The sequence below is a fragment of the Nocardia sp. NPDC004582 genome, assembly GCF_053602115.1.
This window is the reverse complement of the sequence record NZ_JBSGCY010000007.1, coordinates 1-100,982: the sequence shown is the minus strand read 5'-3', so window position 1 is coordinate 100,982 and position 100,982 is coordinate 1. Positions and strand designations below refer to the sequence as shown.

Here is a 100,982-nt window from a genome sequence, read left to right as displayed (position 1 = left end):
GCCGCCGTGCAGGGCCCGCTGACCGGGCGCACCGCGCTGGTGCTGGGCGCGGGCGCGATGGGCGGGCTCGCGGTGGCGCAGCTGGCGCGCGGCGGGGCCGCGAAGGTCATCGTGGTGAACCGGACCCTGGAGAAGGCGCAGCGGCTGGCCAACACGGCCACCACCATGCACGGCGTCGAGGCCGAGGCCATCGAGATGGACCGGCTGGCCGAGGCCATGGCCGCCGCCGACGTGGTCATCACCTGTACCGGCGCGGTGGGCACCGTGGTCACCCTCGCGGATGTGCACCGGGCACTGTCGGCCAAGCCGGGCGCCGAGGAACTGGTCATCTGCGACCTGGGCCTGCCCCGCGACGTGGACCACGCGGTCGCCGGACTGCCCGGGGTCACCGTCATCGACATCGAGACGCTGCAGCGCGATCCGTCGGCCGGCGCGGCCGCCGACGACACCGCCGCCGCGCGCACCATCGTCGCCGACGAACTCGCCAAATACCTTGCCGGACAGCGCATGGCCGAGGTCACCCCGACCGTGGCCGCGCTGCGCCAGATGGCCGCCGACGTGGTCGAGGCCGAGCTGTTGCGCCTGGACTCCCGACTACCGGGCCTCGAATCCACCGAACGCGACGAGGTCGCCCGTACCGTGCGACGGGTGGTCGACAAACTGCTGCACGCGCCCACCGTGCGGGTCAAACAGCTGGCCTCCACGCCCGGCGGGGACAGCTACGCCGAGGCGTTGCGCGAGCTGTTCGAACTCAAACCCGGTGCGGCGCAAGCGGTTGCCGCGCCGATGGAGATCTCCGCCCTGCAGGGCGAACTGGCCGATGATTTCACCGCCGCCCACCCGGGGGACGAACAGGGGCACACCGCATGACCGGAGCAATGGTGCACGAGAACGACATAACCGTTCGCGGAACGGTCGACGCCCCGTGGCGCATCGGCACGCGCGGCAGTCTGCTGGCCCTCACCCAGGCCGGGCATGTGCGTGACGCCCTGATCGCCAACGGCCAGCAGGCCGAACTGGTCATCGTGAAGACCGCCGGCGACCAGAACGCCACCGATCCGGTGCAGAAGATCGGCGTGGGCGTGTTCACCGCCGCGCTGCGCGAGGAATTGGCCGCGGGCACGGTCGATATCGCGGTCCACTCGTACAAGGATCTGCCGACCGCGCAGGATCCGCGCTTCGACATCGCCGCCATCCCGCCTCGGCAGGATCCGCGCGACGCGCTGGTGGCGCGCGACGGCCTGGTGCTGGGCGAGCTGCCCCCGGGCGCGAAGGTCGGCACCTCCGCGCCGCGGCGCGCCGCACAGCTGAAGGCGCTGGGCCTGGGCATCGAGATCGTGCCGCTGCGCGGCAATCTCGACACCCGGATCGGCAAGGTCTCCTCCGGTGAACTGGATGCCGTGGTGGTGGCGCGGGCCGGGCTGGCCCGCATCGACCGCCTGGACGTCGTCACCGAATCGCTCGAACCGGTGCAGATGCTGCCCGCCCCGTCGCAGGGCGCGCTGGCCGTCGAATGCCGCACCGAGGACACCGAACTCGTGACCATCCTGTCCGCCCTCGACGATCCCGGCACTCGCGCCGCGATCACCGCGGAGCGGGCGTTGCTGGCCGATCTGGAGGCCGGTTGTACCGCGCCGATCGGTGCGCTGGCCGAGGTCGTCGAATCGCTCGACGACGACGGCCGGGTGGTGGAGGAGTTGTCGCTGCGCGCCTGCGCGGCGGCGATCGACGGCTCGGATGTGATCCGGGCTTCAGTGGTCGGACCGGTCGCGGATGCCGCGGACCTGGGGCGGGCACTGGCGCGCGAGCTCTTGGAGCTGGGGGCGCGCGAACTGCTCAGCGTCACAGAGGAATCCGCTGAGCTCACCGACGACAGCAATCCCAGCCCAATGGAGAACAGCCGATGAGCCGAGTGACGAAGAAGAATCCCGGTCGGATCCTTTTCGTGGGGTCAGGGCCCGGTGACCCGGCGCTGTTGACCGTGCGGGCCCGCGAGGTGCTCGGCCGGGCGACGCTGGCCTTCACCGATCCCGACGTCGACAAGGGCGTGCTCGCCCTGATCGGCATCGCGGTCGAGGAGAGCGCCGACGGGACCCGCCCGGTGGACGTGCGCCCCGCCCTGGGCGACGCCGCCGAAGTGGCCAAGACCCTGATCGCGGAGGCCCGCGGCGGCTCCGACGTGGTGCGCCTGGTCTCCGGCGACCCGATGACCACCGACTCGGTCATCCAGGAGATCAACGCCGTCACCCGCTCGCATCTGAGCTTCGAGGTGCTCCCGGGCCTCTCGGCCGGCACCACCGTGCCCGCCTACGCGGGTATCGAACTCGGCTCCAGCCACACCGTGGTGGATGTCCGCGGCGAGGTGGACTGGGCGGCCGTCGCGGCCGCGCCCGGCCCGCTGGTGCTGCACGCCACCTCCGGCCACCTGGCCGAGACCGCTTCGGCGCTGGTGGAACACGGCCTGGCGCCGCAGACCCCCGTCGCGGTGACGGTGCGCGGCACCACCCGCCAGCAGCGCACCATCGACGCCACTCTGGCGACCCTGAACAACGCCGCTTCCGAACTGGTCGGCCCGCTGGTGGTCACGGTCGGCAAGGAAGTGGACAAGCGCGCCAAGACCTCCTGGTGGGAGTCCCGCGCCCTGTACGGCTGGACCGTGCTGGTGCCGCGCACCAAGGAGCAGGCCGGCGAGATGAGCGAGAAGCTCGTCAACCACGGTGCCATCCCGATGGAGGTCCCGACCATCGCGGTCGAGCCGCCGCGCAGCCCCGCCCAGATGGAGCGCGCGGTCAAGGGCCTGGTCGACGGCCGCTACCAGTGGGTGGTGTTCACCTCCACCAACGCGGTGCGCGCGGTCTGGGAGAAGTTCGGCGAATTCGGCTTGGACGCCCGCGCTTTCAGCGGCGTGAAGATCGCTTGCGTCGGCGAGGCCACCGCGGAGAAGGTGCGCTCCTTCGGCATCAACCCCGAGCTGGTGCCGTCCGGTGAGCAGTCCTCCGAGGGCCTGCTGGCCGACTTCCCGCCCTACGACGACGTTTTCGACCCGGTCAACCGGGTGCTGCTGCCGCGCGCGGACATCGCCACCGAGACCCTCGCCGAGGGCCTGCGCGACCGCGGCTGGGAGATCGACGACGTCACCGCCTACCGCACCGTGCGCGCCTCCCCGCCGCCCGCGGAGACCCGCGAGATGATCAAGACCGGCGGCTTCGACGCGGTCCTGTTCACCTCGTCCTCCACGGTCCGCAACCTGGTCGGCATCGCCGGCAAGCCGCACGCCCGCACCATCGTGGCCTGCATCGGACCCAAGACCGCCGAGACCGCCATCGAATTCGGCCTGCGCGTGGACGTGCAGCCGGAGGTGGCTCAGGTCGGCCCGCTGGTCGAGGCGCTCGCCGAGCACGCCGCCCACCTGCGCGCCGAGGGCCTGCTGCCCCCGCCGCGCAAGAAGAGCCGTCGCAGCCGCTGATCCCGGCCGCGACACCGCCGCGAAACCGGCGGGGTCGTGCCGCGAATCCGGCCGTGTGACCGTCTGGACGGGCCCCGCATCCCTCGGATGCGGGGCCCGCGGCGTTCTCGCGCCCCCGGAGGCCGCGTCCATGAAAGTGGTGTCCTCCCTTTCGGTTCGGCCGCGGCTACCGTCCTGACATCACGCACCGGACCGCGCGGTCGCGGCGGAGACCACCTCGCCGGTCTCCGCCGCCCGCCCGCGCGGTGTCAGCGCTGGGCGGCCATCAGGCGGCGGACCATGCGGCAGGTCGCGTCCGAGGGCCGGTGCACGCCGATGACTTCGGCTGTCTCCCTGATCTTTTCGTTGGTCGCCTGATCGGGCCCGAACGACCCGGAATCCAGCAGCGCGATGGCCAGCCGCATGGCCTTCAATCGCCGATTGTGCGAGACGTACCACGTGCGCGGACGCCCCGCCGGCAGCGGCTGCTTGGCCAGCGGCCGCCACGCGTGATCGATGACCTCCCCCTTCTTCGGAACCCCGGCGCCCTGGTTCACCTTGCCGGACATGCTGGTAACGGCTGCGAGCACGGCCAATCCTCCCGTCGCGGTCCGGAACCGCACCCCGATCGCGGCCATATCCATCCCTGGCCGGGCGATGCGGTTCCTTCGAACACATCTTCGATTCTACTCGGCCCCACCGACAAAATCGGCTGCTCACAATGACTTTCGCGCACGACCCGGCCCGGGCGCGGAGGCGCGCGCACCCCCGTCCCGAGCCGGGCATATCATGCGAGCATGACCGGAATGGACCGCCCTCGGCGGTTGCGCCGCACTCCCGCCATGCGTCGGCTCGTCGCCGAGACCAGCCTGGAGCCGCGGCACCTGATTCTGCCCATGTTCGTCGCCGACGGTATCGGCGAACCGCGTGAGATCTCTTCCATGCCGGGCGTTTTCCAGCACTCGATGGACTCGCTACGCAAGGCGGCCGCCGAAGCCGTGGCCGCGGGCGTGGGCGGGCTCATGCTCTTCGGCGTGCCCAAGCCCGAGGACAAGGACGCGCGGGGCAGCGGGGCCAGCGATCCGGACGGGATCCTGAACCGCGGCCTGTCCGCGCTGGTGTCGGAGGTCGGCGACTCGACGGTCGTCATGGCCGACACCTGCCTGGACGAGTTCACCGACCACGGCCACTGCGGCGTGCTCGACGAGCGCGGCGCGGTCGACAACGACGCCACCCTCACCCGCTACGTCGAGATGGCGCTGGCGCAGGCCGCGACCGGCGCCGACCTGCTCGGCACCAGCGGCATGATGGACGGCCAGGTGGGCGCGATCCGCGCGGGCCTGGACGCCGCCGGGTACACCGACACCGGCATCCTCGCCTACGCCGCCAAGTACGCCTCGGCGTTCTACGGCCCGTTCCGGGAGGCCGTCGGCTCCTCGCTGCAGGGTGATCGGCGGACCTACCAGCAGGATGCGGCCAACCGCCGGGAGGCGATCCGCGAGCTGGAACTGGATCTGCTCGAAGGCGCCGACATCGTGATGGTGAAGCCCGCCATGTCGTATCTGGATATCCTGCGCGACGTTTCGGACCGGTCCACCGTGCCGGTGGCGGCATATCAGATCTCCGGTGAGTACGCCATGATCACCGCGGCCGCCGAGCGCGGCTGGATCGACCGCAAGGGCGCGATCCTGGAATCACTGCTCGGAATCCGGCGCGCGGGCGCGGACATGGTGCTGACCTACTGGGCCACCGAGGCCGCGCACTGGCTGGCCTGAACCGGAACGAGTAGCTCTGATCGTGAATCCCATGGTCCCGCCGAATCTTCCGGCGCGCCCGGTGCCCGAGGACGTCGGCACCGCCTGCCAGCTCTGGTACGCCGCGCTCGGGGTCGGGCTGGTGCAGTTGATCGCCTCGCTGATCGCGCAGTTCGGGCAGCGGAACGAATTGGCGCGGCAGATGTTCGACCAGGTCAAGGAACAGCAACCGGCGGTCACGCTGGCGCAGGTGGAGGTCTGGGCCGCCGTCGTGTTCGTACTGGTCGCGGTGTTCTGGCTGGTGCTGTCCGGGGCCGGGGTGGCGGTGGTGTGGCAGCTGGGGCGCGGAAAGAACTGGGCCCGAGCGGTTCTCACCGGTTTCGGCATCTTCCTGGTGCTCGGCGCGGCGGGCACGCTGTTCGGTCTCGGCGCCAAGGAGGGCGGCGTGGCCGCGCTGGTCGCGGGCGGCGCGGGCATCGTGCAGGCGGTGCTCGCGGGCGGGGCCGTATTCCTCTGCTACCGAAGCGAATCCGAGGCCTACTTCCGGCCCGGACCGCGCTAGGTTACCGCCGAGTTTGTTACGGGAGTAACAACGGGTTATGGTGAGGGCAGTCACAACTATTTCGGGAACCGGAAGTCGGCCGTCGCGCGTTACGTCATGCGCCTCGAGCCCCCCGGGAAGGCGGAGCAACGATGCGAGTGGTGATCCAGCAGCCGCACAGCCTGCGGCGCGATGTCGCGGTGCTGAGCCTGTTGTTCCTTTTCGGCCTGCTGACCCTCGCCGTACTGCTGATTCCGGGCCTGGCCCACTGAGCCGTTCCGCGATCCTTACGCTCGACCTATGAGTGAGGCCATCAACGCCCCCGGGGCCGTGCTGTTCTCCGAACCCGGCGCGCGCTGGCGGTCCATCGCCTACGGACCCGCGCTGTGCGCGATCATCCTGGTCATCGAGCTGTTTCGCGGCGGCGACATCCACTGGTTCGGGCTCGCCTTCTGCGCCGTGCTGCTGGCCGGGTTCGTCTGGTTGCAGGTGATCGCGGGCAAGCGGCACATCAGCGTCGAGCTGACCCCCGAGCAGCTGCGCGAGGGCACCGAGGTGGTGCCGTTGCGCGACATCGCCGAGGTGCTGCCCGCAGAGGACGACGAGTCCTGGGACTATGAGGACTGGCAGTCCGCGCGGGCGCTGGGCGAACTGACCGGAGTACCGCGGCGGCGCAAGGGAATCGGCCTGAAGCTGATCGACGGCCGCCTGGTGCAGGCGTGGGCGCGCGACCATGTCACGCTGCGCGCGGCGTTGACCGAGGCCCTGGGCCGCCCGCGCGGGACCGACGACGAGCCTCAGGAGGCGCTGTGACGCGATGGCTGACGATCGCGGCCGAGATCGTGCTGGTGCCGGTGCTGGCGGTCGCGGCGGTGTGGTGCTGGCGGCACGGCGTGCAGACCACGGTGTTCAAGGCGCAGGGCGAGGCGCCGTCGTTCAGCGCCACCCGCTACGTCGGGCCGTGGCTGGCGGGGTCCGCCGCGCTGGTGATCATGGCCGGGTTGTCGCTGATCGACGGCGTACGGCGAGCCTGGCCCGACACACCGTAGTGAGGGGTGCGAAGTCGGGTTTCGCCTTGGTCGTCGCGGGCCGGCGCGGAGAATCGTGGGCATGAAGCGCACAGAACTCGTGAAACGCATCGCCGCCGCGGTGCTGGCCGCGGGGCTCGTCGGCGCTGTGGTCGCGGTTCCGGCCGCCGCGGCCCCGGTCGATACCGTCCCGGATTACCGGTCACCGTTGGTGGCGACGTCGTTGTCCTGGCAAGACCTACTACCGCCCCAGCTGAACTGCCTGCTGTCCACCGGATGGGCGGCATTCTGCCTGGGGATTCCGCTCTCGTAGCGGGGGGTGCGGCGGCGCGACCGCAGACCGCGCCGCCGTCTCCGCTTCAGTTCCAGTTCTGGTAAACATCCAGCACGCGACCGCCCTTGGTGCCGGGCAGGTTCACGAACAGGGTCACCGTGCCGTCGGGGTGATCGGCGGCCTCCATCATCACCTGACGCAGGGAGGCGTGCACGCCGCCCTTGTCGTCCTTGTAGATGGTGGTGTCGGGCTGCAGGCCCGCGCCCATCCGGCTCAATGGCACGAACATGCTGATCACCGCGGGTAATGGTCCATCGGCGATGGCCACCGTCTCCTGATGCGACAGTGCCACCCCCACCCGCCCCTGATCGGGCTGCACCACCGGCACCCCGGCCTGCGCCACTCCGGACGCGGCGGCCAGCCCGGCCGTCACCGCGATGATCCCAACCCCGAACCGAACGACCCGCATACGTCCCGCCCTCTCTCCGAAGCCGTTTCCTACGTCGAGACCTTACGCATCAGCTATCTGGTAGCGAATTACGTTGTCCGAATCTCACTTCGGCGTGTTGCTCCGATCCGCATCGTCGAGGACCCGGCCGCCGGCTCCCATGATCTCAGCCGTCGGCCTTCGGGATGCGCGGTTCGGACCGGGGTGCGAAGATGGCGGGTTGGCTGTGGGAAGAGCCACTCGACTACACCCTGTCGTCGACGGAGGCGGGGGCGGCTGAGAGACTGGGTGCCGTGAGTTCTTCTCCGCGTGTGAGCCAGGCGTCGGTCCCGGTCTCAGCCCACCTTTTCGAACGCGCCGCGGCGGTCATTCCCGGCGGCGTCAATTCGCCGGTGCGGGCGTTCAATTCCGTGGGCGGCACGCCGCGGTTCATCGCCTCCGCGCGCGGGTGCACGCTGACCGACGCCGACGGCAACGACTACGTGGACCTGGTGTGCTCGTGGGGCCCGATGATCCTCGGGCACGCGCACCCGGCGGTGGTCGAGGCCGTGCGGCGGGCGGCCACCGGCGGCCTGTCCTTCGGCGCGCCGACCGAGGCCGAGATCGAACTGGCCGAGGCCATCGCGGCCCGGGTCGCTCCCGTCGACCGGGTGCGCCTGGTCAACTCGGGCACCGAGGCCACCATGAGCGCGGTCCGGCTGGCCCGCGGCTTCACCGGCCGCACCAAGATCGTGAAGTTCAGCGGCTGCTACCACGGGCACGTGGACGCGCTGCTGGCCGACGCCGGATCCGGCGTCGCCACCCTGGGTCTGCCCACCTCGCCCGGCGTCACCGGCGCCCAGGCCGCCGACACCCTGGTGCTGCCCTACAACGACCTCGAGGCCGTGGCCGCCGCCTTCGCCGCCCACCCGGGCGAGATCGCGTGCGTCATCACCGAGGCCGCCGCCGGCAACATGGGCGCGGTCGCGCCGCTCCCGGGCTTCAACGAGGGGCTGCGCCGGCTCACCTCCGAGCACGGCGCGCTGCTGATCATGGACGAGGTCATGACCGGATTCCGGGTCAGCCACTCCGGCTGGTTCGGGCTCGACGGCGTGGCCGGCGACCTGTACACCTTCGGCAAGGTGATGAGCGGCGGCCTGCCCGCCGCCGCGTTCGGCGGGCGCGCCGACATCATGAACCACCTGGCCCCGCTGGGCCCGGTCTATCAGGCGGGCACCCTGTCCGGGAACCCGGTCGCGGTGGCCGCGGGCCTGGCCACGCTGCGCGCCGCCGACGAGTCGGTGTACGCCACCCTGAACAAGAACTCCGAGCGCCTGGGCGCGCTGCTGACCGAGGCGCTGACCGCCGAAGGCGTCGCGCACCGGGTGCAATTCGCGGGCAATATGGTGAGCGTGTTCTTCGCCGAGAACCCGGTCACCGACTACGCCGCCGCCAAGGCCGCCGAGACCTGGCGTTTCCCAGCCTTCTTCCACGCGCTGCTGGATGCCGGTGTGTACGCGCCCCCGAGCGCCTTCGAAGCCTGGTTCGTCTCGGCCGCTCTCGACGAGGACGCGTTCGACCGCATCGCCGCCGCCCTCCCCGCCGCCGCCCGCGCCGCGGCGGCCGCCACTCCCGAAGGATCCGCCGCGTGAGCTCCGCCCACCACGACTCGGGCCTACCCGCCCCCGCCCAGCACGAAGTTCCCCTCTCCGCCGAAGACGCCTCCCGCCTGCTGGACTCGATCCGGCAGGCCGAGGGTGAACTCGCCGCCACCGGCGAACACATCGCCGTGTCCCCGGCCGCGGAAACCGCCGCCGCTGCCGCACTGGCCGCGGCGCCCGACGCCGAATCCGCCGCTGTCGTCGCGCCCGAATCCGCCGAGGATCCCCACGGTCCGCGCGATGGCTCGAGCGACGAATCCGGTTCGGCCGCAGTGGAATCCGACAATTCCGGCGCGGCAGTCGCGGCCGAATCGGTCGCGCCGTCCACCGAGTCCCGTGCCGACGCGGCGGTGGCCGCCGTCGATCACGCTGAATCGGCGGTCACCGAGAGTGGTACTGCCGCCGCCGGCTACGTCGACCCCACGCCGATGTTCGAGGCTGCCGTGTCGGCCGCCGAGGAGTTCGCGCTCCCGGCGCAGGCCGCCACGGAAGCCACCACGCCGGTTTCGTCGTTCTCGTCGGAGATCGTGGTCGAGGTCGAGCCCGAGACGGCCGAATCCGCCGACGTGGCCGCGGAATTCGCGGCCGCGGACGAGACCGCCGTCGCCGCCCCCGGCACCAACGGCGGGTTGATCCTGCCCGGTGACGTGGCCAGTGACGTCGAGACCATCGTCCACGTCATGCGCCACGGCGAGGTCCACAATCCGAACGGTGTGCTCTACGGCCGCCTGCCCGGTTTCCAGCTGTCGGTGACCGGCCGCGCCCAGGCCCAGGCCGTGGCGCGCTCGCTGGCCGATCACGACATCGCGCTGGTGGTGGCCTCGCCGCTGCAGCGCGCGCAGGAGACCGCGGATCCGATCGCCAAGGGCCACCGCCTGATCATCCGCACCGACGACAATCTGATCGAGGCGGGCAACACCTTCGAGGGGCTGCGCGTCTCGGCGAGCGACGGCGCGCTGCGCAAGCCCCGCCACTGGTGGAAGCTGCGCGACCCGTTCACCCCGTCCTGGGGTGAGCCGTACCTGCAGATCGCGCACCGCATGCTGGCCGCGGTGAACAAGGCGCGGGTGGAGGCCGCCGGTCGTGAGGCCGTGCTGGTGTCGCATCAGTTGCCGGTGTGGACGCTGCGCCGTTTCCTGCAGGGTGAGCGCCTGTGGCACGACCCGCGGCACCGGCAGTGCTCGCTGGCGTCGCTGACCTCGCTGGTCTACCAGGGCGATACGTTGATCGACATCGTCTACTCCGAGCCCGCCGGCGCCTCCGATCCCACGGTGACCGGGGCATGAGCGGGGCCATCGCGTCCCGGCTCGCGTTCGTCCGTCACCCGCTGCGCCGGGTGGCGGGGCTGCTGGCGGGGCTGGCCGTGGTGGCCCTGCTCGCCGGGTGCACGACGGCGGGCAAGGACGCGGTGGCCCAGGGCGGCACCTTCGATTTCGTCTCGCCGGGCGGTAAGACGGAGATCTTCTACGATCCGCCGTCCGCGCGCGGCACCATCGGCAAGCTGTCCGGCCCGGATCTGATGCACGACGGCAAGACCACGTCGGTGGACGATTTCCCCGGCAAGGTCGTGGTGCTCAACATCTGGGGCCAGTGGTGTGGCCCGTGCCGCGCGGAAGTCGGTGCGCTGGAACAGGTTTACGAGGCGACCAAGGACAATGGCGTCGCCTTCCTGGGCATCAATGTGCGCGACAACCAGAAGGACAAGGCCCAGGACTTTGTGACCGACAACAAGGTCGGTTACCCCTCCGTCTACGACCCGGCCATGCGCAGCCTGCTCGCGCTCGGCGGCAAGTTCCCGACCAGCGTCATCCCCACCACCATCGTGCTGGACAAGCAGCATCGGGTGGCGGCGGTGTTCCTGCGCAGCCTGCTGGCCGAGGACCTGCGGCCGGTGGTGGATCGACTGGCGGCGGAGCCGTGAACCACGTGACCTACCTGGCGAGCGTGGGGGAGTCGTTCCAGCAGACCGCCGCGTCCGGACCGCTGCTGCTGGCGCTGGGTGCGTGCCTGCTGGCGGGCCTGGTGTCGTTCGCGTCGCCGTGTGTGGTGCCGCTGGTGCCCGGCTACCTGTCGTATCTGGCGGGCGTGGTCGGCGCGGAGGCCCCGCCGGCGTCGGTGGAGTCGGCGCGGAACGCGAAAACCGCGGTGGCGGGCCGCAATTCGGCGCGCCTGCGGGTGGCGGGCGCGGCGGCCCTGTTCGTGGCGGGCTTCACCGTCGTGTTCGTGCTGGCCGCCACCACCGTGTTCGGCACCATGCAGGCGCTGACCCTCAATCGTGAACTGCTGCAACGGGTCGGCGGCGTGGTGACCATCGTGATGGGGCTGGCCTTCATCGGCCTGATCCCGATGCTGCAGCGCGACACCCGGATGGAGCCGCGCCGGTTCACCGGCATCGTCGGGGCCCCGCTGCTGGGCGCGGTGTTCGCGCTCGGCTGGACGCCGTGCCTGGGCCCGACGCTGTCGGGCGTGATGGCGGTGTCGGCGGGTACCGAGGGCACCACCGCGGTGCGCGGGGTGGCGCTGATCGTGGCGTACTGCCTCGGCCTGGGTCTGCCGTTCATCATCCTGGCCTTCGGCTCGGCGACCGCGTTGCGGGCCGTCGGCTGGCTGCGCCGTAATTCCCGCACCATCCAGGTGACCGGCGGGCTGCTGTTGGTGGCCGTCGGCATCGCCCTGGTGACCGGATCGTGGGACGTGTTCGTCTCCTGGGTCCGCGATGCCTTCGTCTCGAATGTGACCCTGCCGATCTGACATGACTGCCACCATCGAAACCCCCAGCGCCCCCGCCCGTCCGCCGCGTCAGTCGCCGCCGCGCCGCGTCCTCGGCCTGCTCCGCAACACCTGGCGCGGCCTGACCAGTATGCGCACCGCGCTCATGCTGCTGTTCCTGCTGGCCTTGGCCGCCATCCCGGGCGCGCTGCTGCCGCAGCGCAGTCTCAACGCGGGCAAGGTCGACGACTACATCCGCAACCGCGCGACCCTGGGTCCGTGGATGGATCGGCTGCAGCTGTTCGACGTGTTCTCCAGCTTCTGGTTCACGGCCGTCTACGTGCTGCTGTTCGTGTCGCTGGTGGGCTGCATCCTGCCGCGCTGCGTGGACCACTACCGGGCGTTGCGCGCGCCGCTGACCAAGGCTCCGCGCAACCTGTCCCGGCTGCCGCACCACTGGTCCGGCACCGACGCGCAGACCCCCGAGCAGGTGCTGGACCGGGCGCGCGGGCAGATGCGCGGCTGGCGCACGGTGGTGCAGCCGGGCGAGCGCGACGGGGAGCTGACCCTGTCCGCGGAGAAGGGCTATACCCGCGAGCTCGGCAACCTGGTCTTCCACCTCGCTCTGGTGGGGCTGCTGGCGGCGATCGCGATCGGCAAGCTGTTCGGCTACGAGGGCAATGTCGTGGTGCTCGCCAATGACGGCCCCGGCTTCTGCACCACCTCGCCCGCGGTGTTCGACTCGTTCCGCGCGGGCAATGTGAACGACGGCACCGGGCTGACCCCGATGTGCGTGCGGGTCAAGGACTTCAAGGCCGACTACCTGAAGAACGGTCAGGCGGCCATGTTCACCTCGAACATCCAGTACCAGACCGGTGCCGATCTGGCCGACGGCAAATGGAACGACACCACCATCCAGGTGAATCATCCGCTGCGCGTCGCCGGGGACCGGGTGTACCTGCAGGGCCACGGTTTCGCGCCCAAGTTCACGGTGACCTTCCCGAACGGGCAGACCCGCACCGAGGCGATCCAGTGGAAGCCGGACGACGCCACCACTTTCCTGTCCTCGGGCGTGCTGCGCATCGATCCGCCGGGCGGCATGTATCCGAGCGAGGAGGAGCGCCGCAAGCATCAGGTGGCGATCCAGGGCCTGTTCGCGCCGACCGCGCTCATGCACGGCCAGCTGCTCACCTCCCGGTACCCGGCGATGAACGATCCCGCGGTGGCCATCGACATCTACCAGGGCGACACCGGTCTGGACACCGGCCGCGCGCAGTCGCTGTTCACGCTGGACCCGGAGATGATCAAGCAGGGCCGCCTGGTGAAGGAACAGCGGGTGAACCTGAAGCCGGGGGAGACCTCGACCCTGTCCGACGGCACCAAGGTGACCTTCGACGGCGCGGAAGAGTTCGTGAACCTGCAGGTTTCGCACGATCCGGCGCAGCAGTGGGTGCTGGTGTCGGCGCTGACCATGATGGCGGGCCTGCTGGTGTCGCTGCTGGTGAAGCGCCGGCGCATCTGGTTGCGGGTGTACCCCGGCGCGGAGTCCGACGGTGTACGACGTACCGTAGTAGAAATGGGTGGTTTGGCCCGCACCGACCAGGCCGGCTGGGGCGGCGAGTTCGACCGCCTGCGTGAGCGGCTGCTGACGGGAGAGAAGTAATGCCGATCGACGAGAATCTCGCCTCCTACAGCGATCTCGGATTCAAATCGGCCATCGTGATCTACGCGCTGGTCTGGATCATGCTGGTCTGGCAGTTCGCCCTCACCCGCACGGTGCCCACCACCACCCGCGAATTGGTCACCGCCGGTGGCGGTTCCGAGCCGGTGGCCGAGCCGCCCGCGCCGAGCGTCCCCGGCAAGGTGGAACCGCGCGGCGCCGGTCGGCCGTTCTCCGAGCGGCTCGGCAATATGGGCTTCGCGGTGCTGTTCGTCGGCTTCGGCGTGCACGTGGCCTCGATCGTGTTGCGCGGCTTCGCGACCCACCGTTTCCCGCTGGGCAATATGTTCGAGTTCATCTCGATGGCCTGCGCGGCCGCGGTGCTGCTCGGCCTGGTCCTGCTCAACGACCAGCGCTACCGCGGCATGTGGTCGTTCCTGCTGACCCCGGTGCTGATCCTGCTGTTCCTGGCCGGCACCAAGCTGCATGTGGACGCGGCCCCCGTGGTTCCGGCCCTGAAGTCCTACTGGCTCCCGATCCACGTCACCGTGATCTCGATCGGTTCGGGCGTCTTCCTGGTCTCGGGTATCGCGAGCCTGCTGTTCCTGTTCCGCATCTGGCAGCCCGCGGGCGCGGAGGCCGACAATATCTGGGGCCAGCTGGCCCGCCGGCTCCCCGACGCCCAGCTCCTGGACCGCCTGGCCTACCGCACCACCATCATCGGCTTCCCGATCTTCGGCGCCGGCGTCATCCTGGGCGCGATCTGGGCCGAGGCCGCCTGGGGCCGCTTCTGGGGTTGGGACCCGAAGGAGACCTGCTCCTTCATCGCCTGGGTCCTCTACGCCGCCTACCTGCACGCCCGTGCCACCTCCGGCTGGCGTGACACCAAGGCCGCCTGGATCAACATCGCCGGTTTCGTCGCGATGCTCTTCAACCTCTTCATCATCAATATCGTGGTCAGCGGCCTGCACTCGTATGCCGGACTGAACTGATCCAGCTGTTTCCCGAAGGCCCCGGCGCATCCGTGCCGGGGCCTTCTCGGTATCGGCACTACCCCTGAGTGCCGTTGCGCTGTACGGTATTAAGCGACAGTGATTAGAACACGTTCTAGTTTTCAGTGAAGGGGTGCTCGAGATGGCAGTGGCGCCGGAGGGCCGGGTTCGCAAAGTGCGCGAGATCGATGTGGGCGAGGCGCCCACGCGGTACGCGCGGGGATGGCACTGCCTCGGACTGGCCGGCACGTTCCGTGACGGGAAGCCGCACCAGGTTTCGGCCTTCGGGACCAAGCTGGTGATCTTCGCCGACAGCAAGAACGAACTGCACGTGCTCGACTCGTACTGCCGCCACCTCGGCGGCGACCTGAGCATGGGTGAGGTCAAGGGCGACTCCATCGCCTGCCCGTTCCACGACTGGCGCTGGGGCGGCAACGGCAAGTGCACCGGCATTCCGTACGCCCGCCGGGTGCCGCCGCTGGCGCGCACGCGCTCGTGGATCACCTTGGAGCGCAACGGCCAGCTGTTCGTGTGGCACGACCACGAGGGCAACCCGCCCACCGACGAGGTGACCATCCCCTACATCGAGGGCCCGTTCACCGACGCCGAGGGCAACGGCCTGGAGACGATCGGCGACGGCTGGACCGACTGGACCTGGGAGTCCATGATCATCGAGGGCTCCAACTGCCGCGAGATCATCGACAACGTGGTCGACATGGCCCACTTCTTCTACATCCACTACGCGTACCCGACGTACTTCAAGAACGTCTTCGAGGGCCACATCGCGACCCAGTACCTGGACTCGACGGCCCGCCCGGACAAGGGCATGGCCACCCAGTACGGCGGCGACTCCACCCTGAAGTCGGTGGCCTCGTACTTCGGCCCGTCGTACATGGTCAATCCGCTGATCAACAACTACAGCGGCTTCGAGCTCGAGACGGTGCTGATCAACTGCCACTACCCGATCTCGCAGGACGCCTTCGTGCTGCAGTACGGCATGTCGGTGCGCAAGCCGCAGGGTGTGAACGACGAGCAGGCCGACAAGATCGCCAAGAAGATGACCAAGGGCATCGGCGACGGCTTCCTGCAGGACGTCGAGATCTGGAAGCACAAGTCCAAGATCGAGAACCCGCTGCTGACCGAGGAGGACGGCCCGGTCTACCAGCTGCGCCGCTGGTACGACCAGTTCTACGTGGACGTCGCCGACATCGACCCGAAGTCGGTGCAGCGCTTCGAATTCGAGGTCGACACCACCAAGGCCAACGAGGCCTGGGAGGCCGAGGTCGCCGAGAACCTGCGCCGCAAGGCGGAGGAGGACGCCGTCAGTCACTGAGGGAGCAGGTGCGGCACTGCCGCACCTCTCCTCCCCGAGGGGCGGCGGTTCGCGGTCCCGCCCCGATCGCGGCTGTCCCGCAAACGGATTCACGCCGCGGTCGGCTCGGGCACCACCGCCGCGGGGACCGTTACCGCTACGCCGCGTTCGACCGCCCGCAACAGGTGCAGTACCCCTCGATTGGCGTCGATCAGTGCGCGTATGTCCGCGTCACTGTCCGCGCCGGCCCATTCGTCCGCCTGTGCCTGCATTGTCAGGTTCCAGCGGTAGCGAAGCGCCGCGATCAGTCCGTCGGGGTCGCCGAACACTCCGGCATACTCTGGACGCCAGGGCAATTGGCCATCCCCGTGGCGTTCGATTTCCTCAGCCACCTCCCGCACTGCTTCCCACCATCGATGTGTGCTGGCCCAGGACATTGTTCTCACCTCAGTATCGTCGATGCCATCGTGAGCGCCGGCTGCGCTCAACTCTCGGGATCAGAATCAGCCCGGGGCGCACCGGCTCGCTATTGCGGAAACCACTTAGTTCCCGGGCACACGGCCAGTTCTTGACGTGGACCTCCAGCAGGGTGAGCATGAGCGAATGGCCGAGGCCATGCGCGAAATCGTTCAGCTGTCGGCAGTGACGCCTGGCGACTGGGAGCTCTCCCCTCCGCTGAACAACCTTCCGATGCCCTTGTCGAGCTTCGTCGGGCGTCACACCGACCTCGTGAAGCTCCAGGAGCTGTTCCGGACATATCGATTCGTCACCATCACGGGGACGGGCGGCGCCGGCAAGAGCCGGCTCGCGCTCGAGGTGGCGCTGGCGCGCAGCGATGATTTCGTGGACGGCTGCTGGCTGGTCGAACTCGCCTCGATCAGCGATCCCGCACTCGTACCGCGCGCGATCGCCGCGGCCGTCGGCGTGCCGGAGCATCGGGAGCATTCGTTCACCGACTCCCTGGCCGTCCGGCTCGCGGCGTCCGCCGCGCTGATCGTGCTCGACAATTGCGAACACGTCATCGAATCGGTCGCGACCGCGGTGACACAGTTGCTCGAGCGCTGTGGACGGCTGCGGATTCTGGCCACCAGCCGGGAGCTCATCGAGATTCCCGGCGAGGGTGTGCTGCGCGTCGAGGGCCTCGCTCTGCCGTCGGCCGCCGGTGATCGAGATCCGGCGGTCGTGGCTCGCGCGGAAAGCGTTTCGCTGTTCTTCGAGCGCGCGCGAGCGGTGCGGCCGGACCTGGCCACGACCCCGGCCACCGCGCTCGCGGCCGCGCGGATCTGCCGCCATCTCGACGGCCTGCCCCTGGCGATCGAGCTGGCCGCGTCGCGGGCCGCGTCGCTCGATGTCGAGGCGATCGCGGCGCAGATGGATGATCGGTTCGGGCTTCTGACCAGGGGAAACCGGGCCGGGATCCGACATCACCGAACGCTCACCGACGCCCTGGACTGGAGTTACCGACTGCTGCGTCCGGCCGAGCGGCAGCTGTTCGACCGGCTCGCGATCTTCGCGGGCAGCTTCGGTATCGAGGAGATCGACGAGGTCTGCTGCGGGCGGCCGGACGGGGACTGCGCGGGACGTCTGGCGAACCTTGTCGCCAAGTCGCTGGTCGCGTTCGATCCCAACGCGGGACCGGTCCCGTATCGGCTGCTGGAGACGCTGAGAACCTATGGCCGCGAACACCTGCGCGAATCGGGAGAGCTCGGTGGACTGCGACGCGTGCACGCGTCCTACTGTCGCGATCTCGCCGAACGAGCCGGGGCTGCGCTCCGCACCCCCGCGGACAAGATGTGGGCGAACCGGCTGGAGGCTCAGCACCCGGACCTGCGCGCGGCGCTGTCCTTCAGCATCGAATCCGGTGATGCCGAGACCGCGGTCCGGCTGGCCGGCGCCCTGGCGCACTTCTGGCAGATTCATGATCATTTCCAGGAGGGCCTGCGGTGGCTCGCGACGGCCCTCGCGATGCCGGGTGAGGTCGACGATCGATTCACCGCCTGGGCTCAGGTCGGGGTCGGTGACCTGGCGATGATCCACGGTGACCCCGCGGTCGCGGCGACCGCGCTCGATCGCGCGATCGAGGTGTTCCGCGGGCTCGGCGACGATCGCGGTCTGGCGCGCGCATTGCAGTACCGGGGACTGACGGCCGCCTTCGGCGACGATCTGACGCTGGCGGAACGGCTGATCCGCGAGTCCCTCACCCGCATTTCGGCGAGCGATGAGACCGGAGGCCTGGCCTACGGCTGGGGCCTGGTCATGCTGGCGGGTGTCGAGCTCGGGAAGGAGCAGTACCGCGCCGCCGGCCGCGATGCGGAAGCGGGTGAGCGGATCATGCGGGCGGTCGGCGACCGGGAAGCCTTGGGCTGGGCGGCGCTGATCCGGGCGGCCGCCGCCTGGCGAACCGATCGGGTCGACGAGGCCACCGCCGAAGCCCGGGCCTGCCTGGTCTCCTTCCTCGAGGTCGGCGGGCTGTACGGGGTCGGTGTCGGCCTGTTGGTGGCTTCGGTCATCGCGGCGAGCGGTTCCGAGATCTCCCGCGCGGCCGAATTGCTCGGTGCCGCTGAGGCACTCGCCTCGACGATGGGCACCAGAACGGTTCCGTTCGGAACGCGGTGGCTGGCACAGCCGCTGGGCAAGGCGACCGACGCGCTCGGTCCGGACGCGTTCGCCGAGTACCGCCGGATCGGGGCGGACCGGGTGCGGTCCGACGCCTTCGGATTCATCGCCGAGGTGCTCGACGATCTCGACGTCCCGGGTCCGCGCGCCGCCGAGAAACAGCTGCTCACCAGGCGCGAGCGCGAGGTGGCGGCGCTGGTCGCGCGCGGCCGGACGAACCGTCAGATCGCGCGTGCGCTCGGGATAGCGGAGCGGACGGCCGAGGTGCACGTGCACAACATCGTCAACAAGCTCGGGGCGAGTGGCCGCGCCGAGGTGGCGGCGTGGTTCGCCACCGATCACGCGCTCCGGATCCGTGGCGGCTCGCGGTTTGCTCAGCCGGGCTCGTAGTCCCCGAGTTCGACGTCGACCATGCGCACTTCGCCCCGGGTCAGCGGCTCGTAATCCGCGCCCGATTCCTCACGGATCTGGTGCATGTCCGAAAGTTGCCCGTGCCGTTCGGCTCGCCGTGCGGCGGCCCGTTGGTCTCCGGCTTTGCGCCGGGCATCCTGCGACAGGTTCTGTTCACGCTCCATCAGGCACCTCCGGATGGGCCCCGCTGTGGAACCGGACTGCCCCAGTATGCGCGCGTGCGGCGCGGACCGGACCCGGAAAAACGACGATCCCCCGTGGGCTGCGCCGAAGCGGTTCCACGGGGGACGGTCACATATATCGCTATGGCTACTGCATTGGCGGAACTTCGGTGAATCAGGTGGATTCGCCGTCGCGATGCTCCCGGGAGAGCCTGGCGAGGAAATCCGGATCGTCTTCGGGACCGATAACGCGGTCGCGCCGAGCGGATGCTGGGCCAGTGCCGGCCGATCGCTGAGGTCCGAAGGCCTTCCAGCACAGCATCGCGATCGTCACTACCGCGATGAGTGCCAACAGGTACGCCACGTCGCTCACCTCCTGACAACGAGGGTAATCCGAGTGCGTACCCGCGGCACGTGAAGCGGGGGTTAATCGGTGAAAATCGGTGCTACACGCGGGCCTCGGTGGTGAGGGACCGCAGGAGTTGCAGAACTTCCGACTCCCGGAACCGGCGGTGACCGCCGGGAGTCCGCAGGGAGCCGAGCCGACCCGCGTGAGCCCACCGGGTCACGGTCTTCGGATCGACATGGAACATGGCAGCGACTTGGCCTGGGGTGAGCAGGGTGTCCTGACCGGTGACGGAACCCAATGCGCGGCTCGCCGCGGTGAACGCAGTCATTCGCAAACCTTTCCGTTTCGACAGATCCCTCATCAGTAGCGACATCGTTGCACTGCACCCCCCGGGTGTTCGAACGGTCTCGCTTTGGTAAAGAGGAAGTAATAGACAAAACGGATATCCGTTATGTGTTTACGGTCACGTTTGGCCGTGCCGCAGCGAACGGCTAGCGACATACAGACCGGTTGGCCTGTCTGACCTGGGCGGACGAGGGCCGCAGCCGTTTCCCGATCCGTCGTCCCCTAGTCTGGACCGCGTGAGTGAAGCATCCCGACCCGACGGTGCGGGCCGCAGCCTGGCGCGCAATCTGGCCCTCTACACGGTGGCCCGGCTCGGGCTGGTCGCCGTCATCACCGCGATCATCATGGGCGTCGCCGCGGCGGTGCAGGTGTCCATCCCCCTCATCGTCGCCCTGCTGTTCGCGCTGCTCATCGCCATGCCGCTGTCGCTGGTGCTGTTCAAGAAGCTGCGCACCCAGGTGAACCGGGACATCGCCGCCGTGGACGCCAAGCGCCGCGCGGACCGCGACCAGCTGCGCTCGAGGCTGCAGGGCAAGGGCGAGCAGTGAAGCGCTGCGATCGCAGCGCACCCCGGGACTGGGTGGACAATGCCGTCCGGCTCATCGACGCGGACTCCCAGCGCAGTGCCGACACGCATTTGCTGCGCTACCCGCTGCCCCCGGAATGGGGCGTTCAGCTGTATCTGAAGGATGAATCCACCCATCCGACGGGCAGTCTCAAGCATCGGCTGGCGAGATCGCTGTTCCTCTACGCCATCTGCAACGGCTGGGTCACCGAGGGCACCACGGTGGTGGAGGCGTCGTCGGGATCGACCGCGATCAGCGAGGCCTACTTCGCCAAGATGCTGGGCCTGGACTTCGTGGCCGTGGTGCCGGCGAAGACGTCACCGGAGAAGCTGGCCCTGATCGAGGCCCAGGGTGGACGCTGTCACCTGGTCGAACGCGCCCCCGACATCTATACCGAGGCAGCGCGATTGGCGGCCGAGACCGGCGGCCACTACATGGACCAGTTCACCAATGCCGAGCGCGCCACCGACTGGCGCGGCAACAACAACATCGCGGAATCCATCTTCCAGCAGATGACCCTGGAGACCCATCCGGTGCCGGAGTGGGTGGTGGTGGGCGCGGGGACCGGCGGTACCGGCGCGACCATCGGCCGCTACCTGCGCTACAAGCGGCACGAGACCCGGCTGGCCGTGGTGGATCCGGAGAACTCGGCGTTCTACGGCGGTTACGAGCTCGACGACCTGGGTTATCAGACCGGCATGCCGTCCCGGATCGAGGGCATCGGGCGGCCGCGGGTGGAACCGTCGTTCATTCCGACCGTGGTGGACTGCATGATCGAGGTGCCCGACGCGGCCTCGGTGGCGACCACGCGGCACGCGAGCGCGGTACTGGGCCGGCGGGTGGGCGGCTCCACGGGCACCAATCTGTGGGGCGCCTTTGCCCTGATTGCCGAGATGGTCGCCGCGAACCGTACCGGCAGTGTGGTGACCCTGCTCTGTGACGGCGGAGACCGTTATGCCGGAACCTATTTCAATGACGATTGGGTTGCCGACCAGGGGCTGAGCTTGGCCGAGCCGACCGCGGTGCTGACCGAATTCATCGCCACCGGTACTTGGTCCGGCTAGTTTTCGCACGGCACGACAGGTCGGCCGATATCGGTTGGTCACCGATCAGTAAGTTTGCTATCGAGTTGCTGTAACGGCGTCGTGGGCATCGGATCTTTACCCGGCGCAACGTTTTTCGCGCGTCTCGGCGGGGTGACGCCACCCTCGGAAGTGTTAATAGCCCTTGACGTTTCGGGGCGCTGACGCACCACCGGACGGGTCACCGCGGTGGGCCGATCGACCACCGTGCCCATCACCATCAGCCACGAATGCAACGTGGATTGGGTGCGCCACATATTGATCCGCATCTCGGTAATGGCCAGTGTGCGCGGATCCCGCACCAACTTGGTGAGATCCCCGCGTTCGACCGCGACCGTGTCGGAATGCCACAGCAGGGCGAAATCCGGATCCGCCAGGCAGTGTTCGAGGATCTCGGTCCCGCGCTCCTCCTCGCAGGTGCGGGCGAGTTGCATGCGGAAGCGGCCGACCGCCATGCGAACCTCGTTGTCCCAGTTCACCATGACGGTCCGGGAGATCGGATTGAAGACCAGCCATTCCAGGTAGTTGGTTCCGGCCAGCAGCTCCGGGAAGAACTCCTGGTGCGCGGCGTTGACGGCGAGGATGTCCCACAGCCCGCTGACGTACGCGCCGATGCCGGGGTTGAGCAGGTCCAGGTAGTCCAGGTCGGCCGCGGTCGGCAGGTCGGGTTCGATGCGCGGCAGCGGACCCTCGGCGAGCACGAGCGCGTACTCGAAGTCGACCGGTGTCAGTTTGAGCGCGGTCGCCAGTGATTCGATGACCCGTCGCGAGGGGTTGGCGCCGCCTTCGATCTTGGTCAGGTAGGGCACCGAGAGGTTGGCCAGCCAGGCCAGTTGGGGGCGCGTGAGATTCGCGGTGGTGCGGCGCTGGCGAATGTACTCGCCGAACGTAGGTACTCCATCCATTACTTAGGCAGACCTTACTTGTATGGCCGTCAGTTACACGCGCGGTTGCCGACGGATACCCGTGTGGTCCCCGCTGGACGGGGGTCCGGGCAGTCCGTTCTGCTCCAATAGTTTGAAACAACAACAAATGGGGAGTCGAGTTGGGGCAGCAACCGCGGTCGGCCGGAGATGTGAATGTCACATTCGGGCCATGGGTGATCTCGTCGGCGCGAGGCGGCGCCATCACCACGCAGCGCAGCACGCGGATCAACGCCTGGGAGCCGTCCGAGTACGGGCTCTACAAGGACCGCGACGGCGATCTGTGGGAGAAGGTGCCCGGCGGCTGGCACCTGCGACTGCAGAACGGCGTCCCGGCCGACCCTGACGAGCTGTGGGACTGGACCGACGGCTGCGTGCGCGACTACGCCCCCTTCGTCCCCTTCCGCTGACGGCGAACGCCCCCTTCCGGATGTCAATTTTCGTTGACGCGCCGCGAGTGTCAACGTAAATTGACACTCATGAGTGAAGCAACGACTCTGGCGGCCGCCGCCGGCAGCCCCGACCCCCAGGTCGGGCTCCGCGCGGTGCTCGCACTGCGCCGGTTGCTCGAGCGACTCGAGGCCATCCAGGTCACCAACGCCCGCAAGCAGGGCTGGTCCTGGCAGGCCATCGCCGACGCGCTCGAGGTCAGCCGGCAGGCGGTCCACCAGAAGTACAACCGGAAGGGCGGTATCCGCTGATGTTCGAACGATTCGCCAAACCCGCCCGCACCGCGGTCGTCATGGCGCAGGAGGAAGCCCGGGATCTGTGCTCGTCGACCATCGAGGTCGAGCACATGCTGCTGGGCCTGCTGGCCTGCCCCGACGACGGCCTGCGGGAAATCCTTGCGGCGCACGGCCTCACCGCCGACGGTGTGCGAGAGGCGCTGGCCCGCAAGCGGACCGGCGAGCCGCTGGGCGCGGAGGACGCCGAGGCGCTGCGCTCGATCGGCATCGACCTCGACGTCGTCCGCGAGAGCCTGGAGGCCACCTTCGGCGAGAACGCCCTCGACCGGGCGGACGTGCCCGAGGAGAGCTCGCGTTGGCGCAAGTACTGGGGCGCCGAAGGCGGCCCGCGCGGCCACATCCCTTTCACCAAGGACGCCAAGAAGATCGTCGAACTCTCGCTGCGGGAAGCGCTGTCGCGCAAGGACGACCGCATCGAGGCCGGGCACATGCTGCTGGCGGTGCTGCGCGCGCCCAATGCCGTCACCCGCCGCCTGCTCGGCGACGACGACGCGGTGCGGGCGCTGCGTGACGGGGTGTCGGGCTACCTGGATCGCGCGGCCTGATCCGGCGCCGCGCGGGTTTCGATGATGCGACGGTCCGGCCGGTTCGCGATATCCGGCCCGCGCGGCGATCTCGCCCTACGATCGGGGCATGACGCTACTGATACGTCTGCTGATCAACGGGGTGGCCATCTGGCTGGCCTCCGCTTGGGTGACGGATATCCATATCAAGACCCCCGAGGACACCACGCAGAGCAAGATCCTGGTGATCGCGGCCATCACAGTGGTGTTCGCCATCGTGAACGCGCTCGTGAAACCGATCGTGAAGGTGCTCTCGTTCCCCTTCATCGTGGTGTCGCTGGGATTGTTCCTGCTGGTGATCAACGCGCTGATGCTGTGGCTGACCGCGAAGATCACCGAGACCACGGAGTACGGCCTGCGGGTGGACGGATTCTGGGCCGCGGTGCTCGGCGGCCTCATCATCTCGCTGGTGAACTGGGTGCTCGGCGTTCTCGTCCCCGACGAGGACTGAGCTCCACCGGTCGTCCGCGCGGGCTAGCCGATGGCCAGCGCGGCGGCCACCACGATCGACCAGACCAGCATCGCCTGACCGGTTCCGGCGAGGGCGGGAATCAATCCCGGCCCGTTCGCGCCGGACCGGACCGGCTCGTTGGCCTTGACCGCCGGCGGCAGCGCGACCAGCGCGGCCAGTGTCCACGGACTGCGCCAGGCCAGCAGGGCCAGCGCCAGGAACGGGACCAGGATCAGTACCTGGTGCAGGGTGCGGGTGCGGGCGTCGCCCAGCCGCACGGCCAGGGTGAGCTTGCCCGATTCGGTGTCGGTGGGGATATCGCGCAGGTTATTGGTGACCAGCACCGCGCTGGAGAACGCGCCGACCGAGACCGCGCACACCAGTCCGGCCCAGTCGACCCGCCCGGCCTGCACGAACTCGGTGCCCAGCACCGCGACCAGGCCGAAGAAGACGAATACCGCGATCTCACCGAAGCCGCTGTACCCGTACGGGTTCCGGCCGCCGGTGTAGAACCAGGCCCCGGCCAGGCAAGCCGCGCCGACCAGGATCAGCCACCAGGCGGTGGTGAACACCAGCACCAGCCCGATGATCGCGCCGATGGTGAGGCAGGCGACGGCGGCATTGCGCACCGCGGCCGGGCTCGCGAGTCGGGAGCCGACCAGCCGCAGCGGGCCGACCCGCTCGTCGTCGGTGCCGCGAATCCCGTCGGAGTAGTCGTTGGCGTAGTTGACGCCGATGATGAGCGCCACCGAAAGCAGCAGGCACAGCACCGCTTTCCACCACACGAACCCGCCGATCGAGGCCGCGGCGCCGGTCCCGGCCAGCACCGGGGCGATGGCGTTCGGAAGGGTGCGCGGCCGCGCGCCCTCGATCCACTGTGCTGCTGTAGCCATGCACCGCAGCCTAGTGCGAGGGGCGCGGGCCGTGCCCGCCCAGTTCGGTGGCGGTGTGGCTCACGCCTCGGCGGCGGCCGACCGTCGGCAAAACCGGTGGCCGCGACTCCGGTGATTCGGGTAAGCCGGTACCCGCGCGGGCGGCCCGGCGCGTCCGGCGGCGGCCGGGTCGCTCACCTACGATTGGTTGGGAATGAATTCGGAAAAAGGCAGTTCGAGCGGCGCGGGCAGCGCGCGGGTGGCGGGTGTGGGCGACTCGATCCTGGTGGCCTTGCTGGGTGAGATCGCCCTGCGCCGCGACGGCGCGCTCACCGCTGTACCCGGAGCCCGGGCCCGGCTGCTGGTGGCGGCCCTGGCCGTGCACCCCGGCCGCAGCCGCAGCGCTCAGGCCCTGATCGGCGAGGTGTGGGGCGAGGATCCGCCGCGCGCGCCGATGAACGCCCTGCATACGCAGGTCTCACGGCTGCGTTCGGCGCTGCCCGACGGTGTGCTCGAGATAGGTCCGGCCGGGTACCGGCTCATGCTCACCGCGGAACAGGTCGACCTGAGCCTGGCGCAGTCGCTGGAACGGCGCGCCCGCCACGCCCATACCGCCGGCGACCACGCCGCCTGCCTGGAACTACTGGCCGCCGCCCGCGCCCTGTGGCGTGGCGAACCCGGCGCTGACCTGCCGCCCGGACCGGTCGCCGAGGACCTGGCCACCCAGGCCGCGACCCGCCGCCGCGCCCTCGACACACTGGAACTGACCGCCCGCGAGACCATCGGCGACCTGCCCGCCGCCATCGAACTGGCCCAGCACGCCGTGGCCGCCGACCCCTTCGACGAGCCCGCGCACGCCACGCTCATGCGCCTGCTCGCCACCGCGGGCCGCGTCAACGAGGCCCTCGACGTCTTCGCCACTCTCCGCACCCGGCTGGTCGACCAGCTCGGCGCGGACCCGGGCCCCGCGCTGGTGGCGCTGAACACCGCCATCCTGCGCGGTGAACCACTCCCCGGCGCGCCCGCCGCCCCGCGGAGCGCCACTCCGACCTACGGCGGCGCGGACACGAGAATCATTGCGGTTCAGGGCCATCCGGCAGACCAGGGCTATCCGGCAGACGACAGCGATCCGGCCGGCCGGCGCGGGCCGACGGGTCAGGATTATTCGGCGGGCCACGGGTACGCGGCGGGCCGGGACCATCCAGCGGGCCACGGCCACGCGGCCGGTCGGGCCTACGAAGCGGGCACGGGTCGTCCTGCGGGACCGGATTCCGAGGCGGCGCGCGGGGCCGTCGATCCTGCGGACCCGGACCGGGTCGCTCGCCGGAACGGTCATGGCACCGGGCCGATCGCGGTTCGCGCGCAGGCGGATTCGACGCTGACCGATACGTCCGTCACCGCCGGGCAGGTGCGTTCCCTGCGCCGGGTACTGGTCGCACAGCACGCGGCGGGCGCGCGGGAACCGGTGGGGGACACCGCCATCGGCTTGCGCGTCGCGCCGAATCCCTTGCTGGGCCGCGAATCGGATCTGGAGCGGCTCGAGCAGCTGGTCCGCACCTCCCGGGTGACCACGGTGCTCGGCCCCGGCGGCACCGGAAAGACCCGGGTCGCCAATGAACTGGGCGCGCGGCTGGCCCACGACACCGCGGTGGCGCTGGTGGAATTGGCGTCGCTGCGCGCCGATCCGGAGAGCGCCGCCGATACTCGCGCCGAGATCGAGGTCGCGATCGCCGCCACCCTCGGGGTGGCCGATGCCGGTCGTGAGACGAACATGCTGCTGCGCCAGCAGCGCGGCCGCGATATCCGTCAGCGGTTGCACGAGGCGCTGGCGGTGCGGCCGACCCTGCTCATTCTCGACAATTGCGAGCACCTCATCGAGGCGGTCGCCGAGGTGGTCGCGGACCTGGCCGGGGCCAGCGATCAGCTCACGGTGCTGACCACCAGCCGCGCGCCGCTCGAGATCACCGCCGAGGCCGTGTATCCGCTGCCGCCGTTGACGATCGACCCGGCCGGCTCGCCCGCCACCGAACTGTTCGAGGCCCGCGCCCGCTCGGTGCGCCCGTCGGTGCGCTTGGACCCGGAGGTGGTGGCCCGGCTCTGCCGCACCCTGGACGGTCTGCCGCTGGCCATCGAATTGGCGGCGGCGCGGGTGCGGACGATGAGCGTGGAGGAGATCGATTCCCGCCTGGATCACCGTTTCGCCCTGCTGCGCAGCGGTGATCGCAGTTCGCCCCAGCGGCACCGCACCCTGTACGCGGTGATCGAGTGGAGCTGGAACCTGCTCGACGAACCGCAGCGGGTGGCGCTGCGCCGATTGTGCCGATTCCCCGCGGGATTCACCCTCGCCGCGGCCGAGACCGTGCTGACCGATCCCGAGATCGGCGATGTCCCCGCGGCGGTCGACGGCCTGGTGAGCCAGTCCCTGCTGACCGTGCTGGAGGACGAGCAGGGCGGCACCCGCTATCGGATGCTGGAAACCGTGCGCGAGTTCGGCGAGGAGCAGATCGGGCTGACCGGCGAGGCCGCGCTGGTGATGGACCGGATGTCGGCGTGGGCGCGGGAGTTCGCCCTCGACACGGTCGTGAGATATCAGACGCCCGAACAGATTTCGGCGGTGCTGGCGCTCGGCGACGAGCAGGACAACCTGGTCGCGGTGCTGCGCGACGCCCTCGACCGCCGCGATTCGGTGGTGGTGCACGCGGTCTTCCCGGTGCTGGCCGGACTGTGGGTGCTGCGCGGCGCGCACATGGAATTGATCAGCTGGTCGCGCCGCATCATGACGGTGCCACCGCGGGTGCGCCCGGAGTTCGAGGCGGAGACCGATCTGCAGCTGCTGGGCAATTACATGCTGGGCCTGCACATGCTGTTCGGTGACCCGCGGCTGCGCGATGTGGCGACCGTCCGCGGCTGGATCCGGCGCACGCTGGCCTCCGGCGCGCCGATGAGCCCGGTGTTCCGCTTCCTCGGCGAAGTGGTGACCCGGTCCCGCACCACCGTGCAGCTGGCCCGGCGGCTGGCGTACGGCGCGCGGTCGAGCGACCGCTCGATTCAGGTCACGGCATTGTTGTTGCGCGCCAACATGTGTGAGAACAACGGCATCGTGCACGGTTCGATCCGTGACGCCGAGACCGCCATGCGCATCAACGGCGACCACGACGTGTGGGGCGCGGCCATGACCTACCAGCACCTGGGCAGTCTGCACGGTCAGTCCGGCAACTACCCGACGGCGGTCGGGTACTACCGCCGGACGGTCGAGCTGATGGAGGAGTTCCGGGCCTGGGACGAGAGCGTCGAGATCCGCAGCTATCTGGCGGTGGCGCTGGCCGGCGCGGACGAACCGGCGGCGGCCCGGCAGGCGCTGGAGCCGGTGCGCGGCCTGTACGGCGGCCTCCCGGCGCCCGACGCCGTGGTGACCCAGCCCAATCACCGTCTGGCGGTGGTGGCGGCCGCGCTCGCGGAAGTCGAACTGGCCGAGGGCGATACCGAGACGGCGCTGCGCCGCTTCCGGCAGGTGCTGCCCCTGCTGGCCTGGCCCACCGGCGCGACCGTGCCCGGCCCGGGCGACATGATCCTGGCCGCGGTGTGCATCGACGCGCACGTCCTGCACGGCCACCCCGAGCAGATGCGGACCGTCGTCGAGGAGCTGAGCGGCATCGCGGTGGTGAAGCTGGGCCAGTACTGGGATCTGCCGCAGCTGGGTTCGGTCGCCTGCGCGATCGGCAGTTTCCTGGTGGCGACCGGCACGGATGTCGATCGCGGGCTGGATCTGCTGGTGGTGTCGTCGCGGGTGTTCGGCCGCCAGGACTATCCGTCCATGCGCTGGACCCGGCACCTCGAGCTGCACCGGTCCCGGGTGGGCGAGGCGCGGGTGGACGAGGCGCTGCGGGCAGTGGCGGGGCTGGGCCGTCGCGAGGCCGCCGAGCGGATCCTGGAGTCGCTGCGCGGGCTGGGCCCCGTGCGCTGACGCCCGCCGATCTCGGGACCGACGAAAAACGCCCGCTCACCGAGGTTTTCGGTGAGCGGGCGTTCGACGTGCGGGTCAGGCGCGGCGCATGTAGGCCCGCACCGCGAGCGGTGCGAAGACCAGGATGACCACGATCGAGCCGATCAGCGACCAGGCCAGGTTCGAGCTGTAGACGTTGCCGTTCATCAGCTCGCGGGCGGCCTCGACCATGTAGTACACGGGGTTGGCCTTGTTGATGCCCTGCAGCCAGCCGGGCATGGTGGACACCTGGGCGAAGGCGCCGGACATGAAGGTCAGCGGGAACATGATCATCATGGACATGCCCTGGACCGCGGGCGCGCTCTTGCCGGTGATGCCGATCAGCGCCCAGATCCAGCTGATCGCGAAGGAGCAGAACACCACGACCAGTCCGGCCACCACCACACCGGTGACGCCGCCGGCCGGACGGTAACCGAGGATCAGGCCCATGCCGATGGTCAGCGTGGTGGCCAGCCCGTAGCGGACCATATCGGCGATGAGCGCGCCGGCCAGCGCCGAGATGCGGGCGATGGGCAGGGACTTGAAGCGGTCGAACACACCCTTGTCCATGTCCTCCCGCAGCTGGGTGCCGGTGACGACGGAGGTCAGCACCACGGTCTGGACCAGGATGCCGGGGATCAGGATCGGCAGGTAGTCGTGCACGTTGCCGCCGATGGCGCCGCCGAAGATGTAGGCGAACAGCGCGGTGAACAGGATCGGCTGCACGGTGACGTCGAACAGCTGCTCGGGATTGTGCTTGATCTTGACGATCCCGCGGTAGGCCATGGTGAGCGAGTTCGCCACGGTCTGCCGGAACGGGATGTGGTTGGAGACTTCGGGAATGGGCGCGGCCGTGGCCGCGTGCCGCCCCGCGGGGGCGGTGAGAGTCGTGGTCATGCCGCGCTCCGTTCGGTGTCGGTGGTGTCGTCGTCCTCGGCGCCGTGCCCGGTGAGTGCGAAGAACACTTCGTCCAGGCTGGGCTTGGCGACATTGATCTCGTCGACCCGGATGTCGTGCTCGCGCAACCGGATCAGGATGTCGGTGGTGATGGAGGGGTCGGGCAGGGGCGCGGTGATGCGGCCCGCCTCGGGGGTGATGGTGGCCTCGACGATCCGGCCGGCCGCGCGGGAGAGCATCTCGCCCACCAGGTTTCGCGCCTCCTCGATGCGGTCGCGGTCGGGCAGCGTGAGCTGCAGCGCCGATAGGCCGACCGAGGACTTGAGCTGGTCGGAGGTGCCGTCGGCGATGACCTTGCCGCGGTCGATGACCGCGATCCGGTCGGCCAGCTGGTCGGCCTCGTCGAGGTACTGGGTGGTGAGCAGCACGGTGGAGCCGTCGCGCACGAGCCGGCGGATGGTGTCCCACATCTGGGCGCGGGTGCGCGGGTCCAGGCCGGTGGTCGGCTCGTCGAGGAACAGCAGCGGCGGCCTGGCGATCAGGCTGGCGGCCAGGTCGAGGCGGCGCCGCATGCCGCCGGAGAAGTTCTCCAGCGCCTTGTCGGCGGCCTCGGTGAGGCCGAATTCCTCGAGCAGTTCGGCGGACTTGCGCCGCGACTCGGCCCGGGACAGCCCGAGCAGCCGCGAGAAGATCACCAGATTCTCGGTGGCCGTGAGCTTTTCGTCGACGGACGCGTACTGACCGGTCACCCCGATCAGGGAGCGGACCGCGGTCGGTTCGGCCATCACGTCGCGGCCGAAGATGCGGGCGCTGCCGCCGTCGGGGCGCAGCAGGGTGGCGAGCATGCGGATGGTCGTGGTCTTGCCGGCTCCGTTCGGGCCCAGCACGCCGTAGACGGCCCCCCGCGGCACCGCGAGACTGACGCCGTCGACGGCCCGCTGCTCCCCGAAGACCTTGACCAGGCCGTCCGCCTCGATGGCGAGCGTCTCAGCAGGTGTGTAAGAAGTCATGGCTACACCTTGCGGACCGGGCCTTGCACCCCGCTTGCACGGTGATTGCACGAGGACGCAAGGGTGTCGCGAGCGGACGCAAGGGCCGCTTGCGTGGGGTCGCGAGGGTGCCCTGAACAGCGAAAAGGCCCGTCCATCGGTGGATGGCCGGGCCCGGGTCGGCCGAGATTCAGTGGGGTGAGGCGGCCAGCAGGAGTTGGCGCAGCGCGGCGCGGTCGGGCTTGCCGGGCCCGCGCAGCGGCAGTTCGTCGAGCACCGCGAGCTCGCGCGGGGCGGCGATGGCGTCGAGTTCGGCGACCACGTGGTCGCGCAGTTCGTCGAGGGTGGGGGCGGCCGCGCCCGGGGCCGGGACGATGGCGGTGGCCACCCGCTGGCCGAGCCGGTCGTCGGGCAGGCCGAGGACCACGCATTCGGAGACCGCGGGGTGGGTGATCAGCACGGCCTCGACGACCTGCGGGATGACCAGCAGCCCGCCGGTCATGATGGCCTCGTCGAGGCGGCCGGTGATGGTGAGCACGCCGTCCTCGACGAATCCCGCATCCTCGGTGCGGAACCAGCCGGGTTCGGCGAAGGCGGGGTGGTCGGGGATATTGCGGTAGCCCTTGGCGATCATGTCGCCGCCGAGCAGCACCCGCCCGTCCTCGATGCGTACCTCGGTGCCCGTCAGCGGTACTCCCTCGTACACGCACCCGCCGCAGGTCTCGCTCATGCCGTAGGTGCGGAAGACGGTGATGCCCGCGGCGCGGGCGCGGTCCAGCACGGGTTTGGGAGTGGCGGCCCCGCCGACCAGGACGCCGTCGAGTCCGGCCAGGGCGGCGGTGGCGGCGGGCTCGTCGAGGGCCTTGATCAGCTGGGTGGGGACCAGGGAGGTGTAGCGGCGCGGGCCGCGCATGCCGGCGATGGCGCCGACCAGGGCTTCGGGCAGGAAGCCGCCGGAGACGTCGAGCACGGTCGGTTCGGTCCCGGCCAGAATGCTGCGCAGCAGCACCTGGATGCCCGCGATGTGATGGGTGGGTAGCGCCAGCAGCCACTGCCCGGGACCGCCCAGGCGTTCGTGGGTGGCGTCGCCGCTGGCCCGCAGATTGGCGGCGGTGAGCATGGCGCCCTTGGGGTTTCCGGTGGTGCCGGAGGTGGTGACCACCAGGGCCACTTCCTCGTCGATGGCCTCGCCGGGCCGCAGGCTGGAGCTCAGGCGCTGGGTCTCGCGGCGGTCGGCGGTGGGGACGGGCAGCCAGGCCGGGCCGTTGCCCTCCAAGGCTTCTCGCAGATGCGGCAATACTTCGCCCACCGCTGCGCCGGTGGGCATGGGAAGAATTCGCAGGGTATTGCTCACGGTCGCGATCGTGTCATTCCGTCTAGTGCGGTCAGTCGGACGTCGGTGTCGCCAGCGGCCAACCACCGGCTGCGAGCCTGGAGGCCACCCGAGCGATATCGTCCTCGCCGGGCTGCTCCTTGGCAACTCGGGCGATGGCCGCCTCGATGTCGGCGCGCTCGATGTCCTCGCGTTCCATATCGGGCGTCGCGACCCGATCCCGGACCAGTCGTTCCACGACCAGCTGCACTTCGTAGTCGGTGAGCCGCCGGTGCAGGACGGCCAGCAGCGCCACGTAATCGGACTGTGGGATGCCCTGCGGATATCCCGCTTTGAGCCAGTCCAGCACCTTCTGCAGCACGTTCTGGCGCGGCGGCGCGGCGGCGGCCGGGTCGGCGACGTGCGGGGTCGGCTGTTCGGGGGTACTCACGAGCGTGCCTTTCGATGAGGCGGCGTCACGCGCCGAGCAGGTGAATTCCGAGTCGGGTGGCGAGGAAGCCGCGTGCGATGAAGAGCACACCGACCACCACCGCGATCATGACCACCGCGAAGCAGACGGTGGAGGCGATCAGCGCGGCGGTGCGGGTGGCGCCGGTCGCGCCGTCGTCCACGTGGGCGCGGCAGCGGATGCCGACGGCGAAGACGGTGGGCAGCCCGGCCCCGAAGATCATGGCGGCCAGCACGACTCGCCACAGGTCGGAGAGGTTGGAGAGCAGGGTGTGCATCGCGGTCTCCTAGCCGATGCCGACGGTGTCGTCATTGCGGTGGGGCTGCGCGGACGCGGGCGCCGCGGGGGCGGCCGGCGCGGGCGCGCCCTCCCAATCGGCGGTGACGTTGTGCGAGTTGACCGCCGCGCGCTTGGAGCGGAACCAGATCAGCGTGGCCATGGCGATCAGCAGCCCGAACACCACCAGCACGCCGGCCGTGCCGCCGATGCCGTGCAGGATGGCCCAGCAGATCGCGCCGACCACACCGGCCAGCGGCAGGGTCAGCACCCAGGCGACCACCATCCGGCCGAGCACGTTCCAGCGCACCTCCGCGCCGGGCCGTCCGATACCGGAGCCGAGGATGGATCCGGTCACCACCTGCGTGGTGGACAGCGGCAGGCCGAAGTGGGCCGAGGTGAGAATGATCGCCGCACTGGTGGATTCGGCGGCGAAGCCCTGCGGCGGCGCGATGTCGACCAGGCCCTTGCCCAGGGTGCGGATGATGCGCCAGCCGCCCAGGCAGGTACCCGCGGCCATGGCGACCGCGCACGACACGATGACCCACAGCGGCAGCGGATCGGTGGCCTTGGCCGAACCGTGCGCGATCAGCGCCAGGAAGATGATGCCCATGGTCTTCTGCGCGTCATTGGTGCCGTGCGCGAGCGAGACCAGGGAGGACGTGCCGATCTGACCCCAGCGGAATCCGCGGGACACGGTCTTCTCGTTGCTGCCGCGGGTGATCCGGTACACCAGCCAGGAGGCGGCGGAGGCGACCAGCGCGGCCACGATGGGGGAGAGCACGGCCGGGACGATGATCTTGGCGACCACGCCTTTGCTGCCCGCGCTCCAGATCACCCCGTGCAGGCCCAGCGCCGCCAGGGTCGAGCCGATGATGCCGCCGAACAGGGCGTGCGAGGAACTGGACGGCAAACCCAACAGCCAGGTGAACAGATTCCACAGAATGCCGCCGACCAGACCCGCGAAGACGATGTCGAGCAGGGCCCGCCCGCTCACCTCCGACAGGTCGACGATGCCCGAGGCCACCGTCGCGGCGACGGCCACACTGAGGAAGGCTCCGATGAGATTCAGCGCCCCGGACAGGAGTACGGCGGTACGCGGCCGCAACGCCCCGGTGGCGATGGAGGTAGCCATCGCGTTCGCGGTGTCATGGAATCCGTTGGTGAAGTCGAACGCCAAGGCTGTGCAAACAACGATCAGCAGAACGAGCAGTTCGGCAGACACACCGATCAGTTTGCGTCATACCCTTTACGGTCTGTTAACCGGTGCCCCGGACGTGTTTCACAGTTACCTTCGTGCTAAGGACCGCTGGGCTTCAGTCGTCGCCCCGGATGTCCCGGCGGATCGGGTGATCCGCCGGGATCTCCACGAGTACCAGCGGCACGCCGTCGGGGTCGCGGAGCCACATCTCGATCAGTCCCCACGGTTCGCGCACGGGCGCGCGGTCGATGGCGATCCCGCGCAGCACGAGCTCGGCGGCGGCGTCCTCGCAGTCGCGCACCTGCAACCAGATCGCCCCGGCGAACCCGCTCGGCGCGTCGCCGGCGCGCCCGTGCCCGGCCACCTCGAGCAGGCCCTGCCCGGCGAAGAAGACCGTCCCGCCCGGATATTCGCGAGCGATGGCCAGCCCCAGCGCGTCCCGATAGAAGGTCAGGGTCCGCTCGTAATCGCTCGGCCGGAGAATGACCCGACTGCTCAGTATCTCCATGAGTGCAGCATGACAGCTTGTCGTTTGCCACACCGGAAGGTTCGGGGGCCGAAGCCCCCGCGAGTCCCGCGGAGTCAGAAGTAGTAGGGGTACGGCTTCCAGTCCGGGTCGCGCTTCTCGAGGAACGCGTCCCGGCCCTCGACCGCCTCGTCGGTCATGTAGGCCAGGCGGGTCGCCTCGCCCGCGAACAGCTGCTGACCGACCAGTCCGTCGTCCTGAAGGTTGAACGCGTACTTCAGCATCCGGATGGCCTGGGGCGACTTGCCCAGGATGTCGGCGGTCCACTCCAGCGCCACGTCCTCGAGCTGCTCGTGATCCACGACCGCGTTGACCGCGCCCATGGCGTGCATCTCCTCGGCGGTGTACGGGCGCCCCAGGAAGAAGATCTCGCGAGCGAACTTCTGCCCCACCATCTTCGCCAGGTAGGCGCTGCCGTAGCCGCCGTCGAAGCTGCCCACGTCGGCGTCGGTCTGCTTGAACCGCGCGTGCTCGCGGGAGGCGAGGGTGAGGTCGCAGACCACGTGCAGGCTGTGCCCGCCGCCCGCGGCCCAGCCGTTGACCAGGGCGATGACCACCTTGGGCATGAAGCGGATGAGCCGCTGCACCTCGAGGATGTGCAGGCGTCCGGCGCGGGCGGCGTCCACGGTGTCGGCGGTCTCGCCGGAGGCGTACTGGTAGCCGCTGCGGCCGCGGATGCGCTGGTCGCCGCCGGAGCAGAAGGCCCAGCCGCCGTCCTTGGGGCTGGGTCCGTTCCCGGTGAGCAGGACCGCGCCGACGTCGGAGGTCATCCGGGCGTGGTCGAGGGCGCGGTAGAGCTCGTCGACGGTGTGCGGCCGGAAGGCGTTGCGGACTTCGGGGCGATCGAAGGCGATCCGGACCGTGCCCTGCTCGACGTGCCGGTGGTACGTGATGTCGGTGAGGTTCTCGAATCCCGGAACGGGCCGCCACAGCGTCGCATTGAAGGTCACGGGAGTGAACATACTGTTCTGGTTCTCGCCGTGGTGAAGACCCACCGCAGTTCGGCGCGGTGTTTCGCAGCTCACGCGGAATTGCGGCGGCGGAATTCGGCCATCCGACAAGGGCGCTGATCATTAGCCGGTGGACCGTCCGAAGGCCAAACCGGTCACTTGTTACCCATGGGGAAATGAACGACCGGGGAACAGTCGCCGAAAGTGAAACGCTGCCAATCGATTGCGGGTGCTTTACAGTGCTGTTGCTGCTGTGGCAGTAGCGGCGCATTGGCATCGTGTGTGCGGGGACACCGGTGCGTATAGTTGCGTGCGCTCGTTCATCGAAAAACTATCCCGGAGGAACCTGAAAGTGGTTGCAGCACTGTCTGAATCCCTGCTCGATGACGCCAAGCGTCCCGCCTTCATCGCGGATGCGGAGAAGGTTCTGGACGAGGAGGTGTCGGACAAGGGCGGCGCGTCGGGCCTCGTCGTCAAGGGCGGCTACGCCGCCATCAAGAAGGTCAGCCCCTCGATCGTGGGTGACGCGCTGGAGTCCTTCGTGCCCAAGTTCGTCGAGCAGCTCGAGCCGTACTGGGCCGAGTACCAGAACGGCGGCGCGGGCTCGTTCGCCGATCTGCTGGTCTCCAAGCAGGACGAGGTCGCCGACGCCCTGCTCGCCGTGACCGACGCGCGGGCCGAGGCCTCGTCGCGTCCGGCGCTGACCAAGGTCTACAACTCCATGCGCTCGTCGGCGAAGAAGCATGTCGCCGAGGCTCTTCCGCGTCTGGGTGACCTGGTTCAGCGTCACGCTGGTTAATCAAACGACCGGTTCGCGGCCCGGCGAGGGGCCGCGAACGGGGTCCGTGTGAGGTCATGTGCGAATGCCCGCGAGGTGGTTCGGGGGCACTCGCGACCGGATCAGCCCTGGGACTTGCCGACCCGCCAGTACCCGGTGAAGGCGATGTCCGCCTTGGGGATCGCGCGCTCCTGCGCGAGATGCCGCCGCACGCCGGCGGCCAATTTCTGCTCACCCGCCACGAAGGCGTAGACGCCCGTCGCGGGAATCTCGGCCTGGCGCACGGCTTCCGCGGCCAGCGCCCCGACCTCGCCGTGCGCGTCGGTGCGGATCAGCCAGTGCACCGTGACACCCTCGGGTTCGCCCAGTTCCTGCTTGTCCTCGACGGACGGGATCTCGATATAGGCCGCGCCCGCGGCGTCGCGCGGCAGCGAACGCAGCACGCCCGCGATACCGGGCAGCGCGCTCTCGTCGCCGGCCAGCAGCGTCCACTCGCAGTGGTCGGGGGCCTGATAGGTGATGCCCTCGTCCAGCAGTCCGGCCTTGCAGCCCGGGGTGACGGTGTTCGCCCACGCCGAGGCGGGGGTGTCGTCGCCGTGGATGGCGAAGTCGATGTCGATCTCGGCGGTGCTGCCGTACTCGCCGAATCCGGCGGCCCGGTAGTCGCGGACGGTGTAGTTGCGGGCCAGCGGCCGGTGTTCCTTGCCCATCATCAGGTACTGCGCGTACCAGCCGAGGTTGGTGGCCGAGGTGGGCAGGCGCAGGTCGCCGTCGCGGCCGGGCATGAAGAGCCGGAACCACTGGTCGAAGCCCATGGCGGTGAAGCCCGCCAGGCCCGGTCCGCCCAGGGTGACCCGCACGAAATGCGGGCTGATCCGTTTGCTGGCCAGTACTTCGGCGGTGAGGATTTCCCGGTGCTCGGGCTTGACATGCTTGGTGCGCTTCGCCATTCGATTAGGTTAGCAAACCCTAACTTTTCGGTACAGGTGTGATCGGGCCGACGCAGCGCCGGACCCGGCTGTCTGAGAGGCTGGAGGCGTGAATCCATCGACAGCACAGGCGCACGTCGTCGTCGACGAGCTCGCGCGCGGCGGAGTGCGAGACGTGGTCCTGTGCCCGGGATCGCGAAACGCGCCGCTGGCCTTCGCCTTACAGGCCGCCGACCAGGCCGGGAAGCTCCGGCTGCACATGCGCATCGACGAGCGCAGCGCCGGCTTCCTCGCCGTCGGCCTGGCCGTGGCGAGCGGTCGCCCGGTACCCGTCGTCATGACCTCCGGCACCGCCGTGGCCAATCTCGGGCCCGCCGTGCTCGAGGCCAACTACGCTCGGGTCCCGCTGATCGTGCTCAGCGCCAACCGGCCCTACGAGATGCTCGGCACCGGCGCGAACCAGACGGTCGAGCAGTTCGGGCTGTTCGGTAGCCAGGTGCGCGCCGCCATCAGCCTGGGCCTGGCCGAGGACGAACCCGGCGCCGAGCTGTACCCGAAGCAGAACAGCGTGTGGCGTTCGGCGGTGTGCCGGGTGCTGGCCGCCGCCCGCGGCACCCGCTCGGGCAATGCCGGACCCGTGCACTTCGACATTCCGCTGCGCGAACCGCTGGTCCCGGACCTGGCCGCCGGTGATCGGCTGCCCGCCGGCCGGGACGGCGAACAGCCCTGGACCGCAACCCAATACGCGACCCTGGACGTGCCGCTCGACATCGACCTGACCCCGGACACCGTGGTCATCTCCGGGCACGGCGCGGGCCATCGCCCCGAACTCGCGGCGCTGCCGACGGTGTCCGAGCCGACCGCGCCCATGCACGGCCCGGCGCTGCATCCGCTGGCCCTGCCGCTGCTGCGGCCGAAGCAGGCCATCATCACCGGGCGGCCGACGCTGCACCGGCAGGTGTCGAAGGTGCTCGCCGACCCGGAGGTCACCGTGTTCGCGCTGACCACCGGCCCGCGCTGGCCGGATGTGTCCGGCAATGTGGTGGGCACCGGGACCCGCGCGGTGACGCACGGCGCACCGCGGCCGGAATGGCTGGAGCTGTGCCGGGATCTGAACGAGAAGGCCGTCTCGGTGGTGCGGGCCGAACTGGCCGGACATCCGAAGCCGACCGGTCTGCACGTCGCGGCCGTGGTCCTCGACGCCCTCCGCGACGGCGACCAGCTGCTGCTCGGCGCGTCCAATCCGGTCCGCGACGCGGCACTGGTCGCGCACCCGCGCCCCGGCATCCGGGTGCTGTCCAATCGCGGCGTGGCCGGCATCGACGGCACCGTCTCGGCGGCGGTCGGCGCGGCGCTGACCCATCCGGGCCGCACCATCGCGCTGATGGGCGACCTGACCTTCCTGCACGACGCGTCCGGCCTGCTCATCGGCCCGGGCGAGCCGCGGCCGGAGGACCTCACCATCGTGGTCGCCAATGACGACGGCGGCGGCATCTTCGAACTGCTCGAGCAGGGCGACCCGCAGTACGCGGGCGTGTTCGAGCGGGTCTTCGGCACCCCGCACGGCATGGATCTGGCCGCGCTGTGCGCCGCCTACCGGATTCCGCACCGCCAGGTCGACCCGGCCCAGCTGGGCGACGAGCTGAGCGGGCGCGCCCACGGCATCCGCGTGCTCGAGGTCGCGACCGAGCGGTCGAGCCTGCGGGAACTGCACGCCACCGTGCGGGCGGGCGTGTCGAGCTAACCCTGCGGTTCGTCGTAGTCGTCGTCGACCGGGACCGGAATCGACTGCTCGACGAGATCGCCCTCGGACGCGGTCCAGCCCGCGTCGTCGGCGGGCACCTGGATGATCTCGGAATCGGATTCGGGATCGGACTCGTCGTCGGGGACAGCGGGAATGTGCTGTTCGACGTAGTCCGCCTCGGGCACCGCGTCGGTTCGATCGGTCATCGCTGGCTCCTCTCTGCCGGATATGGCCGTGCAGTCGGGCCTCACGGCGGGCCGTGGGATCGATCACGGCGGGCCGTGGGATCGATCACGGCGGGCCGTGGGATCGATACAGTCGAGCATCCCCCGCGTACCCCCGATCGGCAACCGCCCCGGTGTCACTCGCCGGGCAGCGGACCGTCCTCGGCGGGGTGCTCGACCAGTGCCAGCACCCGCCCGGCCATGAACCGAGCGGTACGGACCGGTCCCCCGGTTCTCGTCACCTCGGTGACTTCGACAATGCCCCGCGCGATGCGCGTCTCGATCCGCCGCCCGGCTCTGGTGGCCACGATTTCGTAGTTCCGAGACCCGTCGCCGGTATCGACGACGATCTCCACACGATCACCCTTCATCTATCAATTCTCCTCCCCACCAGCGGTTTTCGCCGCTGATCGCACCTAACGAACCGGTTGCGGCGCGGCGGTGCAAGACCATTCGCACGCGCGGCGATGAATTCCGCGGCCCCGCCCCGTCCTTATGACCGACCGGGCCGCACCGGCGGTTCGGCATGCCTCCGGGAGGAACCATGACCACACCGGAATTCGATCTGGAAGCCGCCGCGGGCGGGCTGGAGGCGGTGGTCGCCGCCGTCACCGACGCCGACCTCGACCGCCGGACGCCCTCCGGAATCAGCGTCCGCGACATGCTGGTCCACGTGCTCGGCTTCACCGAGGGCTTCCGGCAGGGCGCCACCAAGGAGATGATCGGCCGCTCCCAGCCGCCCGCACCCGGCGCCGGGACCCTGCCCGAGGATTGGCGCGACAGCATTCCCGCGCAGTTGAAGGCGCTGGTGGCGGCCTGGCGCGAACCGGACGCGTGGGCGGGGGAGACCGAGGTCGGCGGCGTCCTCGCCCCCGCGCCGACGATGGCCGAATTCGCGCTGGACGAGCTGGTCGTGCACGGCTGGGACCTGGCCCGCGCCACGGCGCGGCCCTACGACCCCGCCGCTACGGATCTCGCGGTGCTGCTGGGCATGCTGCGCGACACCCCGCGGGAGGGCATCCCGGGACTCTTCGGACCGGTGGTCGACATCCCGGCCGAGGCTCCGCTACTGCACCGCGTCCTCGGCCTGACCGGCCGCGACCCGGGCTGGACCCGGGACTGATCCGGGCTCGGAGCCGGGGCGCGGGCGCGGCGAGGGGTCGTGCCCGCGGCCCGATCGGGGTGGGGCGGAAGGCTCAGCGCGCGGATCGCCCTGTGCCGGAGACGAATACGCCCTGTTCGGCGGCGATGGCGGCGGCCGTCGCCGCGGCGGTGATCGTGGCGTCGTCGACCGGGTCGCCGCTGGCCAGCAGGCGGTAGTAGAGCGGGGCGGAGACCGCGGAAAGCACTGCGCGCGGGTCGGTTCCGGGCGGCACCTCGCCCCGGGCGGCGGCGGCTTCGACGCACGGGGACCATTCGGTGAGCCGGGCGTCGTAGAAGGCGCGCAGCGCCGCGGCGGCGGTGTCGTCGCTGGTCGCGGCGGCGATGACGGCCCGGAACAGGCGGCCCTGGCGGGGGTCGGTGAGGGTCTTCCCGACCAGCCGCGCATTGGCGAGCAGGTCGCCGCGCAGACTGCCGGTATCACTGTGCGGCAGTGAGGTTTCGGCCATCTCGGCGAGCAGGTCGGCGACCAGTCCGGCGGGGCTGCGCCAGCGGCGGTAGACGGTGGTCTTGCCGACCTCGGCGCGGGCGGCGACCTCGGCCAGATCGAGGGTGGCGTAGCCGCGTTCGGCCAGCAGGTCACCCGCGGCGCGCAGCACGGATTCGCGGACGCGCGCGGTGCGTCCGCCGGGGCGGACCGAGCCGGGGCTCGCTGTGTCCTGATTCATAACGGGTCTCCAGTTCCGTTTGTGGCGAGACGAGTGTAGCGTCGCCGGGGTTAATGAAACTATGGTTCCGTTAGGAGTGGTGATCATGGAATACCGACGGCTCGGCGCGTCCGGTCTGCTGGTTCCGGCCCTGAGTTTCGGCGCGGGCACCTTCGGCGGCCGCGGCGAACTCTTCTCGGCCTGGGGCGATACCGACGCCGCCCAGGCCCGCCGCCTGGTGGACATCAGCCTGGACGCGGGCGTCACCCTGTTCGACACCGCCGACGTCTACTCGGACGGCGCCTCGGAAGAGGTGCTGGGCGCGGCGATCCGGGGTCGCCGCGACCAGCTGCTGATCTCGACCAAGGCCACCCTGCCCACCGGTCCGGGCCCGGCCGACGCGGGATCCGGTCGCGCCCGGCTGATCTCGGCGGTCGAGGGGTCGCTGCGACGGCTCGGCATCGACCACATCGACCTGTTCCAGCTGCACGCCTTCGACGCGGGCACGCCCGTCGAAGAAGTGCTCTCGGCTCTCGACTCGCTGGTCCGCTCCGGCAAGATCCGCTACGTCGGCGCCTCCAACTTCGCCGGCTGGCAGCTGATGAAATCCCTGGCCGCCGCGGACCGGCACGGCTTCCCGCGCTATGTCGCGCACCAGGTCTACTACTCGCTGGCCGGGCGCGACTACGAATGGGAGCTCATGCCGCTGGGCCTGGACCAGGGCGTCGGCGCGGTGGTGTGGAGTCCGCTCGGCTGGGGACGGCTCACCGGGAAGATCCGTCGCGGCCAACCGCTTCCGCCCGGCAGCCGCCTGCACAAGACCGCCGAGGCCGGCCCGCCCGTCGACGACGAGCTGCTCTACGACGTGGTCGACGTGCTCGACGAGATCGCCGCGGAAACCGGCCGAACCGTCCCGCAGATCGCCCTGAACTGGCTGCTGCGCCGCCCGACCGTGGCCACCGTCATCGTCGGCGCGCGCGACGAGGAGCAGTTGCGCCAGAACCTGGGCGCGGTGGGTTGGAGCCTCGACGCCGAGCAGATCGCCCGGCTGGACAAGGTGAGCGCGGTGACCCCGCCCTACCCCTACTACCCGTACTACCGGCTGGGGGACTTCGCGCGCGTCAATCCGCCTGTCGTGTAGGCGGTGACGGCGCCTGTGGGGTCGGCGGTCAGGCGGGCGGGAACAGACCCTGCGCGAGCACCGGCCACGACGCCTTCAGATCGTCCTGCCAGTAGCCCCAGATGTGGGTGCCGCTGCCGCGGAATTCGAAGGTCGCGGGAATGCGCATGGATTCCAGGCGCTTCTGCAGGATCACCGTGGACAGTTCGCAGTTGGCCTCGATGAGTGAGCCCAGCGCGACCGTCTTGGCGGTGTCCTCGGGCTTCTCCATGCGGCCGCGCGACCCGGGCATGTCGAACGCGCCCGGGATGCCGTTGCCGGTGGAGACGAAAAGGTTGGTGCCGCGCAGTTTCTCGGCGTTCAGGGTGGGGTCGTTGGCCGCCCACATCGGGCCGCCCTCGGGGCCCCACATGTTCTCGACCTTGCCGCCACCGTAGAGCTCGGTGACCATCTTGATGGCCTCGCGGGCCAGCGGCGTGGTGGTCTGGAAGAAGCCGCTGTAGACGGCGGCGCTCTTGAACAGGCCGGGGTTGAAGATGACCGAATTCAGCACGGGCAGACCGGCCATCGAGATTCCGGCGATGGCGTTGTTGCCGGTGCTGCCCAGCGCCGCGTCCATCAGCGGCGGCAGTTCCTTGCCGAGGTAGGTGGACCATTTGTTGACGCCGAGCGACTTGTCGGCCTGCATCCAGTCGGTGTACCAGCTGAACGCGCCGCCGATGATCTGCACGATGTTGGTGTTCTTGTCGGACAGGAAATCCAGTGCGTCGGTGCGCAATTGCCAGGTCGCCGCGTCCACGCCGCCGCCCGCGCCGTTGAGCAGATACAGGTTCGGCGCGGGTGTGGAGGTATCGGCCGGGCGTTGCACGTCGACCGGGAAGGTCTGGTTCATGGCCGCGGAGTAGACGGTGAAGACGACGTGGCGGCTGTCGGTGGCCGCGACGCTCTGGATGTAGGAGCCGTCCTCGGTCTTGAAGTCGGGGACGCTGACGCCGGGGGCGACCGGGGTCGCGGGGGTATTGGCGGGTTCCGCGCCGGCGGGCACGCAGCCCAGGCTCAGGGTCGCGGCGGCCGCGAGGGCCGCCACCGCGATTCGTCCGGTGATTCGACTGATCCGACCGTTCACGCTCCCGGCCCTCCGTGCTGCTGGCAGCCGTCGCGGGGACGGCTCGCCCGCCTGTGAGACTGGACGGGCGAGTTACAAATACCACAGTTTCACATTCGGGGGGCCGGAATCGAACCCGTCAGTAGACGTCGCGCAGGTACCGCTTCTCCGCCACCAACTGCTTCTTGAAGGCCAGCGCGCCGTCCTCGCTCAACTTGCCGTGAATGCGCGCGATCCGCAGCAGGGTGTCGTCCACATCCTTCGCCATCCGCGCGGCGTCACCGCACACGTAGAAATGGCCGCCCTCGCGCAGCCACGCCCACAACTCCGCGCCGTGCTCGATCATGCGGTGCTGCACATAGATCCGCTCCCGCTGATCGCGCGAGAACGCCAGATCCAGTCGGGTCAGGAACCCGGAACGGAACATGTCCTCCAGCTCGGCGCGGTAATAGAAATTGTCCTTCGCGTGCTGATCGCCGAAGAACAGCCAGTTGCGGCCCGTGCACCCCAGGGCCCGGCGCTCGTGCAGGAAGCCGCGGAACGGCGCGATGCCGGTGCCCGGGCCCACCATGATCATCGGGGCCGCCGGGTCCAGCGGCGGCCGGAAATGCGGGGCCCGCTGCAGGAAGATCGGCACCTCGGCGTGCGCGCGATCGGCCAGGAAGGTCGAGCTCACGCCGCCGCGCCGGGCCGCCGACCCGATGGCCGCCGGATCGCCGTAGCGCACCACGCCGACCGTCAGCTGCACCTCGTCCGGGCTGACCAGCGGACTCGACGAGATCGAATACTGGCGCGGCTGCAGCTTCTTCAGCGTGCCCAGCCACTCCACCAGATCGGCGCGCACCGGGAAATCGCGCAACACGTCCACCGCCTGCCGATCCCACAGATAGCCGTCCAGCTCATTGCGATTGTCCCGCCGCAACAGCTTGGCCAGCCGCGGATTCGCATTGCGCTCGGCCACGAACGACAACAGATCCGTGCTCACCCGCGTGATGTCGTAATGCGTGCGCAGTGCCTCGGCCAGCGGTAGCTCGCCATTGTCGACCTCGATCAGCCGGTGGCCCTCGAGACCGGTCGCCGCCAGCCATTCCCGCACCAGCGACTCGCAATTCGCGGGCCGAACGCCGAGCGAATCCCCGACCTCGTAGGTGATTTCCGGATCACTCAGATCGAACCCGAACTGCCGCACCTCTTTCCCGGAACCATCGCGCGAAAGCAATTCATTGCGAACCAATTTCGACTGCACCGGTGAATTCCGCGTGAAAGGCGCGGCCGCCGGGCGCGCCCGCCCCGGCGCGATCGCCGTGGCGGACCGCGAGTTTCCGGCGAGCGGACTCGTCCCGCCCGCCCGGTTCGAGGTGTCGTGCCAGGCCAGGTTCGAGGCGTCGTGTCCGGTCCTGGGGGAGCCGCCAACCGATGGCCCAGGGGTCGCGGGGGACCACCCCGCACCCAGGGAGTCCCGTCGCGCCGAGCCGCCGCTGCCCCAGCCCGGTATCGCCGCACCGAATCCGGAATCGCCACCTCGACCGTCGGACTCGGCGCCCGGCGGGCCGTACCCGGTGGATCCGGTCAGGGGGCCGAGGCCCGCAGCCTCGCCGCCCGCCGTGTCCTGTCCGCCGGGCGCGCCCGCACTGTCGGCCAGCGCCTCGGCCACCGCGTCGAACCACGCGACGGACGCGTCCTCGTGGTCGGGCTCGCTGTCCACACGCGGCAACAGCCGGGTCGCGCCGCGTTTCGCGAGCAGTTCATCGAGTTTGCGGCCGTGGCCGCAGAAGTCGTCGTAGGAGGAGTCGCCGAGCGCGAACACCGCGTAGCGCATCCCGGTCAGCCGGATCGCGCTGTCGTTCAATCGTTCCCAGAAGTCCGCGCCATTGTCCGGCGGCCCGCCGTCGCCGAAGGTGCTGCTGATGACCAGCACGTCCCCGGTGAGATCGGACAATTCGGCCGAATCCATGTCCAGCAGTCGCGGCGCGAAGCCCGATTCCACCAGGTGAGTTGTCAGCGCCGCGGCCAGATCCTCCGCGGTTCCGGTCTGCGAAGCCCACAGGATCGTGACCGTCCGTGCCAAGGCCCCCGCGGTCACGCCGCCGCTCCGGCCCGAGCCGCCGTGCACCGCCGTCGTGAGTCCGGCCGAAGCCCCCGCGAACCCGATCGCATCCCTCGCGAGGTCCGGTGAAACCGAGTGCGCGCCACGCGAGTACATGCCGCCCAGCAGCCCGTCGATCCACGCCCGGCCGCGCTCCGAGATCGGCGCGGTCACCGGCAGCACCGGCACGCCGCTCACCGGCATGCTCTGCAATGCCGCGAGATATCCGCCGAGGTAGATGCGCTCGACCTCACTGAGCGTCGGTGCGGTGGCCTGATCCAGACCGAGCATCACCGCCAGCGGATGCGGGCCGTCCGCATCGCCGCCGACCGGACCCGCGCCGTGCGCCGTCCCGAAGCTGCCCGCACCGGAGGATTCGAAGGCATACATCGTGGAATCGCCGGGCGTGGTCCCCGAATCGCCCGCCCCCGGAGTGGGCTGTCGCCCGCCCATGCCGGTCGTGGCGGCGGGCTCGCGAGAAACGGGAGCGCCCGGAATGCTCTGGGCGGCAGTCGATTCATCGGAAGCTTCGGCGCCGGCGCTGCCCGCTCCGGGCGCGCGGTCCGGTGCGCCCGCGTGCAGGGCCGCCACCTTGCGCAGCCGTACCGCGCAGGCTTTGAACTCCGGTTGCAGGGAGATCGGGTCCACGGCGTCATTGGTGACCGCGTTGATGGTCAGGTACTCGCCCTGTTCGTCGTTCCAGTGGAAGGGCGCGAAGCAGGTGCCGGGCAGGACCCGGTCGCTGAGCTGGGCGGGCAGCACGGCGCGGCCGCGGCGGGAGGCGATCTCGAGCTGGTCGCCGTCGCGCACCTCGAGCCGGGCGGCGTCGTCGGGGTGCAGTTCCAGGAACGGCTTGCCGTTGAGCTTGTTCAGTTTCGCCACCTTCCCGGTCTTGGTCATGGTGTGCCACTGGTGTTGCAAGCGGCCGGTATTGAGGACGAACGGGTGGTCCGCGTCGGGCATCTCGGCGGGCAGCAGGTGCGGGCGCGGCCAGAACACGGCCTTGCGGCTGGGGGTGGCGAAAGCGAGGCGGGGCGTGTGGCCGTCCGCGTCGGTGTACAGGGTCTGGCTGACGCCGTCGTTCAGGTAGCGGATCGGGTTGCGGCGCTGCGCGGGATCCGGGCACGGCCATTGCGCGGGCCCGGCGCGCAGCCCGTCGTAGTCGATGCCGCGCAGGTCGTATCCGGTGGCCGGGTTGGCGAAGCGGCGGATCTCGTCGAAGATCTCGGCGCTGCAGGCGTAGTCGAAGCCGGGGAAGCCGAGTGCCGTCGCCAGCTGCGCGATGAGCTGCCAGTCCGGCCGGGCGTCGCCGATCGGCTCGACCGAGCGTCGCAGCAGGGTCAGGGTGCGTTCCGAATTCACCTGCACGCCATCGGCCTCCGCCCACAGGGTGGCGGGCAGCAGCAGGTCGGCGTAGGCGTTGGTGGCGGTGTCGGTGTACACGTCCTGGGCGATCACCAGCTCGGCGGCTTCCAGCCCGGCGATCACCGTGCGCCGGTTGGCCATGGAGGCGACGGGATTGCTGCACATGATCCAGCACGCCTTGATCCGCCCGTCGGCCAGACCGCGGAACATCTCGATGGAGCCCGGCCCGGCCTCGGCGCGAATCGTGCCCGGTTCCAGCCCCCATTCGGCTTCCACGAAGGCCCGGTCGGCGTCGGCGAGCACGCTGCGCTGGCCGGGCAGTCCCGGTCCCATGTAACCCATGTCGCGCCCGCCCATGGCGTTGGGCTGCCCGGTGAGGGAGAACGGCCCGCTGCCGGTGCGGCAGATGGCGCCGGTGGCCAGGTGCAGGTTGATGATGGCGTTGGTGGCCCAGGTGCCGTGCGTGGACTGGTTGATCCCCATGGTCCACAGCGACATCCATTCGCCGGCCGCGCCGATCCACGCGGCGGCGGTGCGGATGTCGGCCTCGGCGAGTCCGGTGACCTGGGCGACCAGGTCCGGGGTGTAAGCGTCCAGGAAGTCGGGCAGTTCCTCCCAGCCCTCGGTGTGCTCGGCGATGAATTCGGCGTCGATGTCGCCGTTCTCGACCAGCAGGTGCAGCAGCCCGTTCAGCAGCGCCAGATCGGTGCCCGGTTTGATCTGCAGGAACAGGTCGGCCCGCGCGGCGGTGTCGGTGCGCCGCGGATCGACCACGATGAGTTTCGCGCCCGCCTTGAGCCGATCGGCCATGCGCAGGAACAGGATCGGGTGGCAGTCGGCCATATTCGCGCCGATCACGAAGAACAGGTCGGCGTGATCGAGGTCGTCGTAGGAGCCGGGCGGGCCGTCCGCGCCCAGCGACAGCTTGTAACCGCCGGCCGCGCTGGCCATGCACAGCCGCGAATTGGCCTCCATGTGCACGGTGCGCAGGTGGCCCTTGGCCAGTTTGGTGGCCAGGTATTGGGCCTCGATCGACAGCTGACCGGACACGTACAGCGCGATGGCGTCGGTTCCGTCGGTGTCCAGGATCGCGCGAAGTCGTTGGGCGGCTTCGTGAACGGCCTCGTCGACCGGCATCGGCACCGGCGGCTGGCCGCGTTCGGGGCGGCGGTAGGCGGTCTCCATGCGGCCGGGCGCGGCCATCAGCTCGGCGTGGGTATTGCCCTTGGTGCACAGCCGCCCGGCATTGACCGGGTGGTCCTTGTCGCCCTTGACCTTGGCGATCACCGGCAGCCCGAGCGGGCCGGCCTTGGTTTCCACGGTGATGCCGCAGCCCACCCCGCAGTACGAGCACGCGGTCCGGGTGCTCGTCGGGGGCGTCGGCTGTTCGGGCATGGTTCCGAGTTAAGCCACCCCGAGTTGCGAGGGATTTACCGAACGTTATCGGCAGATGACAATCCACCTCACCGCCGTTTTCCGCGGCCGTGAGGTGTGGGTCAGGCCACTGCCGTGAGCGCCGCCACAGGTCGGAGGCGGTTCGTCAGCCCAGCTTGTAGCCGCGGTGCAGTGCCACGATGCCGCCGGTGAGATTGCGCCATTTCACCGCCGACCAGCCCGCGTCCGCGATCCGCAGGGCCAGCTGCGGCTGGTTGGGCCAGGCCCGGATGGATTCGGCCAGGTACACGTAGGCGTCCGGGTTGGAGCTGACCGCGCTCGCCACCCGCGGCAGCGCCTTCATCAGGTACTCCATGTAGACCGTCCGGAACGGCGGGAGGGTCGGGGTGGAGAACTCGGCCACCACGAGCCGCCCGCCGGGCTTGGTCACCCGCAGCATCTCGCGCAGCGCCAGGTCCGGGTCGGACACATTGCGCAGCCCGTAGGAGATGGTGACGGCGTCGAAGGAGTTGTCCGCGAAGGGCAGGGCCATGGCGTCACCGGCGACCATGGGCACATTGCGCCAGCGTCCGGCCGCGAGCATGCCCTGGGAGAAGTCGGCGGCCAGGCACCAGGCCCCGGATTTGGCCAGCTCCACCGTCGAAACACCGGTCCCGGCAGCCAGATCGAGCACCCGCTCACCGGGCCGCAGCGCCAGCGCCTTCCGGGTCGCCATCCGCCAGTACCGGTCGATGCCGCCGGTCATCACCGTATTGGTGATGTCGTACCGTTTCGCGACCCCGTCGAACATCGACGCGACCTCGTTCGGCTGCTTGTCCAGCTGGGCCCGAAACGACTCCCGCTGCCTGATTTTCGCCACCTTCGCACCCTAACCGGCGACGCGTTCGCCTGACGATCGCGTCCGGTCGCCGCGCAGTCGCGTCCGCGCGGCGCGGTACCAGCGGGTCGGTGGCGAGCCGAGTAGCCAGAGGGCGGGGATGGCGATGGCCCAGGCGACCACGATCACCGACAGGGCCGGGATGACCGCGACACGCGCGTCGCGACCCGCCACCCGGACCAGATCGGGATCGCTGCGCCGATATTCGACATTGATGCGCTCGCCGACGGTCAGTTTGGTCGGGTAGAGCACGCCGGTCTTCGGATTGTGGGTCTCGCCGTCGGGCGTGACGAAGATGACCGCGGACCGCAGCGTGCCCGCCGAGAGCACTTCGGCGCTGGTCACGCCCCGATCGCTATTGATGAGATGGTCGTCGCGCCAGGCCGCGAGCACCAGCAGCACGGCCAGGAAGCTGACCGTCGCCGCGGCGATGACGATCCCGAGCCGAGCCCGCCGCCACCGAACCGCCTGCCGCTGTTCAGTCCTGGGAGACTGGCTAGTTTCCGACACTTCAGCAGGCTATTCCATCGCTGGGCTACGGTCTTCGCCATGTCCCGAAAATTCAGCTTCACCGTGCAGTACAGCGTCCCGGTCGAAGAGCTTCACCGGGCACTCACCAATGACGAGATGTGGCAGTCCCGCTTCGCCGAGGCGAGCACCGCCACGCTGGAGCTCACCCACCCGGACGGCCCCGGCACCATTCGCATCGTTATGACCGAAAAGGCACCCGAGGATCAGATTCCCGGCATCGTCAAGAAGGTCCTCAAGAGCGAGCTCATGCTCGAGCGCACCGACTCCTGGGGCCCGCTGACCGACGGCGTCGCGCAGGGCGGCTTCAGCGGCCGCTCCGGCGGCATCACCACCGAGATGGCGGGCGCGTTCGAATTGCGGCCCACCGCCGAGGGTTCCGAGATCGAGGCCACCGGCACCGTCGACGTGAAGGTCCCGCTGGTCGGCGGGGCCATCGAACCGCTGGTCGTGAACTTGCTCGAGAAGGTCATGAACAGCGAGCGCAAGTCCATCGAGACCTGGTTCGCCGCCCAGAACGCCTGATCCCGGGAATCCGTGGATGCGGGGGTGGTCCCGCGTCCACGGCCCGGATCGGGTGGCACCGCTATTGCGGTCCGAAGTCGCCCTTGCCAGGATCGAATTCGCGGTTCTCGACCAGTACCAGCCAGTTGCCGGAGTTGTCGCGGATGATGGCCTCCACGCCGTAGGGGCGTTCGGCCGGCGGCTGGATGAACTCGACGCCTTTCGCGGTGAGTTCCTCGAAAGCCTTCTGGCAGTTCTCGGTTCGCAGGCCGAGCGCGCCGTGCGTGCCGTTGGCCATGGAGCGGCGGATCGCCTCGGCCAGATCGTCGGTGAGCGGGGGACCGGGCACCATCAGGGTGACCTCCAGCTCCGGATGGTCCGGCTGCGCCACGGTGACCCAGCGGAAGCCGTTGTCGCCCATGGTGATGTCGGAGCGCTCCACGAAACCCAGCTTGTCGATGTACCACTGCTTGGACTCGGTCTGGTCGGTCACGTACACGGTCACGAGCGAGACATTCGAGATGATCGTCATGTTTCCAGGCTATGGATAGGCGGGCTCCGGGCGCTTCTCCGAAATTGCGCGATTCCGGTCCGGGGACCGCGCGAATTACGCCGAGATAGCCGAGTTCACACACTCGGAACCTCGGTGAGGCTTCCGTAACAGCCGCGCAATCGGCCGGAAAGCCGAGATCAACAATCACTGACCACCCTCGAATCGGAAAACAGCTCGCGACGAGCCCGAACGAGGAGTGCCGGTGGTTCAAGTCGAAACCCCCACGGCGAACGCGGTGGCCGCGTCCAGGGAGACGCTGGAGGATTACACGCTGCGGTTCGCGCCCCGCAGCTACCGGAAATGGAGTCCGGCGGTGGTCGGCGTCTCGGCGCTCGGCGGCATCGCCTACCTGGCCGACTTCTCCATCGGCGCGAACATCGGCATCGCCAACGGCACCGGAAACGCGCTGGTCGGGATCGGCATCTTCGCGATCGTCATCATGATCACCGGCTTCCCGCTGGCCTACTACGCCGCCCGCTACAACGTCGACCTGGACCTGATCACCCGCGGCAGCGGCTTCGGGTACTACGGGTCGGTGGTGACGAACATCGTGTTCGCCTCCTTCACGTTCATCTTCTTCGCGCTCGAGGGCTCGATCATGGCGCAGGGCCTGAAACTGGGCCTGCACGTACCGCTCCCGGTCGGCTACCTGGTGTCCACGGTGATGATCTTCCCGCTGGTCATCTACGGCATGAACACCCTCGCCAAGCTCCAGGTGTGGACCACTCCGCTGTGGCTGATCCTGATGGTGCTGCCGTTCGGCTTCCTGCTGGTCCGGCACCCGGACTCGGTGGGCGACTTCCTGTCCTACGGGGGCCAGGACGGCAAGGGCGTGAGCCTGTCGGGCGCGCTGCTCGCCGCGGGCGTCTGCCTCTCGCTCATCGCCCAGATCGCCGAGCAGATCGACTACCTGCGCTTCATGCCGCCCCGGACCCCCGAGAACGCCCGCAAGTGGTGGGGCTGGATGCTGCTGGCCGGACCCGGCTGGGTGCTGTTCGGCGCGATCAAGCAGGTCGTCGGCCTGTTCCTGGCGGTCTACCTGATCGCCAACCTGCCCGGCGCGCAGGACATCGCCAACCAGCCGGTGCACCAGTTCCTCGAGATCTACCGCGACATGATGCCGTCCTGGCTGGCCATGACCCTGGCCGTGGCGCTGGTCGTGATCAGCCAGATCAAGATCAATGTGACCAATGCGTATTCGGGTTCGCTGGCGTGGACCAACTCCTTCACCCGCGTCACCAAGGCCTACCCGGGCCGGATCGTGTTCCTGGGCCTGAACCTGGCCATCGCGCTGATCCTGATGGAAGCCAACATGTTCGACTTCCTCAACAACATCCTCGGCTTCTACGCCAACTGCGGCATCGCCTGGATCGTCACCGTCGCAACGGATATCGCGATCAACAAGTACGTGCTGAAGCTCTCGCCCAAGGAGCCGGAGTTCCGCCGCGGCATGCTCCACGACTTCAACCCGGTCGGCCTGGTCGGCTTCGGCCTATCGGCGGTGCTGTCGATCATGACCTTCTTCGGCCTCTTCGGTGCGACCCTGAAGCCGTACTCGCCCATCGTGGCCGTGGTGGTCGCGTTCCTGGCCACCCCGCTGACCGCCATCCTCACCAAGGGCGAGTACTACCTGCGCCGCGACCACGACGGCATCGACCTGCCGATGTTCGACGAGCACGGCAACCCGTCGGGGGAGACGCTCACCTGCGTCGTCACCGGCATGGAGTTCGAGCGCCCCGACATGATCGCCTCGGCGGTGCCGGGACCGGAGGGCGAGATCCAGTACATCAGCTCGCTGGCCCTGTCCACGGACAAGACCGGAATCCACGTGCTGCCCTCGAAATAGCCCGCTACGCCCGCGGCTTTCGATCCGAGAGACCGTGCATGAAGACGTAGCAGCCCGGGATATGGGGTGCGCCCTCGGCAGCGAACTTCGCTTGATACTCCGAGGGCGACATCCCGACCAGGTCGGTGAACTTCCGGCTGAACGACCCGAGGCTGGAGTACCCCACCAGCACGCAGGCCTCGGTCACCGTCACATTGGTGGCGCGCAGCAGGTCCTGCGCCCGCTCGATCCGCCGCTCGGCGAGATACAGGGCGGGCGTCTTGCCGTAGGTGGCCGCGAAACACCGCAGGAAGTGGTACTTCGACACCCCCGCGGCCGCGGCCAGCGCGTCCAGGTCCAGCGGCTCGGCGTAATTCCGGTCGGCCAGATCCCGCGCTCGCCGCAGATGCGGCAGCAGCTCCTCGGGAACCGGCCGGGCGGTCACGTGAACGGCCGCAGCGTGTCGATCCGCATCGAGGCCCGGCCCGCGGTCCGCCACAGCCGGGCGGTCAGGTCCAGGTCCTCGTCGGTGACCAGATTGCCCATCACCCGGACCGCGGTGCGCTGCAACAGCTTCGACCGCATCATCGGCGGCCCGCCCAGCGGCACCGTGCGCGGATGGGTGGCCAGCCCGGCCAGCCGCCGCGCCACCGAATAGGTGCGGCCGTAACGCTCCCGCAGCAGCTCGGGCCAGATGTGGGTGAGGTCCGGCTGGTCCAGCAGCGCGGCCAGCATGTGCCCGCCCTCCAGGCCGTAGTCGATGCCCTCGCCGTTGAGCGGGTTCACGCAGCCCGCGGCGTCGCCGACCAGCGCCCAGTTGCGCCCGGCCAGGTTCGACACCGCGCCGCCCATCGGCAGCAGCGCCGACGCCACCGCCCGCGCCTCGCCCTCGAAACCCCATTCCGCCCGCCGCTGCGAGACATAGTGCTGCAGCAACGGTTTCAACGCGATATGCGACGGCCGCTTTTCGGTGGCCAGCGAACCGACGCCGATATTCACCTCGCCATTGCCGAGCGGGAAGACCCAGCCGTAGCCGGGAATCAATTCATTGTTCGCATCACGCAATTCGAGATGTGAGGTGATCCACTCGTCGTCACTGCGTTCGGATTTGATGTACGCCCGCGCCGCGGTCCCGTACGCGTACCGGCGGTGCCAGGTGCGGCCCAGCATCTTGCCGACCGGGGAGCGCACCCCGTCCGCCACGATCAGCGTCTTGCACGACACCGCGCGCAGCCCGCCCTCGGTCTTGATGGTCACCCCGGTGACCCGGTCGCCCTCGCGGGCCACCTCCACCACCTTGGCGCCGTCCACCATCCGCGCCCCCGACTTCACCGCGGTCTCGCGCAGCTTGTCGTCGAGTTCGGTTCGCGGAACGGCACTTCCGTAGGTGGGGAAGGACCCGTTCGGCCAGGGCAGCAGGGCCTCGCGCCCGAATCCGGCCATCCGCAGGCCCCGGTTCACGGTGTGCGCCCGCACCCAGTCGCCGAGCCCCAGATGCTCCAGCTCGGCGGTGGCGCGCGGGGTCAGCCCGTCGCCGCAGGTCTTGTCGCGGGGGAACAGCGCCGAATCGGTCAGCAACACGTCGCGTCCGGCGCGCGCCGCCCACGCCGCCGCCGCGGACCCCGCGGGACCAGCGCCGACGACCAGAATATCGGCGTGCGCGGGCAGAACATCCGATGATTTCCCCTGCTCGGGCGCGACTTCCGATGAACCCATGCGACCAATACTCGCAGCACATCACCGCGCGCGCATATTCACCCCGGGCTTCCCGATGGGCGTTTCGATTCGCGTGGCGGGTGTTTCGTTGGTCGCACTACGGTGGTGTCCATAGGGGGTGATCGACGCACACGCTAGGTTCTTTGGCGTGGGGTCGGACGCGGCACTGGGAGAAGAAATGAGCGCATCAGCTGTGAGCGATGAGAGCACCGTGGTCGCGGGGGTCGATCTTGGCGATCCCGAGCTCGCCGCCACAGTGCGCAAGGGCCTGATCGAGGTCGAGGACCTGCTCATCACCGAGCTGTCCGACGGCGAGGAATTCCTGCAGGAAGCGGCGCTGCACCTGGCCAAGGCCGGCGGCAAGCGGTTCCGCCCGCTGTTCACCATCCTCACCGGCCAGCTCGGCCCCAACCCGACCAGCCCCGACCTGGTCGTCGCGGGCACGGTGGTGGAGCTGGTGCACCTGGCCACCCTGTACCACGACGACGTCATGGACGAGGCCTCCATGCGCCGCGGCGCACCCAGCGTGAACTCCCGCTGGGGCAACAGCGTCGCCATCCTGGCCGGCGACTACCTGTTCGCGCACGCCTCCCGCCTGGTCTCCACCCTCGGCCCGGACGCGGTCCGGATCATCGCCGAGACCTTCGCCGAGCTGGTCACCGGCCAGATGCGCGAGACCATCGGCGCCCGGCAGTCCCAGGACCCGGTCGAGCACTACCTGCGCGTGGTGTGGGAGAAGACCGGCTCGCTGATCGCCGCCGCCGGACGCTTCGGCGGCACCTTCTCCGGCGCGAGCCTGGACCACGTGGAACGCCTGGCCCGCCTCGGCGACGCCGTCGGCACCGCCTTCCAGATCGCCGACGACATCATCGACATCTCCTCGGCGTCCGAGCAGTCCGGCAAGACCCCCGGCACCGACCTGCGCGAGGGCGTGCACACCCTGCCCGTCCTCTACGCGCTGCGTGACGAGGGCGCCGAGGGCGACCGCCTGCGCAAGCTGCTGGCCACCCCGCCGCAGACCGACGCCGATGTGGAGGAGGCCCTCTACCTGCTGTCGCGCTCGCGCGGCCTGGTGCTGGCCAAGGAGAAGCTGCACGGCTACGCCGATATCGCGCACGCCGAACTCTCCGCCCTGCCCGGCGGTCCGGCCAATGACGCGCTCGAGCAGCTGGTCCGCTACACCATCGAACGGGTCGGCTGACAGATTCGAAACCGATCAGTCGAATAACTGGGAACTTCAACCCGCGGCTCTATCGTTGACCTGGTGTAACTCAGCGGTGAGGGACGTCGGAAGGAGACCGTATGCATGGGCATGGTTATGCGAACGGGTTGAAGACGTTCGGGCTTCTGGTCGGGATGTCGGCGCTGATCGTGTTCGTGGGGGCGCTGTTCCGCAGCCCCACGATCCTGATCCTGTCGATCGTGCTGGCCGTCGGCATGAACGCCTACGCCTACTTCAACAGCGACAAGCTCGCGTTGAAGGCCATGCACGCGCAGCCGGTCACCGAGCTGGAAGCCCCGGCCATGTACCGGATCGTGCGCGAATTGGCCACGGCCGCACGCCAGCCCATGCCGCGCCTGTTCATCAGCCCCACCAACGCGCCCAATGCCTTTGCCACCGGCCGTAATCCGCGCAACGCCGCGGTCTGCTGCACCACCGGCATCCTGCAGATCCTCGACGAGCGGGAACTGCGTGCGGTACTGGGGCACGAGCTGTCCCACGTCTACAACCGCGACATCCTGATCTCGTCGGTCGCGGGCGCGCTCGCCTCGGTCATCTCCGGCCTGGCCAACCTGGCCTTCTTCGCGGGCGCCTTCGGCGGCGGCAACCGCGACGGCGAGGGCCCGAATGTCATTGCGCTGCTGCTGGTCTCACTGCTGGGCCCGCTCGCGGCCACGCTCATCAAACTGGCCGTCTCCCGCTCCCGCGAATACCAGGCCGACCAGGACGGCGCGGAACTCACCGGCGACCCGCTGGCGCTGGCCTCGGCCCTGCGCAAACTCGAACGCGGCACCCAGGCCGCCCCGCTGCCCCCCGAACCGCAGCTCACCGCCCAGTCCCACCTGATGATCGCCAACCCCTTCCGGGCCGGCGACAAGATGGCCCGCTGGTTCTCCACCCACCCGCCCATGGCCGATCGCATCGCCCGGCTCGAGGAGCTGGCCGGCGGCCCACGCCGCTACTGACGGGGGTCGGGGGCAAAGCCCCCACCCGTCCTCCACCGCCGTTAGCGGTAGTTCACGAACTGGAGGGCGATCTCGAAATCGCCACCCTTCAGCAAGGAGATGACGGCCTGCAGGTCGTCGCGGCTCTTGCTGCTGACGCGCAGCTCCTCGCCCTGAATCTGCGCCTTCACGCTCTTGGGGCCCTCGTCGCGGATCTTCTTGGCGATCTTCTTCGCGTTCTCCGTGGTGATGCCCTGGACCAGGGTGCCTGTGATTTTGTACACCTTGCCCGAGGCCTGCGGATCGCCCGCGTCGAACGCCTTGAGCGAGATGTCGCGGCGGATCAGCTTCTCCTTGAACACGTCCAGGGCCGCCTTGACGCGGTCCTCGGACTCGGCGCTGAGGATGATCTTCTCCTCGCCCGACCATTCGATGCTCGCCCCGGTACCGCGGAAGTCGTAGCGCTGGCTCAGCTCCTTCGCGGCCTGGTTCAGGGCATTGTCCACCTCCTGGCGATCGATCTTGCTGACCACATCGAACGACGAATCCGCCACACTCTTCTCCTGTCCGAGATCGGATATCCGGGATGTTCCACCATCGACGCTAGCCGCTCCGGCATGGCTGTATCCAGCCGGTTTGCATTCCGGGCGTGGGTTCAGGGTATTCTGCTGAAGCGCTGGAAGGCGTACCCCGGCGGATTGCCCGAGCGGCCAAAGGGAGCTGACTGTAAATCAGCCGCGTAATGCTTCGGAGGTTCAAATCCTTCATCCGCCACAGTAAGAGCCCCTCAGACGAGAGTCTGGGGGGCTCTTCGCGTTTCGCGGGGTTTCGCGCGCGGCCGGTGTGTTCCGGCCCCCGCCCATGCGTCCGCGGGCCGCATCGGCTCGGATGGGCGCGGCGCTCGATCCGGGCCGCTCGCATGATCTGAAAACCGGCGATGACCAGCCGGTTTGGAGAGTGCGCGGGGATGTGTGTAATCTCGTTCAAGTCGTCAGCGCCCCGGCCCGGACCGGAGCAAGACAGACACGCCCCCTTAGCTCAGTCGGCAGAGCGTTTCCATGGTAAGGAAAAGGTCAACGGTTCGATTCCGTTAGGGGGCTCGCCGGATTGCCGGTGGTGAACGGCTCGGCTTCTCCTAGCAGGACCCGGGACCTCCCCGCCGTCAAGTACCGACACCAGATGGCGGTGTAGCTCAGTCGGTAGAGCAAACGACTCATAATCGTTGTGTCGCCGGTTCAAGTCCGGCCATCGCTACATACTGATATCCCAATCAGGCTGACCGGAAAGAAGGCAATCGTGGCCGCGAAGTCCACTGATATCCGGCCAAAGATCACCTTGGCCTGCGAGCAGTGCAAGCACCGCAACTACATCACCAAGAAGAATCGGCGTAACGACCCGGACCGTCTCGAGCTGAAGAAGTTCTGCCCGAACTGCGGTACCCACCGGGCGCATCGCGAGTCTCGCTAACTTAACCCCGCGCGAACAACCGCGTGGACAGAGTGCCGGATCGGTAAGTCACTTAGTCTCTTAGAAAGGGACAAGGGCCCCGGTCCGGCACTTGGCGTATATAGCGGTGGTTCTGCGCTCTCGCCCGTTCCCGTTTCCTGGGAGCAGATAGGGACTTCCTGCCGTGACGATCAACACTGAGATTGACATCGAGGCCGACATGGTCGAATCCGAGCTCTTCGACCCTGCCGCGCACGCCGCCGCGATGGTCGGCCACCACTACCGGGTGGAGGACTACTACGAGGTCGGTCGCGAGAAGGTGCGCGAGTACGCCCGCGCGGTGCAGGACTACCACCCGGTCCACTGGGACGAGGACGCCGCCGCGGCGCACGGCCACGACGCCCTGGTCGCCCCCCTCACGTTCATCTCGCTCGTCGGAATCCTGGCTCAGCGCAAGCTCTTCGAGCAGATCGTCACCGGCTACGACCTGAGCCAGATCATGCAGACGGATCAGATCCTGGAGTTCCACCGGCCCATCAAGGCCGGCGATCAGCTGTCCTGCGTCGTCTACCTGCACTCGTTCCGCCAGGCCTTCGGCGGCGACATCATCGTCACCCGCAATGACGTGCTGGCCCAGAACGACGAACTGGTGCTCACCACCTACACCACCCTGATCGGCCGCAGCGGCGGTGACATCGACCCCAATATCGGTGACGCCGTGCGCAATGTGCTCATGCACGGGGTCGGCCCGGACGCCGCCGACGCGGGCGAGCCCATCGAGATCGACACCCCCGAGCAGTCCGTGGCGGCGCTGCCCACCGGCAGCGTGGTGGCCAGCGCGCAGACCCGCCGCTTCGCCGACGTCGCCGCCGGTGACGAACTGCCTTCCCGCACCGTGCTGCTCACCCGCGGCGACCTGGTGAACTACGCCGGCGTCTCCGGCGACGCCAACCCGATCCACTGGAGCGACGACGTCGTGAAGCTGGTCGGCCTGGAAAACGTTGTCGCGCACGGCATGCTGACCATGGGCCTGGGCGGCGGCTTCGTCACCTCGTGGCTGGGCGACCCGGGTTCGGTCAAGGAGTACAACGTCCGGTTCACCAGCCCCGTGTACGTCCCGATCGACCGTCCCGCGGAGATCGAGTACACCGGCAAGGTCAAGTCCGTGGACCCCGAGACCCGCACCGCGGTGATCGCCATCGTGGCGAAGTCGGAGGGCCGCAAGATCTTCGGTCGCGCCACCGCGACGGTGCAGCTCGGCTGAGGCGGAGACCGGGCGGACCGCGACACCCCGATTGGCGATCGTCAGTCGGGGTAACGTACACTCGAAAATCTGGGGTCACCAGCCGATGCGCGCTGCTCCGAGGAGCGGCGCGTGTTGTATGAAATGACCCTGTAGTACAACTGAACAGAACAGTGGCTGGAAGCAACCCCGTCCAGCCGAAGGGGCGTAGCTCAACTGGCAGAGCAGCGGTCTCCAAAACCGCAGGTTGCAGGTTCAAGTCCTGTCGCCCCTGCCCTGGATGCCGACTTAGAGAGGATCGACGTGAGCGACGAGCGGGACACTCGCCACGAAGATGGCGAAGACACCGCCGCGGTGGCTCGTCCGAGCGGCAAGCGGTCCGCCCGGCGCACCCGCGCCGCGTCGTCCAGCGCCGTCGCGACGATCGAACGACCGTCGGATTCGGCCAAGGCAGCCACCAAGCAGTCCGGCAAAGGCAAGAAGGCCGGGCAGAGCGGTACGGGCAATCCGTTCAAGCGCCTGATGAAGTTCCTCAAGGAAGTCATCGCGGAACTTCGCAAGGTCATCTGGCCCAACCGCAAGCAGATGGTCACCTATACGAGCGTTGTCCTGGTGTTCGTGATTTTCATCATCGCGTTCATCAGCGGTTTGGATGTGGCGTTCATCAAGGGTGTCAACTGGCTTTTCGGCTAGGCGGCACGATGACCGCGTCTGACCGTCGCGGCCGGTGACCGGCCCCCGGGCAGAGGCGGGGAGCGGGAACATCCGCCGGGCTATGCCTTGCCCCGGCGCGCAGAGGATTACGTGACGACTAAGGAAGCGAGTGCCCCAGTGAGCACCCCGGAGAACGGCACAACCGAGGAATTCCCGGTGGATGACGCGGTGATCGAAGAGACCACCGCGGACGTCGAGGACGCTGAGGGCTTCGCCGACGCCGACGAGTTCGCGGCGGACGCCGAGGCGTCCGAGCCCGCCCGTCCGGCGGCCCAGATCTCCGACGAGCCCGCCGACCCGGTCGCCGAGATGACCGCCGCGCTGCGTCGCGCGCCCGGCGACTGGTACGTCGTGCACTCCTACGCCGGCTACGAGAACAAGGTGAAGACCAATCTCGAGACCCGCGTGCAGAACCTCGGTCTCGAGGACTACATCTTCCAGGTCGAGGTTCCGACCGAAGAGGTCACCGAGATCAAGAACGGCCAGAAGAAGAACGTCAACCGCAAGGTGCTGCCGGGTTACATCCTGGTCCGCATGGAGTTGAACGACGAGTCGTGGGGCGCGGTGCGCAACACCCCCGGTGTGACCGGTTTCGTCGGCGCCACCTCGCGGCCCTCGCCGCTGACCATTCCGGACGTGGTGAAGTTCCTGGTCCCGGCCGCGCAGCAGAAGAAGGCCGCCGCGCCGGCCGCCGCTGCCGCCTCGACCGGTGGCGACACCGCCGTCGCGAAGCCGATCATCGAGGTCGACTTCGAGGTCGGCGAGTCGGTGACCGTCATGGACGGCCCGTTCGCGACCCTGCCGGCCAGCATCTCCGAGGTCAATGCCGAGCAGCAGAAGCTCAAGGTGCTGGTCTCGATCTTCGGCCGCGAGACCCCGGTCGAGCTGGCGTTCACGCAGGTCGCCAAGATTTAGTCGCGTCAAGGCGGTGGCCCGGGTTTCACCCGGTGTCACCGCCTTTTTCGCGTTCACGTAGACTTGCCGGGTTGTGCCTAGGGCCTGATCTCGTCGTGCCCTGGGCGCAAGTCCCGGAAAAGGCTTACGGGTGATCCGTAAGGAACCTAACCAAGGAAGAAAGATGCCCCCGAAGAAGAAGAAGGTCGCTGGGCTCATCAAGCTCCAGATCCAGGCCGGCCAGGCCAACCCGGCTCCGCCGGTGGGTCCGGCGCTGGGTCAGCACGGCGTCAACATCATGGAGTTCTGCAAGGCGTACAACGCGGCGACCGAGTCGCAGCGTGGCAACGTCATCCCGGTCGAGATCACGGTCTACGAAGACCGCACGTTCGACTTCAAGCTGAAGACGCCGCCCGCCGCGCGTCTGCTGCTGAAGGCCGCGGGAATCCAGAAGGGCTCCGCCGAGCCGCATCGCAACAAGGTCGCGCAGATCACCATGGACCAGGTCCGTGAGATCGCCAAGACCAAGCAGGAAGACCTCAACGCCAACGACATCGACGCCGCGGCGAAGATCATCGCTGGTACCGCCCGCTCGATGGGTATCACCATCGCGGAGTAAGAGCCTGCTGCGTCTCTGACCAGGGATGCACAGCTCGGTGGGAGGGACCGCCTGTCCCGCACCACTTCTGACTTAGACAAGGACAGACGAACATGGCAAAACGAAGCAAGGCTTATCTCGAGGCGGCCGCCAAGGTCGACCGCGCTGCTCTCTACGCTCCGCTGGCCGCCGCGCGCCTGGCGAAGGAGACCGCCACCACCAAGACCGACGCGACCGTCGAGGTCGCCGTCCGTCTGGGTGTCGACCCGCGCAAGGCCGACCAGATGGTCCGCGGCACCGTCAACCTGCCGCACGGCACCGGTAAGACCGCCCGCGTCATCGTGTTCGCCGTCGGCGACAAGGCCGCCGAGGCCGAGGCCGCCGGTGCCGACGCCGTGGGCGCCGAGGACCTGATCGAGCGCATCCAGGGCGGCTGGCTGGAGTTCGACGCCGCGATCGCCACCCCGGACCAGATGGCCAAGGTCGGTCGTATCGCTCGCGTGCTGGGCCCGCGTGGCCTGATGCCGAACCCGAAGACCGGCACGGTCACCCCCGATGTCACCAAGGCTGTCAACGACATCAAGGGCGGCAAGATCAACTTCCGCGTCGACAAGCAGGCCAACCTGCACTTCGTGATCGGCAAGGCTTCCTTCGACGAGAAGAAGCTGGCCGAGAACTACGGCGCCGCGCTCGACGAGATCCTGCGTGTCAAGCCCTCCACCGCGAAGGGCCGCTACGTCAAGAAGGTGACGTTCTCGACGAACACCGGACCGGGCATCCCGGTGGACCCGAACCGCACCCGCAACTTCGCCGAAGAGGACTGAGTCCCTTCCGCGTAGCAGCGTAGCGACGCGAAAACATCCGAAGGCCGGCACGAGAAATCGTGCCGGCCTTCGGTATTGGTGGGGTGGGGTGCCCCGAGCGTCACAGGTCGTGCAGGCCGCAGATCGGGTCGCCGGTGCTCATGGTGCACAGGGATCGGATGAGCGTTCCCACGATCGGGGTGACGATGGCGGATGATCCGGCCTGGAGCACCGAGGAGCCGCCGTCGATCGCGGCCGAACCGGTTCCGCGCGGGGGCAGGGTGACGTCGGCGTTCGCGGGAGCGGCGGCGATACCCGCCAGTCCGGCGGAGAGGGCCACCGCGGCAAGGACTTTCGAGACCGTTCTGGTCATGGGGATTCCCTTCGGGGGTGTCGCGGTCAAGCCGGATCCGGCTCGACGCTGCCGCTGCCGATCTTGAAGATCAGGGCGCAGAGCGGGCTGGTGGTGGGTTCGGCATTGCAGAGCACGATGTAGAGCGCGCCCAGCGGGACGGTGAACAGCGGCGTCAGTGACGATCCCGAGCCGCCCGAGCCGGACGCGGATCCGGAACCGGCGATGGGGGTCGCGGAGACGTCCGCGGTGGGGGAGGCCTGGGCGGGTCCGAGGCCCGCGCCCAGTAGGGCGGTCGAAAGGGTAATGGCGGCAAGGGTTTTGGTGAGCAATCGGAACATAGCTTCCTCCTGGAAATATGTTCGCCGACACTATCCGAGATCAGTCAATTTGAAATACCCCATTTTTGGAGTCTGTCGGATGGGGGTCCGGGCTGCTCGAACCGCCCCGTTTTGGCGTATCGATGCTGGTCCGCTATATTGGACGACGGTCATCGACACGCTCTCCGGAGTTTCCGGTGATCACCCCACATCGTTCTACCGAAGACCGTTGGTTGCTGCCGTCAGGCGGCTGAAGGTCCGGCGATATTGCCGGCGACCCACGCAGGGAGAGCCGAGGTCGGGAAACCCGCGAGAGATCGCGATCGTTTCTTGTGCGCCCCGGGTTCGCTCTGCGACCGGGGCGTTAGCTTTGTCGCCGGCCCCTGTTGGCGGAACTCGGTAGTTCATACGAGAACCGACCATCCAGAGAGGAGGCGAAGTATGGCAAAGGCTGAGAAGGTCACCGCGGTCGCGGAGATCACCGAGCAGTTCAAGGCGTCCACCGCGACTGTCGTCACGGAATACCGTGGTCTGTCCGTCGGTAAGATCACCGAGCTGCGTCGTGCCCTCGGTGCGAACGCTACCTACTCCGTCGCCAAGAACACCCTGGTCAAGCGTGCCGCCGCCGAGGCGGGCGTCGAAGGCCTGGATGACTTGTTCGTCGGTCCGACCGCTATCACCTTCATCACCGGTGAGCCGGTCGAGGCCGCGAAGGCGCTGAAGGCGTTCGCCAAGGACAACAAGGCGCTCATCATCAAGGGCGGCTACATGGACGGCGCTGCGCTGTCCGTGTCCGAGGTCGAGCGCATCGCCGACCTCGAGTCGCGCGAGGTGCTGCTGGCCAAGCTGGCCGGCGCCATGAAGGGCAACCTTGCCAAGGCCGCCGGGCTGTTCGCCGCCCCGGCCTCGCAGGTCGCCCGTCTGGCCGCGGCCCTCGAGGACAAGAAGCGCGCCGAGGAAGCCGCGTAAGCGGTTTCTGCACAACCACCCCCAACTTCTTCGTCACCGTTCACGCGGTGACGGAACTACCGAAAGGAAATATCAATGGCCAACGTTGATGAGCTGCTCGAGACCTTCGCCGGCATGACCCTGCTGGAGCTGTCCGAGTTCGTGAAGGCGTTCGAGGACAAGTTCGAGGTCACCGCCGCTGCTCCGGTCGCCGTCGCCGCGGTCGCCGGTGGCGCTGCCCCGGCCGAGGCCGCCGAGGAGCAGGACGAGTTCGACGTCATCCTCGAGGGTGCCGGCGACAAGAAGATCCAGGTCATCAAGGTCGTGCGTGAGATCGTCTCCGGCCTGGGCCTGAAGGAAGCCAAGGACCTGGTCGAGGGCGCCCCGAAGCCGATCCTGGAGAAGGTCGCCAAGGATGCCGCCGAGGCCGCCAAGGCGAAGCTGGAAGAGGCCGGCGCCAAGATCACCATCAAGTAATTCTTGATGGCGTGCCGGGGTCACACCCCGGTGGCGTTCAGATTGTGAAAAGGGCGGTACCCATTGTGGTGCCGCCCTTTTCGCGTATTCTGCTGCCGTGATTGGCGCGTAATCGGTACTGCAATGCGAATGTTGCTACCGACCGGTCAGGTCCCGGTGTCCGAGACGGTATATATGCGATACAGTGACCGGACCTACTGTGACGCGCCACACCGCGCGAAATTTGTGGCGGATCGTCCCACATGTAGGGCGCTCGTCGGAGAAAGTGGAGGTTGGCGTGGGCGTCGAGGTCAGGACCGAAGGCATCACGAAGTCGTTCGGATCCCAGCGTATTTGGCAGGACGTCACGCTGACGCTGCCGTCGGGGGAAGTAAGCGCTCTGCTCGGCCCTTCGGGCACCGGTAAGTCCGTCTTCCTGAAGTCGTTGATCGGTCTGCTCCGTCCGGAGAAGGGCTCGATCTACATCGACGGCACCGACATCACCACCTGCTCGAACAAGGATCTGTACGAGATCCGCAAGCTGTTCGGCGTCCTCTTCCAGGACGGCGCGCTGTTCGGGTCGATGAACCTGTTCGACAACACGGCCTTCCCGTTGCGCGAGCACACCAAGAAGAGCGAATCCGAGATCAAGAAGATCGTCATGGAGAAGCTCGAGCTGACCGGTCTGCTCGGCGCCGAGGGCAAACTGCCCGGCGAGATCTCCGGCGGTATGCGCAAGCGCGCCGGCCTGGCCCGCGCGCTGGTGCTGGACCCGCAGATCATCCTCGTCGACGAGCCGGACTCCGGTCTGGATCCCGTTCGCACGACGTACCTCTCGCAGCTGTTGATCGACATCAACGCGCAGATCGACGCGACGATCCTGATCGTCACGCACAACATCAACCTGGCCCGTACGGTGCCGGACAACATCGGCATGCTGTTCCGCCGCAACCTGGTCATGTTCGGTCCCCGCGAGGTGCTGCTCACCTCCGATGAGCCGGTGGTCAAGCAGTTCCTCAACGGCCGCATGCAGGGCCCCATCGGTATGTCCGAGGAGAAGGACGAAGCCCAGATGGCCCGCGAGCAGGCCATGTTCGACTCGGGTCACCACGCCGGTGGCGCCGAGGAGATCGAGGGCATCATCCCGCAGATGCGGGCGCAGCCGGGCATGCCCGTGCGTGGCGCGGTGGCCCGCCGCCGTGAGCGGGTTCGCCAGATCATGCACACCCTGCCGCCCGCCGCGCAGGAGGCGATCCGGGAGTCCATGGCGGAGAACGGCGATGCCGACACGCAGGTGATGCCCGCGTACCAGGGTGGCTACGACACCACGGTTCGACAGAACCTAACTAACGGGTAACATACCGCCCGTGAACCCCTCCTCGACGCGACTGCGCACCTCGGTCGAGTCGGGACTTGCCCAGGCCGGCAATGTTTTCGGACTCTTTCTCGACGTGTTCCGGAAGACGTTCCGCCGGCCTTTCCAGTGGCGGGAGTTCATCGAGCAATCGTGGTTCATCGCGAGTGTCTCGATCCTCCCCGCCGCACTGGTGGCAATCCCGTTCGGCGCCGTGGTGGCCCTGCAGACCGGCTCGCTCATCAAGCAGCTGGGGGCGGAGAACTTCACCGGTGCGACCAGCGTGCTGGCCACGGTCCAGCAGGCCGCACCGGTGGTGACCGCATTGATCATCGCCGGAGCCGCCGGTTCCGCCGTGGCCGCCGATCTCGGCTCGCGCACCATTCGCGAGGAGATCGACGCCATGGAAGTGCTCGGCATCGATCCCATTCAGCGCCTGGTGGTTCCGCGCGTGCTGGGCATGATGCTGGTCGCCTTCCTGCTCAACGGCATGGTCTCGGTCGTCGGCATCTGCGGCGGCTACTTCTTCAACGTGGGTCTGCAGGGCGGCACGCCGGGCGCGTACCTGGCGTCCTTCTCCGCCCTCGCGCAGATCCCCGACCTGGTGATCGGTGAGATCAAGGCACTGATCTTCGGTGTGGTGGCGGGCGTGATCGCCGCCTACAAGGGCCTGCATCCCAAGGGGGGACCGAAGGGCGTGGGCGACGCGGTGAACCAGTCGGTGGTCATCACGTTCCTCGTGCTCTTCTTCCTGAACCTCATCCTCACCCTGATCTATCTTCAGGTCGTACCCGCAAAGGGCGCGTGACAATGGTTGTTTCGCAGCGCTCCACCGTTTTCTCCCGGTCGGCGCGCCGGGTCAAGCCCGCGCTCATGGCGCCGGTCAATATGGTCGACCGGGCCGGCGATCAGATGTCGTTCTACTCGCGGGCGATCGGCGCCATCCCGCGGACCATCGTGCATTTCCGCAAGGAGGTCACCCGGCTGCTGGCCGAGGTGACCTTCGGGTCGGGTGCGCTGGCGGTCATCGGCGGCACCATCGGCGTCATCGTGTTCATGTCGGCCTCGGTCGGCGTGGTGGTGGGCCTGCAGGGCTTCAAGGCGCTCGACGCGCTGGGCTCGGGCGTGCTCACCGGCTTCCTCACCGGGTACATCAACACCCGTGAGCTCGCGCCTCTGGTTGCGGCACTGGCACTTTCGGCGACGGTCGGCTGTGGTTTCACCGCGCAGCTGGGCGCCATGCGGATCTCCGAGGAGATCGACGCGCTCGAGGTGATGGCGGTGCCGTCGGTGCCGTTCCTGGTGACCACCCGCGCCATCGCGGGCTTCCTCGCGGTGATCCCGCTGTACGTGGTCGGCCTGCTGGGCACCTACCTGGCCTCGCGGCTGATCAGCATCTACTTCAACGGGCAGTCGAGCGGCTCCTACGACCACTACTTCGCGTTGTTCCTGCCGCCGGAGGACGTGCTCTATTCGTTCGTGAAGGTGCTGGTCTTCGCGTTCGTGATCATCCTCGTGCACTGCTACTACGGCTACAACGCCACCGGTGGCCCCGCGGGCGTCGGCGTGGCCGTGGGCCGCGCGGTGCGCGCCGCGATCGTGCTGATCAACGTGCTGGACTTCTTCCTGTCCCTGGCGATCTGGGGCACGACCACGACGGTGCGGGTGGCGGGATGAACGGTCAGCGGCCGGAGGAGGCAGCTTGCGTAACCACGCAGGCCGCCCGTTCATCCCGGATGGGGGCAGCATGAGCAACCCGGAGCGCGGGCAGACGCTCAAGAAGCGGACCCTGGGCGTGCTGTTCTTCGCATTGGTGGCGCTGTTCCTGTGGACCACCATCGCCATCTACAACAAGCAGTTCGTGGATACGGTGCGGGTCAATCTGATCACCGACACCGTCGGCAACGCGCTGACCCGCAACGCGGATGTGAAGGTCCGTGGCGTGACCGTCGGCGAGCTGCGCTCGAGCAGCTACGACGGCAAGAACGTGCACCTGGACCTGGCCATCGACCCGGCCAAGGCGGACAAGATCCCGTCCAACGTGACCGCGCGGCTGCTGCCCAAGACCCTGTTCGGTGAGCGCTACATCGACCTGGTGTGGCCGGACAGCCCGCAGGGCCACCTCACCGAGGGTCTCACCCTGCACCAGGACACCTCCGGCAACGCCGTCGAGGTGAGCCAGCTGCTCGACCACATCCTGCCGCTGCTGCAGGCGATTCCGCCGCAGTACCTGTCCTCGACGCTGGGCGCGCTGTCCAACGCGCTGCAGGGGCAGGGCGAGGAGCTGGGCCGGACCATCGACCGGCTCGACGACATCGTCACCCAGGTGAACGGTGAGATGCCGACGCTGCAGGACGATCTGAAGAGCCTGGCCGACGTGGCCACCACCTACTCCGACGCCGCGCCGCAGCTGGTGTCCGCGCTGGACAACCTGCGCACCACCAACGCGACCGTGGTGCAGAAGAAGTCGCAGATCGACACGCTGCTGGCGACGCTCACCCCGAGCGCCACCACCACCGCCGACTTCCTGCTGCTCAACCGCGACAACATCATCGACGTGGCGGCGGACTCGCGGCCCGCGCTGGTGGAGCTGGCCAGGTACTCGCCCAGCTACAGCTGCGCGCTGGCCGGTTTCGCGGAGCTCAAGCCGCGCATCGACCAGATCTTCGGCAAGGGCACCGACCTGCCGGGTTCGCGGGTGAGCGTGTCGATCGTGAATCCGCGCGGTCGCTACGTCCCCAACCAGGACGAGCCGCGGTGGTTCGATCAGCGTGGCCCGCTGTGCATTCCGATGTACCCGCCGTTCACCGATCCGGGTCAGTACACCGACGGTTCCGCCAATGACGGCTCCTATCAGCCGCCCAGCCGGAACCCGGGCGACCAGAACATCGGCCGGATGCAGGCGCCGCAGTACAAGGTGTACGGGCCGCAGACGCCGACGACCGCGTACTCGCCGCAGGAGTCCCAGGCGCTGGGCACGATCTACGGTGCCGCCCACGGCGTTTCGCCCGAGGAGGTGCCCAGCTGGGTCACCAAGATCGCCGCGCCCGCTTTCCGCGGCAGTGAGGTGAGCGTCAAGTGAAGGATCTGTTGCGCGGCCTCGGGCCGACGCTGACCAAACTGATCGCCTTCATTCTCGTCACGGTCTTCCTGACGAGCGTGCTGGCGCTCACCATCGCCAACTACGGTGGCGGCGGCACCAAGTTCAATGCCCGCTTCACCGACGTGACCTCCCTGAACAAGGGCGACGAGGTGCGGGTCGCGGGTGTCCGCGTCGGCAAGGTGACCAATGTGGCCATCGTGGACAAGCGGCTGGCCACCGTGGAATTCGAACTGACCGACCGGGATTGGCTGCCCGCCTCGACCACGGCGACCATCAAGTACCGGAACCTGGTGGGCCAGCGCTACATCGCGCTGGAGCAGGGGACCGGGCAGCAGGGCCGCAAGCTGAACAAGGGCGCGACCATCCCGCTGGAGCGCACCAAGCCCGCGGTCAATCTGACCGAGCTGTTCAACGGCTTCCGCCCGTTGTTCCAGACCCTCACTCCCGAGGACGTCAACAAGCTGTCCTACGAGATCATCCAGGTCTTCCAGGGCGAGTCCGGCACCATCGCGGACCTGGTGGCCAATACCGCCTCGCTGACCAACAAGATCGCCGACAAGGACGCGGTGATCGGTGAGCTGATCAAGAACCTGAATCTGGTGCTGGACAGCATCAATTCGCGCGGCGACCAGCTCGACCAGTTGATCGTGAACACCGAGGCGCTGGTCTCGGGCCTGAACGCCGAGCGCGGCACCATCGGTTCCGCGGTCTCCTCGCTGGGCGGTCTGGCCCAGGCCACCGCCGACCTGCTGGTCCCGGTGCGGCCGAACCTGCAGGGCGCGATCGCGGGCCTGAACCAGCTGACCGGCACCCTCAACGACCGCAAGGACGAGGTCGACGAGGGCCTGACCAACCTGCCGATCAAGATGGACAAGCTGGGCCGCGCCGCCTCCTACGGCTCCTGGTTCCAGTTCTATCTGTGCGGCATCGACATCGTCGCGGGACCGGGCACCAAGGACGCGCCGCAGCTGAACTTCCCGCCCGCGCTGCAGAACATGCCGACGGTGAATCAGCCGATCTACACGAATCCGGCGCCGCGCTGCCACGGGAAGGGAGGCCGCTGATGGATGACCGCATTGTCATGGGCAAGCGCAGTCCGGCATTCATGGGCGGGCTGGGCCTGATCCTGGTGCTGCTGGTGACCTTGTCCGCGTTCAATCTCGACAAGCTGCCGCTGATCGGGGCGGGCACCAAGTACACCGCCGAGTTCTCCGAGGCCGCGGGCCTGAAGAAGGGCAACGAGGTCCGCATCGCCGGCGTGAAGGTCGGCGCGGTCTCCGATGTCCGCCTCGACGGCGACAAGGTGCTGGTCGACTTCCGCACCCAGGACGCCTGGATCGGCAACGAGACCACCGCGTCCATCCAGATCAAGACGCTGCTGGGCCAGAAGTACCTGGCGCTCGACCCGAAGGGCGACCGGACCGCGAACCCGCGGGAGCGGATTCCGTTGTCGCGCACGGTGTCTCCCTACGACGTGGTCGACGCGTTCAGCGACGCCGCCAAGAACATCGAGCAGACCAACACCGCGCAGCTCGCCCAGAGCTTCCAGGTGCTCTCCGACGCCTTCTCCGCGACCCCGCCGCAGCTGCGCGGGTCCATCGACGGCGTGGCCCGGCTCTCGGAATCGCTGGCCAAGCGCGACGACCAGCTCAAGAAGCTGTTCGCCGCCACCAAGACCACCTCCAAGGTGCTGGCCGACCGCAACCAGGAATTCGAGCGGCTGCTCGCCAACGGCGGCCAGCTGATCGCGGAACTGAACGTGCGCCAGCAGGCCATCCACCAGTTGCTCACCGGCGCGAAAACCGTTGCGGCGGAACTGACCGCGCTGGTCAAGGACAACGAGGAACAGATCGGCCCGGCGCTGACCAACCTCAACAAGACGATCGACCTGCTCAACGATCACCAGGCCGATCTGTCCAAGACCCTCACGCTGGCCGCGCCCTTCTACGGGCTCTACTCCAACGTGCTGGGCACCGGCCGCTGGTTCGACGCGGTCATCACGAACCTGATTCCGCCCGCCCTGCCCGACATTCCGGGCAACCGCGATCCGATCCGAAAGTTGGGAGGGTAACCCGTGGCGAAGAATCCGCTGACCGCGCTGAGCGGCACCAGCCGTAAGAGCAAGATCATCGCCCTGGTGGCCGCCCTCGCGGTCGCGCTCGGGGCGGTGGCGTGGTGGAGCTACGACCGGCTCGAAACCACCAAGATCACCGCGTATTTCGACAAGTCCATCGGCATCTACAAGGGCTCCGACGTTCGGGTCCTGGGTGTGCCGGTCGGGCATGTGGACTCGGTGACCCCCAAGGGGGACGTGGTCGAGGTCGTCATGAAGGTCGACCGCCGCTACGACATCCCCGCCGACGCCAAGGCCGCCCAGATCACCCCCTCGGTGGTGTCGGACCGGTACATCCAGCTCGCGCCCGCCTACAAGGGCGGACCCAAGATGGGGCGCAACGCCACCATCCCCAAGGAACGCACCGCGACCCCGGTCGAGGTGGACCGCCTCTACAAGAGCATCACCGAACTGTCCGAGGCGCTCGGCCCCAACGGCGCCAACAAGGACGGCGCGCTGAACCAGCTGGCCCGCACCGGCGCCGAGAACCTGGCCGGCAACGGTGACGCGCTGGGCAACAGCTTCACCCAGCTCTCCAAGGCCGCGCACGCGCTCTCCGATTCGCGCACCGACATCTTCGACACGGTCAAGAACCTGCAGACCTTCGTGCAGACCCTGGCCGACAACGACGCGCAGGTGCGGACCTTCAACACCCAGCTGGCCTCGCTGGCCGGGTTCCTGTCCGACGAGCGCCAGACCCTCGGCGACGCGCTGAGCCTGCTCTCGGTCGCGCTCGGCGACGTGGCCCGGTTCATCGACAACAACCGGGACCTGGTGCAGTCCAACGCGGACGCGCTGACCAAGCTCACCCAGACCCTCGCCGATCAGCGCGACGATCTGGCCAAGGCGCTGCCGCTCATCCCGACGGCGCTGAGCAACCTGATCAACGTGCACAACGGTGAGACCGGCACGCTCGACATGCGCCCCAACTTCACCGACCTGCAGGACCCGTTCGGCGTCATCTGCAAGATGCTGGACCTGGGCAAGCTGCGTCCCGGCGACCCCAAGTTCGAGGCCATCTCGCGGCAGCTCGGCCCGATCCTGAACAACTGCAAGCTGATCACCGACCAGCTCACCGCGGGCGTGAAGACGCCCTCGCTGGTGCTGCCCTTCGGCATCCTCAGCGGCGAGAACGAACAGCGCAACGCGGTGCCCGGCTCGGTGCCCGGCACTCCGTCCGACCAGCTGCCGCCGTCGCAGCAGGAAGGTGGACAGCGATGAGCGCCAACCGGATCCGGCGCGCGGCGCTGGTCGCCACCTCGCTCGGCGCGGTGACGCTGGTGGCGGCGGGCTGTGGCGCGGACAGCATTCCGCTGCCCGGCGGCCCGAACATCGGCAAGCATCCGCTGCACCTCGACATCCGCTTCGCCGACGTGCTGGACCTGGTCCCGCAGTCCACGGTGAAGGTGGACGGCGTGGCCGTGGGCCGGGTCGACAAGATCCGCATCGCCCCCGACAACGCCTGGGAAGCCAGCGTGCAGGTGCTGGTCAACGATGACGTCGACCTGCCCGCCAATGCCCGCGCCGAGGTCAAGCAGACCAACCTGCTGGGCGAGAAGTACATCGAGCTGTCCGCGCCCGCCAAGGACGCCGACTCCGCGCGCCTGAAGGACGGGGCCCGCATCCCCGTCGAGAACACCCGCACCGCCACCGAGGTGGAGCAGGTGCTCGGCGCGCTGTCGCTGCTGCTCAACGGCGGCGGCGTGGCGCAGCTGCAGCCGATCATCGTGGAGCTCAACAAGACCCTGGACGGCCGCGAGGGCAAGGTCCGGGACCTGTTGAACCAGGCCAACACCCTGATCAAGGGCCTCGACGACCAGGTCGGCAATATCACCCGCGCGCTGGACAGCCTGGACACGCTGACCAGCCGGGTGAGCACCCAGACCACGCAGATCAGCAAGATCCTCGACGAGCTGCCCGCCGGCATCAAGATCCTCAATGAGCAACGGCCGCAACTGATTCAGCTGCTGACCCAGCTGGACCGGGTCGGCCAGGCCGGGGTCGACGTGCTCGACAAGTCCAAGGAGAACCTGATCACCGACCTGTCCTCGCTGCGGCCCACGCTGCAGGCGCTGGGCGCGTCGGCCGGTGACCTGGTGACCGCGTTCCCGCTCATCCCCACCTATCCGTTCCCGGACGAGGCCATCAAGTCCGCGTTCGGCGGCCAGGTCAACACCTGGCTCTCGGTGGACCTGCAGATCGGCGGCCTGCTGTCGAATCTCGGTGTGGGCAAGCCGGATCCGCAGTACCTGCCGCCCGCGGGCCGCCAGGTCAACGTGGATCCGACCAACCCGTACTACAACGGCAACGGGCCGCGCGGCGGCTGGCCGACCGTCTCGCTGCTGCCCCTGCCGCCCACCGTGGCGCGGCCCACCGGGCAGCCGGGACCGACCGATCCGCTCGGATCGATCCTCGAGCAGCTGGGAGTGGGTGGTCCGCGATGACTCGTCTGGTGCGTAATCAGCTGATCGCCTTCGCGATCATCGCCGTGGTCGGCGTCGTGTTCGTCGGCGCCAAGTACGTGCGGCTGGACAATATGCTCGGCTTCGGGCTGTACAAGGTGAAGGTGCAGGCCGCCGAGACCGGCAACCTGTCCAAGGGCGCGGAGGTCACCTACCGCGGCGTCCCGGTCGGCCGCGTCGGCGACCTCGACGTCACCCCCGACGGCGTGCTCATCACCCTGGAGATGAACTCCTCCAAGCCCAAGGTCCCCGCCAACGCCAAGGCCGTGGTCGCCGACCGCTCCGCCATCGGCGAGCAGTTCGTGGACCTGCTGCCCTCCAGCGACGGCGGACCGTACCTGAAGGACGGCTCGGTCATCACCGGCGCGCAGCTGCCCATCCATGTGGAGGACCTGCTCACCAGCGTCGACACCTTCGCCGGCACCACCGACCTGAAGGCGTTGTCCACCACCATCACCGAGCTCGGCAAGGCCTTCGACGGCAAGGGCGACGACCTCAAGATCCTGGTCGACTCGCTCAACAAGTTCACCGCCACCGCGAGCGGCGACAACCTGAAGCAGACCCTGGCCCTGATCCGGTCCGCCCACACCGTGCTGGGCACCCAGGCCGAACAGTCGCCGGCGATCCTGCAGTTCAGCGACGGCCTGGACAAGCTCACCGCGCAGCTGAAGTCCAATGACCCGGACATCCGCCGCCTCATCGGCACCGGCACCGACGCGGGCTCCGCGATCAACCGCCTGCTGCAGGAGAGCGGCCCGGCCCTCACCAAGGACCTCACCAACCTGCGGGTCCTGCTGCAGGCCATCTCGCCGAAGTTCTACGCCCTCGGCCCGGTGCTGGCCATGCTGCCGCTGCTGCCGCTGGGCGGCTCCTCCACCGCGCCCGGTGACGGCACCACCCACTTCGGCCTGGTGCTCGAGACCAACAACCCGCCCGCCTGCACGCTGGGATACGAAGGCACGCAGCGGATTCTGGACCAGATGAAGGCCCAGAACCCCAACTTCGACGACACCCGCGACGACTTCCCGCTCAACACCGAGGCGCACTGCGCGGTGCCGCAGGGCAGTGAGACCACCGTGCGCGGCGGGGCCCGCGCCGAACTGGCCGACCCCAATGTCGCCCAGCCGTGGGACGACAAGCCCAAGTACGACCCGGACAAGCTCAACCTCAACCCGGTGGCCACCCAGCTGTCCACCCTCATGGGCATCACGCCCAAGCACTGACCGGCAGGAGAGGAAAGTATGGTGGCGGCGTGAGCCAGGACAAGGACAGCGAATCGGGGGCGAACCTCGAGAAGCCGGCGGTCGAGCCGGTTCCCGACACGACCCCGGACGCGTCCCCGGCCGACGCCGTCACCACCGCACCCCGCGATCCCCGCAGATCGGCCCGGATCGGCGCCGCCGGTCTGCTGGCCGTCTCGGTCGTCGCCGCCGGTGTGATCGGTTTCCTGTGGATCGGTGACAGCAAGGACGAGTCCCGGGCGCAGGCCCGCGACGCCGCCCTCACCGATGCCCGCCAGGCCGCCGTCAACCTCATGTCGATCAATCCCGACGACATCGACGGGTCGCTGGCGAACATCCGGTCATCGATGACCGGGGACCTGCTCAAGCAGCAGGAGGACGGGCAGGAACAGCTCAAGCAGACCGCCCAGGAGTCCAAGACCCGCATCGAGTCCGCGGTCGAGGGCATCACGCTCACCTCGCTCAACAGTGAACGCGACCACGCCTCGGCCTTCGCGGTCCTGAAGATCACCCGCAGCTGGCCCGGCGGCCAGCCCGCCTCCTTCCGCCAGCTGTGGACCCTCGATCTGGTCAAGCAGGGCAGCACCTGGAAGGCCGAGAAGGCGCAGAACCTGGGCGAACCGGTGCCGCTGGGCACCGGCCAGCCCGCCCAGCAGCCGACGACGGCGCCCAAGCCGGGCAATTAGGAGGGAGTGACCATGGCCAACCGGAAACGACCCGTCAATCGCGTCACCCCGCGCCGCCCGGCCGCCCAGCGCGGCACCGCGTCGCGGACCACCGCCGCGGACCTGAGCGCCCGGTCCACCACCGAGCGTTCCGATCAGACCGCCTCGCGCGCCACCCCGCGCGATCGGGTCCGGGCCAAAGGCCCTGCCTCGCAACAGTATTCCAAGCTGACCGGACCGGGCGGGTTTTGGCCCAACTGGGGCATCGCGACCGTCTGCGCGGCGCTGTCGGCCCTGCTGCTGGCCTTCGCCGTCGTGGGCGCGGTGAATCACTGGGTGAGCAAGCCCAATTCCGGCTCCGGCAATCTCGCCTACGTCGACAACGCGGCCACCGACGAGGTCAAGGCCGCCGCCGACCACGCCCTGACCACGCTCTACGGCTACAAGGCCGCCGAGATCGACAAGTGGAAGGGTTCGGTCAACTCGGTCCTCACCGAGAAGATGCAGAAGGACTTCGCCAAGTTCGTCGACACCACGGTCGAGACCATCAAGCAGACCCAGACCGACACCACGGTCAAGACCGACCCGATCGGCGTGACCCTGCTCACCGGTGACCGCGCCGAACTGCTGGTGAACCTGAACATCTCCGCCGTCAAGGACGGCAAGCCCGAACCCCTCGCCTCGGGCCCGATCGTGCTGCGCATGCAGAAGACCGACGGCCACTGGCTGGCCTCGGAGATCACCGACAAGTAGGCCAAATTTCGCCCCTCTGCACAGCTGTGGACCCCCGTGGTTCGCGGCCCCGCCGCGTTCTGGACTGAGTGGAGCGGGGGAGCGAAGCGGAGGAGCGGAGGGAGGGAAGAACGCGGCCTGAAGGGGCCGCGAACAGCCCGGAGCGAAGCGTAGGGCAGGTCAGCGCAGTGATCTTGTAGTGCGACAGGCGATCTCGCGTTTTGTCAACTCGGCCCGCCACTTGACGACTTTCGTCCGAGCCGTCACGCTATTCACAACAGCGGCGGCTGTCACAGGAGACAACTCGCCGGCGTGGGCACTGTGAACGCAGCCAGCGGACTCCGAAGCCCGGCCGGACACCTTGTGAAGACCGCCACTCGGCTGTGGCGGTATCGGCGATCTGAACGCCGGGAATATCGACACAGACACACCGGGGCGAAGTTGACGCCCGCGGATCGCCACGGGTGGTACTTTGACACCCCCGTAGGTTTGGGTGTAGTTTTGGACGTTGCGCTGGCTGCCTCCTGTCCATACCTCGATCGCATCACGAAAGTTTCGCCTTCCGGTGTTACTTCCGCTGTCTGCTGTTCGGGTTTCGTTCGGGTCGTAACCAGCGGAATTCGTAGCAGACAAGCGACGGTCGCGGACCACCACGCGACGCGCGTTAGGTGCTGGAAGGACGCATCTTGGCAGTCTCCACCCAGACCAAGGCCGGTATCCCCGGAGCCCCGAAGCGGGTGTCTTTCGCGAAGATTCGTGAACCCCTGGAGGTTCCCGGTCTTCTCGATCTACAAACCGAATCGTTCGCCTGGCTGGTCGGTTCAGCAGACTGGCGTGAGCGTGCCACCGCGCGCGGCGACGTCACCAACCCCACCGGGGGCCTCGAGGAGGTGCTCGAGGAGCTGTCTCCGATCGAGGACTTCTCCGGCTCCATGTCGCTGTCCTTCTCCGATCCGCGCTTCGAAGAGGTCAAGGCCTCCATCGAGGAGTGCAAGGACAAGGACATGACCTATGCGGCTCCGCTGTTCGTGACCGCGGAGTTCATCAACAACAACACCGGTGAGATCAAGTCTCAGACGGTCTTCATGGGTGACTTCCCGATGATGACCGACAAGGGCACGTTCATCATCAACGGCACCGAGCGCGTCGTCGTGTCGCAGCTCGTCCGTTCGCCGGGCGTGTACTTCGACTCCTCCATCGACAAGTCGACCGAGAAGACGCTGCACTCCGTGCGCGTCATCCCCTCGCGCGGCGCGTGGCTGGAGTTCGACGTCGACAAGCGCGACACCGTCGGTGTCCGCATCGACCGCAAGCGTCGTCAGCCGGTCACCGTGCTGCTCAAGGCGCTGGGTCTGACCACCGAGGAGATCACCGAGCGCTTCGGTTTCTCCGAGATCATGATGTCCACCCTCGAGAAGGACTCCACCCCGGGTCAGGACGAGGCGCTGCTCGACATCTACCGCAAGCTGCGTCCGGGCGAGCCGCCGACCAAGGAGTCCGCGCAGACCCTGCTGGAGAACCTGTTCTTCAAGGAGAAGCGCTACGACCTGGCCCGCGTCGGCCGCTACAAGGTCAACAAGAAGCTGGGCGTCAACGCCGGCGTGCCCGTCCAGGGTTCGGTGCTGACCAAGGAAGACATCGTCGCCACCATCGAGTACCTGGTGCGCCTGCACCAGGGCGACAAGATGATGACCGTCCCCGGCGGCGTCGAGGTTCCGGTCGAGGTCGACGACATCGACCACTTCGGCAACCGTCGTCTGCGGACGGTTGGCGAGCTGATCCAGAACCAGATCCGCGTGGGCCTGTCCCGCATGGAGCGCGTCGTGCGTGAGCGCATGACCACCCAGGACGTCGAGGCCATCACGCCGCAGACCCTGATCAACATCCGTCCCGTCGTGGCGGCGATCAAGGAGTTCTTCGGCACCTCGCAGCTGTCGCAGTTCATGGACCAGAACAACCCGCTGTCGGGTCTGACCCACAAGCGTCGTCTGTCGGCGCTGGGTCCGGGTGGTCTGTCGCGTGAGCGCGCCGGCCTGGAGGTCCGTGACGTCCACCCGTCGCACTACGGCCGCATGTGCCCGATCGAGACCCCGGAAGGCCCGAACATCGGCCTGATCGGTTCGCTCTCGGTCTACGCCCGGGTGAACCCGTTCGGTTTCATCGAGACCCCGTACCGCAAGGTCGTCGACGGCCGCGTCACCGATGAGGTCAAGTACCTCACCGCCGACGAGGAGGACCGCCACATCCGCGCCCAGGCGAACTCGCCGGTCGACGCGGACGGCCGCTTCCTCGAGGAGCGCGTCCTCGCCCGCCACGGCAACGAGGAGATGGAATACGTCGACGCCAGCGCGGTCGACTACATGGACGTCTCGCCGCGCCAGATGGTGTCGGTCGCGACCGCCATGATCCCGTTCCTCGAGCACGACGACGCCAACCGTGCCCTCATGGGCGCGAACATGCAGCGTCAGGCCGTGCCGCTGATCCGTTCCGAGTCGCCGCTGGTCGGCACCGGCATGGAGCTGCGTGCCGCCGTCGACGCCGGTGACGTGGTCGTGAACCAGAAGGCCGGCGTGGTGGAAGAGGTCTCGGCCGACTTCATCACCGTCATGCACGACGACGGCACCCGCCGTTCGTACCGCCTGCGCAAGTTCGAGCGCTCCAACCAGGGCACCTGCGCGAACCAGCGTCCGATCGTGGACGAGGGCACCCGCGTGGAGGCCGGGCACGTGCTCGCCGACGGTCCTTGCACCGAGAACGGTGAGATGGCCCTGGGCAAGAACCTGCTCGTGGCGATCATGCCGTGGGAAGGCCACAACTACGAGGACGCGATCATCCTGTCGCAGCGCCTCGTGGAGGACGACGTGCTCACCTCGATCCACATCGAGGAGCACGAGATCGACGCTCGCGACACCAAGCTCGGTGCCGAGGAGATCACCCGGGACATCCCGAACGTCTCCGACGAGGTCCTGGCGGACCTGGACGAGCGCGGCATCGTGCGCATCGGCGCCGAGGTCCGGGACGGCGACATCCTGGTCGGCAAGGTCACCCCGAAGGGTGAGACCGAGCTGACCCCCGAGGAGCGCCTGCTGCGCGCCATCTTCGGTGAGAAGGCCCGCGAGGTCCGCGACACCTCCCTGAAGGTGCCCCACGGTGAGTCCGGCAAGGTCATCGGCGTGCGCGTGTTCTCGCGTGACGACGACGACGATCTGCCCCCGGGCGTCAACGAGCTGGTCCGCGTCTACGTCGCGCAGAAGCGCAAGATCCAGGACGGCGACAAGCTCGCCGGTCGCCACGGCAACAAGGGTGTCATCGGCAAGATCCTCCCGCAGGAGGACATGCCGTTCCTGCCCGACGGCACCCCGGTGGACATCATCCTGAACACCCACGGTGTGCCGCGTCGTATGAACATCGGTCAGGTGCTGGAAACCCACCTGGGTTACATCGCCAAGACCGGTTGGCAGGTCGAGGGTTCTCCCGATTGGGCGAAGAACCTGCCGGCCGAGATGATCGGTCAGCCCGCCGACACGAACATCGCCACCCCGGTGTTCGACGGTGCGCGCGAGGAGGAGCTGACCGGCCTGCTCGGTTCGACCCTGCCGAACCGCGACGGCGAGAAGATGATCAACGACGACGGCAAGGCGATCCTGCTGGACGGCCGCTCCGGTGAGCCGTTCCCGTACCCGGTGTCCGTCGGCTACATGTACATCCTGAAGCTGCACCACCTGGTCGACGACAAGATCCACGCGCGTTCGACCGGTCCGTACTCGATGATCACGCAGCAGCCGCTGGGTGGTAAGGCGCAGTTCGGTGGTCAGCGCTTCGGTGAAATGGAATGTTGGGCCATGCAGGCGTACGGCGCGGCCTACACCCTGCAGGAGCTGCTCACCATCAAGTCGGACGACGTGGTCGGCCGCGTGAAGGTGTACGAGGCGATCGTCAAGGGCGAGAACATTCCGGAGCCGGGTATCCCGGAGTCGTTCAAGGTTCTGCTCAAGGAACTCCAGTCGCTCTGCCTCAACGTGGAGGTGCTGTCCTCGGACGGCGCCGCCATCGAGATGCGGGACGGCGACGACGAGGACCTGGAGCGCGCCGCGGCGAACCTGGGTATCAACCTGTCCCGCAACGAGGCTGCGACGGTCGACGACCTGGCGCAGTGAGCGAACGGTCCGGGAAGGCCGATCGGATTCGAGAAGCCTTCCCGGGCAACGGATTTAGCGAACTTTTGCTCATACTCAACCCGAACAGGGGAAAGGAAGTTACGTGCTAGACGTCAACTTCTTCGATGAACTCCGGATCGGCCTGGCGACCGCCGAAGACATTCGTAACTGGTCGTTTGGCGAGGTCAAGAAGCCGGAGACCATCAACTACCGCACGCTGAAGCCGGAGAAGGACGGCCTCTTCTGCGAGAAGATCTTCGGTCCCACCCGGGACTGGGAGTGCTACTGCGGTAAGTACAAGCGCGTCCGCTTCAAGGGCATCATCTGCGAGCGCTGTGGTGTCGAGGTGACTCGCGCCAAGGTGCGTCGTGAGCGCATGGGCCACATCGAGCTGGCCGCTCCGGTCACCCACATCTGGTACTTCAAGGGTGTCCCGTCGCGTCTGGGCTACCTGCTCGACCTCGCGCCGAAGGATCTGGAAAAGATCATCTACTTCGCCGCGTACGTCATCACCTCGGTGGACGACGAGCTGCGCCACAACGAGCTGTCCACGCTCGAGGCGGAGATGGAGGTCGAGAAGAAGACCGTCGCCGACCAGCGGGACGCCGACCTCGAGGCCCGCGCCCAGAAGCTGGAAGCCGACCTGGCCGAGCTGGAGGCCGAGGGCGCCAAGTCCGACGTCCGCCGCAAGGTCAAGGACGGCGGCGAGCGCGAGATGCGTCAGCTGCGCGACCGCGCCCAGCGTGAGCTGGACCGGCTCGACGAGATCTGGACCACCTTCACCAAGCTGGCCAAGAAGCAGCTGATCATCGACGAGGTGATCTACCGCGAGCTGCAGGATCGCTACGGCGAGTACTTCACCGGCGCCATGGGCGCCGAGGCGATCCAGAAGCTCATGGAGACCTTCGACATCGCCGCGGAGGCCGAGAACCTGCGCGAGACCATCCGGACGGGCAAGGGCCAGAAGAAGCTTCGCGCCCTGAAGCGTCTGAAGGTCGTCGCCGCGTTCCAGACCAACGGCAACTCGCCGATGGGCATGGTCCTCGACGCCGTGCCGGTGATCCCGCCGGAGCTGCGCCCGATGGTGCAGCTGGACGGTGGCCGCTTCGCGACCTCCGACCTGAACGACCTGTACCGCCGCGTCATCAACCGCAACAACCGTTTGAAGCGACTGATCGATCTGGGCGCGCCCGAGATCATCGTGAACAACGAGAAGCGCATGCTTCAGGAGTCGGTGGACGCGCTGTTCGACAACGGCCGTCGCGGCCGTCCGGTGACCGGTCCGGGTAACCGCCCGCTGAAGTCGCTGAGCGATCTGCTCAAGGGCAAGCAGGGTCGTTTCCGTCAGAACCTGCTCGGTAAGCGTGTCGATTACTCCGGCCGTTCGGTCATCGTGGTCGGTCCGCAGCTGAAGCTGCACCAGTGCGGTCTGCCGAAGCTGATGGCGCTCGAGCTGTTCAAGCCGTTCGTCATGAAGCGTCTGGTCGACCTGAACCACGCGCAGAACATCAAGTCCGCCAAGCGGATGGTCGAGCGTCAGCGTCCCCAGGTGTGGGATGTCCTCGAAGAGGTCATCGCCGAGCACCCGGTGCTGCTGAACCGTGCGCCCACCCTGCACCGCCTGGGTATCCAGGCCTTCGAGCCGCTGCTGGTCGAAGGTAAGGCCATCCAGCTGCACCCGCTGGTGTGTGAGGCGTTCAACGCCGACTTCGACGGTGACCAGATGGCCGTGCACCTGCCGCTGTCGGCGGAGGCGCAGGCCGAGGCCCGCATCCTGATGCTGTCCTCGAACAACATCCTGTCGCCCGCCTCGGGTCGTCCGCTCGCCATGCCGCGTCTGGACATGGTGACCGGCCTGTTCTACCTGACCCGTCTGGAAGAGGGCGCGATCGGTGAATACCGCGCGGCCACCAAGGACGAGGCCGAGTTCGGCGTCTACTCCTCGCCCGCCGAGGCGCAGATGGCCGTGGACCGCGGCGATCTGACCGTGCGTTCGCTGATCAAGGTCCGCCTGACCGATCAGCGTCCGCCGAAGGACGTCGAGGCCGAGCTGTTCCCGGACGGCTGGCAGCGTGGCGACGCCTGGACCTGCAAGACCACCCTGGGCCGGGTGCTCTTCAACGATCTGCTCCCGGCGGACTACGCGTTCATCGACGAGCCGATGCCGAAGAAGCGTCAGGCGGCGATCATCAACGATCTCGCCGAGCGCTACCCGATGATCGTGGTCGCGCAGACCGTCGACAAGCTCAAGGACGCCGGCTTCTACTGGGCCACGCGTTCGGGTGTCACCGTCTCCATGTCGGACGTGCTCGTTCCGCCGGAGAAGGCGGAGATCATGGCGCGCTACGACGCGCAGGCCGACCAGATCGAGAAGAAGTACCAGCGTGGTGCTCTCGATCACCAGGAGCGCAACAACGCCCTGGTCAAGATCTGGCAGGAAGCGACCGAAGAGGTCGGTAAGGCGCTGCGCGCGCACTACCCGGCCGACAACCCGATCATCACGATCGTCGACTCGGGCGCCACGGGTAACTTCACCCAGACTCGTACCCTCGCGGGCATGAAGGGTCTGGTGACCAACCCGAAGGGTGAGTTCATCCCGCAGCCGATCAAGTCCTCCTTCCGTGAGGGCCTGACGGTTCTGGAGTACTTCATCAACACCCACGGTGCGCGTAAGGGTCTGGCCGACACCGCGCTTCGTACCGCCGACTCGGGTTACCTGACCCGTCGTCTGGTGGACGTGTCGCAGGACGTCATCGTGCGCGAGACCGACTGTGGCACCGAGCGCGGCATCGTGGTGCCGATCGCGGAGAAGCAGGCCGACGGCTCCGTCATCCGTGACGCGCACGTCGAGACCAGCACCTACGCTCGCACCCTGGCGACCGACGCGGTCGACGCCAACGGCAATGTCATCGTCGAGAAGGGCCACGACCTGGGCGACCCCGCCCTGGAGGCGCTGCTCGAGGCCGGTATCACCGAGGTGAAGGTCCGCTCCGTGCTGACCTGCACCACCGGCACCGGCGTGTGTGCCACCTGCTACGGCCGCTCGATGGCGACCGGCAAGCTGGTGGACATCGGTGAGGCCGTCGGTATCGTCGCCGCCCAGTCCATCGGTGAGCCCGGTACCCAGCTGACCATGCGTACCTTCCACCAGGGTGGTGTCGCGGGTGACGACATCACGGGTGGTCTGCCCCGTGTGCAGGAGCTCTTCGAGGCTCGTGTGCCCAAGGGCAAGGCGCCCATCGCCGAGGTGTCGGGTCGCGTGCGGCTCGAGGACGACGACCGCTTCTACAAGATCACGATCATCCCGGACGACGGGTCGGACGAGGTCCTGTACGACAAGCTGTCGAAGCGTCAGCGACTGCGGGTGTTCAAGCACGAGGACGGCTCCGAGCGTCTCCTGGCCGACGGTGACCACGTCGAGGTCGGTCAGCAGCTGCTCGAGGGCTCGGCCGATCCGCACGAGGTGCTGCGCGTGATGGGTCCGCGTCAGGTGCAGGTCCACCTGGTCCACGAGGTCCAGGAGGTGTACCGCTCGCAGGGTGTGTCCATCCACGACAAGCACATCGAGGTGATCGTCCGCCAGATGCTGCGCCGCGTCACCATCATCGATTCGGGTGCGACCGAGTTCCTCCCGGGTTCGCTGGTGGAGCGCGCCGAGTTCGAGTCCGCCAACCGCCGCGTGGTCGCGGAGGGTGGCGAGCCCGCCTCGGGTCGTCCGGTGCTCATGGGTATCACCAAGGCGTCGCTCGCGACCGATTCGTGGCTGTCGGCGGCCTCCTTCCAGGAGACCACCCGCGTGCTCACGGACGCCGCGATCAACTGCCGCTCCGACAAGCTGATCGGCCTGAAGGAGAACGTGATCATCGGTAAGCTGATCCCGGCCGGTACCGGTATCAACCGCTACCGCAACATCCAGGTGCAGCCGACCGAAGAGGCCCGCCAGGCGGCGTACGCTGTCCCGTCCTACGACGACAGCTACTACAGCCCGGACGGCTTCGGCACCTCCACCGGTGCCGCGGTTCCGCTGGACGACTACGGCTTCAGCGACTACCGCTAAGGCCGCAGCCAGGCAAGAGAATTCGGCCCCCGCTCCTTTCCGGAGCGGGGGCCGAACTCTTTTCCCGCTCGAGCGCGGTGCGCGGGTCTATGCTGTGTGCGACGAAGCTGTTTGCGACGAAGTAACCGGCCCCCGTTTCAGGGGAGGAGCTGACGTGTCCGCTCGTAGTGCTCTCGTTTCGGCCGTCTTCTGTGGAGCGGCCCTGTCGCTGTCGCTGTCTCCGCCGCTCGCGACCGCCGATCCCGGTGGCGCACTGGGCGGCTGCCGTCACGGCGGTGTCCTGACCGGCGCCCTGATTCCGGGGACCGGTAGTGCGGGCCGCAGCGTCCATCGCGAGACGGACGTCTGGGCCTGCTCGAGCCCGCTGCTGCCCGGCATCGATTCCGGCCATTTCACCGCCGAATTGCCGTTCAACGCCCTGGATTCGCCGTCGCTGGGCCGATTCGACTGGGCCGACGGCAGGGTCAGTCAGGTGATCGGCCAGCCCAACGGCCTGTGGACGATCGTGGACGGCCCCGGCGACGGCCACACCTTCCGTTTCGATCTCGCGCAGGAGATGAACGTGTGGTGGTACCACTGGAACAACAGCATGCCGGTGGAGTCGGTCAGCTTCCTGGCGTGAATCCCGGTGGGGGAGTGGTCAGTTGGCGGGCGGCGGCGTCGGGATGGCGGCGAAGGCGGGGCGGAAGATGTTCGACGCGCCGGGGGCCAGGGTGTCGACGTAGGCGAGGGCGGCCTCCGAGGCCTCGTGGCCGCCGGACATCTGCAGGCCGATGGCCCCGCCGACCACACCGCCGACCACCGCGAGCAGCGGGGCGGTGATGAAGTCCAGGACGAACAGGCCGAGCGGGAAGCCCGCGATGAAGCCGATGGTGGCGCCGATGGCCGCGCCGGTGGCGACGGCGGGCATATTGGCCTGGACCACGTCGAAGAAGTGCTGCTGGGCGTCGACGTCGCGGAGCTGGGTGTCGGACGCGGCGACCGGGGTGAGGGTCAGACGGCGATTGCTCTCGTCGATCGTGGGGGTGAATTCCGCTGTCTTGCCGTCGATGTCGTACTTCAGCGGCACGGTGGAGATCAGGGTGCCCTTGTCGTCGGTGACGATGACGGCCTCGCCGTCCCAGGTCGCGAGGAACTGCCCGGATTGCAGGGTGCTGACCGCGGAACGGTGGTCCGAGGAGAGCGCCACGCCGTAGCCGATGCTGTGATCGGTGCCCTTGATCTGCAGGGCGGGCTGCGCGGGGGCCTGCTCGGGCGCGGCGGTGGCCGTGCCGGCGACGGTGGTCGCGGTCAAGCAAAGCAAGGCGGGCGCAACGTATTTGGTGATACCCATGGTGGCTGTTCCTCGAGTTTGCGATAGATTTTCCCGACCTTTGCGACAAACTACCGTTATCAACTCGAGATGTGAAGCACTATGGCGCATTCGTGTCGTCGGCGGGTTCCCCGAGTCGCACGACGACGACACCGATGAGAATCAAAGCGCCGCCGAGTAATTGGATCGGCGCCGGCGTCTGGCCCAGCAGTGCCCAGGAGAACAGGATGGCGGCCAGGACCTCCGCGAGCGCCGCGAAGGACGCCAGGCGTGACCCGAGCAGCCGGGTGGCCGCGATCCCGGTGACATAGGAGACGGCGGCCGTGATCGCGCCGAGCGCGAGCAGCGGCACCCACCAGGCCACCGTGAACCCCTGGAAGGCAACGGGTGTGGTGGTGGCATGCAGCGGGACGATGCCGAGCAGGCCCGCGGCCAGGATGCCGAGCCCGCCGACCAGCAGTCCGCTGGTGGCCAGCACGGTGCCGGGCACCGCGTCCCCGGCGTGCGCGCTCAGGATGAAATAGGCGGCGGCGCCGACCATCGCGCCCAGCGCCCACGCGATGCCGACCCAGCTGGTGCTGGTGCCCGAGCGTAGATCGAGCACCATGACCAGTCCGCTCACCCCGATGATCGCGCCGAGAACGGTTGCGCGGCCGGGCTTCTGACTGTGCCGCAGCCACAGCCACACCACCACCGCGATCGGCGCGGTGTATTCGATGAGCAGTGCGACGCCGACATCCATGTGGGCGACGGCATTGAAATACGACAGCTGCGCGGTGGCGACGGCCAGGAGCCCGTATCCCGCGAGCAGGGAGGCATTGCGCCGCAGCAGGTCCCAGTTTCCGCGCAGTCGCAGGAGGGCCGCGGGCAGCAGCACGGCCGCGCCGAGGAGGACGCGGACGATGACGACGGCCGCGGGACTCCAGCCGGCGTCGATGAGTCCGCGGGCCAGCGGCCCGGAGAGCCCGAACGCGGCGGCCGACAGGGCGGCGCAGATCAGCCCGGAGCGGATCCGGTGTGACACCACCGTCCTGTCATGAGTCAAAGTCGCCATGACAAATGACGCTAAGGGCCGCGTGTGTAATATGTCAACGTGCTTTTCGCTGATGACACGGTGGCCGCCCTGGCCGCGGCGGTCGAGCTGGTGAACTCGGCCCAGGAGTCGGACACCCTGACCGAGATCGCGCAGCTGGACGCCTTCTTCGAGAAGCATCGCTACACCGGGGCGCATGCCGGGACCGCCGCCGAACTCGCGGCCGTCCGCGCCCAGCGCGCGCCGCTGCGCCGCCTGCTCACCGCCGACCGCGACACCGCCGTCGATGTGGTGAACGCCATCCTCGCCGAGCACCGGGCGGTCCCCGAACTGGTCCGTCACGACGGCCTCGACTACCACATCCACGCGGTCCCGCCGCAGGCTCCGCTGCCGGTGCGGATGGCCGTGGAGACCGCGATGGCCATGATCGACCTGATTCGCGCCGACGAGCTCTCCCGCCTGTCGATCTGCGCCGACGAGACCTGCGCGGGCATCGTGCTGGACCTGTCCCGGAATCGTTCTCGCCGCTACTGCTCGACGGCCTGCACCAATCGCAACGCGGTCGCGGCCTACCGGGCCCGCAAGTCGGCGAACTGAGCGGCTCCGCCCCCGCGGGTCTGTTGCGGGGGGTTCGGCATGCGCTGAGAGGGGTTCGGCATTAGTGTTCTCCAGGCCGCCCTGGCGGGCCGGTCGATGGTGCTAGCGTGCCGATACGCTGTACGAGTTCAATCGGGGTTTCCAGGTAATGACCATGAGAACACAACTGCCGCTGCGTCCCTACGACGTCGTGCTGATCGGCGGCGGCATCATGAGCGCGACGCTCGCGGTGCTGATCAAACATCTGGAACCCAGCTGGACCATCGCGGTCTACGAAAGATTGCCGGAGGTCGGGACCGAAGCGTCCGCGGCCTGGAACAATTCGGGCACCGGGCACGCGGGCCTGTGCGAACTCGATTACACCGGTGAGAATCCGGACGGCTCCATCGATATCGAGCCGGCGCTAGCGCTGAATGAACAGTTCCAGCTCACCCGGCAATTGTGGGCGTCGCTGGTGGGCTCGGGGATTCTGCGCAATCCGGAGACCTTCATCAATCCGGTCCCGCATATGACGCTGGCGCGCGGCAAGACCGAGGTGGATTTCCTGCGCCGCCGCCACGAGACCCTGTCCGCGCATCACCTTTTCGCGAATATGAAGTTCAGCGACGATCCGGCGGTGATCGGCGAATGGGCGCCGCTGCTCACCGCGGGCCGCGACGACGCCGAACCGATCGCCGCCACCCGCGATATCACCGGCAGCGATGTCGATTTCGGGGAGCTGACCCGGCAGCTGTTCCATTGGCTGCGCTGGCAGGACGTGGAGATCCACCGCAATTGCGAGGTGCGTGGACTACGCCGCAACAATGACGGCACCTGGCAGCTGCGGGTGGACTGGCGTACCGACAACGATCGGCTGACCCGGAAGGCCGACGCCCGCTTCGTCTTCGCGGGCGCGGGCGGCTGGGCCCTGAAGATCCTGCAGAAGGCGGGGATTCCCGAGGCGGACGGCTACGGGCTACTGCCGGTCAGCGGCCGGTTCCTGCGCTGCGACAATCCCGAGGTGGCGGCCGGGCACGACGCCAAGGTCTACGGCAAGGCCCTGCCCGGCGCGCCCTCGATCGCCATGCCGCACTTGGACACTCGTGTCGTCAACGGGGAGCGCGCGTTGCTGTTCGGTCCCTACGCGGGCGCGAATCCGCGCTTCCTGAAGCAGGGTTCGCTGTTCGATGCCCCGGCCTCGCTGCGGGCGGGCAATGCCGGGTCGATCGCGGCCATGCTGAAGGCCAATACCGAGCTGCTGCGGTTGCTGGCCGGGCAGCTGGCCTCGACCCGGAAGAAGAAGCTGGCGGCGCTGCGGGAGTTCGTGCCCGAGGCGCGCGCCGAGGACTGGTCGCTGATCACCGCGGGGCAGCGCGCCCAGCTGGTGAAGCCGGACGCCGAACGCGGCGGGGTGCTCGAGTTCGGCACCGAGGTGGTGGCCGCCCAGGACGGGTCGATCGCCGCGGTGCTGGGGGCCAGCCCGGGCGCGTCCACGGCGCCCGTGGTGCTGCTCGAGGTGCTCCAGCGCTGTTTCCCGCGCTACGCCCGGATCTGGGAGCCGCGGCTGCGGGAGTTGATGCCGACGCTGGGGCACAGTCTGGCCGACGATGCGCGGCTGGCCCGGCAGACCATGGCGCGGACCGCGGAGGCGCTGGGTCTGGCGGGCCGGGTGGTGGGCTGATCCGGTCGCGAGTCGTGGGCTGATCCGGCAGGAAACTGCCAGGGTTCGGTCGCGGACCGCCGTGGACAAAGTCGCGTCCGGGCCGGTATGAAATTGGAACAGGTTTCAATTTTTGATCGGTGGGAGACGCGATGGACAGCGCGAGTGCGACCATGGGCGACATGGTGATGGCGGGCTTCAAGAAGCTCGGCTTCATCCAGTTCACGGGTATCGAGAGCGTCGAGTACGGCCCGGGCCGCAGCGTGGTCGCCATGGCCGCGCGCCCCGAGCACTTCAACCACAATGGCGACATCCATGCCGCCCTGCTGTTCGGCCTGGCCGAGACCGCCGCCATGGGCGCGTCCATCTCCGGCATCGTGGACCTGCTCGGCGACACCTTCATCGTCGCCCGCGACGGCCGCATCGAATACCTGGCCCGGGCCAAGGGGCAGGAGGGGCCGTTCACCGGCACCGCCGAACTGACGGCCGAGACCATCGCCGCGACCCGCGCGAACATCGAGTCCCGCACCGAGATCGAGCTGGAGGTGCCGGTGATCATCGCCGATGTCACCGGCAAGCCCGTGGCCCGCGCCGCGTTCACCGCCGTCATCCGGCCGCGCCGCAAATAGTCTCAGCGTTCGCTGTCGAGCGGTTTCAGCGTTCGCTGTCGAGCATGGCCATCTGCGCCGGAGCGTAGCGTCCGCCCGCCACCCGGTCGGCGGGCACCGCGGCCTCGATGGTGGCCAGTTCGTCCTCGGACAGCCGGATGTCCACCGCCGCAACGGCTTCGGCCCAGCGCTCCGGCCTCCGCGCGCCGATCAGCGGCACGATGTCGGTGCCGCGCGAGAGCGCCCACGCGATGGCCAGCTGGGCCACCGTCACCTCGCGCGCGGCCGCGATCTTGCCCAGCGCCTGCACCAACAGCAGGTTGGCATCCAGGTTCTCACCCTGGAAGCGCGGGCTGTGGGCCCGGAAGTCGCTGGGCGCGAACTGCTGCCCCGGCCGCAGCGAATCGCTGAGCAGGCCGCGCGAGAGCACCCCGTACGCGGTGATGCCGATCCCGAGTTCCCGTGCGACGGGCAGGATCTCGGCCTCGATGCCGCGCGAGATCAGCGAGTACTCGATCTGCAGATCCGCGATCGGATGCACGGCCGCGGCCCGGCGCAGGGTGTCCGCGCCCACCTCGGACAGGCCGATGTGGCGGATGTATCCGGCCTGGACCAGTTCGGCCAATCCGCCGATCGTCTCTTCGATCGGGACGTTCGGGTCCAGCCGCGCCGGGCGATAGATATCGATATAGTCGGTGCCCAGCCGCTGCAGCGAGTAGGCGAGGAAGTTCTTGGTGGCCGCCGGCCGGGTGTCGACGCCGCCGAAGCTGTTGTCGGGACCGCGCAGCGCGCCGTACTTCACGCTGAGCAGGAAGTCTTCCCGTTCGCGGTCGGCCAGGGCCTGCCGGAGCAGCAGTTCGTTGTGGCCCATGCCGTAGAAGTCGCCGGTGTCGACGAGGTTCGCGCCGGAGTCGAGGGCGGCGTGCACGGTGGCGATGGAGACGGCGTCGTCGGCCGCGCCGTACATGCCCGACATCCCCATGGCGCCCAGGGCGATACGGGAGACGGCGGGCCCGGTCTTGCCGAGCTGGACGGTGCTGAGGTTCGTGGTCATGGGAACAACACTGCGCCGCCGCGCCGGGGTACGGGAGAGGACCGTTCATCCAGGGATCGCCGATCCCTGGTTGTGGATCGCCGTGGATGGATCCGCGCCCAGGCTGGGACCGCCGATACCTGGCTACCGGACCGGGGACGGGGGACAGTGGTGAGGTGGATCGAACCGAGCTCGCGGACTTCCTGCGCCGCCGCCGTGAACAGCTGCAACCCGGCACCGTCGGCTTGCCGGCCGGAGCGCGGCGGCGCACCCCGGGCCTGCGCCGCGACGAGGTCGCGCTGCTCGCGGGCATGTCGACCGACTACTACACCCGCCTGGAGCAGGCGCGCGGGCCGCGCCCGTCGGTGCAGGTGCTGGCGTCGATGGCGCGGGCGCTGCGGCTCACCGACAGCGAACGCGACCACCTCTTCCACCTGTCCGGGCATCAGGCGCCCGCCCGCGGCGGTGACAGCCACGTGGGTCCGGGCATCCTGCACGTGCTGTCCAAACTCGACGACACCCCGGCCGTGGTCATCTCCGACCTCGGTGAGGTGCTGGTGCAGAACCGCATGCACACGCTGCTGTCCGGGGACTACTCGCAGCGGCGCGGACCGCGCCGCTGCATACCGTGGCTCTGGTTCACCGAGCCGGACTCACGCGCCATCTTCCCGCCGGAGGACTGGGAAGCGTTGAGCCACAAGCACGTCGCCGATCTGCGAGCCGTCTCCGCCCGGCGCGCCGGTGACGCGGACGTGACCGAGCTGGTGGCCCGGCTGCGCGCCGCCAGCCCGGAGTTCGAGCGGCTCTGGAACGAGCACGAGGTGGGCACCGGCCACGGGCGCGTCAAACGCATGATCCACCCGGAAGTCGGTGTGCTGGACCTGATCTGCGAACCGCTGCTCACACCCAGCGCCACCCGGCACGTGCTGATCTACTACCCCGCGCCGGGCACCGACACGCAGGAGAAGCTGGATCTGCTGCGGGTCATCGGAACGCAATCGATGACCGGCAGCTGACCTCACTCGTGCGGCACGCCCACGGTGTCACTCGTGGGGTACGCCGCAGCGCCGCTTGCGGGGCTTCAGATGCAACCCCGGCAGCGGGGGAGCGGGGATCCGCTGTTCCGGGCTGTGCCCGGCGATATCGGCGAAGCGGCCGACATCGTGCTTCTCCCAATCGTTGCGGGCCTGCTCGATCTCCTCGTGGCTGCGCGCCACGAAGTTCCACCACATGACCAGGTCCTCGCCGAACGGCTCACCGCCGAGCAGCAGCAGGTGCGCGCCCGCGGTGTCGTGCACGCGGATCGCCTCCCGATCACTGCCCAGGTAGAACAGGTTGCCCGGCTCGACGAGCGTGCCGTCGATGGTCAGCGCGCCCTCGATCACCAGGACCGCGTGCTCGAACGCCGGGTTCAGCGGCAGTTCGGTGTCCGCCCCGGCCGCGACGCGCAGGTCCGCGCCGACGATCGGGGTGTAGGCGATGGCCGGTGAGGTGGCCCCGCCCAGCGAGCCGATCAGCACGGTGCCCTCGACGGACGGGATCCGGAACACCGGCAGGTCCACGTGCTGCTCGAAATGCGGTGCGATATCCCGGGATCGGCCCGGCAGCGCCACCCACAACTGCAGCCCGTGCCCCGAGACATGGCCCGGCACCCGGTATTCCGAGTGCGCGATGCCGTGCCCCGAGGTCATGATGTTGAGCTGGCCGGGCGCGATCTCCACATCCGAGCCCACACTGTCGCGATGCCGGATGCGTCCGTCCAAAGGCCAAGTGACCGTCTGCAATCCGATGTGCGGATGCGGGTCGATGTCGTGGCCTTCGGGGTTCGCCGCCGAGCCGGAACCGAAGTGGTCCAGGAAGCACCACGCGCCGACCGTCGGCAGATCCCGCTGCGGCAGCGACCGGAACACGGTCACCCCGCGCACGCCGCCGAGCGGCACCTCCCGCGCCGGAAAGAACTCGGCCCGCGGCCCCGGACGACCCGAGGACTCGCACAGCGACTCCTCCGGCCGCGGCTCCAGGTCACTCATCTACCCGCACCTCCCTAGCTCAGCGATCCGTTTGACACAGCTCAGCGATCTCGTTTGATGCCCTTGCCGACCACGTATTCGTCGAACTCCGGGTGCTTGTCCAGCCAGCCCTTGATGAACGGGCAGCGCGGCACAATGGTGCGGCCGCGGGCGATCACATCCTTGATCGCCTCCTGTGCGAGCAGATTCGCCAGGCCCTTGCCGCTGAATTCCTGATCCACCTCGGTGTGAATGAAGGTGGTGTCGTTGTCGTCGCGCTCGCGGTACTCGCTGAATCCGGCGAGCGAATTCCCGTACCACACCTCGTACCGGTGTTGCGCGTCGTTACGAACGACTGTAGCCGCCACGGCCTGTTCGCTCATTGTTCAGTTCTCCTTCCGCACCCGCACCGGATGTTTGCTCAGAATCGACGCGCGATTGAACGCCCCGATTGTGGTGGCAGCCCAGATGAGAATCGACATCTGGTCATCCGACAAATGTTGCCGCGCAGCAGCATACTCACGCTGCATGCTTTCCTCATCCGGCAATGAAGTGACGGTCTCGGCCACCGAGAGCGCCGCGCGCTGCAGTTCGGTGAACAGATACGGACTGCGCTGCCAGCCGGGGAGCACATCCAATTGCTGTTGCGTGACGCCGGCCTCGCGGGCCGCGCGGGTGTGCAGGTCGAGGCAGAACGGGCAGCCGGTGAGCTGGGACACCCGCACGTTCACCAATTCCATGACGGCCCGGTCCAGATCGGCCGCCGCGGCGGCGTTCCGCACCGCGAGCGCGACGCCGTTGAGCGCGTGGAAGATCTCGGGCGACTGCTTGTCGATCCACAACCGGTCGTGAGTAACAGGCGATTGCATAGTGGCTGCATCGTAAGCCGAGAAGGTGAACCGTGCCTTCTGGTCTGAAATAACCCGTGGTCGTTTTCGGTTCAACACTGAACGACACGGTCCTCGGCCTCTGGAGCAATCAATGAGCAGCAGCCTCGCCGGCATCCGTACCCGGGTGCGGATCCCGCTGGCCTTCGCCGACGGCTACTCGACCACCGCCCAGGCGATCACCTTCGACGGCCTGGCGGACGGCCGCGAGCACGTCGCCCTGGTCCTCGGCGATCCGGATCTCGGCGCGTCCACGCCGTTGGTGCGGCTGCACTCGGAATGTCTCACCGGCGACGTCTTCGGCTCCGCCCGCTGCGACTGCGGACCCCAGCTGCGCGAATCCGTGGAACGCATCGCCGAGACCGGCGGCGTCCTGCTCTACCTGCGCCAGGAGGGCCGCGACATCGGCCTCTACAACAAGCTCGACGCCTACGCCCTGCAGGACGACGGCCTCGACACCTACCAGGCCAATACCGCCCTCGGCTTCGACGAGGACGCCCGCGACTACACCGCGGCCGCCCAGATGCTGACCGCGCTCGGTGTCGGCGAGCTGGACCTGCTCACCAACAACCCGGACAAGGTGCGGCAGCTGACCGCGCTCGGCGTGACCGTGCGCGACACCGTCCCGACCGGCGTCCACGCCAATCCCGGCAACCTGCGCTACCTGCGGGCGAAGGCCGAGCACACCGGGCACACCATCCGCCTCGTGGGCTGACCGGGCCGGTTGATCCGGAACGACCGGATCGGTTGAGCCGAAACGACCAGGGCCCCTCGCGAATCCGCGAGGGGCCCTGGTTCGCTTGCGCGGCGGGACTATTCGCGTCCGGCCGAGGAGAAGCTCATGTCCGCGTAGCGATTTCCGGCCACCCGGTCCGCGATCGCGTCGAGCTCCGCGAGTTCGGCCGCGGTCAGCGTCACCGTCGCGGCGGCGACGTTCTCGGCGACCCGGGCGCGGCTGCGCGTGCCCGGAATCGGCACCACCGAAAGCTGGTGGACCTGCGCCCGGGTGTGCACCCAGGCCAGCGCCACCTGGGCGGGCGTGAGATCGCGGGCCGCGGCGATCGCCCGCAGCGGGGCCAGCAATTCGGCGTTGCTCACCGCGTTCTCGCCGGAGAAGCGCGGGTGCCGCCGCCGGAAATCACCTTCCGCCAGCTCACCGGTGGCGGGCAGGGCGCCCGACAGGAAACCGCGTCCCAGCGGCGAATACGGCACGAACGTGATCCCGAGTTCGGCGGCGGCGGGCACCACGGCGCGCTCCACGTCCCGCGAGAACAGCGACCATTCCGACTGCACCGCCGCGATCGGGTGCACGCCGTGCGCGGCGCGCAGCTCCGGGCCGGTCACCTCGGACAGCCCCAGCTGCCGGACCTTGCCCGCCGCCACGAGTTCCGCCATCACGCCGACGGTCTCCTCGATCGGGACGCCGTCCTGTTTGCGGTGCATGTAGTACAGGTCGATCACGTCGATGCCGAGCCGCCGCAGGCTGGCGTCCACGGCCGCGCGGATGTACTCCGGCGAGTTGTTGATGCCCCGGAAGGCGGGGTCGTCCGCGCGGCGCTCCAGGCCGAATTTCGTTGCCAGCACCACGTTCTCGCGGTGCGCGCGCACGAATTCGCCGACGAACTCCTCATTGTGGCCGCTGCCGTACATGTCGGCGGTGTCGAACAGCGTCACGCCCAGTTCGAGGGCCCGCTCCAGCGTGGCCCGGGCCTCGGCGGCGTCGGTCGGGCCGTAGAACTCGCTGATCCCCATTGCCCCGTAGCCCTGCGCGCCGACCCGGGTGGTCCCGAGCGCGGTGGTGGGCAGCGCCGTTGTGCTGGTCATCTGTCAATCCCCTTGGGTAGCACTGCTCTTCGCCCGGACCTGCGGTGGTGCGCAGACCGGGCCGCCCTGATAGAGCGCGATCTTGCGGTCGAGGACCACCAGCGTCGATCGAAGTTCCTCGATCTGCGCCAGCACCTCCTCGCGGGTCCGGCGGAACATGGCGAGGCGTTCGGGGAAGGTGTGCTCCCCGTCGCGCACCAGCTCGGCGTAGCGCACCATGTCGGCCACCGACATGCCGGTGCTGCGCAGCTTGCCGATGAACGCGAGCCACTGCAGGTCGCGGTCGCTGAAGCGGCGCTGACCGGAGTGGTCGCGATCCACGTAGTCCATCAGCCCGATGCGCTCGTACCAGCGCAGCGTGTCGCGGGTGAGCCCACTGTGCTCGGAGGCTTCGCCGATCGAATACCGCGGCCGTTCGAAGTCCACGGTGTCGCTCGGTGCCGGTGCTGTGTTCATCGGTCTCGCCCTCCTCGTGCCGAACCCGATATCGACGCTACTGGGTTGGAGTGCACTCCAAGCAAGAGCCGGGCGCGCGCGAAGTTGCGATTGGTCGGGCGAACGGGCCGATTCCGGGCCTACCCTGGGGTCATGCCTGGAAAAGACATGGATCGGATCAGAGCGCGATCGGCTCTGGAGACGGCCAAGGAGCAGCCGGTGATCACGGCCATCGCCGTACTGCCGGTGGTGGCGGTGCTCGGGGTGGTGTGGGCCTTGGCCGGTTTCGGCTGGGCGCTGCTACTCCTGCTGATCGTCACGGGAGTCGTGGTGTGGAAGGGCAAGCTCTTCGGCTGAGTCCGGCTGTTCGGCCGAGTTCGAGCCTGCCCCGCCCGGGCGGCTAGCGCGGCACGTGGAAGCGCACCAGTTCACCCGTGCCCGGGTCGGCGTCTGCCCACGGCCGGTCGAATTCGAGCACGGCCAGCGCCGAGGTGGGGAACTTCTCGCTCATCTCCCCGGCCGGGCCGGAGTTCCGGTTGGCCGCCAATTCCCATGCGGTCCAGGGCATTCCGGGGGAGTGGCCGACCAGCAGCAGGGTCTCCACGGCCGGATCGGTGAGCTGCACCAGTTCGATCAGGGTGTGCGGGGAGGCCTCGTAGATCGACTTCTCGTAGGACACCGGCGCGGTGACCTCGGTGGCCGCCAGCGTCTCCCGGGTCCGGGTCGCGGTGGAGCACAGCACGGCGTCGATCTCCGGCTGGGTGGCGCGCAGCCACTCGCCCGCCAGCGCCGCCTCGCGCCGCCCGCGCGGGGCCAGGGGCCGGTCGTGGTCGGCCACGCCCTCGGGGTATCCGGACTTGCCGTGCCGCATCAGGATGAGAGTCCGCACCATACGCACTACGGTAGGTGTCCTCGAGCGGAGCCCGGAGACCGGACTCACAGCGGTGCGTGCCGGTACCGCCGCGAGACACTGCTCACACTCGAGGCACACTGGTGGTTGGCGGCACACAGCTGTGCCGACACCCGTTGGAATGCCGCCTATATTAGAACGTGTTCTACCGACCCTGCTCGAACCCCGAGCGGAGTAGCACCACGCGACAGTTTCGAGGATCTGCGAGATATGGCCTATGTGATCACGCAGCGTTGTTGCAACGACGCCAGCTGCGTACCCGAATGTCCGGTCGATTGCATTCGTCCCACGCCTGAGCAACGCGAGTTCGCGACGACGGAGCAGCTCTACATCGACCCGGACACCTGCATCGACTGCGGCGCCTGTGTCGACGCCTGCCCGGTCGACGCGATCTTCTCCGAGGACGACCTGCTGTCGTCGCTGGCGCGGTTCCGCGATATCAACGCCGCCTACTTCCAGCGCCACCCGCTGGAGTCCAACTTCGAGCCGCTGGTCGCCCCGACCCGCGCGCCCAAGGAGCTGGGCACGCTGCGCGTCGCCATCGTGGGCGCCGGCCCCGCGGCCTGCTATGCCGCCGAGGAGCTCCTGCGCCGCGCCGACGTCGAGGTGGAGCTGTTCGACCGGCTGCCCACCCCGTACGGCCTGGTGCGCGCCGGTGTCGCGCCCGACCACCCGGGCACCAAGTCGGTGGCCAACCTGTTCGAGTCGGCCTTCCGGCGCGAGAACCTGCAGTACCGGCTGAACGTGGAAGTCGGCAAGCACATCTCGCACGAGGAACTGCTTCGCCACCACCACGCCGTGATCTACGCCGTCGGCGCGGCCACCGACCGCCACCTCGGCATTCCCGGTGAGGACCTGCCCGGCAGTCACTCCGCCACCGAGTTCGTGGCCTGGTACAACGGCCACCCGGACTTCGCCGACCGCGAGTTCGACCTCTCGGGCGAGCGCGCCGTCATCGTCGGCAACGGCAATGTGGCGCTCGACGTGGCCCGCGTGCTGACCGTGCACCCGGACGAGCTGGCCAAGACCGATATCGCCGACCACGCCGTGGATGCGCTGCGCCGCAGCAACATCAAGGAGGTCGTGGTGCTGGGCCGGCGTGGCCCGCTGCAGGCCGCCTACACCTCGCCGGAGTTCCTGGCGCTGGCGCACCTGAAGGGCGTCGACATCATCGTCGATCCCGAGGACCTGGTCCTGGACCCGGCCTCGCAGGCCGAGCTGGACAGCTCCGAGGTCGAGCCCTCGCTGCAGCTCAAGTACACCCTGGCCCAGGAATACGCCGCCGGTTCCCGCAACCCGGACAACAAGCGCATCGTGTTCCGCTACCTGGTCTCGCCCACCGCCGTCACCGGTACGGGCAAGGCTGAGGGCGTGGAGTACGTGCACAACGAACTGGTCGAGGAGAACGGCCGCACCGTGGCCCGCGCCTCCGACCGCACCGGCAGCCTCGAGGCGTCGCTGGTGCTGCGCTCCATCGGCTACAAGGGCGAGCCGGTCGCGGACGTGCCGTTCGACGAGGCCAACGGCGTCATCCCGAACGACAAGGGCCGAGTCCTGGCCGACGGCGACCCGGTTCAGGGCGTGTACGTCTCCGGCTGGATCAAGCGCGGTCCGCGCGGCGTCATCGGCTCCAACCGGGTCGACTCGACCGAGACCGTCGACCAGATCATCGAGGACTACACCAACGGCAAACTGGCCGCCCCGCAGGGCGACCGGGCCGCCCTGGACGCGCTGCTCGCCGAGCGGCAGCCCGACCAGGTCGGCCGCGAGGGCTGGAAGGCCATCGACGCCGCCGAGAAGACCGCGGGCAAGACCGCCGGTCGTCCCCGCGTGAAGTTCACCAAGGTCGAGGACCTGCTGAAGGCCGCCAAGGGATAGCCGACTCTCGGGCTCTCAGGGGCTTCGCCCCCGAACCCCCAGGGACGCCGGGCCGTTGCCCCCGAATCCCTGGGTCCGTGGCGGTCCTGCCGCGGCGTTCGGGGGTGCCGGCGGGCTCGCGCGCGCATAACACTGCGGCCCCACCCGAATTGGGTGGGGCCGCAGTCCTTTTCGTGGGCCGGGTCAGTTGCCCAGGTTGATGACCAGGCCGTCCTTGGCGCACATGGATGGGACCGCGGGGTTGCCGGGGACGGCGTTGCAGGACCAGCCGTCGATGGTGGCGACGTCGGTGTTGCTGACCTGCCGCACGTATTTGGTGGCCACATTGATGGCCTCGGTGCAGCCGACGCGGCCGGCGGGGGTGCCGACGGCGATGACGGTGCGGGTGCCGCCGCCCGCGTCGGTCACGGTGCCGCAGTTGGCGTCCGCGATCGGGGCCTCGCTGGTGGTGGTCGGCGGGGGCGTGGTGGTCGGCGGCGCGGGCGGGTTGGGGGCCGCGCCGCCGCGCAGACCGATCAGGAAGCCCTCCTTGAAGCAGATGTGCGGAACCGCCGCGTCGGGCTGGGGCTGGCAGGTCCAGCCGTCGACCTGGGCGGCGTCGCCGGTGCGGGTGGCCTGCACGTAGTGGGTGGCGACGGTGATGGCTTCGGTGCAGCCGGGGACGCCGCCGGAGCTGGCGTAGGCGATCACGTTGGCGCTCTGGCCATTTGCTCCGGTAACCGGTCCGCAATCGACGTCGGCGGCGGTCTGGGTGGTGGGCACCGGCGGGTGGGTCGGGCCGGGATGCTCGGTGGTGGTGGCGCCCGGTGCGGTGGTGCTGCTCGCCGCGACGGTGGTCGACGTGGTGTTCTTCGACGAATCCTTGGAACTGCCACAGGCCGTCATCCCGACGACCAGCGCGGGCGCGGCCGCGAGCAAGGCGATATGAGCGAATCGCATGGCGAACGATCTCCTGTCCTCGATCACCACCCCTGGGCGATCGGCCTGCCGCTCAGTGTCGCAGGCAAACGGTCAGCGAACGTGTTGTGACGCGGGGAATGTCGCCGGAGGTCAATCGATTTCGCAGGTGCGACACCGGGCGCGGGTGCGCAACGCGCGCCCCGCCGCGGGCCCGGCTCAGGCGCCGGGCAGCGGTCCGATCCGCACCGCGGTGGTCGTCACCCCGCCCACCACGAACCACAGCCGCAGCGAGGCGGGATGCCCGGCGCGGTCGCCCGGCTCGTACCGGCTGCGCACACTCACGTGCTGGCGCGCCAGCACCGGCGCCACATATTCGATCACCGCGCGATGCGGTCCGGCCAGCAGTTTCGGGTAATCCACCAGGTACTGCTCCACCGCCTGCCAGTAGGCCGCGTTGTTCACGTGGTTGTACTGGTCGATATCGGTGGCGCGGACCGGGAACGGCAGGTCCACATCCGATTCCGGCGGGGTGGGGTCGGTGAGCCAGGGCCGCCAGCGCAGCCGGTGCTCATCGGTGGTGCGGGCGAGTTCGGCCAGGCCCTCGTCGCTGATCCGGGTCGGCATATTGGTGAACTCGTTGATATTGATCCAGAAGCCCTCGGTCTCGATCAGGCCGCCGTTGTCGCTGGTGATGCGCACCCGCATATTGGTCCAGCGGGTCGACATGGCCGAGCACCAGCGGCGCAGCTCCACCCGGTCCGGCCAGTGCACCGGCCGGACCACGTCCACCACCGTGCGCCGCACGATCCAGGCCGGGTCGGTCCGGTGGAAGAAGCCGGATTGCATTTCCTCCCAGGCGATGTCCTGCAGATAGCGGGCCGTGGCGTCGAATCGCAGCCGCTGATACGGGTCCACATCGCCGGCTCGCACCGGCCACGCGGAGGTGAAGCCCATGCCCTCCTGGGGAAGCGGGGCGAGTGGCTCATCGAGTGACACTGGTGCTCCTCGCGCTGCACGGTGTGCCGCATGTCTATCCAGCGGCGCCGGGGGTGCGGCGCCTGCTGACCGAAGTCGGTGACATGACTCTACGGGTCTCGCGGTACCCGTTCGCGCCGAGTCGAAGGAATGCCGGTGCGCCGTTCGAGGGAATGACACCGGGCCGTGCGCCCCGTAGCCTTTCCAGGTGTATCTCCGGTGGGTTCCCGGAGCGCATCCGGCAGTAGGGAGGACGACGCGGGTGGCCGCAGGGGAGAGGGCTGGTTCGCGGTTCGGACAGTACGAACTGCGGCGGCTGCTCGGGGTCGGGGGCATGGGCGAGGTCTACGAGGCCTACGACACCGTGCGCGACCGGGTGGTCGCCGTGAAGCTGCTGGATGTGGACCTGGCCCGGCAGCCCACCTACGTGGAACGCTTCCGGCGCGAATCCCGCACCGCCGCCAAACTGCAGGAACCCCACGTCATTCCGGTGCACGACTGGGGTGAGGTGGACGGGGTCCTGTTCATCGACATGCGGCTGGTCCGCGGCCGCGACCTCAAGGCCTACCTGTACGAGGAGGGCCCGCTGCCGCCCGAGCGCGCGGTCGGGGTGGTGGAGCAGATCGCCGCCGCCCTGGACTCCGCGCACGAGAGCGGCCTGGTGCACCGCGACGTCAAACCCGCCAATATCCTGCTCACCGGCGAGATGTTCGCCTACCTGGTGGATTTCGGCATCGCGCACACCGAATCCGACGTGCAGCTGACCCAGACCGGCAATGCCATCGGTTCCTTCGCCTATATGGCCCCCGAACGCTTCGAGCACAATGCCTCGGTCTCGCCGAGCGCCGATATCTACGCCCTGGCCTGCGTCCTCTACGAATGCCTGACCGGCGGCCCGCCCTTCCGGGTGGCCGGCAATCTGGCCAATATCCGCGCCCACATGCTCACGCCGCCGCCGCGCCCCAGCGTCCGCACCGGCGTCCCGGTCGGCCTGGACCAGGTGGTCGCCATCGGCATGGCCAAGGAACCCGGCCGCCGCTACGCGACCGCGGGCCAGCTCGCCCGCGCCGC

The 100,982-nt window shown here is 68.6% G+C and carries 102 protein-coding genes and 4 tRNA genes; 65 read left to right on the top strand and 41 right to left on the bottom strand.

Annotation, left to right across the window (positions count from 1 at the left end; genetic code table 11):
- The 3 genes from ACWELJ_RS04235 to ACWELJ_RS04225 form a co-directional block, all read left to right on the top strand.
- The coding region (locus ACWELJ_RS04235) for a 2-dehydropantoate 2-reductase N-terminal domain-containing protein (RefSeq protein ID WP_452364718.1) at positions 1 to 870 on the top strand (870 nt) is incomplete at its 5' end.
- An 8-nt stretch (positions 871 to 878) separates the two neighbouring features.
- Entirely contained in the window at positions 879 to 1,907 is a 1,029-nt protein-coding gene (hemC, locus tag ACWELJ_RS04230) for a hydroxymethylbilane synthase (protein WP_452364729.1), read from the top strand.
- On the top strand, positions 1,904 to 3,466 hold the full coding sequence (locus ACWELJ_RS04225; protein ID WP_357090970.1) for a bifunctional uroporphyrinogen-III C-methyltransferase/uroporphyrinogen-III synthase: 1,563 nt from the start codon (positions 1,904 to 1,906) through the stop codon (positions 3,464 to 3,466). The genes hemC and ACWELJ_RS04225 overlap by 4 nt, the downstream gene beginning before the upstream one ends.
- Positions 3,467 to 3,714: 248 nt before the next feature.
- On the opposite strand, the gene ACWELJ_RS04220 is transcribed toward ACWELJ_RS04225, so the two are convergent.
- The gene (locus ACWELJ_RS04220) at positions 3,715 to 4,035 is read right to left on the bottom strand and encodes a hypothetical protein (protein WP_452364717.1); all 321 of its coding nucleotides are present in this window, start codon (positions 4,033 to 4,035) and stop codon (positions 3,715 to 3,717) included.
- 207 nt (positions 4,036 to 4,242) lie between these two features.
- On the opposite strand from ACWELJ_RS04220, the gene hemB reads away from it, so the two are divergent.
- The 5 genes from hemB (at position 4,243) to ACWELJ_RS04195 (ending at position 7,081) form a co-directional block, all read left to right on the top strand.
- Positions 4,243 to 5,220 (top strand): porphobilinogen synthase, encoded by a 978-nt coding sequence (gene hemB, locus ACWELJ_RS04215; protein ID WP_452364716.1) that lies wholly within the window; start codon positions 4,243 to 4,245, stop codon positions 5,218 to 5,220.
- A 31-nt stretch (positions 5,221 to 5,251) separates the two neighbouring features.
- Positions 5,252 to 5,761, top strand: coding sequence for a hypothetical protein (locus tag ACWELJ_RS04210; protein WP_452364728.1), 510 nt, complete (start codon positions 5,252 to 5,254; stop codon positions 5,759 to 5,761).
- Between the two features lie 279 nt (positions 5,762 to 6,040).
- Positions 6,041 to 6,553 carry a hypothetical protein gene (locus tag ACWELJ_RS04205; protein ID WP_452364715.1) on the top strand — a complete coding sequence of 171 codons (513 nt, stop codon included), beginning with the start codon at positions 6,041 to 6,043 and terminating at the stop codon, positions 6,551 to 6,553.
- Entirely contained in the window at positions 6,550 to 6,789 is a 240-nt protein-coding gene (locus ACWELJ_RS04200) for a hypothetical protein (RefSeq protein WP_452364714.1), read from the top strand. Before ACWELJ_RS04205 ends, ACWELJ_RS04200 begins: the two co-directional genes overlap by 4 nt.
- Positions 6,790 to 6,850: 61 nt before the next feature.
- Positions 6,851 to 7,081 (top strand): hypothetical protein, encoded by a 231-nt coding sequence (locus ACWELJ_RS04195; RefSeq protein WP_452364713.1) that lies wholly within the window; start codon positions 6,851 to 6,853, stop codon positions 7,079 to 7,081.
- A 46-nt stretch (positions 7,082 to 7,127) separates the two neighbouring features.
- On the opposite strand, the gene ACWELJ_RS04190 is transcribed toward ACWELJ_RS04195, so the two are convergent.
- Positions 7,128 to 7,511 (bottom strand): hypothetical protein, encoded by a 384-nt coding sequence (locus ACWELJ_RS04190; protein WP_452364712.1) that lies wholly within the window; start codon positions 7,509 to 7,511, stop codon positions 7,128 to 7,130.
- Between the two features lie 272 nt (positions 7,512 to 7,783).
- Here ACWELJ_RS04190 and hemL point away from each other — a divergent pair, with 272 nt between their 5' ends.
- The 7 genes from hemL (at position 7,784) to ACWELJ_RS04155 (ending at position 15,824) form a co-directional block, all read left to right on the top strand.
- Positions 7,784 to 9,121, top strand: a complete 1,338-nt coding sequence (gene hemL, locus ACWELJ_RS04185) for a glutamate-1-semialdehyde 2,1-aminomutase (RefSeq protein WP_452364711.1) — start codon at positions 7,784 to 7,786, stop codon at positions 9,119 to 9,121.
- Between the two features lie 689 nt (positions 9,122 to 9,810).
- Complete coding sequence (locus ACWELJ_RS04180) at positions 9,811 to 10,416, top strand: histidine phosphatase family protein (RefSeq protein ID WP_452364727.1); 606 nt, start codon at positions 9,811 to 9,813, stop codon at positions 10,414 to 10,416.
- Positions 10,413 to 11,051: a TlpA family protein disulfide reductase gene (locus tag ACWELJ_RS04175; protein WP_452364710.1), complete on the top strand. Its 639-nt coding sequence runs from the start codon at positions 10,413 to 10,415 to the stop codon at positions 11,049 to 11,051. The genes ACWELJ_RS04180 and ACWELJ_RS04175 overlap by 4 nt, the downstream gene beginning before the upstream one ends.
- A 5-nt stretch (positions 11,052 to 11,056) precedes the next feature.
- Positions 11,057 to 11,881, top strand: a complete 825-nt coding sequence (locus ACWELJ_RS04170) for a cytochrome c biogenesis CcdA family protein (RefSeq protein WP_452364726.1) — start codon at positions 11,057 to 11,059, stop codon at positions 11,879 to 11,881.
- A gap of 1 nt (position 11,882) precedes the next feature.
- Positions 11,883 to 13,502: a cytochrome c biogenesis protein ResB gene (gene resB, locus ACWELJ_RS04165; protein ID WP_452364709.1), complete on the top strand. Its 1,620-nt coding sequence runs from the start codon at positions 11,883 to 11,885 to the stop codon at positions 13,500 to 13,502.
- Complete coding sequence (ccsB, locus tag ACWELJ_RS04160; protein ID WP_452364708.1) at positions 13,502 to 14,491, top strand: c-type cytochrome biogenesis protein CcsB; 990 nt, start codon at positions 13,502 to 13,504, stop codon at positions 14,489 to 14,491. Before resB ends, ccsB begins: the two co-directional genes overlap by 1 nt.
- 142 nt (positions 14,492 to 14,633) lie before the next feature.
- Positions 14,634 to 15,824 (top strand): Rieske 2Fe-2S domain-containing protein, encoded by a 1,191-nt coding sequence (locus ACWELJ_RS04155; RefSeq protein ID WP_452364707.1) that lies wholly within the window; start codon positions 14,634 to 14,636, stop codon positions 15,822 to 15,824.
- Between the two features lie 89 nt (positions 15,825 to 15,913).
- Here the strand turns inward: ACWELJ_RS04155 and ACWELJ_RS04150 are convergent, their stop codons facing one another.
- Positions 15,914 to 16,195, bottom strand: a complete 282-nt coding sequence (locus ACWELJ_RS04150; RefSeq protein WP_452364706.1) for a hypothetical protein — start codon at positions 16,193 to 16,195, stop codon at positions 15,914 to 15,916.
- A 211-nt stretch (positions 16,196 to 16,406) separates the two neighbouring features.
- Here ACWELJ_RS04150 and ACWELJ_RS04145 point away from each other — a divergent pair, with 211 nt between their 5' ends.
- Entirely contained in the window at positions 16,407 to 18,809 is a 2,403-nt protein-coding gene (locus ACWELJ_RS04145; RefSeq protein ID WP_452364705.1) for an ATP-binding protein, read from the top strand.
- On the opposite strand, the gene ACWELJ_RS04140 is transcribed toward ACWELJ_RS04145, so the two are convergent.
- From ACWELJ_RS04140 to ACWELJ_RS04130, 3 genes are all read right to left on the bottom strand, one after another.
- The gene (locus ACWELJ_RS04140; protein WP_452364704.1) at positions 18,794 to 18,994 is read right to left on the bottom strand and encodes a hypothetical protein; all 201 of its coding nucleotides are present in this window, start codon (positions 18,992 to 18,994) and stop codon (positions 18,794 to 18,796) included. The genes ACWELJ_RS04145 and ACWELJ_RS04140 overlap by 16 nt on opposite strands.
- Positions 18,995 to 19,166: 172 nt before the next feature.
- A complete protein-coding gene (locus tag ACWELJ_RS04135) occupies positions 19,167 to 19,355 on the bottom strand; it encodes a hypothetical protein (protein ID WP_452364703.1) in 189 nt (62 codons plus the stop codon).
- Positions 19,356 to 19,437: 82 nt separating this feature from the next.
- Entirely contained in the window at positions 19,438 to 19,668 is a 231-nt protein-coding gene (locus tag ACWELJ_RS04130; protein WP_213559159.1) for a BldC family transcriptional regulator, read from the bottom strand.
- Between the two features lie 253 nt (positions 19,669 to 19,921).
- On the opposite strand from ACWELJ_RS04130, the gene ACWELJ_RS04125 reads away from it, so the two are divergent.
- Positions 19,922 to 20,233 (top strand): DUF4229 domain-containing protein, encoded by a 312-nt coding sequence (locus ACWELJ_RS04125; protein ID WP_452364702.1) that lies wholly within the window; start codon positions 19,922 to 19,924, stop codon positions 20,231 to 20,233.
- Positions 20,230 to 21,315 (top strand): PLP-dependent cysteine synthase family protein, encoded by a 1,086-nt coding sequence (locus tag ACWELJ_RS04120; protein WP_452364701.1) that lies wholly within the window; start codon positions 20,230 to 20,232, stop codon positions 21,313 to 21,315. The genes ACWELJ_RS04125 and ACWELJ_RS04120 overlap by 4 nt, the downstream gene beginning before the upstream one ends.
- A gap of 38 nt (positions 21,316 to 21,353) precedes the next feature.
- On the opposite strand, the gene ACWELJ_RS04115 is transcribed toward ACWELJ_RS04120, so the two are convergent.
- Positions 21,354 to 22,238, bottom strand: coding sequence for an MmyB family transcriptional regulator (locus ACWELJ_RS04115; RefSeq protein ID WP_452364700.1), 885 nt, complete (start codon positions 22,236 to 22,238; stop codon positions 21,354 to 21,356).
- A 194-nt stretch (positions 22,239 to 22,432) separates the two neighbouring features.
- On the opposite strand from ACWELJ_RS04115, the gene ACWELJ_RS04110 reads away from it, so the two are divergent.
- From ACWELJ_RS04110 to ACWELJ_RS04095, 4 genes are all read left to right on the top strand, one after another.
- Positions 22,433 to 22,666 (top strand): hypothetical protein, encoded by a 234-nt coding sequence (locus ACWELJ_RS04110; RefSeq protein WP_452364699.1) that lies wholly within the window; start codon positions 22,433 to 22,435, stop codon positions 22,664 to 22,666.
- Positions 22,667 to 22,735: 69 nt separating this feature from the next.
- Positions 22,736 to 22,957: a helix-turn-helix domain-containing protein gene (locus ACWELJ_RS04105; RefSeq protein WP_033089567.1), complete on the top strand. Its 222-nt coding sequence runs from the start codon at positions 22,736 to 22,738 to the stop codon at positions 22,955 to 22,957.
- Positions 22,957 to 23,547 (top strand): Clp protease N-terminal domain-containing protein, encoded by a 591-nt coding sequence (locus ACWELJ_RS04100; RefSeq protein ID WP_452364698.1) that lies wholly within the window; start codon positions 22,957 to 22,959, stop codon positions 23,545 to 23,547. The genes ACWELJ_RS04105 and ACWELJ_RS04100 overlap by 1 nt, the downstream gene beginning before the upstream one ends.
- Positions 23,548 to 23,635: 88 nt before the next feature.
- Positions 23,636 to 24,016, top strand: coding sequence for a phage holin family protein (locus ACWELJ_RS04095; RefSeq protein ID WP_452364697.1), 381 nt, complete (start codon positions 23,636 to 23,638; stop codon positions 24,014 to 24,016).
- Between the two features lie 23 nt (positions 24,017 to 24,039).
- On the opposite strand, the gene ACWELJ_RS04090 is transcribed toward ACWELJ_RS04095, so the two are convergent.
- Positions 24,040 to 24,909: a 1,4-dihydroxy-2-naphthoate polyprenyltransferase gene (locus ACWELJ_RS04090; RefSeq protein ID WP_452364696.1), complete on the bottom strand. Its 870-nt coding sequence runs from the start codon at positions 24,907 to 24,909 to the stop codon at positions 24,040 to 24,042.
- A gap of 193 nt (positions 24,910 to 25,102) precedes the next feature.
- Between ACWELJ_RS04090 and ACWELJ_RS04085 the strand changes: the two genes are divergently transcribed.
- Positions 25,103 to 28,852: an AfsR/SARP family transcriptional regulator gene (locus ACWELJ_RS04085; RefSeq protein ID WP_452364695.1), complete on the top strand. Its 3,750-nt coding sequence runs from the start codon at positions 25,103 to 25,105 to the stop codon at positions 28,850 to 28,852.
- A gap of 75 nt (positions 28,853 to 28,927) precedes the next feature.
- Here the strand turns inward: ACWELJ_RS04085 and ACWELJ_RS04080 are convergent, their stop codons facing one another.
- The 8 genes from ACWELJ_RS04080 to ACWELJ_RS04045 all read right to left on the bottom strand — a co-directional run bounded on the left by ACWELJ_RS04080 (position 28,928) and on the right by ACWELJ_RS04045 (position 35,490).
- Positions 28,928 to 29,767, bottom strand: a complete 840-nt coding sequence (locus ACWELJ_RS04080; RefSeq protein ID WP_452364694.1) for an ABC transporter permease — start codon at positions 29,765 to 29,767, stop codon at positions 28,928 to 28,930.
- Positions 29,764 to 30,777, bottom strand: coding sequence for an ATP-binding cassette domain-containing protein (locus ACWELJ_RS04075; protein ID WP_452364693.1), 1,014 nt, complete (start codon positions 30,775 to 30,777; stop codon positions 29,764 to 29,766). Before ACWELJ_RS04075 ends, ACWELJ_RS04080 begins: the two co-directional genes overlap by 4 nt.
- Before the next feature lie 169 nt (positions 30,778 to 30,946).
- Positions 30,947 to 32,083: an o-succinylbenzoate--CoA ligase gene (gene menE / locus ACWELJ_RS04070; protein WP_452364725.1), complete on the bottom strand. Its 1,137-nt coding sequence runs from the start codon at positions 32,081 to 32,083 to the stop codon at positions 30,947 to 30,949.
- Between the two features lie 58 nt (positions 32,084 to 32,141).
- The gene (locus tag ACWELJ_RS04065; RefSeq protein WP_452364724.1) at positions 32,142 to 32,450 is read right to left on the bottom strand and encodes a DUF3349 domain-containing protein; all 309 of its coding nucleotides are present in this window, start codon (positions 32,448 to 32,450) and stop codon (positions 32,142 to 32,144) included.
- 94 nt (positions 32,451 to 32,544) lie between these two features.
- Positions 32,545 to 32,814, bottom strand: a complete 270-nt coding sequence (locus ACWELJ_RS04060) for a hypothetical protein (RefSeq protein WP_452364692.1) — start codon at positions 32,812 to 32,814, stop codon at positions 32,545 to 32,547.
- Between the two features lie 9 nt (positions 32,815 to 32,823).
- Positions 32,824 to 34,038: an anion permease gene (locus ACWELJ_RS04055; RefSeq protein ID WP_452364691.1), complete on the bottom strand. Its 1,215-nt coding sequence runs from the start codon at positions 34,036 to 34,038 to the stop codon at positions 32,824 to 32,826.
- A gap of 91 nt (positions 34,039 to 34,129) precedes the next feature.
- Positions 34,130 to 34,522, bottom strand: coding sequence for a VOC family protein (locus ACWELJ_RS04050; protein ID WP_452364690.1), 393 nt, complete (start codon positions 34,520 to 34,522; stop codon positions 34,130 to 34,132).
- Positions 34,523 to 34,596: 74 nt separating this feature from the next.
- Positions 34,597 to 35,490, bottom strand: coding sequence for a 1,4-dihydroxy-2-naphthoyl-CoA synthase (locus ACWELJ_RS04045; RefSeq protein ID WP_452364689.1), 894 nt, complete (start codon positions 35,488 to 35,490; stop codon positions 34,597 to 34,599).
- Positions 35,491 to 35,842: 352 nt separating this feature from the next.
- Between ACWELJ_RS04045 and ACWELJ_RS04040 the strand changes: the two genes are divergently transcribed.
- Positions 35,843 to 36,289: a DUF6918 family protein gene (locus ACWELJ_RS04040; RefSeq protein WP_452364688.1), complete on the top strand. Its 447-nt coding sequence runs from the start codon at positions 35,843 to 35,845 to the stop codon at positions 36,287 to 36,289.
- 101 nt (positions 36,290 to 36,390) lie between these two features.
- Here ACWELJ_RS04040 and ACWELJ_RS04035 read toward each other — a convergent pair whose 3' ends face one another.
- Positions 36,391 to 37,218, bottom strand: a complete 828-nt coding sequence (locus tag ACWELJ_RS04035) for a siderophore-interacting protein (protein WP_452364687.1) — start codon at positions 37,216 to 37,218, stop codon at positions 36,391 to 36,393.
- A gap of 88 nt (positions 37,219 to 37,306) precedes the next feature.
- Here ACWELJ_RS04035 and menD point away from each other — a divergent pair, with 88 nt between their 5' ends.
- A complete protein-coding gene (gene menD / locus ACWELJ_RS04030; RefSeq protein ID WP_452364686.1) occupies positions 37,307 to 38,941 on the top strand; it encodes a 2-succinyl-5-enolpyruvyl-6-hydroxy-3-cyclohexene-1-carboxylic-acid synthase in 1,635 nt (544 codons plus the stop codon).
- Here menD and ACWELJ_RS04025 read toward each other — a convergent pair.
- Together ACWELJ_RS04025 and ACWELJ_RS04020 are read right to left on the bottom strand one after the other, a co-directional pair.
- Positions 38,938 to 39,147 carry a hypothetical protein gene (locus tag ACWELJ_RS04025; RefSeq protein WP_452364685.1) on the bottom strand — a complete coding sequence of 70 codons (210 nt, stop codon included), beginning with the start codon at positions 39,145 to 39,147 and terminating at the stop codon, positions 38,938 to 38,940. The genes menD and ACWELJ_RS04025 overlap by 4 nt on opposite strands.
- A gap of 155 nt (positions 39,148 to 39,302) precedes the next feature.
- Positions 39,303 to 39,536 carry a hypothetical protein gene (locus tag ACWELJ_RS04020; RefSeq protein WP_452364684.1) on the bottom strand — a complete coding sequence of 78 codons (234 nt, stop codon included), beginning with the start codon at positions 39,534 to 39,536 and terminating at the stop codon, positions 39,303 to 39,305.
- A 173-nt stretch (positions 39,537 to 39,709) separates the two neighbouring features.
- Between ACWELJ_RS04020 and ACWELJ_RS04015 the strand changes: the two genes are divergently transcribed.
- Positions 39,710 to 40,288, top strand: a complete 579-nt coding sequence (locus tag ACWELJ_RS04015; RefSeq protein WP_452364683.1) for a TIGR03086 family metal-binding protein — start codon at positions 39,710 to 39,712, stop codon at positions 40,286 to 40,288.
- Positions 40,289 to 40,361: 73 nt separating this feature from the next.
- Here the strand turns inward: ACWELJ_RS04015 and ACWELJ_RS04010 are convergent, their stop codons facing one another.
- A complete protein-coding gene (locus ACWELJ_RS04010) occupies positions 40,362 to 40,994 on the bottom strand; it encodes a TetR/AcrR family transcriptional regulator (protein WP_452364682.1) in 633 nt (210 codons plus the stop codon).
- 85 nt (positions 40,995 to 41,079) lie between these two features.
- Between ACWELJ_RS04010 and ACWELJ_RS04005 the strand changes: the two genes are divergently transcribed.
- Positions 41,080 to 42,114, top strand: coding sequence for an aldo/keto reductase (locus ACWELJ_RS04005; protein WP_452364681.1), 1,035 nt, complete (start codon positions 41,080 to 41,082; stop codon positions 42,112 to 42,114).
- Positions 42,115 to 42,142: 28 nt separating this feature from the next.
- Here ACWELJ_RS04005 and ACWELJ_RS04000 read toward each other — a convergent pair whose 3' ends face one another.
- The 4 genes from ACWELJ_RS04000 to ACWELJ_RS03985 form a co-directional block, all read right to left on the bottom strand.
- Positions 42,143 to 43,219, bottom strand: a complete 1,077-nt coding sequence (locus tag ACWELJ_RS04000) for an alpha/beta hydrolase (RefSeq protein ID WP_452364680.1) — start codon at positions 43,217 to 43,219, stop codon at positions 42,143 to 42,145.
- Positions 43,220 to 43,337: 118 nt separating this feature from the next.
- Positions 43,338 to 48,044 (bottom strand): molybdopterin-dependent oxidoreductase, encoded by a 4,707-nt coding sequence (locus ACWELJ_RS03995; RefSeq protein WP_452364679.1) that lies wholly within the window; start codon positions 48,042 to 48,044, stop codon positions 43,338 to 43,340.
- A gap of 145 nt (positions 48,045 to 48,189) precedes the next feature.
- Positions 48,190 to 48,903 carry a demethylmenaquinone methyltransferase gene (locus ACWELJ_RS03990; protein WP_452364678.1) on the bottom strand — a complete coding sequence of 238 codons (714 nt, stop codon included), beginning with the start codon at positions 48,901 to 48,903 and terminating at the stop codon, positions 48,190 to 48,192.
- A 9-nt stretch (positions 48,904 to 48,912) separates the two neighbouring features.
- A complete protein-coding gene (locus ACWELJ_RS03985) occupies positions 48,913 to 49,431 on the bottom strand; it encodes a DUF3592 domain-containing protein (RefSeq protein WP_452364677.1) in 519 nt (172 codons plus the stop codon).
- A 39-nt stretch (positions 49,432 to 49,470) separates the two neighbouring features.
- On the opposite strand from ACWELJ_RS03985, the gene ACWELJ_RS03980 reads away from it, so the two are divergent.
- Positions 49,471 to 49,974, top strand: coding sequence for a DUF2505 domain-containing protein (locus tag ACWELJ_RS03980; RefSeq protein ID WP_452364676.1), 504 nt, complete (start codon positions 49,471 to 49,473; stop codon positions 49,972 to 49,974).
- 61 nt (positions 49,975 to 50,035) lie between these two features.
- Here the strand turns inward: ACWELJ_RS03980 and ACWELJ_RS03975 are convergent, their stop codons facing one another.
- Positions 50,036 to 50,479, bottom strand: a complete 444-nt coding sequence (locus ACWELJ_RS03975) for a VOC family protein (RefSeq protein WP_452364723.1) — start codon at positions 50,477 to 50,479, stop codon at positions 50,036 to 50,038.
- Positions 50,480 to 50,702: 223 nt separating this feature from the next.
- On the opposite strand from ACWELJ_RS03975, the gene ACWELJ_RS03970 reads away from it, so the two are divergent.
- The gene (locus ACWELJ_RS03970) at positions 50,703 to 52,352 is read left to right on the top strand and encodes a purine-cytosine permease family protein (protein WP_452364675.1); all 1,650 of its coding nucleotides are present in this window, start codon (positions 50,703 to 50,705) and stop codon (positions 52,350 to 52,352) included.
- Positions 52,353 to 52,356: 4 nt separating this feature from the next.
- Here ACWELJ_RS03970 and ACWELJ_RS03965 read toward each other — a convergent pair whose 3' ends face one another.
- Both ACWELJ_RS03965 and ACWELJ_RS03960 read right to left on the bottom strand, forming a co-directional pair.
- Entirely contained in the window at positions 52,357 to 52,776 is a 420-nt protein-coding gene (locus tag ACWELJ_RS03965) for a helix-turn-helix transcriptional regulator (RefSeq protein WP_452364674.1), read from the bottom strand.
- Positions 52,773 to 54,047: a geranylgeranyl reductase family protein gene (locus ACWELJ_RS03960; protein ID WP_452364673.1), complete on the bottom strand. Its 1,275-nt coding sequence runs from the start codon at positions 54,045 to 54,047 to the stop codon at positions 52,773 to 52,775. Before ACWELJ_RS03960 ends, ACWELJ_RS03965 begins: the two co-directional genes overlap by 4 nt.
- 178 nt (positions 54,048 to 54,225) lie before the next feature.
- On the opposite strand from ACWELJ_RS03960, the gene ACWELJ_RS03955 reads away from it, so the two are divergent.
- A complete protein-coding gene (locus ACWELJ_RS03955) occupies positions 54,226 to 55,248 on the top strand; it encodes a polyprenyl synthetase family protein (protein WP_357281789.1) in 1,023 nt (340 codons plus the stop codon).
- A gap of 101 nt (positions 55,249 to 55,349) precedes the next feature.
- Positions 55,350 to 56,234: a zinc metalloprotease HtpX gene (htpX, locus tag ACWELJ_RS03950; RefSeq protein WP_452364672.1), complete on the top strand. Its 885-nt coding sequence runs from the start codon at positions 55,350 to 55,352 to the stop codon at positions 56,232 to 56,234.
- Positions 56,235 to 56,275: 41 nt separating this feature from the next.
- Here the strand turns inward: htpX and ACWELJ_RS03945 are convergent, their stop codons facing one another.
- Positions 56,276 to 56,767: a YajQ family cyclic di-GMP-binding protein gene (locus ACWELJ_RS03945; RefSeq protein WP_452364671.1), complete on the bottom strand. Its 492-nt coding sequence runs from the start codon at positions 56,765 to 56,767 to the stop codon at positions 56,276 to 56,278.
- A 138-nt stretch (positions 56,768 to 56,905) separates the two neighbouring features.
- Between ACWELJ_RS03945 and ACWELJ_RS03940 the strand changes: the two genes are divergently transcribed.
- The 10 genes from ACWELJ_RS03940 to rplA all read left to right on the top strand — a co-directional run bounded on the left by ACWELJ_RS03940 (position 56,906) and on the right by rplA (position 61,932).
- A tRNA-Tyr gene (locus tag ACWELJ_RS03940) sits at positions 56,906 to 56,987 on the top strand.
- Positions 56,988 to 57,240: 253 nt separating this feature from the next.
- A tRNA-Thr gene (locus ACWELJ_RS03935) sits at positions 57,241 to 57,313 on the top strand.
- Between the two features lie 81 nt (positions 57,314 to 57,394).
- Positions 57,395 to 57,467: transfer RNA gene (locus ACWELJ_RS03930), tRNA-Met, on the top strand.
- A gap of 42 nt (positions 57,468 to 57,509) precedes the next feature.
- On the top strand, positions 57,510 to 57,680 hold the full coding sequence (gene rpmG / locus ACWELJ_RS03925; protein ID WP_029925945.1) for a 50S ribosomal protein L33: 171 nt from the start codon (positions 57,510 to 57,512) through the stop codon (positions 57,678 to 57,680).
- Between the two features lie 199 nt (positions 57,681 to 57,879).
- Positions 57,880 to 58,923: a fused (3R)-hydroxyacyl-ACP dehydratase subunits HadA/HadB gene (locus ACWELJ_RS03920; RefSeq protein WP_452364722.1), complete on the top strand. Its 1,044-nt coding sequence runs from the start codon at positions 57,880 to 57,882 to the stop codon at positions 58,921 to 58,923.
- 180 nt (positions 58,924 to 59,103) lie between these two features.
- Positions 59,104 to 59,176 (top strand) — tRNA-Trp (locus ACWELJ_RS03915).
- A 29-nt stretch (positions 59,177 to 59,205) separates the two neighbouring features.
- Positions 59,206 to 59,595 carry a preprotein translocase subunit SecE gene (gene secE / locus ACWELJ_RS03910; RefSeq protein WP_452364670.1) on the top strand — a complete coding sequence of 130 codons (390 nt, stop codon included), beginning with the start codon at positions 59,206 to 59,208 and terminating at the stop codon, positions 59,593 to 59,595.
- Between the two features lie 138 nt (positions 59,596 to 59,733).
- Positions 59,734 to 60,531, top strand: a complete 798-nt coding sequence (gene nusG, locus ACWELJ_RS03905) for a transcription termination/antitermination protein NusG (protein ID WP_452364669.1) — start codon at positions 59,734 to 59,736, stop codon at positions 60,529 to 60,531.
- 163 nt (positions 60,532 to 60,694) lie between these two features.
- Positions 60,695 to 61,129, top strand: coding sequence for a 50S ribosomal protein L11 (gene rplK / locus ACWELJ_RS03900; protein WP_452364668.1), 435 nt, complete (start codon positions 60,695 to 60,697; stop codon positions 61,127 to 61,129).
- Between the two features lie 92 nt (positions 61,130 to 61,221).
- Complete coding sequence (gene rplA, locus ACWELJ_RS03895) at positions 61,222 to 61,932, top strand: 50S ribosomal protein L1 (RefSeq protein ID WP_357091073.1); 711 nt, start codon at positions 61,222 to 61,224, stop codon at positions 61,930 to 61,932.
- Positions 61,933 to 62,032: 100 nt separating this feature from the next.
- On the opposite strand, the gene ACWELJ_RS03890 is transcribed toward rplA, so the two are convergent.
- Together ACWELJ_RS03890 and ACWELJ_RS03885 are read right to left on the bottom strand one after the other, a co-directional pair.
- Positions 62,033 to 62,284, bottom strand: a complete 252-nt coding sequence (locus tag ACWELJ_RS03890) for a hypothetical protein (protein ID WP_452364667.1) — start codon at positions 62,282 to 62,284, stop codon at positions 62,033 to 62,035.
- A 26-nt stretch (positions 62,285 to 62,310) separates the two neighbouring features.
- The gene (locus tag ACWELJ_RS03885) at positions 62,311 to 62,604 is read right to left on the bottom strand and encodes a hypothetical protein (RefSeq protein ID WP_452364666.1); all 294 of its coding nucleotides are present in this window, start codon (positions 62,602 to 62,604) and stop codon (positions 62,311 to 62,313) included.
- Positions 62,605 to 63,024: 420 nt separating this feature from the next.
- Here ACWELJ_RS03885 and rplJ point away from each other — a divergent pair, with 420 nt between their 5' ends.
- The 16 genes from rplJ to ACWELJ_RS03805 all read left to right on the top strand — a co-directional run bounded on the left by rplJ (position 63,025) and on the right by ACWELJ_RS03805 (position 84,493).
- Positions 63,025 to 63,552, top strand: coding sequence for a 50S ribosomal protein L10 (gene rplJ, locus ACWELJ_RS03880; RefSeq protein ID WP_452364665.1), 528 nt, complete (start codon positions 63,025 to 63,027; stop codon positions 63,550 to 63,552).
- A gap of 75 nt (positions 63,553 to 63,627) precedes the next feature.
- The gene (rplL, locus tag ACWELJ_RS03875) at positions 63,628 to 64,008 is read left to right on the top strand and encodes a 50S ribosomal protein L7/L12 (RefSeq protein WP_452364664.1); all 381 of its coding nucleotides are present in this window, start codon (positions 63,628 to 63,630) and stop codon (positions 64,006 to 64,008) included.
- A 277-nt stretch (positions 64,009 to 64,285) separates the two neighbouring features.
- The gene (locus ACWELJ_RS03870; RefSeq protein WP_452364663.1) at positions 64,286 to 65,344 is read left to right on the top strand and encodes an ABC transporter ATP-binding protein; all 1,059 of its coding nucleotides are present in this window, start codon (positions 64,286 to 64,288) and stop codon (positions 65,342 to 65,344) included.
- Between the two features lie 10 nt (positions 65,345 to 65,354).
- Positions 65,355 to 66,149, top strand: coding sequence for an MlaE family ABC transporter permease (locus tag ACWELJ_RS03865; RefSeq protein ID WP_357091085.1), 795 nt, complete (start codon positions 65,355 to 65,357; stop codon positions 66,147 to 66,149).
- Positions 66,150 to 66,229: 80 nt separating this feature from the next.
- Positions 66,230 to 67,018 (top strand): MlaE family ABC transporter permease, encoded by a 789-nt coding sequence (locus ACWELJ_RS03860; protein WP_452364721.1) that lies wholly within the window; start codon positions 66,230 to 66,232, stop codon positions 67,016 to 67,018.
- Between the two features lie 70 nt (positions 67,019 to 67,088).
- A complete protein-coding gene (locus ACWELJ_RS03855; protein WP_452364720.1) occupies positions 67,089 to 68,423 on the top strand; it encodes an MCE family protein in 1,335 nt (444 codons plus the stop codon).
- 8 nt (positions 68,424 to 68,431) lie between these two features.
- A complete protein-coding gene (locus ACWELJ_RS03850) occupies positions 68,432 to 69,508 on the top strand; it encodes an MCE family protein (RefSeq protein ID WP_452364719.1) in 1,077 nt (358 codons plus the stop codon).
- Positions 69,508 to 70,515 carry an MCE family protein gene (locus ACWELJ_RS03845; RefSeq protein WP_452364662.1) on the top strand — a complete coding sequence of 336 codons (1,008 nt, stop codon included), beginning with the start codon at positions 69,508 to 69,510 and terminating at the stop codon, positions 70,513 to 70,515. Before ACWELJ_RS03850 ends, ACWELJ_RS03845 begins: the two co-directional genes overlap by 1 nt.
- 3 nt (positions 70,516 to 70,518) lie before the next feature.
- Entirely contained in the window at positions 70,519 to 71,778 is a 1,260-nt protein-coding gene (locus tag ACWELJ_RS03840) for an MCE family protein (protein ID WP_452364661.1), read from the top strand.
- Positions 71,775 to 73,001, top strand: coding sequence for an MCE family protein (locus ACWELJ_RS03835; protein ID WP_452364660.1), 1,227 nt, complete (start codon positions 71,775 to 71,777; stop codon positions 72,999 to 73,001). The genes ACWELJ_RS03840 and ACWELJ_RS03835 overlap by 4 nt, the downstream gene beginning before the upstream one ends.
- Entirely contained in the window at positions 72,998 to 74,242 is a 1,245-nt protein-coding gene (locus ACWELJ_RS03830) for an MCE family protein (RefSeq protein ID WP_452364659.1), read from the top strand. Before ACWELJ_RS03835 ends, ACWELJ_RS03830 begins: the two co-directional genes overlap by 4 nt.
- A 29-nt stretch (positions 74,243 to 74,271) precedes the next feature.
- Positions 74,272 to 74,946 (top strand): hypothetical protein, encoded by a 675-nt coding sequence (locus ACWELJ_RS03825; protein ID WP_452364658.1) that lies wholly within the window; start codon positions 74,272 to 74,274, stop codon positions 74,944 to 74,946.
- Between the two features lie 12 nt (positions 74,947 to 74,958).
- Entirely contained in the window at positions 74,959 to 75,678 is a 720-nt protein-coding gene (locus ACWELJ_RS03820) for a hypothetical protein (RefSeq protein ID WP_452364657.1), read from the top strand.
- Positions 75,679 to 76,325: 647 nt separating this feature from the next.
- Complete coding sequence (rpoB, locus tag ACWELJ_RS03815) at positions 76,326 to 79,814, top strand: DNA-directed RNA polymerase subunit beta (RefSeq protein ID WP_452364656.1); 3,489 nt, start codon at positions 76,326 to 76,328, stop codon at positions 79,812 to 79,814.
- A gap of 103 nt (positions 79,815 to 79,917) precedes the next feature.
- Entirely contained in the window at positions 79,918 to 83,871 is a 3,954-nt protein-coding gene (locus tag ACWELJ_RS03810) for a DNA-directed RNA polymerase subunit beta' (protein WP_452364655.1), read from the top strand.
- Between the two features lie 154 nt (positions 83,872 to 84,025).
- On the top strand, positions 84,026 to 84,493 hold the full coding sequence (locus ACWELJ_RS03805) for a hypothetical protein (RefSeq protein ID WP_452364654.1): 468 nt from the start codon (positions 84,026 to 84,028) through the stop codon (positions 84,491 to 84,493).
- 18 nt (positions 84,494 to 84,511) lie between these two features.
- Here the strand turns inward: ACWELJ_RS03805 and ACWELJ_RS03800 are convergent, their stop codons facing one another.
- Positions 84,512 to 85,204 carry a hypothetical protein gene (locus tag ACWELJ_RS03800; protein ID WP_452364653.1) on the bottom strand — a complete coding sequence of 231 codons (693 nt, stop codon included), beginning with the start codon at positions 85,202 to 85,204 and terminating at the stop codon, positions 84,512 to 84,514.
- A 79-nt stretch (positions 85,205 to 85,283) separates the two neighbouring features.
- The gene (locus ACWELJ_RS03795) at positions 85,284 to 86,237 is read right to left on the bottom strand and encodes an EamA family transporter (RefSeq protein ID WP_452364652.1); all 954 of its coding nucleotides are present in this window, start codon (positions 86,235 to 86,237) and stop codon (positions 85,284 to 85,286) included.
- A 39-nt stretch (positions 86,238 to 86,276) separates the two neighbouring features.
- Here ACWELJ_RS03795 and ACWELJ_RS03790 point away from each other — a divergent pair, with 39 nt between their 5' ends.
- From ACWELJ_RS03790 to ACWELJ_RS03780, 3 genes are all read left to right on the top strand, one after another.
- Positions 86,277 to 86,813 (top strand): CGNR zinc finger domain-containing protein, encoded by a 537-nt coding sequence (locus ACWELJ_RS03790; RefSeq protein WP_452364651.1) that lies wholly within the window; start codon positions 86,277 to 86,279, stop codon positions 86,811 to 86,813.
- Between the two features lie 154 nt (positions 86,814 to 86,967).
- Complete coding sequence (gene mqo, locus ACWELJ_RS03785) at positions 86,968 to 88,473, top strand: malate dehydrogenase (quinone) (protein ID WP_452364650.1); 1,506 nt, start codon at positions 86,968 to 86,970, stop codon at positions 88,471 to 88,473.
- Positions 88,474 to 88,604: 131 nt separating this feature from the next.
- The gene (locus ACWELJ_RS03780; RefSeq protein ID WP_452364649.1) at positions 88,605 to 89,081 is read left to right on the top strand and encodes a PaaI family thioesterase; all 477 of its coding nucleotides are present in this window, start codon (positions 88,605 to 88,607) and stop codon (positions 89,079 to 89,081) included.
- Positions 89,082 to 89,106: 25 nt separating this feature from the next.
- On the opposite strand, the gene ACWELJ_RS03775 is transcribed toward ACWELJ_RS03780, so the two are convergent.
- The gene (locus ACWELJ_RS03775) at positions 89,107 to 90,114 is read right to left on the bottom strand and encodes an aldo/keto reductase (protein ID WP_452364648.1); all 1,008 of its coding nucleotides are present in this window, start codon (positions 90,112 to 90,114) and stop codon (positions 89,107 to 89,109) included.
- A 155-nt stretch (positions 90,115 to 90,269) separates the two neighbouring features.
- Between ACWELJ_RS03775 and ACWELJ_RS03770 the strand changes: the two genes are divergently transcribed.
- Positions 90,270 to 91,109: a helix-turn-helix transcriptional regulator gene (locus ACWELJ_RS03770; protein ID WP_452364647.1), complete on the top strand. Its 840-nt coding sequence runs from the start codon at positions 90,270 to 90,272 to the stop codon at positions 91,107 to 91,109.
- 27 nt (positions 91,110 to 91,136) lie between these two features.
- Here ACWELJ_RS03770 and ACWELJ_RS03765 read toward each other — a convergent pair whose 3' ends face one another.
- From ACWELJ_RS03765 to ACWELJ_RS03755, 3 genes are read right to left on the bottom strand one after another with little or no spacing between them, the layout of a single operon-like run.
- On the bottom strand, positions 91,137 to 92,123 hold the full coding sequence (locus ACWELJ_RS03765) for a pirin family protein (protein WP_452364646.1): 987 nt from the start codon (positions 92,121 to 92,123) through the stop codon (positions 91,137 to 91,139).
- A 41-nt stretch (positions 92,124 to 92,164) separates the two neighbouring features.
- Positions 92,165 to 92,485: a GNAT family N-acetyltransferase gene (locus ACWELJ_RS03760; protein ID WP_452364645.1), complete on the bottom strand. Its 321-nt coding sequence runs from the start codon at positions 92,483 to 92,485 to the stop codon at positions 92,165 to 92,167.
- 3 nt (positions 92,486 to 92,488) lie between these two features.
- Entirely contained in the window at positions 92,489 to 93,046 is a 558-nt protein-coding gene (locus tag ACWELJ_RS03755; RefSeq protein ID WP_452364644.1) for a carboxymuconolactone decarboxylase family protein, read from the bottom strand.
- 37 nt (positions 93,047 to 93,083) lie between these two features.
- Between ACWELJ_RS03755 and ACWELJ_RS03750 the strand changes: the two genes are divergently transcribed.
- Positions 93,084 to 93,704 carry a GTP cyclohydrolase II gene (locus ACWELJ_RS03750; RefSeq protein WP_452364643.1) on the top strand — a complete coding sequence of 207 codons (621 nt, stop codon included), beginning with the start codon at positions 93,084 to 93,086 and terminating at the stop codon, positions 93,702 to 93,704.
- A gap of 98 nt (positions 93,705 to 93,802) precedes the next feature.
- Here the strand turns inward: ACWELJ_RS03750 and ACWELJ_RS03745 are convergent, their stop codons facing one another.
- Together ACWELJ_RS03745 and ACWELJ_RS03740 are read right to left on the bottom strand one after the other, a co-directional pair.
- Complete coding sequence (locus ACWELJ_RS03745) at positions 93,803 to 94,813, bottom strand: aldo/keto reductase (protein WP_452364642.1); 1,011 nt, start codon at positions 94,811 to 94,813, stop codon at positions 93,803 to 93,805.
- Positions 94,814 to 94,816: 3 nt separating this feature from the next.
- The gene (locus ACWELJ_RS03740; protein ID WP_452364641.1) at positions 94,817 to 95,269 is read right to left on the bottom strand and encodes a MerR family transcriptional regulator; all 453 of its coding nucleotides are present in this window, start codon (positions 95,267 to 95,269) and stop codon (positions 94,817 to 94,819) included.
- Between the two features lie 132 nt (positions 95,270 to 95,401).
- Here ACWELJ_RS03740 and ACWELJ_RS03735 point away from each other — a divergent pair, with 132 nt between their 5' ends.
- Entirely contained in the window at positions 95,402 to 95,605 is a 204-nt protein-coding gene (locus tag ACWELJ_RS03735; RefSeq protein ID WP_452364640.1) for a hypothetical protein, read from the top strand.
- Between the two features lie 43 nt (positions 95,606 to 95,648).
- Here the strand turns inward: ACWELJ_RS03735 and ACWELJ_RS03730 are convergent, their stop codons facing one another.
- Positions 95,649 to 96,140, bottom strand: a complete 492-nt coding sequence (locus ACWELJ_RS03730) for a SixA phosphatase family protein (RefSeq protein WP_452364639.1) — start codon at positions 96,138 to 96,140, stop codon at positions 95,649 to 95,651.
- A 228-nt stretch (positions 96,141 to 96,368) separates the two neighbouring features.
- On the opposite strand from ACWELJ_RS03730, the gene ACWELJ_RS03725 reads away from it, so the two are divergent.
- Complete coding sequence (locus tag ACWELJ_RS03725; protein WP_452364638.1) at positions 96,369 to 98,036, top strand: FAD-dependent oxidoreductase; 1,668 nt, start codon at positions 96,369 to 96,371, stop codon at positions 98,034 to 98,036.
- Between the two features lie 183 nt (positions 98,037 to 98,219).
- On the opposite strand, the gene ACWELJ_RS03720 is transcribed toward ACWELJ_RS03725, so the two are convergent.
- Together ACWELJ_RS03720 and ACWELJ_RS03715 are read right to left on the bottom strand one after the other, a co-directional pair.
- A complete protein-coding gene (locus ACWELJ_RS03720) occupies positions 98,220 to 98,975 on the bottom strand; it encodes a hypothetical protein (protein WP_452364637.1) in 756 nt (251 codons plus the stop codon).
- A gap of 177 nt (positions 98,976 to 99,152) precedes the next feature.
- Positions 99,153 to 99,932 (bottom strand): acyl-[acyl-carrier-protein] thioesterase, encoded by a 780-nt coding sequence (locus ACWELJ_RS03715; protein ID WP_452364636.1) that lies wholly within the window; start codon positions 99,930 to 99,932, stop codon positions 99,153 to 99,155.
- A gap of 241 nt (positions 99,933 to 100,173) precedes the next feature.
- On the opposite strand from ACWELJ_RS03715, the gene ACWELJ_RS03710 reads away from it, so the two are divergent.
- Positions 100,174 to 100,982, top strand: an 809-nt coding sequence (locus tag ACWELJ_RS03710) for a serine/threonine-protein kinase (protein ID WP_452364635.1), incomplete at its 3' end; no start/stop codon positions are given.

What these genes read in the sequence shown, in the direction of transcription:
- ACWELJ_RS04025 (WP_452364685.1), bottom strand. Translation starts at nt 39,147, where the DNA reads ATGACCGATCGAACCGACGCGGTGCCCGAGGCGGACTACGTCGAACAG.
- ACWELJ_RS04090 (WP_452364696.1), bottom strand. Translation starts at nt 24,909, where the DNA reads ATGGCTACAGCAGCACAGTGGATCGAGGGCGCGCGGCCGCGCACCCTT.
- hemB (WP_452364716.1), top strand. Translation starts at nt 4,243, where the DNA reads ATGACCGGAATGGACCGCCCTCGGCGGTTGCGCCGCACTCCCGCCATG.
- menE (WP_452364725.1), bottom strand. Translation starts at nt 32,083, where the DNA reads ATGCCCACCGGCGCAGCGGTGGGCGAAGTATTGCCGCATCTGCGAGAA.
- ACWELJ_RS03855 (WP_452364720.1), top strand. Translation starts at nt 67,089, where the DNA reads ATGAGCAACCCGGAGCGCGGGCAGACGCTCAAGAAGCGGACCCTGGGC.
- ACWELJ_RS04225 (WP_357090970.1), top strand. Translation starts at nt 1,904, where the DNA reads ATGAGCCGAGTGACGAAGAAGAATCCCGGTCGGATCCTTTTCGTGGGG.
- ACWELJ_RS04115 (WP_452364700.1), bottom strand. Translation starts at nt 22,238, where the DNA reads ATGGATGGAGTACCTACGTTCGGCGAGTACATTCGCCAGCGCCGCACC.
- ACWELJ_RS04175 (WP_452364710.1), top strand. Translation starts at nt 10,413, where the DNA reads ATGAGCGGGGCCATCGCGTCCCGGCTCGCGTTCGTCCGTCACCCGCTG.
- ACWELJ_RS03845 (WP_452364662.1), top strand. Translation starts at nt 69,508, where the DNA reads ATGGATGACCGCATTGTCATGGGCAAGCGCAGTCCGGCATTCATGGGC.
- ACWELJ_RS03780 (WP_452364649.1), top strand. Translation starts at nt 88,605, where the DNA reads ATGGACAGCGCGAGTGCGACCATGGGCGACATGGTGATGGCGGGCTTC.
- ACWELJ_RS04195 (WP_452364713.1), top strand. Translation starts at nt 6,851, where the DNA reads ATGAAGCGCACAGAACTCGTGAAACGCATCGCCGCCGCGGTGCTGGCC.
- ACWELJ_RS04205 (WP_452364715.1), top strand. Translation starts at nt 6,041, where the DNA reads ATGAGTGAGGCCATCAACGCCCCCGGGGCCGTGCTGTTCTCCGAACCC.
- ACWELJ_RS04085 (WP_452364695.1), top strand. Translation starts at nt 25,103, where the DNA reads ATGAATTCGGAAAAAGGCAGTTCGAGCGGCGCGGGCAGCGCGCGGGTG.
- ACWELJ_RS04100 (WP_452364698.1), top strand. Translation starts at nt 22,957, where the DNA reads ATGTTCGAACGATTCGCCAAACCCGCCCGCACCGCGGTCGTCATGGCG.
- ACWELJ_RS04140 (WP_452364704.1), bottom strand. Translation starts at nt 18,994, where the DNA reads ATGGAGCGTGAACAGAACCTGTCGCAGGATGCCCGGCGCAAAGCCGGA.
- resB (WP_452364709.1), top strand. Translation starts at nt 11,883, where the DNA reads ATGACTGCCACCATCGAAACCCCCAGCGCCCCCGCCCGTCCGCCGCGT.
- rplK (WP_452364668.1), top strand. Translation starts at nt 60,695, where the DNA reads ATGCCCCCGAAGAAGAAGAAGGTCGCTGGGCTCATCAAGCTCCAGATC.
- ACWELJ_RS04130 (WP_213559159.1), bottom strand. Translation starts at nt 19,668, where the DNA reads ATGACTGCGTTCACCGCGGCGAGCCGCGCATTGGGTTCCGTCACCGGT.
- ACWELJ_RS03960 (WP_452364673.1), bottom strand. Translation starts at nt 54,047, where the DNA reads ATGGGTTCATCGGAAGTCGCGCCCGAGCAGGGGAAATCATCGGATGTT.
- ACWELJ_RS03775 (WP_452364648.1), bottom strand. Translation starts at nt 90,114, where the DNA reads ATGACCACGAACCTCAGCACCGTCCAGCTCGGCAAGACCGGGCCCGCC.
- ACWELJ_RS03920 (WP_452364722.1), top strand. Translation starts at nt 57,880, where the DNA reads ATGGTCGAATCCGAGCTCTTCGACCCTGCCGCGCACGCCGCCGCGATG.
- ACWELJ_RS03745 (WP_452364642.1), bottom strand. Translation starts at nt 94,813, where the DNA reads ATGACCAGCACAACGGCGCTGCCCACCACCGCGCTCGGGACCACCCGG.
- ACWELJ_RS04145 (WP_452364705.1), top strand. Translation starts at nt 16,407, where the DNA reads ATGGCCGAGGCCATGCGCGAAATCGTTCAGCTGTCGGCAGTGACGCCT.
- ACWELJ_RS03885 (WP_452364666.1), bottom strand. Translation starts at nt 62,604, where the DNA reads ATGTTCCGATTGCTCACCAAAACCCTTGCCGCCATTACCCTTTCGACC.
- ACWELJ_RS03830 (WP_452364659.1), top strand. Translation starts at nt 72,998, where the DNA reads ATGACTCGTCTGGTGCGTAATCAGCTGATCGCCTTCGCGATCATCGCC.
- ACWELJ_RS04190 (WP_452364712.1), bottom strand. Translation starts at nt 7,511, where the DNA reads ATGCGGGTCGTTCGGTTCGGGGTTGGGATCATCGCGGTGACGGCCGGG.
- rplA (WP_357091073.1), top strand. Translation starts at nt 61,222, where the DNA reads ATGGCAAAACGAAGCAAGGCTTATCTCGAGGCGGCCGCCAAGGTCGAC.
- ACWELJ_RS04080 (WP_452364694.1), bottom strand. Translation starts at nt 29,767, where the DNA reads ATGACCACGACTCTCACCGCCCCCGCGGGGCGGCACGCGGCCACGGCC.
- ACWELJ_RS03980 (WP_452364676.1), top strand. Translation starts at nt 49,471, where the DNA reads ATGTCCCGAAAATTCAGCTTCACCGTGCAGTACAGCGTCCCGGTCGAA.
- ACWELJ_RS03735 (WP_452364640.1), top strand. Translation starts at nt 95,402, where the DNA reads ATGCCTGGAAAAGACATGGATCGGATCAGAGCGCGATCGGCTCTGGAG.
- ACWELJ_RS04105 (WP_033089567.1), top strand. Translation starts at nt 22,736, where the DNA reads ATGAGTGAAGCAACGACTCTGGCGGCCGCCGCCGGCAGCCCCGACCCC.
- ACWELJ_RS04035 (WP_452364687.1), bottom strand. Translation starts at nt 37,218, where the DNA reads ATGGCGAAGCGCACCAAGCATGTCAAGCCCGAGCACCGGGAAATCCTC.
- ACWELJ_RS04015 (WP_452364683.1), top strand. Translation starts at nt 39,710, where the DNA reads ATGACCACACCGGAATTCGATCTGGAAGCCGCCGCGGGCGGGCTGGAG.
- ACWELJ_RS03760 (WP_452364645.1), bottom strand. Translation starts at nt 92,485, where the DNA reads ATGAGCGAACAGGCCGTGGCGGCTACAGTCGTTCGTAACGACGCGCAA.
- ACWELJ_RS03725 (WP_452364638.1), top strand. Translation starts at nt 96,369, where the DNA reads ATGGCCTATGTGATCACGCAGCGTTGTTGCAACGACGCCAGCTGCGTA.
- ACWELJ_RS03740 (WP_452364641.1), bottom strand. Translation starts at nt 95,269, where the DNA reads ATGAACACAGCACCGGCACCGAGCGACACCGTGGACTTCGAACGGCCG.
- ACWELJ_RS04210 (WP_452364728.1), top strand. Translation starts at nt 5,252, where the DNA reads ATGGTCCCGCCGAATCTTCCGGCGCGCCCGGTGCCCGAGGACGTCGGC.
- ACWELJ_RS04050 (WP_452364690.1), bottom strand. Translation starts at nt 34,522, where the DNA reads ATGGAGATACTGAGCAGTCGGGTCATTCTCCGGCCGAGCGATTACGAG.
- ACWELJ_RS04155 (WP_452364707.1), top strand. Translation starts at nt 14,634, where the DNA reads ATGGCAGTGGCGCCGGAGGGCCGGGTTCGCAAAGTGCGCGAGATCGAT.
- ACWELJ_RS03765 (WP_452364646.1), bottom strand. Translation starts at nt 92,123, where the DNA reads ATGAGTGACCTGGAGCCGCGGCCGGAGGAGTCGCTGTGCGAGTCCTCG.
- ACWELJ_RS04180 (WP_452364727.1), top strand. Translation starts at nt 9,811, where the DNA reads ATGCGCCACGGCGAGGTCCACAATCCGAACGGTGTGCTCTACGGCCGC.
- hemC (WP_452364729.1), top strand. Translation starts at nt 879, where the DNA reads ATGGTGCACGAGAACGACATAACCGTTCGCGGAACGGTCGACGCCCCG.
- ccsB (WP_452364708.1), top strand. Translation starts at nt 13,502, where the DNA reads ATGCCGATCGACGAGAATCTCGCCTCCTACAGCGATCTCGGATTCAAA.
- mqo (WP_452364650.1), top strand. Translation starts at nt 86,968, where the DNA reads ATGAGAACACAACTGCCGCTGCGTCCCTACGACGTCGTGCTGATCGGC.
- ACWELJ_RS03955 (WP_357281789.1), top strand. Translation starts at nt 54,226, where the DNA reads ATGAGCGCATCAGCTGTGAGCGATGAGAGCACCGTGGTCGCGGGGGTC.
- ACWELJ_RS03860 (WP_452364721.1), top strand. Translation starts at nt 66,230, where the DNA reads ATGGTCGACCGGGCCGGCGATCAGATGTCGTTCTACTCGCGGGCGATC.
- ACWELJ_RS03730 (WP_452364639.1), bottom strand. Translation starts at nt 96,140, where the DNA reads ATGGTGCGGACTCTCATCCTGATGCGGCACGGCAAGTCCGGATACCCC.
- ACWELJ_RS04060 (WP_452364692.1), bottom strand. Translation starts at nt 32,814, where the DNA reads ATGCACACCCTGCTCTCCAACCTCTCCGACCTGTGGCGAGTCGTGCTG.
- ACWELJ_RS03750 (WP_452364643.1), top strand. Translation starts at nt 93,084, where the DNA reads ATGAGCAGCAGCCTCGCCGGCATCCGTACCCGGGTGCGGATCCCGCTG.
- rplL (WP_452364664.1), top strand. Translation starts at nt 63,628, where the DNA reads ATGGCCAACGTTGATGAGCTGCTCGAGACCTTCGCCGGCATGACCCTG.
- ACWELJ_RS03820 (WP_452364657.1), top strand. Translation starts at nt 74,959, where the DNA reads ATGGCCAACCGGAAACGACCCGTCAATCGCGTCACCCCGCGCCGCCCG.
- ACWELJ_RS04010 (WP_452364682.1), bottom strand. Translation starts at nt 40,994, where the DNA reads ATGAATCAGGACACAGCGAGCCCCGGCTCGGTCCGCCCCGGCGGACGC.
- ACWELJ_RS03890 (WP_452364667.1), bottom strand. Translation starts at nt 62,284, where the DNA reads ATGACCAGAACGGTCTCGAAAGTCCTTGCCGCGGTGGCCCTCTCCGCC.
- ACWELJ_RS03720 (WP_452364637.1), bottom strand. Translation starts at nt 98,975, where the DNA reads ATGCGATTCGCTCATATCGCCTTGCTCGCGGCCGCGCCCGCGCTGGTC.
- ACWELJ_RS04075 (WP_452364693.1), bottom strand. Translation starts at nt 30,777, where the DNA reads ATGACTTCTTACACACCTGCTGAGACGCTCGCCATCGAGGCGGACGGC.
- ACWELJ_RS04020 (WP_452364684.1), bottom strand. Translation starts at nt 39,536, where the DNA reads ATGAAGGGTGATCGTGTGGAGATCGTCGTCGATACCGGCGACGGGTCT.
- htpX (WP_452364672.1), top strand. Translation starts at nt 55,350, where the DNA reads ATGCATGGGCATGGTTATGCGAACGGGTTGAAGACGTTCGGGCTTCTG.
- ACWELJ_RS04095 (WP_452364697.1), top strand. Translation starts at nt 23,636, where the DNA reads ATGACGCTACTGATACGTCTGCTGATCAACGGGGTGGCCATCTGGCTG.
- ACWELJ_RS03800 (WP_452364653.1), bottom strand. Translation starts at nt 85,204, where the DNA reads ATGGGTATCACCAAATACGTTGCGCCCGCCTTGCTTTGCTTGACCGCG.
- ACWELJ_RS03995 (WP_452364679.1), bottom strand. Translation starts at nt 48,044, where the DNA reads ATGCCCGAACAGCCGACGCCCCCGACGAGCACCCGGACCGCGTGCTCG.
- ACWELJ_RS03795 (WP_452364652.1), bottom strand. Translation starts at nt 86,237, where the DNA reads ATGGCGACTTTGACTCATGACAGGACGGTGGTGTCACACCGGATCCGC.
- rplJ (WP_452364665.1), top strand. Translation starts at nt 63,025, where the DNA reads ATGGCAAAGGCTGAGAAGGTCACCGCGGTCGCGGAGATCACCGAGCAG.
- ACWELJ_RS04005 (WP_452364681.1), top strand. Translation starts at nt 41,080, where the DNA reads ATGGAATACCGACGGCTCGGCGCGTCCGGTCTGCTGGTTCCGGCCCTG.
- ACWELJ_RS03835 (WP_452364660.1), top strand. Translation starts at nt 71,775, where the DNA reads ATGAGCGCCAACCGGATCCGGCGCGCGGCGCTGGTCGCCACCTCGCTC.